This is a genomic window from Rheinheimera tangshanensis (genome assembly GCF_014645135.1).
Taxonomy (GTDB): Bacteria; Pseudomonadota; Gammaproteobacteria; order Enterobacterales; family Alteromonadaceae; genus Pararheinheimera; species Pararheinheimera tangshanensis.
The window spans coordinates 1-115,343 of sequence record NZ_BMLH01000009.1 but is presented as its reverse complement, the minus strand read 5'-3'; the positions used below and the strand labels follow the sequence as shown (position 1 = coordinate 115,343).

Annotated in this window: 107 protein-coding genes (1 of these 107 running past the window's edge); 62 read left to right on the top strand and 45 right to left on the bottom strand. The window is 46.5% G+C overall.

Annotation, left to right across the window (positions count from 1 at the left end):
* The 5 genes from IEW88_RS15400 to IEW88_RS18710 form a co-directional block, all read right to left on the bottom strand.
* Nucleotides 1–1,676 carry the 5' portion of a TonB-dependent receptor family protein gene (locus tag IEW88_RS15400; RefSeq protein ID WP_147904825.1) on the bottom strand. It extends 355 nt beyond the left edge of the window, so only the first 1,676 of its 2,031 coding nucleotides appear in the window; its start codon is at nucleotides 1,674–1,676; its stop codon lies beyond the left edge, outside the window.
* Between the two features lie 16 nt (nucleotides 1,677–1,692).
* Nucleotides 1,693–2,805, bottom strand: coding sequence for a PQQ-dependent sugar dehydrogenase (locus IEW88_RS15395; protein WP_147904824.1), 1,113 nt, complete (start codon nucleotides 2,803–2,805; stop codon nucleotides 1,693–1,695).
* A gap of 106 nt (nucleotides 2,806–2,911) precedes the next feature.
* A complete protein-coding gene (locus tag IEW88_RS18810) occupies nucleotides 2,912–3,106 on the bottom strand; it encodes a thioredoxin domain-containing protein (RefSeq protein WP_260394380.1) in 195 nt (64 codons plus the stop codon).
* Nucleotides 3,107–3,173: 67 nt separating this feature from the next.
* Nucleotides 3,174–3,647, bottom strand: a complete 474-nt coding sequence (bcp, locus tag IEW88_RS15385) for a thioredoxin-dependent thiol peroxidase (RefSeq protein ID WP_147904823.1) — start codon at nucleotides 3,645–3,647, stop codon at nucleotides 3,174–3,176.
* Nucleotides 3,648–3,959: 312 nt separating this feature from the next.
* The gene (locus tag IEW88_RS18710) at nucleotides 3,960–4,415 is read right to left on the bottom strand and encodes a hypothetical protein (protein WP_221411437.1); all 456 of its coding nucleotides are present in this window, start codon (nucleotides 4,413–4,415) and stop codon (nucleotides 3,960–3,962) included.
* 121 nt (nucleotides 4,416–4,536) lie between these two features.
* Between IEW88_RS18710 and IEW88_RS15375 the strand changes: the two genes are divergently transcribed.
* Nucleotides 4,537–4,752, top strand: coding sequence for a helix-turn-helix domain-containing protein (locus IEW88_RS15375; protein ID WP_008983417.1), 216 nt, complete (start codon nucleotides 4,537–4,539; stop codon nucleotides 4,750–4,752).
* A gap of 569 nt (nucleotides 4,753–5,321) precedes the next feature.
* Here IEW88_RS15375 and IEW88_RS18905 read toward each other — a convergent pair.
* Nucleotides 5,322–5,435, bottom strand: a complete 114-nt coding sequence (locus IEW88_RS18905) for a DUF3703 domain-containing protein (protein WP_147904863.1) — start codon at nucleotides 5,433–5,435, stop codon at nucleotides 5,322–5,324.
* A 269-nt stretch (nucleotides 5,436–5,704) separates the two neighbouring features.
* On the opposite strand from IEW88_RS18905, the gene cadR reads away from it, so the two are divergent.
* From cadR to IEW88_RS15335, 7 genes are all read left to right on the top strand, one after another.
* Nucleotides 5,705–6,124, top strand: a complete 420-nt coding sequence (gene cadR, locus IEW88_RS15365; protein WP_147904822.1) for a Cd(II)/Pb(II)-responsive transcriptional regulator — start codon at nucleotides 5,705–5,707, stop codon at nucleotides 6,122–6,124.
* Between the two features lie 68 nt (nucleotides 6,125–6,192).
* On the top strand, nucleotides 6,193–7,077 hold the full coding sequence (locus IEW88_RS15360) for a cation efflux transmembrane domain-containing protein (RefSeq protein WP_147904821.1): 885 nt from the start codon (nucleotides 6,193–6,195) through the stop codon (nucleotides 7,075–7,077).
* 47 nt (nucleotides 7,078–7,124) lie between these two features.
* Entirely contained in the window at nucleotides 7,125–7,439 is a 315-nt protein-coding gene (locus IEW88_RS15355; RefSeq protein WP_147904820.1) for a hypothetical protein, read from the top strand.
* Between the two features lie 51 nt (nucleotides 7,440–7,490).
* Entirely contained in the window at nucleotides 7,491–8,768 is a 1,278-nt protein-coding gene (locus IEW88_RS15350; RefSeq protein ID WP_147904819.1) for a TolC family protein, read from the top strand.
* A gap of 4 nt (nucleotides 8,769–8,772) precedes the next feature.
* Entirely contained in the window at nucleotides 8,773–10,017 is a 1,245-nt protein-coding gene (locus IEW88_RS15345; protein WP_147904818.1) for an efflux RND transporter periplasmic adaptor subunit, read from the top strand.
* A gap of 9 nt (nucleotides 10,018–10,026) precedes the next feature.
* On the top strand, nucleotides 10,027–13,143 hold the full coding sequence (locus IEW88_RS15340; protein ID WP_147904817.1) for an efflux RND transporter permease subunit: 3,117 nt from the start codon (nucleotides 10,027–10,029) through the stop codon (nucleotides 13,141–13,143).
* A 47-nt stretch (nucleotides 13,144–13,190) separates the two neighbouring features.
* On the top strand, nucleotides 13,191–13,544 hold the full coding sequence (locus IEW88_RS15335; RefSeq protein WP_147904816.1) for a copper resistance CopC family protein: 354 nt from the start codon (nucleotides 13,191–13,193) through the stop codon (nucleotides 13,542–13,544).
* Nucleotides 13,545–14,640: 1,096 nt separating this feature from the next.
* On the opposite strand, the gene IEW88_RS15330 is transcribed toward IEW88_RS15335, so the two are convergent.
* A complete protein-coding gene (locus IEW88_RS15330) occupies nucleotides 14,641–16,032 on the bottom strand; it encodes a Cu(+)/Ag(+) sensor histidine kinase (protein ID WP_147904815.1) in 1,392 nt (463 codons plus the stop codon).
* Nucleotides 16,025–16,711, bottom strand: a complete 687-nt coding sequence (locus IEW88_RS15325) for a heavy metal response regulator transcription factor (protein ID WP_026349545.1) — start codon at nucleotides 16,709–16,711, stop codon at nucleotides 16,025–16,027. The genes IEW88_RS15330 and IEW88_RS15325 overlap by 8 nt, the downstream gene beginning before the upstream one ends.
* Nucleotides 16,712–16,877: 166 nt before the next feature.
* On the opposite strand from IEW88_RS15325, the gene IEW88_RS15320 reads away from it, so the two are divergent.
* From IEW88_RS15320 to tnpA, 7 genes are all read left to right on the top strand, one after another.
* On the top strand, nucleotides 16,878–18,689 hold the full coding sequence (locus tag IEW88_RS15320; protein ID WP_288739441.1) for a copper resistance system multicopper oxidase: 1,812 nt from the start codon (nucleotides 16,878–16,880) through the stop codon (nucleotides 18,687–18,689).
* Nucleotides 18,686–19,861 carry a copper resistance protein B gene (locus IEW88_RS15315; RefSeq protein WP_147904814.1) on the top strand — a complete coding sequence of 392 codons (1,176 nt, stop codon included), beginning with the start codon at nucleotides 18,686–18,688 and terminating at the stop codon, nucleotides 19,859–19,861. The genes IEW88_RS15320 and IEW88_RS15315 overlap by 4 nt, the downstream gene beginning before the upstream one ends.
* A gap of 17 nt (nucleotides 19,862–19,878) precedes the next feature.
* Nucleotides 19,879–20,277, top strand: coding sequence for a copper resistance CopC family protein (locus IEW88_RS15310; protein ID WP_147904813.1), 399 nt, complete (start codon nucleotides 19,879–19,881; stop codon nucleotides 20,275–20,277).
* Nucleotides 20,278–20,291: 14 nt separating this feature from the next.
* Entirely contained in the window at nucleotides 20,292–21,197 is a 906-nt protein-coding gene (locus IEW88_RS15305) for a CopD family protein (RefSeq protein ID WP_229670537.1), read from the top strand.
* 38 nt (nucleotides 21,198–21,235) lie between these two features.
* Nucleotides 21,236–21,721 carry a YybH family protein gene (locus tag IEW88_RS15300; protein ID WP_147904812.1) on the top strand — a complete coding sequence of 162 codons (486 nt, stop codon included), beginning with the start codon at nucleotides 21,236–21,238 and terminating at the stop codon, nucleotides 21,719–21,721.
* Nucleotides 21,722–21,741: 20 nt separating this feature from the next.
* On the top strand, nucleotides 21,742–22,257 hold the full coding sequence (locus IEW88_RS15295; protein WP_147904811.1) for a DUF411 domain-containing protein: 516 nt from the start codon (nucleotides 21,742–21,744) through the stop codon (nucleotides 22,255–22,257).
* A 170-nt stretch (nucleotides 22,258–22,427) separates the two neighbouring features.
* Nucleotides 22,428–22,862 carry an IS200/IS605 family transposase gene (gene tnpA, locus IEW88_RS15290; protein ID WP_147904810.1) on the top strand — a complete coding sequence of 145 codons (435 nt, stop codon included), beginning with the start codon at nucleotides 22,428–22,430 and terminating at the stop codon, nucleotides 22,860–22,862.
* 77 nt (nucleotides 22,863–22,939) lie between these two features.
* Here the strand turns inward: tnpA and cueR are convergent, their stop codons facing one another.
* Both cueR and IEW88_RS15280 read right to left on the bottom strand, forming a co-directional pair.
* Entirely contained in the window at nucleotides 22,940–23,344 is a 405-nt protein-coding gene (cueR, locus tag IEW88_RS15285; RefSeq protein WP_147904809.1) for a Cu(I)-responsive transcriptional regulator, read from the bottom strand.
* A gap of 13 nt (nucleotides 23,345–23,357) precedes the next feature.
* Nucleotides 23,358–25,724 (bottom strand): heavy metal translocating P-type ATPase, encoded by a 2,367-nt coding sequence (locus IEW88_RS15280; RefSeq protein WP_147904808.1) that lies wholly within the window; start codon nucleotides 25,722–25,724, stop codon nucleotides 23,358–23,360.
* A 164-nt stretch (nucleotides 25,725–25,888) separates the two neighbouring features.
* On the opposite strand from IEW88_RS15280, the gene IEW88_RS15275 reads away from it, so the two are divergent.
* Nucleotides 25,889–26,125 carry a heavy-metal-associated domain-containing protein gene (locus IEW88_RS15275; protein WP_092797183.1) on the top strand — a complete coding sequence of 79 codons (237 nt, stop codon included), beginning with the start codon at nucleotides 25,889–25,891 and terminating at the stop codon, nucleotides 26,123–26,125.
* A gap of 285 nt (nucleotides 26,126–26,410) precedes the next feature.
* Here the strand turns inward: IEW88_RS15275 and IEW88_RS15270 are convergent, their stop codons facing one another.
* The 5 genes from IEW88_RS15270 to IEW88_RS15250 form a co-directional block, all read right to left on the bottom strand.
* On the bottom strand, nucleotides 26,411–26,632 hold the full coding sequence (locus tag IEW88_RS15270; protein ID WP_123015328.1) for a hypothetical protein: 222 nt from the start codon (nucleotides 26,630–26,632) through the stop codon (nucleotides 26,411–26,413).
* A 397-nt stretch (nucleotides 26,633–27,029) separates the two neighbouring features.
* Nucleotides 27,030–28,778, bottom strand: coding sequence for a BamA/TamA family outer membrane protein (locus tag IEW88_RS15265; protein ID WP_147904807.1), 1,749 nt, complete (start codon nucleotides 28,776–28,778; stop codon nucleotides 27,030–27,032).
* A 42-nt stretch (nucleotides 28,779–28,820) separates the two neighbouring features.
* A complete protein-coding gene (locus tag IEW88_RS15260) occupies nucleotides 28,821–30,473 on the bottom strand; it encodes a phosphoethanolamine transferase (protein WP_147904806.1) in 1,653 nt (550 codons plus the stop codon).
* Complete coding sequence (locus tag IEW88_RS15255) at nucleotides 30,466–31,263, bottom strand: phosphatase PAP2 family protein (RefSeq protein WP_185148623.1); 798 nt, start codon at nucleotides 31,261–31,263, stop codon at nucleotides 30,466–30,468. The genes IEW88_RS15260 and IEW88_RS15255 overlap by 8 nt, the downstream gene beginning before the upstream one ends.
* A 280-nt stretch (nucleotides 31,264–31,543) precedes the next feature.
* Nucleotides 31,544–33,532 (bottom strand): LTA synthase family protein, encoded by a 1,989-nt coding sequence (locus IEW88_RS15250; protein WP_229670536.1) that lies wholly within the window; start codon nucleotides 33,530–33,532, stop codon nucleotides 31,544–31,546.
* A gap of 114 nt (nucleotides 33,533–33,646) precedes the next feature.
* Between IEW88_RS15250 and IEW88_RS15245 the strand changes: the two genes are divergently transcribed.
* The 3 genes from IEW88_RS15245 to IEW88_RS15235 are packed head-to-tail and all read left to right on the top strand — an operon-like array spanning nucleotide 33,647 to nucleotide 36,065.
* On the top strand, nucleotides 33,647–34,003 hold the full coding sequence (locus IEW88_RS15245) for a diacylglycerol kinase (RefSeq protein WP_127019319.1): 357 nt from the start codon (nucleotides 33,647–33,649) through the stop codon (nucleotides 34,001–34,003).
* A gap of 18 nt (nucleotides 34,004–34,021) precedes the next feature.
* Nucleotides 34,022–34,690 carry a response regulator gene (locus tag IEW88_RS15240; RefSeq protein ID WP_147904804.1) on the top strand — a complete coding sequence of 223 codons (669 nt, stop codon included), beginning with the start codon at nucleotides 34,022–34,024 and terminating at the stop codon, nucleotides 34,688–34,690.
* 13 nt (nucleotides 34,691–34,703) lie between these two features.
* A complete protein-coding gene (locus IEW88_RS15235) occupies nucleotides 34,704–36,065 on the top strand; it encodes an ATP-binding protein (RefSeq protein WP_229670533.1) in 1,362 nt (453 codons plus the stop codon).
* 279 nt (nucleotides 36,066–36,344) lie between these two features.
* On the opposite strand, the gene IEW88_RS15230 is transcribed toward IEW88_RS15235, so the two are convergent.
* The 6 genes from IEW88_RS15230 to IEW88_RS15205 form a co-directional block, all read right to left on the bottom strand.
* Nucleotides 36,345–36,812 (bottom strand): hypothetical protein, encoded by a 468-nt coding sequence (locus IEW88_RS15230; RefSeq protein WP_147904802.1) that lies wholly within the window; start codon nucleotides 36,810–36,812, stop codon nucleotides 36,345–36,347.
* Nucleotides 36,802–38,754 carry a site-specific integrase gene (locus IEW88_RS15225; protein WP_147904801.1) on the bottom strand — a complete coding sequence of 651 codons (1,953 nt, stop codon included), beginning with the start codon at nucleotides 38,752–38,754 and terminating at the stop codon, nucleotides 36,802–36,804. Before IEW88_RS15225 ends, IEW88_RS15230 begins: the two co-directional genes overlap by 11 nt.
* A gap of 10 nt (nucleotides 38,755–38,764) precedes the next feature.
* Entirely contained in the window at nucleotides 38,765–40,582 is a 1,818-nt protein-coding gene (locus IEW88_RS15220) for a site-specific integrase (RefSeq protein WP_147904800.1), read from the bottom strand.
* Nucleotides 40,579–41,823, bottom strand: coding sequence for a tyrosine-type recombinase/integrase (locus tag IEW88_RS15215; RefSeq protein ID WP_147904799.1), 1,245 nt, complete (start codon nucleotides 41,821–41,823; stop codon nucleotides 40,579–40,581). The genes IEW88_RS15220 and IEW88_RS15215 overlap by 4 nt, the downstream gene beginning before the upstream one ends.
* Nucleotides 41,824–41,929: 106 nt before the next feature.
* On the bottom strand, nucleotides 41,930–42,307 hold the full coding sequence (gene bcp / locus IEW88_RS15210) for a thioredoxin-dependent thiol peroxidase (RefSeq protein ID WP_147904798.1): 378 nt from the start codon (nucleotides 42,305–42,307) through the stop codon (nucleotides 41,930–41,932).
* A 15-nt stretch (nucleotides 42,308–42,322) separates the two neighbouring features.
* Nucleotides 42,323–42,850, bottom strand: coding sequence for a glycine cleavage system transcriptional repressor (locus IEW88_RS15205; protein ID WP_053424790.1), 528 nt, complete (start codon nucleotides 42,848–42,850; stop codon nucleotides 42,323–42,325).
* A gap of 143 nt (nucleotides 42,851–42,993) precedes the next feature.
* Between IEW88_RS15205 and dapA the strand changes: the two genes are divergently transcribed.
* From dapA to IEW88_RS15125, 16 genes are all read left to right on the top strand, one after another.
* On the top strand, nucleotides 42,994–43,875 hold the full coding sequence (gene dapA, locus IEW88_RS15200; protein WP_147904797.1) for a 4-hydroxy-tetrahydrodipicolinate synthase: 882 nt from the start codon (nucleotides 42,994–42,996) through the stop codon (nucleotides 43,873–43,875).
* Nucleotides 43,876–43,885: 10 nt separating this feature from the next.
* Entirely contained in the window at nucleotides 43,886–44,950 is a 1,065-nt protein-coding gene (gene bamC / locus IEW88_RS15195; protein ID WP_185148622.1) for an NlpB/DapX family lipoprotein, read from the top strand.
* 189 nt (nucleotides 44,951–45,139) lie between these two features.
* Entirely contained in the window at nucleotides 45,140–45,775 is a 636-nt protein-coding gene (locus IEW88_RS15190; RefSeq protein ID WP_147904795.1) for a YchE family NAAT transporter, read from the top strand.
* Between the two features lie 9 nt (nucleotides 45,776–45,784).
* Nucleotides 45,785–46,930 (top strand): DUF2066 domain-containing protein, encoded by a 1,146-nt coding sequence (locus IEW88_RS15185; protein ID WP_147904794.1) that lies wholly within the window; start codon nucleotides 45,785–45,787, stop codon nucleotides 46,928–46,930.
* The gene (gene hda, locus IEW88_RS15180) at nucleotides 46,930–47,637 is read left to right on the top strand and encodes a DnaA regulatory inactivator Hda (protein WP_147904793.1); all 708 of its coding nucleotides are present in this window, start codon (nucleotides 46,930–46,932) and stop codon (nucleotides 47,635–47,637) included. Before IEW88_RS15185 ends, hda begins: the two co-directional genes overlap by 1 nt.
* A 183-nt stretch (nucleotides 47,638–47,820) precedes the next feature.
* Complete coding sequence (pheS, locus tag IEW88_RS15175) at nucleotides 47,821–48,672, top strand: phenylalanine--tRNA ligase subunit alpha (RefSeq protein ID WP_188713513.1); 852 nt, start codon at nucleotides 47,821–47,823, stop codon at nucleotides 48,670–48,672.
* Nucleotides 48,672–51,059, top strand: a complete 2,388-nt coding sequence (gene pheT / locus IEW88_RS15170) for a phenylalanine--tRNA ligase subunit beta (RefSeq protein ID WP_147904791.1) — start codon at nucleotides 48,672–48,674, stop codon at nucleotides 51,057–51,059. The genes pheS and pheT overlap by 1 nt, the downstream gene beginning before the upstream one ends.
* A 2-nt stretch (nucleotides 51,060–51,061) precedes the next feature.
* On the top strand, nucleotides 51,062–51,358 hold the full coding sequence (ihfA, locus tag IEW88_RS15165; protein WP_008898181.1) for an integration host factor subunit alpha: 297 nt from the start codon (nucleotides 51,062–51,064) through the stop codon (nucleotides 51,356–51,358).
* Nucleotides 51,359–51,666: 308 nt separating this feature from the next.
* Nucleotides 51,667–53,256 carry a S8 family serine peptidase gene (locus tag IEW88_RS15160; protein WP_147904790.1) on the top strand — a complete coding sequence of 530 codons (1,590 nt, stop codon included), beginning with the start codon at nucleotides 51,667–51,669 and terminating at the stop codon, nucleotides 53,254–53,256.
* Between the two features lie 214 nt (nucleotides 53,257–53,470).
* Nucleotides 53,471–54,412, top strand: a complete 942-nt coding sequence (locus IEW88_RS15155; protein WP_147904789.1) for a YbgA family protein — start codon at nucleotides 53,471–53,473, stop codon at nucleotides 54,410–54,412.
* Nucleotides 54,412–55,845 (top strand): deoxyribodipyrimidine photo-lyase, encoded by a 1,434-nt coding sequence (gene phrB / locus IEW88_RS15150; protein WP_147904788.1) that lies wholly within the window; start codon nucleotides 54,412–54,414, stop codon nucleotides 55,843–55,845. Before IEW88_RS15155 ends, phrB begins: the two co-directional genes overlap by 1 nt.
* Nucleotides 55,838–56,287, top strand: a complete 450-nt coding sequence (locus IEW88_RS15145; protein ID WP_147904787.1) for a nuclear transport factor 2 family protein — start codon at nucleotides 55,838–55,840, stop codon at nucleotides 56,285–56,287. The genes phrB and IEW88_RS15145 overlap by 8 nt, the downstream gene beginning before the upstream one ends.
* Entirely contained in the window at nucleotides 56,288–57,541 is a 1,254-nt protein-coding gene (locus IEW88_RS15140; RefSeq protein ID WP_147904786.1) for an NAD(P)/FAD-dependent oxidoreductase, read from the top strand.
* Nucleotides 57,538–58,293, top strand: coding sequence for a DUF1365 domain-containing protein (locus tag IEW88_RS15135; protein ID WP_221411436.1), 756 nt, complete (start codon nucleotides 57,538–57,540; stop codon nucleotides 58,291–58,293). The genes IEW88_RS15140 and IEW88_RS15135 overlap by 4 nt, the downstream gene beginning before the upstream one ends.
* Nucleotides 58,290–59,534: an SAM-dependent methyltransferase gene (locus tag IEW88_RS15130; RefSeq protein ID WP_053424802.1), complete on the top strand. Its 1,245-nt coding sequence runs from the start codon at nucleotides 58,290–58,292 to the stop codon at nucleotides 59,532–59,534. The genes IEW88_RS15135 and IEW88_RS15130 overlap by 4 nt, the downstream gene beginning before the upstream one ends.
* 65 nt (nucleotides 59,535–59,599) lie before the next feature.
* Nucleotides 59,600–61,999, top strand: coding sequence for an EAL domain-containing protein (locus tag IEW88_RS15125; protein ID WP_147904785.1), 2,400 nt, complete (start codon nucleotides 59,600–59,602; stop codon nucleotides 61,997–61,999).
* Between the two features lie 106 nt (nucleotides 62,000–62,105).
* Here the strand turns inward: IEW88_RS15125 and IEW88_RS15120 are convergent, their stop codons facing one another.
* The 3 genes from IEW88_RS15120 to IEW88_RS15110 form a co-directional block, all read right to left on the bottom strand.
* Nucleotides 62,106–62,954 carry a CvfB family protein gene (locus IEW88_RS15120; protein ID WP_147904784.1) on the bottom strand — a complete coding sequence of 283 codons (849 nt, stop codon included), beginning with the start codon at nucleotides 62,952–62,954 and terminating at the stop codon, nucleotides 62,106–62,108.
* A gap of 4 nt (nucleotides 62,955–62,958) precedes the next feature.
* Nucleotides 62,959–63,525 (bottom strand): YaeQ family protein, encoded by a 567-nt coding sequence (locus tag IEW88_RS15115; RefSeq protein WP_147904783.1) that lies wholly within the window; start codon nucleotides 63,523–63,525, stop codon nucleotides 62,959–62,961.
* 76 nt (nucleotides 63,526–63,601) lie between these two features.
* The gene (locus IEW88_RS15110; RefSeq protein WP_053424806.1) at nucleotides 63,602–63,802 is read right to left on the bottom strand and encodes a DUF2061 domain-containing protein; all 201 of its coding nucleotides are present in this window, start codon (nucleotides 63,800–63,802) and stop codon (nucleotides 63,602–63,604) included.
* Between the two features lie 151 nt (nucleotides 63,803–63,953).
* On the opposite strand from IEW88_RS15110, the gene IEW88_RS15105 reads away from it, so the two are divergent.
* Nucleotides 63,954–64,322 carry a thiol-disulfide oxidoreductase DCC family protein gene (locus IEW88_RS15105; RefSeq protein ID WP_185148621.1) on the top strand — a complete coding sequence of 123 codons (369 nt, stop codon included), beginning with the start codon at nucleotides 63,954–63,956 and terminating at the stop codon, nucleotides 64,320–64,322.
* Nucleotides 64,322–64,621: a hypothetical protein gene (locus IEW88_RS15100; RefSeq protein WP_147904781.1), complete on the top strand. Its 300-nt coding sequence runs from the start codon at nucleotides 64,322–64,324 to the stop codon at nucleotides 64,619–64,621. The genes IEW88_RS15105 and IEW88_RS15100 overlap by 1 nt, the downstream gene beginning before the upstream one ends.
* A 47-nt stretch (nucleotides 64,622–64,668) precedes the next feature.
* Here IEW88_RS15100 and IEW88_RS15095 read toward each other — a convergent pair whose 3' ends face one another.
* Nucleotides 64,669–66,177: a DUF3413 domain-containing protein gene (locus IEW88_RS15095; protein ID WP_147904780.1), complete on the bottom strand. Its 1,509-nt coding sequence runs from the start codon at nucleotides 66,175–66,177 to the stop codon at nucleotides 64,669–64,671.
* A gap of 4 nt (nucleotides 66,178–66,181) precedes the next feature.
* Entirely contained in the window at nucleotides 66,182–66,406 is a 225-nt protein-coding gene (locus IEW88_RS15090) for a YejL family protein (protein ID WP_147904779.1), read from the bottom strand.
* A gap of 71 nt (nucleotides 66,407–66,477) precedes the next feature.
* On the opposite strand from IEW88_RS15090, the gene yejK reads away from it, so the two are divergent.
* Nucleotides 66,478–67,512 carry a nucleoid-associated protein YejK gene (yejK, locus tag IEW88_RS15085; protein ID WP_147904778.1) on the top strand — a complete coding sequence of 345 codons (1,035 nt, stop codon included), beginning with the start codon at nucleotides 66,478–66,480 and terminating at the stop codon, nucleotides 67,510–67,512.
* A 3-nt stretch (nucleotides 67,513–67,515) separates the two neighbouring features.
* Here yejK and IEW88_RS15080 read toward each other — a convergent pair whose 3' ends face one another.
* Genes IEW88_RS15080 through IEW88_RS15060 form a run of 5 tightly spaced genes read right to left on the bottom strand, consistent with a single transcriptional unit; the run spans nucleotide 67,516 to nucleotide 70,466 of the window.
* Nucleotides 67,516–67,779 (bottom strand): hypothetical protein, encoded by a 264-nt coding sequence (locus IEW88_RS15080; protein ID WP_147904777.1) that lies wholly within the window; start codon nucleotides 67,777–67,779, stop codon nucleotides 67,516–67,518.
* 3 nt (nucleotides 67,780–67,782) lie between these two features.
* Nucleotides 67,783–68,457 (bottom strand): M15 family metallopeptidase, encoded by a 675-nt coding sequence (locus tag IEW88_RS15075; RefSeq protein ID WP_147904776.1) that lies wholly within the window; start codon nucleotides 68,455–68,457, stop codon nucleotides 67,783–67,785.
* Nucleotides 68,454–69,587: a succinyl-diaminopimelate desuccinylase gene (dapE, locus tag IEW88_RS15070; RefSeq protein ID WP_147904775.1), complete on the bottom strand. Its 1,134-nt coding sequence runs from the start codon at nucleotides 69,585–69,587 to the stop codon at nucleotides 68,454–68,456. Before dapE ends, IEW88_RS15075 begins: the two co-directional genes overlap by 4 nt.
* Nucleotides 69,584–69,937, bottom strand: coding sequence for an ArsC family reductase (locus IEW88_RS15065; protein ID WP_053424813.1), 354 nt, complete (start codon nucleotides 69,935–69,937; stop codon nucleotides 69,584–69,586). Before IEW88_RS15065 ends, dapE begins: the two co-directional genes overlap by 4 nt.
* Nucleotides 69,938–69,950: 13 nt before the next feature.
* The gene (locus tag IEW88_RS15060) at nucleotides 69,951–70,466 is read right to left on the bottom strand and encodes a PTS glucose transporter subunit IIA (RefSeq protein ID WP_185148620.1); all 516 of its coding nucleotides are present in this window, start codon (nucleotides 70,464–70,466) and stop codon (nucleotides 69,951–69,953) included.
* Nucleotides 70,467–71,087: 621 nt separating this feature from the next.
* Here IEW88_RS15060 and yfbV point away from each other — a divergent pair.
* On the top strand, nucleotides 71,088–71,531 hold the full coding sequence (gene yfbV / locus IEW88_RS15055) for a terminus macrodomain insulation protein YfbV (RefSeq protein WP_147904773.1): 444 nt from the start codon (nucleotides 71,088–71,090) through the stop codon (nucleotides 71,529–71,531).
* Between the two features lie 104 nt (nucleotides 71,532–71,635).
* On the opposite strand, the gene IEW88_RS15050 is transcribed toward yfbV, so the two are convergent.
* A complete protein-coding gene (locus IEW88_RS15050) occupies nucleotides 71,636–72,256 on the bottom strand; it encodes an energy-coupling factor ABC transporter permease (protein WP_147904772.1) in 621 nt (206 codons plus the stop codon).
* 4 nt (nucleotides 72,257–72,260) lie between these two features.
* Nucleotides 72,261–73,073, bottom strand: a complete 813-nt coding sequence (gene xthA / locus IEW88_RS15045; protein ID WP_147904771.1) for an exodeoxyribonuclease III — start codon at nucleotides 73,071–73,073, stop codon at nucleotides 72,261–72,263.
* A 137-nt stretch (nucleotides 73,074–73,210) separates the two neighbouring features.
* On the opposite strand from xthA, the gene IEW88_RS15040 reads away from it, so the two are divergent.
* Together IEW88_RS15040 and deoC are read left to right on the top strand one after the other, a co-directional pair.
* Nucleotides 73,211–73,900, top strand: coding sequence for a M48 family metallopeptidase (locus tag IEW88_RS15040; protein WP_185148619.1), 690 nt, complete (start codon nucleotides 73,211–73,213; stop codon nucleotides 73,898–73,900).
* Between the two features lie 314 nt (nucleotides 73,901–74,214).
* The gene (deoC, locus tag IEW88_RS15035) at nucleotides 74,215–74,949 is read left to right on the top strand and encodes a deoxyribose-phosphate aldolase (protein WP_147904769.1); all 735 of its coding nucleotides are present in this window, start codon (nucleotides 74,215–74,217) and stop codon (nucleotides 74,947–74,949) included.
* Nucleotides 74,950–74,982: 33 nt separating this feature from the next.
* Here the strand turns inward: deoC and IEW88_RS15030 are convergent, their stop codons facing one another.
* Nucleotides 74,983–76,671, bottom strand: coding sequence for a tetratricopeptide repeat-containing response regulator (locus tag IEW88_RS15030; RefSeq protein WP_147904768.1), 1,689 nt, complete (start codon nucleotides 76,669–76,671; stop codon nucleotides 74,983–74,985).
* Between the two features lie 216 nt (nucleotides 76,672–76,887).
* Between IEW88_RS15030 and IEW88_RS15025 the strand changes: the two genes are divergently transcribed.
* Nucleotides 76,888–77,346, top strand: coding sequence for a VC2046/SO_2500 family protein (locus IEW88_RS15025; RefSeq protein WP_147904767.1), 459 nt, complete (start codon nucleotides 76,888–76,890; stop codon nucleotides 77,344–77,346).
* Between the two features lie 10 nt (nucleotides 77,347–77,356).
* Here the strand turns inward: IEW88_RS15025 and IEW88_RS15020 are convergent, their stop codons facing one another.
* The 3 genes from IEW88_RS15020 to IEW88_RS15010 all read right to left on the bottom strand — a co-directional run bounded on the left by IEW88_RS15020 (nucleotide 77,357) and on the right by IEW88_RS15010 (nucleotide 79,115).
* Complete coding sequence (locus IEW88_RS15020; RefSeq protein WP_229670531.1) at nucleotides 77,357–77,863, bottom strand: YchJ family protein; 507 nt, start codon at nucleotides 77,861–77,863, stop codon at nucleotides 77,357–77,359.
* 140 nt (nucleotides 77,864–78,003) lie between these two features.
* Nucleotides 78,004–78,474 (bottom strand): SulA-like leucine-rich domain-containing protein, encoded by a 471-nt coding sequence (locus IEW88_RS15015; protein WP_147904765.1) that lies wholly within the window; start codon nucleotides 78,472–78,474, stop codon nucleotides 78,004–78,006.
* 125 nt (nucleotides 78,475–78,599) lie between these two features.
* The gene (locus IEW88_RS15010; protein ID WP_147904764.1) at nucleotides 78,600–79,115 is read right to left on the bottom strand and encodes an SEL1-like repeat protein; all 516 of its coding nucleotides are present in this window, start codon (nucleotides 79,113–79,115) and stop codon (nucleotides 78,600–78,602) included.
* Nucleotides 79,116–79,373: 258 nt separating this feature from the next.
* Between IEW88_RS15010 and IEW88_RS15005 the strand changes: the two genes are divergently transcribed.
* The 3 genes from IEW88_RS15005 to IEW88_RS14995 all read left to right on the top strand — a co-directional run bounded on the left by IEW88_RS15005 (nucleotide 79,374) and on the right by IEW88_RS14995 (nucleotide 82,312).
* A complete protein-coding gene (locus tag IEW88_RS15005; protein ID WP_147904763.1) occupies nucleotides 79,374–81,152 on the top strand; it encodes a GGDEF domain-containing protein in 1,779 nt (592 codons plus the stop codon).
* 63 nt (nucleotides 81,153–81,215) lie between these two features.
* On the top strand, nucleotides 81,216–81,926 hold the full coding sequence (locus IEW88_RS15000; protein WP_147904762.1) for a DUF3581 family protein: 711 nt from the start codon (nucleotides 81,216–81,218) through the stop codon (nucleotides 81,924–81,926).
* Between the two features lie 86 nt (nucleotides 81,927–82,012).
* Nucleotides 82,013–82,312 (top strand): YciI family protein, encoded by a 300-nt coding sequence (locus IEW88_RS14995; protein WP_147904761.1) that lies wholly within the window; start codon nucleotides 82,013–82,015, stop codon nucleotides 82,310–82,312.
* A gap of 73 nt (nucleotides 82,313–82,385) precedes the next feature.
* Here IEW88_RS14995 and IEW88_RS14990 read toward each other — a convergent pair whose 3' ends face one another.
* Nucleotides 82,386–83,228 (bottom strand): substrate-binding periplasmic protein, encoded by an 843-nt coding sequence (locus tag IEW88_RS14990; RefSeq protein ID WP_147904760.1) that lies wholly within the window; start codon nucleotides 83,226–83,228, stop codon nucleotides 82,386–82,388.
* Between the two features lie 323 nt (nucleotides 83,229–83,551).
* On the opposite strand from IEW88_RS14990, the gene IEW88_RS14985 reads away from it, so the two are divergent.
* From IEW88_RS14985 to IEW88_RS14970, 4 genes are all read left to right on the top strand, one after another.
* On the top strand, nucleotides 83,552–85,876 hold the full coding sequence (locus IEW88_RS14985; protein ID WP_147904759.1) for a TonB-dependent receptor: 2,325 nt from the start codon (nucleotides 83,552–83,554) through the stop codon (nucleotides 85,874–85,876).
* A gap of 114 nt (nucleotides 85,877–85,990) precedes the next feature.
* Nucleotides 85,991–87,340, top strand: a complete 1,350-nt coding sequence (locus IEW88_RS14980) for an alpha/beta hydrolase (RefSeq protein ID WP_147904758.1) — start codon at nucleotides 85,991–85,993, stop codon at nucleotides 87,338–87,340.
* Between the two features lie 205 nt (nucleotides 87,341–87,545).
* Nucleotides 87,546–88,370, top strand: coding sequence for a class I SAM-dependent methyltransferase (locus tag IEW88_RS14975; protein WP_147904757.1), 825 nt, complete (start codon nucleotides 87,546–87,548; stop codon nucleotides 88,368–88,370).
* 560 nt (nucleotides 88,371–88,930) lie between these two features.
* Nucleotides 88,931–89,995: a YaaC family protein gene (locus IEW88_RS14970; RefSeq protein WP_147904756.1), complete on the top strand. Its 1,065-nt coding sequence runs from the start codon at nucleotides 88,931–88,933 to the stop codon at nucleotides 89,993–89,995.
* 209 nt (nucleotides 89,996–90,204) lie between these two features.
* Here IEW88_RS14970 and IEW88_RS14960 read toward each other — a convergent pair whose 3' ends face one another.
* A complete protein-coding gene (locus IEW88_RS14960) occupies nucleotides 90,205–90,675 on the bottom strand; it encodes an RES family NAD+ phosphorylase (protein ID WP_147904754.1) in 471 nt (156 codons plus the stop codon).
* Entirely contained in the window at nucleotides 90,675–91,127 is a 453-nt protein-coding gene (locus IEW88_RS14955; RefSeq protein ID WP_053424846.1) for an Xre family toxin-antitoxin system antitoxin, read from the bottom strand. The genes IEW88_RS14960 and IEW88_RS14955 overlap by 1 nt, the downstream gene beginning before the upstream one ends.
* A 188-nt stretch (nucleotides 91,128–91,315) precedes the next feature.
* Here IEW88_RS14955 and IEW88_RS14950 point away from each other — a divergent pair, with 188 nt between their 5' ends.
* The 6 genes from IEW88_RS14950 (at nucleotide 91,316) to IEW88_RS14925 (ending at nucleotide 102,075) form a co-directional block, all read left to right on the top strand.
* Nucleotides 91,316–91,564, top strand: coding sequence for a type II toxin-antitoxin system prevent-host-death family antitoxin (locus IEW88_RS14950; protein WP_053424847.1), 249 nt, complete (start codon nucleotides 91,316–91,318; stop codon nucleotides 91,562–91,564).
* Complete coding sequence (locus IEW88_RS14945; protein ID WP_147904753.1) at nucleotides 91,564–91,887, top strand: type II toxin-antitoxin system RelE/ParE family toxin; 324 nt, start codon at nucleotides 91,564–91,566, stop codon at nucleotides 91,885–91,887. The genes IEW88_RS14950 and IEW88_RS14945 overlap by 1 nt, the downstream gene beginning before the upstream one ends.
* Nucleotides 91,888–92,030: 143 nt before the next feature.
* A complete protein-coding gene (gene recC, locus IEW88_RS14940; protein WP_147904752.1) occupies nucleotides 92,031–95,480 on the top strand; it encodes an exodeoxyribonuclease V subunit gamma in 3,450 nt (1,149 codons plus the stop codon).
* Nucleotides 95,477–99,184: an exodeoxyribonuclease V subunit beta gene (recB, locus tag IEW88_RS14935; RefSeq protein ID WP_147904751.1), complete on the top strand. Its 3,708-nt coding sequence runs from the start codon at nucleotides 95,477–95,479 to the stop codon at nucleotides 99,182–99,184. The genes recC and recB overlap by 4 nt, the downstream gene beginning before the upstream one ends.
* Nucleotides 99,177–101,078 (top strand): exodeoxyribonuclease V subunit alpha, encoded by a 1,902-nt coding sequence (gene recD / locus IEW88_RS14930; RefSeq protein WP_147904750.1) that lies wholly within the window; start codon nucleotides 99,177–99,179, stop codon nucleotides 101,076–101,078. Before recB ends, recD begins: the two co-directional genes overlap by 8 nt.
* Nucleotides 101,079–101,259: 181 nt before the next feature.
* The gene (locus IEW88_RS14925; protein WP_147904749.1) at nucleotides 101,260–102,075 is read left to right on the top strand and encodes an undecaprenyl-diphosphate phosphatase; all 816 of its coding nucleotides are present in this window, start codon (nucleotides 101,260–101,262) and stop codon (nucleotides 102,073–102,075) included.
* A 70-nt stretch (nucleotides 102,076–102,145) separates the two neighbouring features.
* Here the strand turns inward: IEW88_RS14925 and IEW88_RS14920 are convergent, their stop codons facing one another.
* The 4 genes from IEW88_RS14920 to wecA are packed head-to-tail and all read right to left on the bottom strand — an operon-like array spanning nucleotide 102,146 to nucleotide 106,748.
* Nucleotides 102,146–103,324 carry a polysaccharide pyruvyl transferase family protein gene (locus tag IEW88_RS14920; protein WP_147904748.1) on the bottom strand — a complete coding sequence of 393 codons (1,179 nt, stop codon included), beginning with the start codon at nucleotides 103,322–103,324 and terminating at the stop codon, nucleotides 102,146–102,148.
* Nucleotides 103,317–104,354, bottom strand: a complete 1,038-nt coding sequence (locus IEW88_RS14915) for a nitroreductase family protein (protein WP_147904747.1) — start codon at nucleotides 104,352–104,354, stop codon at nucleotides 103,317–103,319. The genes IEW88_RS14920 and IEW88_RS14915 overlap by 8 nt, the downstream gene beginning before the upstream one ends.
* Entirely contained in the window at nucleotides 104,351–105,688 is a 1,338-nt protein-coding gene (locus IEW88_RS14910; protein ID WP_147904746.1) for a flippase, read from the bottom strand. Before IEW88_RS14910 ends, IEW88_RS14915 begins: the two co-directional genes overlap by 4 nt.
* Nucleotides 105,681–106,748: a UDP-N-acetylglucosamine--undecaprenyl-phosphate N-acetylglucosaminephosphotransferase gene (gene wecA / locus IEW88_RS14905; protein ID WP_185148618.1), complete on the bottom strand. Its 1,068-nt coding sequence runs from the start codon at nucleotides 106,746–106,748 to the stop codon at nucleotides 105,681–105,683. The genes IEW88_RS14910 and wecA overlap by 8 nt, the downstream gene beginning before the upstream one ends.
* Before the next feature lie 305 nt (nucleotides 106,749–107,053).
* On the opposite strand from wecA, the gene IEW88_RS14900 reads away from it, so the two are divergent.
* The 6 genes from IEW88_RS14900 to IEW88_RS14875 are packed head-to-tail and all read left to right on the top strand — an operon-like array spanning nucleotide 107,054 to nucleotide 113,035.
* On the top strand, nucleotides 107,054–108,106 hold the full coding sequence (locus IEW88_RS14900) for a glycosyltransferase family 4 protein (RefSeq protein WP_221411435.1): 1,053 nt from the start codon (nucleotides 107,054–107,056) through the stop codon (nucleotides 108,104–108,106).
* A 22-nt stretch (nucleotides 108,107–108,128) separates the two neighbouring features.
* The gene (locus IEW88_RS14895; protein WP_147904745.1) at nucleotides 108,129–108,854 is read left to right on the top strand and encodes a WecB/TagA/CpsF family glycosyltransferase; all 726 of its coding nucleotides are present in this window, start codon (nucleotides 108,129–108,131) and stop codon (nucleotides 108,852–108,854) included.
* A 30-nt stretch (nucleotides 108,855–108,884) separates the two neighbouring features.
* Complete coding sequence (locus IEW88_RS14890) at nucleotides 108,885–109,790, top strand: glycosyltransferase (protein ID WP_221411434.1); 906 nt, start codon at nucleotides 108,885–108,887, stop codon at nucleotides 109,788–109,790.
* Nucleotides 109,787–110,497 carry a Wzz/FepE/Etk N-terminal domain-containing protein gene (locus IEW88_RS14885; RefSeq protein WP_147904744.1) on the top strand — a complete coding sequence of 237 codons (711 nt, stop codon included), beginning with the start codon at nucleotides 109,787–109,789 and terminating at the stop codon, nucleotides 110,495–110,497. The genes IEW88_RS14890 and IEW88_RS14885 overlap by 4 nt, the downstream gene beginning before the upstream one ends.
* Nucleotides 110,497–111,789: an O-antigen ligase family protein gene (locus IEW88_RS14880; RefSeq protein ID WP_185148617.1), complete on the top strand. Its 1,293-nt coding sequence runs from the start codon at nucleotides 110,497–110,499 to the stop codon at nucleotides 111,787–111,789. Before IEW88_RS14885 ends, IEW88_RS14880 begins: the two co-directional genes overlap by 1 nt.
* Nucleotides 111,776–113,035, top strand: a complete 1,260-nt coding sequence (locus IEW88_RS14875) for a lipopolysaccharide biosynthesis protein (RefSeq protein ID WP_147904742.1) — start codon at nucleotides 111,776–111,778, stop codon at nucleotides 113,033–113,035. Before IEW88_RS14880 ends, IEW88_RS14875 begins: the two co-directional genes overlap by 14 nt.
* Nucleotides 113,036–113,079: 44 nt before the next feature.
* On the opposite strand, the gene wecC is transcribed toward IEW88_RS14875, so the two are convergent.
* Nucleotides 113,080–114,312, bottom strand: a complete 1,233-nt coding sequence (gene wecC / locus IEW88_RS14870; RefSeq protein WP_147904741.1) for a UDP-N-acetyl-D-mannosamine dehydrogenase — start codon at nucleotides 114,310–114,312, stop codon at nucleotides 113,080–113,082.
* A 193-nt stretch (nucleotides 114,313–114,505) separates the two neighbouring features.
* Here wecC and IEW88_RS14865 point away from each other — a divergent pair, with 193 nt between their 5' ends.
* Nucleotides 114,506–115,210 carry a hypothetical protein gene (locus tag IEW88_RS14865; protein ID WP_147904740.1) on the top strand — a complete coding sequence of 235 codons (705 nt, stop codon included), beginning with the start codon at nucleotides 114,506–114,508 and terminating at the stop codon, nucleotides 115,208–115,210.
* Nucleotides 115,211–115,343 lie beyond the last annotated feature (133 nt).

Genomic DNA, 115,343 nt, shown 5'->3' with positions numbered 1-115,343 from the left:
TGGGTGAAACGTGCATTGAGCTGAGTGAGCGTCCATTGATGTTGCCAGGATGCAGAGGCAAACCATAAGGTCGACAGTTCAACACCGGTACGTTTAGTTTCACTGGCATTGCGATAACTGGTACGACCGCCACTGGACTGATCGACCACTAACTCATTTTCACTTTCAACTAAAAATACCGCCAGACTGGATCGCCAGTTGTCTTGCTGCCATTTATTACCCAGTTCCCATTGCTGGTTGGTACTCTCTTTTAATCCTAAATTTAAACCTTCGCCACTGCTTTGGTACGCCATCTCGGTAAAGGTGGGGGTTTCAAAACCGCGGCCTGCGCTGATATACCAGGAGACATACTCAGACTGAGCAAAGTTGAGCGCCAGAGCGGCTGAGGTTCTGGCAAAAGCAGTAGATCCGCTGTCGTCAGGGTTTTGTGCTGTGCTATAAAAATCAGTCACATCAAAATCCAGATCAGAGTGGCGAACACCACCACTTAATTGCCAGGCCGGGTCCAGATCCCAAACAAAGCGGCTGTATAAATCAGCAGATTGTACTTCGCCTTCCTCATCGCGGCGCAAATCACCCTGAACACCCTGGTTATTGACATAACCGCGGCGTTCATCGGTACTTTGTTCAAGCGCACCACCTACACTCAGGCGCACCTTGTCAAATTGCCAGCTGTAGGATGCATCCACCCCCTGATAAGGCCGGCTCAAATCAACCACACCTCCGGCTGAGGTTGGCGCAGAACCATCAAAGCCCAAATACTGACCTACATCACGTTGACCAAACCAGGCCGCCACACGCCAGCTTTGATCTGCAAATTGCTGTGACAGGTTTATGCTCCATTGCTGTTGTTTGGTAAATTTACGGGTATCAAAAGTGAGGGCATTGGCCGCGGTTTGGCGCGGATCCTCTTGCCATTCCTGTGCTGTTAAACCTAATGGGTCTTGCAGCAGTGGATCATAAGACCAGTCGTATCTTAGTTGGAGTGTTAGCTCGTTCTCAAAAGCGCTTTGCCACAACCATTGTGCTTGTTGTTTTTTGGCATCACTGTGTGCACGTTGACTTTGCAACTCTGCGTTTTTTAAGCTCAGGGAACTTGCATGCTTACCCTTTACCACAGCTGCTGAGAGCAGCTGCTGACGGGCGAACTGACTGTGACTGAGTTGTACTGAGGCTGAGTTTTCTGTCGGCCAGCGGCTTTGCAGAGCAACCACACCACCTGCGGCATTGCCATACAACACCGCAAGTGGGCCTGTCAGAACTTCAACAGAGGCCAGTTGGTCCAGTAATACTGAACTGAATTGGCCCTGGCCGTCCGGGCTCGACAAAGGAATTCCGTCCTGTAATAAACGTATTCCGCGGATGCCAAAACTACTTCTGCTGCCAAAACCTCGGGCACTTAAACGGCTGTCCTGAGCATAATTGGCTCTGCTGTCGGCCTGAATGCCCGGAATATGCTGCAGTAAACTGGCTGCGTCTGTTTGTAAGGGTTGTCGTTCAAAGCTTTTACGAAAACTGCTGGCTGCGCTGCCAATCCAAGGAGACTGCTGACCCTGAGCTGTCACTACAATGATTTCAGCCGGTAGTTCATCTGGATTCGTATTTTCCACCGCGATAAGAGCTGCAGAAAAAAAACTGAGCGCTAAAGCGCTCAGTTGAAAAGGTAAATAGTTCATGGAGACTGGTTACTCTTTATTGTGGGGATAAACGCAATAACTTACCGTCGTCTTCGTCGGTTAGCAGATACACTGCACCGTCAGGGCCTGCCTGCACATCACGGATACGTGCGCCGATGCGGATGCGCTCTTCGTGGCTGACTTTGTCACCTGTCAGTTCTAAACGTACGAGCTGACCGAATTTTAAAGAACCCACTAACAGGTTATTTTGCCAACCATTGATTTGAGTACCTGTGTAAAAACTCATGCCGCTTGGCGCAATAGAAGGTACCCAGTAGTGCAAGGGTTGCTCTAAACCAGCTTTGGTTTTTACGCCTATCACACCGCCACCGTACTCTTCACCATAAGTGATCACTGGCCAGCCATAGTTTTTACCTGCAGTGGCAATATTGATTTCATCGCCGCCCTGAGGACCGTGTTCGTGAGTCCATAAAGCACCGGTTTGCGGATGAATCGCTGCACCTTGCAAATTACGGTGACCATAAGACCAGATGTCGGCTTTGGCATCGCTCTGATTTGCAAAAGGATTTCCAGCTGCTGGTGAACCATCCTTGTTTACTTTGACTATTTTACCAAAGTGACCAGATAGTTTCTGTGCGTCGTCACGACGAGAGCCTCGATCGCCCATGGTGATAAAAAGTTCGCCTGCCGGAGTAAAAGCCAGACGACCGCCATAGTGATAATTGCTGTCTATAGCTTCTGCCTGCCGGAAAATCACTTTAACATTTTTTAATGTCTGACCATCCAGAGTGGCACTGGCTACTGCGGTGGCATTGACCCCACCTTCACGAGGTTCGCTGAAACTGAAATAAATAGTGCTGTTTTTTGCAAAGTCAGGGTCCAGCACCAAACCTAATAAACCACCCTGGCCCTTAGCATGCACCGCGGGCAATCCAGTAATGGCTTCACTTTTTTCGCCAGTTTTGCTGATGTAACGCATATAGCCTGCACGTTCGGTCACCAGCAAGGAGCCATCAGGTAAAAATTGCATAGCCCAAGGGTGATTGAGACCCGATGACAGTGTTTGCATGTCCAAGGTAGCTTTTTCGGTTTTCAGAGTTTCAGCCACCAGAGGATGAGTCACCAGACTAAGGCCAGCGACCAGACTGAGCAGGGATAGTTTATGCATACAGCAGATCCTTTTTTAGCGTTTATAAATAAACCTGAGCATAATGGATAGCAGAAAAAAGTACTAAAAATGCGGCTGGTATCCATTCTCACAGGATTAACGGAAGTTAATCAGGGTTTTTCAGATAAGCCAGCACCACGTCATGGTGATTGCTGGTTTTAAAGTCATCAAAGACTTTACTGATCCTGCCATCCTGCCCAATCAGAAAACTAATCCGATGTTGGTTTATGCTCCATAAAGAGTGCACATAACGGCATTTTATTAGCGATTCGGTGCAATTTCTAAAGTGTGCATAAATCATCTTGCACTCTGATCACAATCGGCTGCAACGGTAAGAGTGTTTGACTGCCTTGTCGACTGCTAGTAACTCAGCCTGCTATCAACTTACCTTTAAGATAATCTAAAATCACTTCGTGATGATCTTTGGTTTTGAATTTATCAAATATGTGTTCGATTACTCCTTCTTCACTCACTAAAAAAGAAGTTCTTACGACACCCATACTCTCACGCCCCATAAATTTCTTTAGTTGCCAAACACCATATAATTCGCAAACGGTATGGTCTTCATCAGCGAGTAGGTTGAAATTAAGTTCCTGTTTTTTAGTAAAATTTGCAAGAGCCTTTGGTGTGTCTGGGCTGATACCCAGAATAACCACATTTAATTCATTCAACTCAGATTTAACGTCACGAAGGCCACAGGCCTGCACAGTGCAGCCTGGGGTTGATGCCCGAGGATAAAAGTATACCAAAACCTTTTTCCCTTTGAACGATGACAGTGCCACTGATTCATCATTTTGGTTTTGTAGGGTAAAGCTCGGTGCCTTCTGTCCAATTTCAATCATGCTGGGTTACTCTCAGATTTATAGGATTGCTTGAATTAGTCTACCTGCAACTATACGGAAGGATCTACCCTTCAGATTTTTCGTGAGTCCAAAAGTCGAAAATATTTGGTAATTGTCTGTTTATTATGTTTTTAATTCTAATGAGTTACGAGTGAGTGTTATAAACGTACTGCAAGTTGGAGCTAACTAAGCAATGTTGGATATAGATGAAATTTAGAAATTAGGAAAGCGTGATGGGTAGTTATTTATGGTTTCATAATCAACGTGCATCAATGCGTTCCGTCTAACCACTAAAACGCTTCCATTGGCAGCTTACCTCCAATCTACCAGTTCTCTTACAGGCACATCATACATATCCTCAGCGAGCAGTTTGTGAAGGGTTTCATCATCGAAATACTTAACCAGTCGAATGGCTACACTTGTGGGATGTCGTTTCAGCTCATCAGCTATCTGCCTGCATGTATAAGCCAGATCAATCATGTCATACAGTATATCGTCATCTTCTTTAGACCAGGTCTTGCCAAAGTTTTCGGACAAATCAAGCTCCCCTGTGAGGTAGCGGTGGTAGAAATCTTTAAGCTCACCTATATACATTTCCGAAACCACACCTTCCGACGAGATCTTTTGGTAGCGTCCGGACCGTGGCCAAAGGTACCATTTTAGTTCGTTATAATAGAGTAAGTATTTATACTTATTGATTTTTTTGAATGAAAGCCCTGGGTGGTTCAGTATTTTTTCAAGGTACTTTTGTGTATTTTTGCTCCACATACACTTATCTCATTTTTTCTTGATAGGTTAAGAGTAGAGCAAAATATCAATAATGAGCGATATATCACGTGGTGATATAATCAGTGATTGGTGATAGTTCTGTCTTTTGAACAGAGCAATCATGAAAGATCCACGTCTAGTCGCTTTTGGCGAGCGAGTTCGTAAGCTAAGAAAAGAGAAGGGGTTATCGCAAGAAGCCTTGGCAGACCTTGCCGGTATAGAGCGAAGCTACATGGGACATATAGAGCGTGGTGATCAAAATATTACGTTAATCAAGATATTCCAGATTGCTGAAGCATTGGAAATGTCGCCAGGTTATCTAATTGATAATGAATAATAATTTTTTTATTTTTCACTTTTAGTGAATCGCCACTAGTAATCTACACACTTCTCAGTCGTTCTGGGTAACTGTTCCCAACTCTACTTTTGACTGCAAAACGACACGCCAATTTACCACCCACATAACTGGCTTCTTACCAACAGTTTCGCCAATCTTCCCGTTAATTGATAGTCAACTATGAGCGAATAGCGACTGTTCAGAAAAGACGCTCTTGAAAAAACGAATCCCTGTTTTGCCTTATTTGTGGACATTCGTTTTTTCGTGAGCTCTGAGATTCTCTTCCAAATTAGTTGGCTAAATTCAGTTGGCCACCGCCCCCAATTGAAGTCAACGTTGAGCAGGTGTTGTAGTTCACAAACCAGTGCCAACTGACTGGATCAGATTCAGTTTCTCGACTAACGCTAATTGCTAGCACGATCTATTCTTACGAAATTGAGCTTGATTTATCCTGATCGGCTTAACATGCTTGCAAGCGAAAAAACGAGCTTTGACTTTTGGGTCGTCGTGGCAAGTGAATCAGGAATAGCTCAAGTGCATTTACGCGCGCAGGGTGAGGACTACGAGCCCTACTTTTTACCTACAGGCGTTAAAATTTCTCTGAGTTCTTCCGGAATGGACATCGGCTTAAAGGCACTGACGTTCGACCGCCCCGTATTGCCAGATGGCAGGCGCTCAAAGATATGTCCAAAAGGTGTTTACAACAACCGATAGTTTTGCCCGGCCATTTCGCGCCAGTCTGCCGTGCGAAGGGCCTACCAGAGCATCTTCAAGTAACTCCACATGACAGCTGACCGAGAATATGGGCAAACTCCATATATGCAAAACGTCTCTCATAGGCAAGCAAGACCTTTGGTTCCATCACTATCCCTGATCAATTAAAATGCAGTTTCTGCTGGCTGTATTATGATACATTTAATGCTTAAAGTAACTTTAGAGTTGGTGAAAGGCAATGAAAATTGGTGAACTGGCGGCGCTGGCCGGATGTGAAACGGAAACCATCCGATTTTATGAAAAACAGGGATTGTTAGCCGCTCCGGCAAGAACCGCCTCCGGATATCGGACTTATCAGCAGCGCCATCTCGAAGATTTGCAATTTATCCGGCATTGCCGTGCCTTTGATATGAGTCTGTCATTGGTCCGGCAACTCCTGAAGTTTCGTGTAGATCCCAGCCAACCTTGTGGGCAGGTCAATACGCTGATCGATGAGCAATTGGGGCATTTAGACACGCAATTAACCCAACTTCATCAGTTAAAAGCGGATTTACAGGCGTTACGGGAGCTTTGCCAGGATGACCATCAGGTCAAAGACTGTGAGATCCTGAAAAATCTGGTGCATCCATGTACCAGTGATTGTGTACAACATCGGTGAAAAAACTGTTGACCTTAAAGTGGCTTTATAGTTTTTAATAGAGATATCTTGTTCAAAGTGAGGCCACCATGTCAGATTGCCAATGTAAAGCTCAGGTGCAAGTCTCTGAAAATGCTCAGTTGCCTGAGTGTTCTGCATCAGATTTGCACCACAAAACCCGTTACCACATTCGCAAGATGGACTGTCCCTCAGAAGAAAATCTGATCCGGATGGCGCTTGGCGCGTTGCCACAGGTGCAGCAGTTGCAATTTTTCCTGCAAGACCGGCAGCTTGATGTGGTGCATCAAGGCAGTCCGGACGCCATCACCCAACGTCTGGAAACATTAAATTTAGGTGCTGTACTGCAAAGCTCAGCGCCGTTTCAGGCCGACCCAACTGCGTCAGCTGATAACAGCAAAGCTGATGCTGACGAACGTAAGCTATTACTGCGATTATTGACGATTAATGCCGTGATGTTCGTCACAGAACTTATTGTCGGAGTCTGGGCACAATCCACCGGCCTTATTGCCGACTCGTTAGATATGCTGGCCGATGCCGCCGTCTACAGCGTTGCCTTGTTGGCTGTTGGCCTTAGTGCCACCAAAAAAGTCAGGGCTGCCCATCTTTCAGGTTGGTTGCAGGCGTTGCTTGCAGCCGGTGTGTTGTTCGAAGTAGCACGACGGTTTTGGGCTGGCACTGAACCCATGTCGACGCTGATGATTGTGATGGCGAGTGTGGCACTTATAGCAAACACTTTATGCCTTTATCTCATCTCACAGTCACGCAGTGACGGTGCACACATGAAAGCGACCAAAATATTTTCGACCAATGATGTTCTGGCGAACCTCGGGGTGATTGTTGCCGGTGGCCTAGTCGCCTGGACGGGATCGGGCTATCCGGATTTAGTGATTGGCTGTATCATTGGGATAATTGTCCTTGATGGTGCAAGACGTATATTAGCGCTCCGCGCTTAACATAAAGGATTGTTGTGTCTCACTATTCCCGATGGATATTGTGGTTTATGCTCACGATTATGCTTAATCATGCTTTTGTAGCCTGTGACAGCATCGTCGTGCATTTGCCTACAGAACATCATAATCTGATTTCTTTCGGGGATAATGCTGCGCACCAACACAATGAACATCAAATGATGCACGCCAATGAGGCCGTCAATGATATGGACGACCCACATGAGGTCCATGCACATGTGCTGTGTTTTGTCGCTTATATGACAAGCGCATCGGCAGAGTCCGTTGTTCAGACCATCGTCCCGTTTTCCCATGCTGAAGTCTTCAGCATGACGTACGCTCCTGCTGTGCCCCCGCCAAATGCCTGAGATCATCGTTTTTAGTTAACAACGTGATTTTACATTTGACGGAGAATTTCTATGTCCCGCCCTTATTGCAAAGGCGCTGTTGCCTTGGCATTGCTGTGTGTCGCATCTTTTTCGGTGACGGCGCAAGAGCTTGCGATCACTACAGCGTTAGAAAGAACTTTAACGAGCAGTCCACAACTGCAACTTTATCCTTATCAGCTTCGGATTGATGAAGCTAAAACCCTACAAGCTGGTCTTAAACCAAACCCTGAGCTTGGTGTTTCTGTGGAGAACGTCCTTGGAAATGGCAGCCTCAGCGGCGTTAAAAGCGCAGAGCTTACGCTGACACTGAGTCAGCTCATTGAACTTGGCGACAAGCGTCAGCGCCGTCTGGAGAGCGCAAGTGCAGGGAAAGCACTGACACAGGCCCAATACGAACTCGACCGGGTGGATGTTCTGGCCAAAACCATGACCGACTATCTGGATGTGTTGGAATTGCAGACGGTGCGCAGCTGGACCGCTGAACGCCTGGTGATGGAGCAAAACGCACTGCAGGTCGCGACAGAGCGGTCACGGGCAGGACTAGTCACTGACGCGGATGTATTGCGGCTGAAAAGTCGGGTGCTCAAAAGCCAGATGGATTTAAAAGCGCTCAAAGCCGAACTGCAGGTTGCAGTACGCCAGTTAGCCGCCAATTGGTCCAATGAACCGGATTTCGATACGGTGCAGGGGCAGTTGGCGGTGTTGCCGATGCTGCCATCGCTCAATGAGATGCTGGCAGCGCTTGATAGCTCGCCACAACTTGGGTTCTATCTGACACAGGAGCGTTTGGCGGGCACGCTGCAAAACCTGGCGATCGCCAATGGCCAAACCGACCTTACAGTCGGGGCTGGGGTGCGCCGTAACGAGCAGCTGAATGAGAATGCGTTTGTGCTCAGTGTCAGCATGCCTCTGGCACTTTCAAACCCCAATGCCGGTGAGATTGAAGCAGCGAGGGTGACTTCAGAGCGTTCAGCGCATCAGTTAAAGCTCAGTCGTCAGCAATTGCAGCTCTCTACGGGCCGGTTATATCAGCAATTAACCCTGCTTTCAGAGCAAATCCATGATCAGCAACAGGCCATTCTTCCGGCGGCGGAGTCGGTCGTGCAAAGCACACTTAAAGGGTATGAGACCGGCATCTTTGATATGACGGATTTGCTCTCTGCCCATGAAGATTTGCTAAGCGCCAAACGCAACATGATTGACGCTCAGGCCCAGTTTCACCGTCAGTTAGTCGAACTCGAACGTCTGGTGGGAATGCCTTTAGTGGTCAACGGACCTGCTGCATTACCATCCCGCATGAAGGAATAACAATATGATGAATTACATCCGTTTTATATCAACGGCTTTACTGCTAACGGCATTCACAGGGTTTTGTGGCCCGTTACAAGCCAGCGAAGAGCATGACCATGCTGACGAAGACGCACAAACCGAAGAGAGAAAAGGCCCCAATGGCGGGCATTTACTGGAAAAAGGCTCGCTGACACTGGAAGTTGTGCTCAGTGAAAACGGCGGCAAACCAGAGTTTCGTTTATTTGCATCTGATAATGGAGAGCCTCTGGCCCCCGGGACTTATCAGGCCGGACTGACACTGGAGCGTCTGGGAGGTCGTCGGGATGTGCTGACTTTGCGCCCACGTGGTGACATGCTGGTCAGTCAGGAGCCGGTCGCAGAGCCGCATTCATTTGAAGTGGAAGTTGCACTCAGTGCCAAAGGTCAAAATCATACCTGGCACTTTGAGTCCTACGAGGGACGCACCGAACTTGAAGCGGATGTGGCAAAAGAGTCCGGTTTAATCAGCGAGCCTGTGACTTCAGGTCGTATTCGCACTCAGGCGCATTTGTTTGGTGTGGTATCGGTGATCCCAGAGCAGCAAAGCAGGCTCAGTGCGGTCTATCCGGGCGTCGTGCAAAGTGTGGCGGTGCGGATTGGCGACAAGGTCAAAGCGGGTCAGGTTGTGGCCACGGTACAAAACGCAGCGACATTAAAAAATTACAGCATTAAGGCGTTGTCGGACGGTGAAGTTACTAACCGGTTTGTGAATCCCGGAGAAAAGGTATCGGACCAGGCGTTAGTGGAGATCAGTGATTTATCCACCGTGTATGTCGAAATGTCGGCCTTTCCGGGGGATACCGCCAAAATGGCGCGGGGCAATCCGGTGGTCGTGCGTGATGTTCATGGCGAAGAGCAAACGTCCAGCCAGATTGAATATATTGCGCCACAAATGACCGGTGGCCATATCGCCAGAGCCCGTGCCGTTGTGCGTAATGACAACGGGTACTGGCGTCCGGGTATGCACGTGAAAGCCGATGTGGAAGTGGCCTCGGTGGAAGCGCGCCAAATCGTGAAGAAATCAGCCCTGCAGGAATTTAACGGTGAGACCGTTGTGTTCATCCGGGTAGGCGATATTTATGAAGTGCGAATGCCGGAATTTGGTGCCAGTGACGATAGCTTTATCGAGGTGTTGTCAGGTCTGGAAGAACACGTTGAGGTGGTCACCCAGAATAGTTTTTTAATCAAAGCCGACATCCTGAAGTCTGGCGCCAGCCATGAACACTAGGAGCCAGCCATGATCCAGAATATATTGCGACTATCGCTCAGTCGCCCGTGGATGATGATGGTCTTCGGACTGCTGATCCTCGGCGTGGGCGTCTGGCAGACATTACGACTGCCGGTTGATGCGGTTCCCGACATTACCAATGTGCAGATCCAAATCAATACGGCTGCGCCTGGTTATTCCCCGCTTGAATCTGAGCAGCGCATCACCTATCCGGTCGAAACCGCGATGGCGGGTCTGCCACAGCTGGAGTACACCCGCTCATTATCCCGCTATGGTTTGTCTCAGGTGACCGTCGTCTTTGAAGAAGGCACCGATATTTATTGGGCCAGACAGCAAGTGGCAGAGCGGTTACAGATGGCCCGTCAGGATATTCCACCAGGCATTGAGCCGGAAATGGGGCCTATTGTCTCGGGGCTTGGCGAGATTTTTTCCTATACCGTCAAAGCCACCGGCGAGGCACTGAACGCAGATGGCAAGCCTTATACCGCTGAAGATCTGCGGACCATTCAGGATTGGGTGATCAAACCCCAGTTGCTGAAAGTCAAAGGCGTGACGGAAATCAATACCATTGGTGGTTTTGTCCGCGAATATCAGGTTGCCCCTGATCTGGTCAAATTGCTGGCGTTTAAGCTGACGCTGGATGATCTTGCCGATGCCTTAGAGCGCAACAATGCCAATATCGGTGCAGGCTACATTGAACGCAATGGGGAACAATGGTTGATCCGCTCACCAGGTCAGCTGAAGTCAATTACCGAGATTGAAGAGCTGGTCGTGACAAAACGCGATGATGCCCCGGTCCGGGTCAAAGACGTCGCGCAGGTGGCTATCGGCAAACAGCTTCGCACCGGTGCTGCGACGCAGGACGGACAGGAAGTGGTCCTTGGCACTGTGATGATGTTGCTTGGCCAAAACAGCCGAACCGTGTCACAGGATGTTGCCCTGAAGCTTGCAGATATTAATCAGCGGTTACCCAAAGGCGTGCAAACGGAAATCAGCTACAACCGGGAAGTGTTGGTTGATAAAACCATTGATACAGTGAAACGAAATCTGTTTGAAGGCGCGGTGCTGGTGATTGTCGTGCTGTTTCTATTTTTGGGTAACATCCGCGCCGCCATTATCACGGCCCTGGTGATCCCGTTGAGTATGCTGTTTGCTATCTCCGGCATGGCAGCCAATAAAATGAGCGGCAATCTGATGAGCCTTGGCGCGATTGACTTTGGCCTGATTGTCGATGGTGCGGTGATCGTGGTTGAAAACTGTCTGCGCCGCTTAGGCATGGCTCAGCACCATCATGGCCGGTTGCTGACGCTGTCTGAACGGCTGGAGATTGTCTATCACGCCACAAAAGAGGTGATCACGCCTGCAATGTTTGGTGTCTTTATCATCATGCTGGTATATCTGCCGATTTTTGCGCTCAGTGGGGTCGAGGGCAAAATGTTCGAGCCGATGGCTTTCACGGTGATTGCTGCATTATTGGGCGCCATGATCCTGGCCCTGACCTTTGTGCCAGCGGCCATTGGGTTGTTTGTCAGTGGTCCTATCTCTGAGAAAGAAAACCGTCTGATGGCATCAGTCCGTCGCACGTACCATCCGATGCTGAAATTTGCCCTTGGCCAACCTTTGCTTGTCGCTATTGCTGCCCTGTTGTTAGTCGGCAGCTCTGTGTGGCAGGCATCCAGAATGGGCAGCGAGTTTTTACCTCAGCTCGATGAAGGGGATATTGCGATGCATGCCATGCGTATTCCCGGCACCGGCCTTGCGCAATCCGTTCAGATGCAATTGGCGCTGGAAGCTAAAATTGCACAGGTGCCTGAAGTGGAACGGGTCTTCTCAAAAATTGGCACTCCGGAGATAGCAACCGACCCGATGCCACCGAATGTCGCAGATACCTTCATCATGCTCAAAGAGCGCAGCCAGTGGCCAGAGCCTTCGGATACGAAAGCAGATGTAGAGCGGCGTATTAGGGCTATCGTGGAAAAAGTCCCCGGCAACAATTACGAGTTCACGCAGCCGATCGAGATGCGCTTTAACGAGTTGATTGCGGGTGTCAGAGCGGATGTAGCTATTCGGATTTACGGTGATGATCTGGATGCACTGAATGCCGTCGGCGCGAAAGTAGCTGCTGTGTTGGCTGACGTGCCGGGAGCTGTGGATACCCGGATGGAGCAAGCCGACGGGCTACCAATGATTTCGATTGAGCCGGAGCGCGACCACCTGGCATTGGTGGGGATGGATGTCGCGATGATGCAGCAGGTGATCCAAACTGCCATTGGCGGTCGGGAACTGGGCTTGATGTATGAAGGCGACAGGCGCTTTAAGTTATTGATGCGCTTACCGGAGTCACTGCGGGAAGATCCATCGGCACTGGCGCAAATCCCCGTGGCCTTGCCGGTCGATGATTCAGCAGAGCTGCGTTATGTACCACTCGGTGAAATTGCCCGCATCAATGAAATTGTGGGTCCCAACCAAATCAACCGGGAAAGTGGCAAACGTAATGTGGTGGTCACCGCCAACGTTGATGGCCGGGATATCAGCAGTTTTATCCAGGATGTGCAAAAGGTGATGGCCGATGTTGCCCTGCCTGATGGCTATTGGGTGGATTATGGCGGCACCTTCAAGCAACTGCAGTCTGCATCGGAACGACTATCCATTGTTGTGCCGTTGACGCTGCTGTTGATATTCGCCTTGCTCTATAGCGCGTTAAATTCCTGGCGGGATTCATTGGTGGTGTTCAGTGGTGTGCCACTGGCACTGACCGGTGGTGTTTTTGCCTTAGTGCTGCGTGACATGCCGATGTCTATTTCTGCGGCTGTTGGCTTTATTGCGCTATCAGGGATCGCTGTGCTGAACGGCATCGTGCTGGTGAGCTTTGTTAAGCAATTGCAGGAAGAAGGTCAGCGATGGCGTCAGGCGATTGAAAATGGCGCTTTATCCCGTTTAAGACCGGTACTGATGACGGCGTTGGTGGCAAGTCTTGGTTTTGTGCCCATGGCATTTAACACCGGGACCGGCGCGGAAATTCAGCGGCCACTGGCAACAGTGGTGATTGGCGGCATTATTTCGTCAACCTTGCTAACCCTGGTGGTATTGCCCGCGTTGTGCCGGCTTATCCGGTCAAACAAATAACCTAATGAACGCAGCGAAAGCTGCGTTTTATCCTCAAAGGAGGATGTATGCGTCTTATCAAACTGCTGTTGATAGTTACCACGGCTTTAGTGTTGTGGCCAAACATGGCCGAAGCGCACCCCATCACCCGGAAAGTCTCTCCTGCTGATGGCGACGTGTTTCCAACATGCCCAGATACGTTCTATGTCCGATTCACGCAAAAGCATAAGCTCAAGCAGTTCATGCTCTCTGATGCGAAAGGGACACTTATTGACGTCGGGTTTCGGCCAAGGACCACTACGAATTGGGAGCATCGTGTTCAGCTGTCTTGTTTACCGGCAGGCCAATATACGATTAGTTATATGGTAAAGGGTCGGGATTTACACGAGATAACCAATACAGTTGGCTTCATTGTGAAATGACGTTGTTTAAGAGCCCTCGAAACTCCACTGAGCATCGAGGGCTCTAAATGAAAGCGAAGATGTTCAGGGGAGCGTTTGCAGTCAATTGTTCCTTACATAGCTATCTGATTGTCAGTCTCCATTGATGGTGGTTTTTTTACATAAAAATGTCATTGCTCGGTTTATTGTAGTGGACAGCTAATTTTTTGTGCTACATCGTTATAATCCGAACGCTTATAACTAGTAAAAAAAGAAAAAATCAATGTGCGCTTTTTTACGTTTTAACGATGTATTGAAGTCTCGAAATTTTCGAGAGCTCAGCTTTAGTTTTGGCAGGATTGTCTGCTTTCAGTGAAAAGCAGTGATTAAAGTGTTACTTTAGGGAATCGCTCATTGAGCTAAAGATGAAACATGTGAGGCATAATTTTACCTCTCTACGGTGACTTCTACTGGCGCATGAGCTTTCGGAGCAAAGGTCATTTTATGAAGTCAGAAAAGGCTGGTAAAACATGAATGGTCACGCCATCGTCACCGTTTGGTCACCGGACATATGTCGTTTTAACCATAAAGTGAACTCTTATGTTCTTTAAATATCAGTTGCTTAGGTGATTTTAAACCATAAAATGAACTCTTGCTTTTTAAACATAAAATGAACTTTCTGTTTTGCTTAAAATGTTAAGTTGTAACTTGGTGTTCATTACTGTAATTAAGTTACAGTTTAGATGACCGACTCGCCATTTATTTCCTAGACATCGCCAAGATTGAAAAAGGAGTTGTCACATATGGAATTCAACATAGGGTCTACCTCAAACGAGAGGCTGCTGTTCAGATTAGATCAAATCAGTGACTGTTGGACCACTACCTAATCAGGGTTTTGCATTTGCATCAATGTATGAATATGTCAGGACAATTGAACAGGATTGGCGGAATGAACAAGGAAACATCGAGTATTGGATTCAGGTCGAAAGATCCCTTACCGCTCTGTGGGCTAGTAACCAAAGAAACTTAATTTGTGCTTTTTCAAAGTACTTATCAATTCTGTTTTGGATATAGCCAATCCCGACTGTGGATGTTACTTGGCTAATACCGCATAGCACCGCGGTGAGTTTAACCGACGTCACGCCAGTTTAAGCCTGATGCTAAAGCGGGTAGAGCGCGCATCTGATTCGACGCTTAACTGGCCCTGATGAGCATCGACTATGGCTTTGGTAATGGCTAGGCCCAAACCCGAGCCTTCTATCTGGCGTTGGCGCGAGGCGTCAGCACGATAGAAGCGATCGAATAAAAACGGCAAATGCTGTGGCGGGATCGGCTGGCCCGGGTTTTCTACCGTGATGGTGGTGCTGTCGGCTGCTGCGGTGGTGCTGACGGTAATGGTTTCGCCGGGCGGGGTATACCTAAGCGCATTGGATAATAAATTGGTCAGGGCGTGGCGCAGCAAGGTGCGATCTGCCTGCACAATAATATTGGCACCGTGATAGCTAAGGCCAACCTGACTTTCTGCCGCCCAGGCTTCGAAAAAGTTGAAAATTGCGGCCACTTCCTGCTTTAGCTCCAGCGGCTGCTTTTGCAGTGTTAACAGGCCATTGTCACTTTTGGCCAGCCACAGCATATCGCTAATCATTTTATTCAGCCGCTCCAGCTCTTCCAGATTGGAGAACAGCAGATTCTGGTACTCGTCGGCGCTGCGCGCGCGCGATAAGCTGACCTGCGTTTGCGTGATCATATTGGTCAGCGGCGTGCGCAGCTCGTGGGCAATGTCGGCACTAAAGTGCGACAGCTTGGTAAACCCCTGCTCCAGCCGATCTAACATCAGATTAAAAGACTGCACCATGTGGCGCAGTTCGGTCGGGACCTCGCCCGGGGACAAGCGAATATCCAGTTTACTGGTTTGAATATCACGCATTTGTTCGCTAAGGCCTCTGAGTGGATTCAACCCCTGATGCACCGCCAGCCAGGCCGCCAGCAAGGTGAGCAGTGCAGAGCCGAGTAAAATCAGCCCCAGGCTGCGCTGTAACTGCGCCAAGAAATGGGTATGAAAACTGATATCAATAGCAGCAATTACCTTATAGTGCTGATCTGCCGTGGTCAGGCGGCTGAACACACCGCGATAGGCTTTGCCGTCCAGCTGCCAGTGGTGGATGGTTTTGGCATTGTAGTCGGCGCTGGCCGGGGTGTTGGCAGCCAGCAGGCTTAAGTCAACGTCGGCATTGCGGTACAGTAAGCGGTTTTGGCTATCCATCACCTGATAGTAAACACCGTGATGGCCCGATACCGCTTTGGCCAGCGTCTGTGCCGGCTGTTGCTGGCCGTCCTGAGCGGTAGTCAGCGTGTGCTCAACCGCGTGCAGGATCACGGCTAACTCGTCGGCATCCTGTTCGATAAAGTGATGTTCGACGGAGCTAAGCAGCAATTGCTGCACGAAAAACAGGCAGATCGAAATAGTCAGCGTGACGAAAAGGACCACGCGAACGGTGATCGACAGGGGGCGTGTGCCAGCGTTATGCATCAGATTGCTCATCGTCCAGTTTATAGCCCATACCGCGCACGGTATGGATCAGTTTTGCCGCAAAGCCGTCATCAATTTTGCCGCGCAAGCGGCGAATAGCAACGTCAATCACATTGGTGTCGCTGTCAAAATTCATATCCCATACCTGCGAGGCGATTAACGAGCGCGGCAGAACTTCACCACGGCGGCGCATCAGCAGTTCAAGCAAGCTAAATTCCTGATTACTCAGCGCTATTTTGGCACCGCTACGACTAGCTTTACGCTTAGCAATATCCAGTTGTAAATCGGCAACTTGTAATAATTCTGACTGCGGTGCGGCCTGACCACGGCGTAGCAGGGTTCTGACCCTTGCCAGCACCTCTGAGAAAGCAAAGGGTTTGATCAGGTAGTCGTCGGCGCCAAGCTCCAGGCCTTTTACCCGGTCGTCGACGCTGTCGCGGGCCGACAGAAATAGTACCGGCGTATGGTTATGATTTTCTCTTAGCGCCTGAACAATACGTAAGCCGCTGACGTCCGGCAGCATCACATCCAGCATGATTAAATCGAAATCTTCTGTCATCGCCAGATGATGGCCATCCAGGCCATTTCTGACCAGTGACACCTGAAAACCGGCTTCGCTCAGGCCTTGCTTTAAATAGTCACCGGTTTTTTGTTCATCTTCTACAATCAGCAAACGCACCTTGTTCTCCCCAAACATGGATCTGGCATAGCTCTGGCAGTATTACGCCATAAAGTAGCAAACAGCAACATGACGCTAAGATTACAACTTTGTCATGTTCAGGTCATGCTGCTGACAGTTTCGCACACTACACTGCTTAGCATACAAAATGCATTGGAGGTTCCAAATGACAAAAGCCAAAACCATGATGCCGTTATCTGTTTCACGGCGCCGTTTTGTTCAGGGGCTGGCGGTGGGCGGCGTGCTGGCCACTTTTCCGCATATCGTCAGGGCGGGTAGCGCCTTTAAAGATAATGCCTTTACCGGCTATGCCACTGAGCTCAGCGGTAACGTGATTGATTTAACCATCGGCGAAGCGCTGGTAAATTTTACCGGCGTGGTCCGTAAAGCCACCACCATCAATGGTTCGATACCGGCACCGACCTTACGCTTGCGAGAAGGCGATGACGTGACCATACGGGTAACCAATACCTTGTCGGTGCCCAGCTCAATTCACTGGCACGGTATTATTTTACCCTACCAGATGGACGGCGTACCCGGCATGAGCTTCAGAGGCATTATGCCCGGCGAAACCTTTGTCTATCGTTTTACGTTAAAGCAAAGCGGCACGTACTGGTATCACTCGCACAGTGGCTTTCAGGAAATGACCGGCATGTATGGCGCGCTGATCATTGAACCCAAAGCGCAGGATGTAATTGCCGCCGATCGCGAATATGTGGTGCAGCTGTCAGACTGGACCGATGAAGATCCACATACGGTGTTTCGCAAATTAAAAGTGCAAAGTGATTTGTACAATTTTAATCAGCCAACAGTGCAGGACATGCTGCGCGATATCACTGACAGAGGGCTGGACGCGGCGCTGGCGAAACGGCAGATGTGGCAGCAAATGCGGATGAACCCCACCGATCTGGCGGATATCTCCGCGGCCACTTTTACCTATTTAATCAATGGCAGTTCGCCGCTGGCAAACTGGCGCGGCCTATTTAAGCGCGGTGAGCGTGTGCGGCTGCGTTTTATCAATGGCTCCAGCAACAGCTTTTTTGATGTGCGTATTCCCGAGCTGAAAATGACTGTGGTGCAGGCTGACGGCCAGAATGTACACCCGGTAACGGTAGATGAGTTCCGCTTTGGCCCGGGCGAAACCTATGATGTTGTCGTCTCGCCGCAAAATGATGCCTACACCATTTTTGCCCAGAGCATGGACCGCAGTGGCTATGCCCGCGGTACCCTGGCCGTGGCCGAGAGCTTAAATGCACCGGTGCCTGCGCTGGATCCGGTGGAATGGCTGACGATGGCTGACATGATGGGCAATATGAACCATGGCGCAAGCGACAGCCACAGCCACGGCCACAGCGCGATGGCGCACGGCAATGGCGCGGAAGATCATAGCCAGCATGGTGCTATGGCTATCGATCACAGTCAGCATGGCCCGGCGGTGCCTTATGCCAAAGCCAGTTCAACTGTGCGTCATGCCAGCACCGAGTATGGCCCGTCGGTGGATATGCGGGTGGATATGCCAAGAACCAACCTGGACGATCCGGGCATTGGTTTGCGCAATACCGGGCGGCGCGCGCTGACCCTGGCCGATTTACATTCGCTGGACGGTATTATTGAGCCGGGCGGCCCGGAGGCGGAAATTGAGCTGCATCTGACCGGCAATATGGAGCGCTACACCTGGTCATTCGATGGCTTAGAGTTTAGTAAAAGCACACCGGTGCATATGAAGCACAATCAGCGTATCCGGGTGATCTTGCAAAACGACACCATGATGACCCACCCGATGCATTTACACGGTATGTGGAGTGATCTGGAAAGTGACAACGGTGCCGTACAGGTACGCCGCCATACCATTCCGGTGCAACCGGCGCAGCGCATCAGCTTTTTAACCACGCCGCATGATGTCGGGCGCTGGGCCTGGCATTGTCATTTATTGTTCCATATGGATGCGGGTATGTTCAGAGAAGTGGTGGTGTCATGAAAACAGCCAACGTAACGCTAACCTTGTCGCTGCTGGCGCTGGCCTGTACTGTGGCGCTCAGCCCTGGCGTGGCAGCGCAGAACGCCACTGAGAAACCGCCGGTACCAACGCACAGTGGCATGGACCACAGCAAAATGGACCACGGCAAAATGGACCATAGCAAGATGAACCACGCTGAGCAGGCGGTTGACCATAGCCAGACGAACCCTAGTGACATGGATCACAGTCAGATGGATCATAGCGGCATGGACCACAGTAAAATGGGCCACGCTGAGCAGGCCGTAGACCATAGCCAGATGGACCACAGCGAAGTGGACCATAGCAAAATGGATCATACCGAGATGAACCATAGTGAAATGACCCATGCTGAGCAGGCCGTGGATCACAGCAGTATGGATCACAGCACGATGAACCATGCCGATATGCAGATGCAAGGCGGTAAGGCGCCGGCTAATGCCCGCGATCCACATGCCTACTCCAACGGCTACACCCTGACTGACGGGCCCTATGGCATGGCCGATTCACGCCATTTAAAGCACGGCGTTGAACATCCACAGTGGTCCGTGCTGGGCGATCGGCTGGAATACAATGCCGACAGTGAAGCTGGCGAACTGGAGCTGCAAGCCTGGTATGGTACGACCTATGATCGGTTGGTGCTGAAAACCGAAGCTGAAGTCAGTGACGGCAAGCTGGAAGAGAGCAGCACCGAGCTGTTATGGAGCCACGCGATAGCAGCCTATTGGGATGGTCAGCTTGGGCTGCGCCTGGATCAGGTTGCCGATGGCACCAACCGGCAGTGGCTGGCATTGGGTGTGCAGGGCCTGGCGCCGTATTGGTTTGAAGTGGACGTAACGGCTTATCTGGGCAGTGGTGGGCGCACTGCGCTAAGTGCCGAAGCCGAATACGAGCTGCTGTTAACTCAGCGCCTGATTTTACAGGCGCGGGCTGAACTGACGGCCTATGGCAAAGACGATGAGGTCAATCAGCTGGGTAAAGGCCTGTCTTCACTGGGGGCAGGGCTTCGGCTGCGCTATGAATTCTCCCGCCAGTTCGCACCCTATGTCGGGGTAGAGTGGCATAACAAATATGGTAACACGGCAGATTTTGCCCGCCTGCAGGATGCATCGACAGCAGAAACATCCTGGGTTGCCGGCATCAGGTTTTGGTTTTAAACGTGAAGGACATGATTATGAAAAAAGTAATAACTTTGCTGGCGGTACTCAGTATGGCCGCAGCCACGCCGGTGCTGGCACATGTTAAGCTTACTGCATCGGTGCCAGCAGATAATGCCATGCTGACGCAGGCTCCGGCCACACTGAGCATCAGTTTTAGCGGCCCGATCAAGCTGATCAAAGTTGAGCTATTGCAAGATGCGACTACTGCAATTGCATTTGCGTTCACGCCAAGCCTTGAAGCCGCAACTCAATATAGCTGGCCGCTACCGCCGCTTGCCGCGGGCAATTATCAGGTGAATTGGGTCGGCTTGGGTAACGATGATCATAAAATGAAAGGTGATTTCAGTTTTATGCTGCACGCTAGCAAGGACAGCGGAGTGAAAGCTGATAGCGCGCACGCACATCAGCACTAAATAAACGAGGTTTGATGATGTTTAGCGATGCCTGGGTGTTAGCCTTATTTGCCCACAAGCTGCTGAGTTATCTTGCGGTTAGCGGCAGTATTGCTGCAGCGTTTTTGCTGCTGTTACCGGCTTTAACTCAGCGGCAATCACAGCGACAGTCTGATTGCCTTGCATTTCGGCTGTGGTTAGAACGCCTTGTACTGGGCTGGTCGGCTGTGGGTATGCTACTTGCGCTGCTGTATCTGCCGCTACAGGCAGGCGCACTAGCCGAGGCCGGTATAGCAGGAATGGCCGATAGCCTGATGCTGCAGATGGTTTGGCAATCGGCAATGCGCACCCAGCTGCTATTACTGTTATGCGGGTTTGCGACGCTGTCGCTTTGGGCCTGGCGCTTTAGCCACAGTGGTAAAGCGGGTAGCATTGCGCTGGTGAGTATCGCCGCCTTATTGCTGGCTGCCAGCTTTAGTCAAACCGGCCACGTGGCCAGTTTGACATGGACATGGCAGCTATTACTGACATTGCATGTACTGGCCATTTCGGCCTGGGTAGGTTCGTTGCTGCCGCTGTGGCAAAGCTGTTACCGCTTAGCCCCGGATAGGTTACTGGCACTGATGCAGCAGTTTGGCCGCGTAGCGGTAATTGTGGTGTTAGTGCTTATCAGCTGTGGCGTGCTGATCTTACTGCAGCTACTCGATTCGCCTGCAGCGCTGTTTGTAACCGACTATGGTCGTTTAATGCTGTTAAAGCTGATGTTGGTCGCGGCCATGTTACTGCTGGCAGCCTGGCATAAATTTAACCTGGTCAAAGCATTGGCGCAGCAGCAGAACAGCCGGTTGCTGGCACGGTCTATTTTTATCGAAATGCTGTTGGCGCTATTGGTACTGGCCACCAGCAGCAGCTTTACCACTGTGGTTGGCTTAGCAGAATAAGTCAGCCTTATTCGAATAATTACAACAGGATACCTAATATGTTTCGCAATAAAATTCAAACCTTGTCTGCCATCAGCCTGGGCCTGGCGTTGCTATGCCCCGTTAGTGTGCAGGCGCACGGCAATGAAAAGCATGCCGCCCCGGCCTTGTTTGTCGGCGAAAGCACCGCTGCCGCTCAGGCGGTAAAAGCGTTTCATCAGGCGTTACGCGCTGGTGATGCCAATGCTGCCCGCGCCATGCTGGCAGATGACGTACTGATTGTCGAAGGTAATGGCGTAGAGCGCTCGGCAGATGAGTATGCCAGTCACCATATGCTGGCCGATATGAAATTTATGGCGGCGGTACAGGTAGAGGCGCTGGAACATCAGACCAAGGTGCTGGGCAAGGTGGCCTATTCGGTTAGCCGCAGCCAACTGACTGGCGACTATAAAGGCAAGCCGGTTGACGTTATCAGTAAAGAAACGCTGGTGCTGGTAGATAACGGCGACGGTTGGAAGATCGTGCATGTGCACTGGTCGCACTAAGGCAACAGCGGGAGAGCACTATGAAGTTAACTCTGATAGCGGCAATGCTGGCAGCCACTGCGCTATTGGCTGGTTGTAAAGACGCCGGCCCGGCTAAACCGGAAACTACAGCTTTGTCCGACAGTGCTGGCAATGCGGCAGCACTAACCCTCACGGTATACAAAACGCCAAGCTGCGGTTGCTGTAAAAAGTGGGTATTGCACCTTGAACAGCAGGGAGTGGTTGCACACACGAAAAATTATGATGATTTAAGTGGCATTAAAGCCCGCTACGGTATCTTACCACAGTATTATTCCTGTCACACCGCCGTATCGGAGCAGGGCTATGCTTTTGAAGGCCATATCCCTGCTAAATACATCCGGCAATTCCTCGCTGAGTCGCATCCGGATGCGATTGGCCTGAGTGTACCGGCGATGCCGCTCGGCTCACCGGGCATGGAGGTCGAAGACCGCTTTATGCCGTACGACATTCTGCTGCTAAACAAAGATGGCAGCGCCAGCGTCTACGCCCACATCAGCGATGCTTCGATGCAGTAGCCAATAATAGGCGCTTAAAAAAACACCACTTTTAAAGTGGTGTTTTTTTATTTTCAGCCCCAAAACCACCTACTTCAGTAGGTGGTTATCATCCAAAAGGCTTTGCCTGTAAAGACCTACTCATGCTAATTGCCGCTTTGATTTTTCGCAGAGTCAAAGAGGTAAAAAGCATGAGTAGATATCAGCAAGCATCGCATGTGTTCTGGCGGTGTCAATACCATATAGTCTGGACGCCGAAGTACAGATTCAGGATATTGAAAGATAATGTAGGCAAGGAGGTCTGGCGTTGTATTCAGGTATACAGTGCTCAGTTGGGTTGTGAAGTCGTAGAACTTAATGTGCAGATAGACCATGTGCATCTGGTGATAAAAGTCCCACCGAAGATATCAATATCGAAGTTAATGGGTGCATTGAAGGGAAAAATAGCGTTGAAATTGTTCAGTAAATTCCCGCATTTGAGAAAGAACAAGATGTGGGGTAATCGATTCTGGCAACGTGGTTATTTCGTAGATTCAGTGGGGATCAACGAGGATATAATTAGGCGCTATGTAAGACATCAGGAAAAAATGGAACGTCAGGAACAGGCGGAACTAGCACTGGACTAGACAAAAGGCCCCTTTGAGGGGCTTCACGCAAAGCCACCTTCTTCAGAAGGTGGATTCTTTACTGAAGCACGATAATGTCAGCCGGGTTTCTCCAGTTGCTGCAAGATATGGCAATGTGGGCTGCCATCGCCCCGGCAGCTGTCGGCCAGCGCCGTCAGCACCTGCTGCATATGCTGCAGCTCGGCAATTTTGCCGGCAATTTCATCCAGGTGTTGCTGAGCCAGCTGTTTTACCACCCGGCTTTCACGCTGTGGGTCTTGCCATAATGCCAGCAGCGACTGGATATCGTGTAACGAAAACCCCAGGTTGCGTGCCTGACGAATAAAACGTAGCTGGTTAATTTGCTCACTGTTGTAAAGCCGGTAACCGGAATCAGTGCGTGGTGATTTTCTCAGCAAACCGGATTGCTCATAGTGCCGGATCATTTTGGCGCTTAAGCCACTCTCTTTTGCCGCATCACCAATGGTTAGTAAGGTCGCCATTTGCTGCTCCTTGTTAAAAAGACATGCGTTGCAAACGCAGGGCATTGGTTACCACCAGCACACTGCTACAGGCCATCGCTGCGCCGGCAATCACCGGGTTTAAAAAGCCCAGCGCCGCCAGCGGTATACCGATAGTATTGAAGGCAAAGGCCCAGAACAGATTTTGCTGAATATTACGGTAGGTTGCACTGGCGAGCAGCAGTGCTGTCGCAACCAGTTCCGGGTCGCCACGCATCAGCGTAAATGCAGACGCACTGACCGCAACATCGGTACCTGTTGCCATCGCGATACCTAAATCAGCTTGAGCCAAAGCAGGGGCATCATTAATGCCATCGCCCACCATCGCTACTTTATAGCCTTGCTGCTGATAGGCCGCTACGGCTTGTGCTTTACCCTGCGGCAGCACTTCGGCGTTAAAGTTATCCAGCCCCAGCTCTTTGGCAACATACTCGGCGCTGGCCGCTGAATCACCCGTTAACATGGCAACCTGAATACCGGCAGCTTGTAATTTATGTACCGCATTTTTTGCCTGGGCTTTGGCTTTATCGGCAAAACACAGCAAACCGAGCAATGTCGTGCCCTGAGCAGTTTTCTCTGCCAGCCAGGATACCGAGGCGCCCGGCACTGCGATAAGGTCTTGCGGTAATGTCAGCCCCATCTCTCTCATCCAGCTACCTGAGCCCAGCATTACCGCACGGCCTTTGACGTTAGCTTTCACGCCTTTTCCGGCCACTACAGCAAAATCCGATACTGCCAATAAATCGACATTGTGGTTGATAGCATAGCTAACAATTGCTTTGGCCAGTGGGTGTTCGCTGTACTGTGATAACGCATAGGCCAGTGCGGCCAACTCAGTTTCGTTGTTAAGCGCATTCAGCTGCGTTAATACGGGTTTACCCTCGGTGAGGGTGCCGGTTTTATCAAACACCACATAATCAATTTTTGTCGCCTGCTCCAGCGCGACAGCATCTTTCACCAAAATACCCTGGCGCGCCGCTGTGCCGGTACCGGCCATAATGGCCGCCGGAGTGGCCAGACCCAAAGCACAGGGACAGGCTATAACCAATACCGCTACTGCATTAAGAATACCTTGCTGCCAATCGGCAAACGCCAGACCCCAAATCAGCACGGTGGCTAAGGCGACCAGTAATACTACCGGTACAAAGATACTGCTTATCTTATCCACCAGGGCTTGCACTGGTGCTTTCGCGCCCTGAGCCTGCTCTACCAGGCGGATAATTTTTGACAAGGTGGATTCTGCACCTAAGGCGCTGGCCTCGAACTCCAGCCGACCATCGAGATTAACCGAGCCGCCCGTCACTTTATCGCCAGAGGTTTTATGCAGCGGCACACTTTCGCCGCTGATTAGTGCCTCATCCACGTGGCTGCTGCCCTCTGTCACTATGCCGTCGGCCGGTATCCGTTCTCCTGGCAGCACCTGAATGCGATCACCTTTGAGCAGCTCAGCCGCTGCAATACTGTGCCAGCTATTATTGCGCCAGACCCTTGCTGATGTCGGTTTTAAGTTTTCCAGTGCTTGCAGCGCATCGGTCGTACGCCGCTTGGCGCGTTTCTCCAGTAACTTACCCAGCAGTACCAGGGTTAATACTGCCGCGCCACTTTCAAAGTACAGGTGTGGTGCGCCATGATGCCCATCAAAGCTGTACCACAGATAGAGCGATAAGCCATAAGCGGCACTGGTACCCATTGATACCAGCAGGTCCATATTGCCGGTGCCCGCTTTCAGTGCATGCCAGCCGGCTTTGTAAAAGCGCGCGCCAAAGTAAAATTGTACCGGTGTTGCTAACAGCCATTGCCACAAGGCAGGCAACATCCAGTCGGCACCGAACAGCATGCCCACCATCGGCAATACTAACGGCAGGGTGAGTAAGGCAGCACCGATCACTGGCCAGCTGTCACGCTGATAAAAACGTCGTGGTTGAGCAGGGGAATTTTGAGCCTCAGGCGAAGCCTGGCTGAGGATCAGCTCATACCCGGCATCGGCAACGGCCTGTTTCAGGGCGCGGTCTTCTGTGGCGGGTAACAGGGTCAGGCTTACCTGCTCTGTAGCCAGGTTTACTGACGCGCTTAGCACACCAGGCACCTTTAACAGGCTTTTTTCCACCCGGCCGGCGCAAGACGCACAGGTCATACCCTTTACCGCATATTGCCGGTTAGCCGTGTCCAGTTCATAGCCGGCACGGGTTACCGCTGCACTAAGCTCGTCAAAGCGGGCATCGCCTGCTACCGTTGCGATGTCTGTTGCCAGGTTGACGCTGGCTGAGGTCACGCCGGCCACAGCGCGCAGTGCATTTTCAATCCGATTCGCGCAGGACGCACAGGTCATGCCCTTTATTGCAAGTTGTATTGTTGCTGCCATATCCGTAACTCCAGGTTGAGAAATGTTATCAGGCATAACAAGACTAAACCTTACCATTATGGCAAGGTCAAACAACTTTCAAAAAAACTTAAAATAGCGGCTTGACTGTACCACAGTGGCAAGCATTAGCTTGTGTCATGAACACACCACAGGAGAGAAACACTATGAAGTTCCATATCGCTGACATGACATGTGGCCACTGCGTTAGCATGGTTACCAAAGCCATCCTCACAGCAGATGGTGATGCAAAAATACAGACTAACCTGACCGACAAAACGCTGCAGCTCAGCACGGAACTGAGCTCTGCAGAGGTAATGGAGGTCTTAACAGAGGCGGGATATCCGGCGACAGAAGTCAAAGCCAGCTGCTGTAATCCGGCGAACACCTGCCACAGCGCCTAACGAAAAAGCCACCTTAAGGTGGCTTCAGATTAATGACAAACCCCGGTTTTTAACACTGGGGTTTGCTTTTTTAAGACTGTGATCTTTACCCTGCCGCTTTTTGTCTTTTTACCACCATCCACTCAGTTTTCAAGTTATCGACCTCAACCGGACTCGTCAAAGCCACTTTAAGCGCGATTAAAGTGCAATTTAGGCAGTAAAAAAGCGACAAAAAGGCCAGTAAGAGAGCTTAATGAAAAAATCGGCTTGGAGTTTATTGGCTTCCGACAGTCTTTAGTACCGCCATCATTCGTCAGGCATGGTGTTTATCACGCGCGTTAAATTCCCAGCAGCTAAGATCTGTTCATCAGTTAATGTCTGGTCTGTATGCTTTACCATCCTCATTTCTGAGCGGTCTTTATTCATCTCACAAACCAAAATATCTCCTACGGAAAAACCTAGCTCAGTACACAGCTCATCAGGCAGAGGCAGAAGGTTATTATTGATAATTTCAACGGAGTAGCTCATGGTATCCCTCTGTGTAACAGCTTTTACTAAATGATTAAACTTAACTCGAATGGTATGTTTTTAAAAGCTAGCTGCAAAACGTCATCTCAATTTACCGCCAGTTACACTTTCATGTAACCACCAGTTTCAGCAATCATCCAGTTATTTGAGCGTCAGCTCTGAGCGAAAAGCTGCTGTTCAGATCAGGTGCTCTCGAAAAAACGAAACACTGCTTTGCCTTATTTGCGGACATTCGATTTTTTTGGGGGCTTACAAGCGTATTGATCACTGTAATGGACGAATCCACCTGTTTCTAAAGTCTAACGTTCAGAAAACAACGTGTGCTTCAGTGCAAAGATAGCATCTACTGTGCTTAAATTTTCAGCTATGTAACATTAACCTGAAAAATACAAATCAATTAAAACCTCTCTTCAACTTTCAACTGAATTTCCCACGAGTTCACATCTTTTGCACCGCCTACAGGTTTTGACAGGTCAACATGAATGACATGATTATTGCTCGAGCGTGAGGAATAAAAACGAGCACCAATGCCTACAGAACCAATCCACTGTTCTGTGTAGTTTTCCGCCAGTAAATCCGCCTTAGAGCGGAGGCCATTCAGCTCTGCATTTTGTTCTATATCGCCACCACTAGCTCGCCCTGCATCTGCGAACGCCACAAATCCCATATCGAGTAGTTGGTAGATATTGATCTGTGGATACCAGCGAAGCTCTGCTGTACTTAACCAGCGCTGGGTGCCTTGCTGGTATTGCACAGGATAACCACGAAGCCCTGTTTCACCACCCAAATCAAGAGGTTGATCCAAGTAGTTGCGGCTGCGCTGATCGTATTGAAGTTTAGTGTAAAAGGTAAACTCTTTACTCAGACGATAAAAGTCCTCGGCTTTTGCTGAGGCGATGATTTGATCACCGCCGTGTATACCTAACATGGCATCCAATTGCAGGGCAAGTAATGTTAAGTGCTCTGAGTCGCCAAAGCCTTTTTCAGAGAGCCAATGTGCTTGATAGCCAAGTGTCTCATCGTTTGCCAAATCAGATGTTTGGACACCAATCCTTGCCTGATGGTGCCAGCCTAAATTGATATCCTCACTGTGATTAATCAGATACACATCAGACAGCACCTGATATTTATGTTCTTTGTAGTCGAGACCTATCCAGGGGTACTGGTAACTCCTGTCCTCTGGTAAAGCCAACGAAGGTTGAAACGGGTCGTCTGTAAACTGCCATTGCTGCGAACTATAACCTGCCAATAGCCTTAAACTGGTACGCTCCCGATAATCCAGAAGCCAACCCGTTTGAAGATCAATCTCTTTTTGCAGGGTAATGAATCGGTTCTCAAGTTCACCATTGTGATAAATTTGGTCTAGTCTTTCATCGCTGAGCCAGCCTGCTTTATACATCCGCTCTGTACTATCTTGATAAAAGGGCTTTTCAAGCTGGAACTGAGTTCGACGGCCATCGTTATTCTCTGTCCATTCAAGATCGACATAGCTGTGATCAAGTTCAGGATACCCAAGCAAAGACAACGGACTTGATACTTTAAATTCATAGCCCTGGCGTAAATAATCGGATTGATATTTTACAGACGTACGTACGCCATACCCCAAAAAATTATCTTCTTTAAAGCCAAAAGAGTACTTATTTTTACCACTGGTGCGGCCCAGTCCAAGGTTTGGTAGCAAGCTCCAGTTATCCCAGGTTTCTACTTTCACGCTTTTACTGCCATCAGGATGACAAGGCTCAACCACACTAACTCGCGCATCACGTACATAGGATTTCTCACGCAGTAGACGCTCCGCTTCTGCTAAATCATCCGTCGTGACTTGTTCACCAGGTTTAATACTTAACTCTTTTCGCAGTGCAGATTCTTTACTATTGATATGTAACCAGTTGGCAAAGTGGTGCACCCAAATCGTATCGGGTGCGTTTTCGTCAAAAATAGGATTGGAGACAATTTCAATCGAATGCACCTGAAAAGGTGGTCCAGCAAGTTCCGCCGCTCCGGTCTTCTCATCCGCAGACTTTTCCGCTCCGGAGTCTTTTTTAACAAACTCACATAAGTGTTCAAAGGTGACTTCCTGAGCCTGTGCTGCGCTACCGGCTAACGCGGCCAGTAAAGCGAGACAAAGCCGACTTAAATTATGCATACCAACTCCACTGGCACCAGGCCTGTAATGGACACCTAGGGATTAGCAAGAACGGAACATATCTTTGCTTGCTTGATACAAACTGGTTTTGATTTGAAACATCCCGAGTAAGCTATGAAATACGTTGTCGTGACTGAAGCTATCTTGCCGTTTTGATGCGACACACTCTGGAGTGAGCTTCGCAGAGGATGCATAAGGCTCAGACATCCACCAAAGCAGCGGAACCTGAGTTTGTGCTTTAGGTGCCATCCAATAAGGTAAGCCGTGCAAGTAGATGCCATTTTCACCTAAAGATTCACCATGGTCAGAGACGTAAAACATGGCGGTCTGGTAGTTCTTTTGGCTGTTAAGGCGCGCAATCACGGCGGCTAACAAATGGTCTGTCGCGACGATACTGTTGTCATAGGCATTGACGATGTCTGAAGGGGCACAGAGCTGAAGTTGCTTATCAGTGCATTCCGGTAAAAAGGCTTTGTCTTTAGCGCTGCTGCGTTTGAAATACTCAGGACCGTGACTTCCCAACTGATGTAATACAATCAGCTTATCGGACGATTGCGGTGTTTTCAGTTGCTGCTCCAATGCATCCAACAGCACTTGATCCAGACATTGTCCTTGATGGCACAATGGATTTTTTTGCTGCTCAAACACAAACTGAGTTGGCACCCGATCACATACCCCTTTACAGCCCGAGTTATTGTCCAGCCAGCTCACGTCAATACCAGCGTATTGCAGAATATCCAGCACATTGCTGCTGTTTTTAGCCTGTGACTCTTTATAGAGATCTCTGCCCATATTGGAAAACATACAAGGCACAGAATGTGCTGTAGCAGTGCCGCATGAACTCACGTTAGTAAAACTGTAGACAGGTAAATGACTGAGTTGCGGATTGGTTGAGCGAGCGTAGCCGTTGAGCTGAAAGTGATCGGCCCTGGCTGTTTCTCCCAATACCATCACGATAAGGCGTGGCTTCTCCGTTTTCACGGACAAAGGCTGAATTGCATCCTGCCCCAACTGCATAAACTCGGTTGGGAATTGTTTCTTGACCAAATCGGATGACAACGATACCGCAGCGGCCACAGGACTGACCGGTAAAGCAAAATGTTTTACTTCTCTGTAGTTACGAAAGAAAGGCGCGAGTTCGGAGTAGCCAGAAGCGACCAGGCTAAACAGACTCAGCGTCACTAAAACCAGAGCAAGGAGCCAATGCCGGAAAAATTGTTTCAAAGGCAGTGTTCGAACCTTCATAAGGCCAATGCAAAGCAAAGGAAAGAGCATGACGCCAATCACTTGCCACAGCATACCAATGGTTAATACTCCCATAGCCTCAGCGGCGTCTGTTTCTACAGCGTTTTGCAGCATGGATTTATCGACAACGATGCCAAAACTGTCGATGAAGTAATAGCTAAAAGCACCGATGGCAAAGAGTGCCACCACGACGGGCTTTTGTAGACGATGAAAACTAAAGATCACCAGAAGCAGCAGGTTTAGTAAAAATAAAATCGCCATTAAGTTCAGCTGCAAAGCATATTGGCCCGGAACTTTGGCCTGTACGGCAGCCAAAAAAGGACCATTGAGCAGTAACGTCATGCCAAGAGCAGAAATCAAAGCAAACCATAGTGGATGCCATAATCGTTCTTGCCCAGCACTCAAAGCCACAGCAGTTGATTTTGATTGCGACAAAATAGCTTCAAACATCAGGGGACTCCACAGAAGTAGTCAAGAGTACAGGTTGAGATGGTTCCACTGGCAGGTTGGCTGAAATTGTCCGTGCTGGCTTTGATCGGACTGACAATTCAGAGGTGCAGGAATTTTGAAATAAACCATGCAGCACAGTCGATACAGTCCAGCACACAGCCGCCGTAGCGATATCGTGAGAAATGAAATGAGCACCACGTAGCTGTTGAACAAAGCCAAGTAAAAGACCCAGAGTTAAGCCAATCACTATGCCTCGCGTTGCCAGCTCTGGTTTTAGCTCTCGCCAATAGTAATAGAGCGCTAACCACGCAAAGCCTATGCTGGCGTGTCCGGCAGGGAAACATTGGTTAGGAGACATCGTCTCTGGGCGCGTATCGAACAATCCCCAAAACTCGCTGCTGCCACCAAATTGCAGCAAATCCCATGGACACTCCATAGGGAGCAACCGTTTAAGCACGGCTACAGAGACAAAGCTCACCACCAAACTGAGTAACAACACACCTAAAGCACGTTGGTTCTCGCTACGTTTGCGTACAACAACATGTAGCCATACCCAGTAGCCGAGTAAACCCAGAACAAGAATTTCATTGATGGTTCTGACAGAGTGATGCAGTAAAGTTTCTGTCAACCAGTGATGCTGTAAAGCCCAGGTTCCGCCTTGCCAATCAAACAGCAAGGAAGCCAAACCAAAATCGAATGAAGTGCCATAAGCCAGAATAAAAAGCACAGAGGCCCCAGCAATAGGCGCAATCAGATGGGTGAATAGGCTGAGTCGTATTGGTTCCGCCACTGCAAACCTGCTTTCAATACAATTGGGTAAGTATGGCTAGCCTAACGGGTGAAACTTAAGAGAGACTTAAGTCTGAAAATAATTTATCAATTCATTCAAAAGTAAATTAAGTCTTTGTATTAGTTTGTTATTTTTGGTCAACAAAGGTGTGAATGTCCCAGTTATGATGCAGGCGACATCGGTTGATTGTATGTGGAGTGACTGTCCTTTTGGGGCACTCGAAGCAAAAATAGAGTGTCCCAAAACCGAGTTCCAAGATTTCGCTCAACCTTTCATTATTTCAGTGAAGCAGACAAGCAACCTGACTGGAGTTTTTTCTTTCTCTGTACAAATACGATGGGAGTTGCACTTGAGCTAAGGCTTTTTTGTATTGGACTGCTGAGGCTTGACGATCCAACAGCTCAAGTCGTTTGGTAGGTTCATCATAGTGCGCAATGACAGTCTCTTCATTGGGTTTCAAAATCGTTAATGAGTCCGGTTGCATCAGCGCGAAGTAGTTTTCAAACTGTAGCAAGGCTCTGCCAGGACTTGTTTTGTCCAAAGTTAAATCACGGCCTGTCATGGTATGGCAGGAAGACACACCCGCCAGGCTCAGCAAAGTGGGCGCTAAATCAATCTGACTACTCAGCGTTTCGACGACTTCAGGTGTGATATCGGCTCCTAAGATTAGTCCAGGAATACGAAACTTCTCTACAGGGATGAGGTTATTGCCATAAACACGGTTGTCATGATCCGCAACAATTAAAAATACTGTGTCTTGCCAGTAGTCGCTTTGTTTTGCTTTTTCGAAAAAATTTCCCATGGCCCAATCTGCATACTTTACTGCATTGTTTGCCGTATTTTTGGGTTGTTCATGCAGAGTGATCCGATCATCTGGAAACTCAAATGGCTCATGATTGCTTGATGTAAAGATAAGACTGAAAAATGGCTTTCCCTCTTGATGCAAAGCGTTCAGCTTTTGGTGTGCTGTATTAAATAAGTCTTCGTCACTGGCTCCCCAACTGCCTACAAAAGCTGGGTTTTTAATTTGGCTGATATCGACAATGTCATCAATGCCGTTACCGGTAAAAAAGCTTCTCATATTGTCAAAATGTGCTTCGCCACCATAAATAAACTGGGTGTGGTATCCATTAGATTTTAATACAGAGGCAAGTGTTGTGAAGTTTTGCTGGCTATTCGAAAGCTTCACCACGCTTTGTGCGGGGGTTGGTGAAAAGCCTGCAACCACTGCTTCGATACCACGCACTGAGCGTGTACCAGTGGCATAGAGATTCTGAAACCACATGCCTTGAGTTTTTAACTGCTCAAGCTGCGGCGTAACTGGCTCGCCTCCAAGGGATTGAACAAAGGTTGCCCCCAGACTTTCCTGCAAAACAATAACAACGTTTAAGGGTTTCTCTCGTTTTTTTGTAACTGTTTGAAAATGCAACGTCGGATAGTCTGGATGGGTAAACCTGTAAGTTTTTAACCAGGGCCAATCCAAACCGTATTGCAACATATCCTCAGTCGATAACTTGCCATACATTTCCGTCGACCGCGCTTCATGCTTCATGCTGTATAGGGCATAAAGCACGGAATAGCCTGAGCTTATTACCAAAGAATTCACCATAGAATCTCCGGTGATCGCAAACAGGGCTGGATTAGCGGGTCTGTGATCTGTGGTTGAACGGACGCCAGCAAAGACCAGAAATACAGCCAGAGGCCATAACACAATGGTGTGCTTGATTGACCAAACTCGAAGTTTTACGAAGGGAAGCTTGAGCAATAGAGCCAGTGCAAACCCAAATAGCGCGGTCAATAAAAAACCTGCCAAAAAAGGCAGACGAAAGCCATACCATAAGGTAGAAAGAACTTCTTTGGGGTACTTCAGGTACTCGATAAATAAGCGGTTAGGCCTGACGTCGTATTGCAGTATGAATGCCGGAGACGCAAGTTCAATAAATAGCAATCCAATTAAACCAGCAAGACTCCACAGGTAGGTGAATTTAAACCAACTGTGTTGTAAAAAACGGTTTGCAAACAGTGGCACCAAAAGGACGGGAATCGATGCCCACAGGCACAAGACAATGAGATCAGCCCGAATACCTTGCAACAAAATCTCTGCCACTTTTCCGGTCGCAAACACCCGGTCATAATGCCATAGCACTAAACCAAGGCGACTCAGACTCAGCAATACAATGCCAAGCACGAGCATCCTTAATAAATAGGTGTAGGGGCCACAGACAATAGATGGAAAAAAAGAAGGTCGTTTCTTATTAGTATTGGTCATTACTTCGCCTTGTCATCCTAAAACGCAATGCAGAATAACGAGCGAAACTTAAGAGTCTCTTAAGAAAATAAAGTTATTGTGAGTTTCTTTATACCGACATTGACGGACCCTGACATGAAATCGAAAGCCACTGGATTCAACCGACTTTATTTTGCGACGCTGTACTCATGGCAAGGGCTTCGCAGCAGCTGGGCTTCTGAAGCAGCCATCAGGCAGGAAGTTATTGCTTTAGCGCTGCTGCTTCCCATTTCCTTGCTGGTTGAGGTATCCGCTGCCGAGCGAGCTTTATTGGTATTGAGTCTGTTTCTGGTCTTTATTGTGGAGCTGTTGAACACTGGCATCGAAGCTGTTGTGGACAGAATTGGCAGTGAGTACCACGAACTTAGCGGTAAAGCGAAAGATATCGGCTCTGCGGCAGTCCTTGCCAGCCTTATCACAACCGCTCTCGTCTGGTTTATTATTCTGTACTAAGTACCAACAGGTGTTGCCATGCGAATTTTACTGGTAGAAGACGACCTATTACTGGCTCAGGGACTGAGTACGGCGCTGACGCGAATGAACTACCGCGTCGAGTTATGCACGACCGGAAAACAAGCGATTCAGGCGGCCAGTGAAAGTCAGTTTGAACTGATGATTTTGGATTTAGGTTTGCCAGATGGTCTGGCACTCAATGTGATTAAATCGTTGCGAAGTTTAAAGCACGGCATCCCAATACTGATCCTGACTGCCTGGGATCATTTAGAAACAAAAATAGAAGCATTAAACGCGGGTGCTGACGATTACGTGCTAAAGCCCTGCGATATCAGGGAAATTGAAGCAAGGTTGCGTGTGCTTGTGCGGCGTCATCAACAACGCCAATTGGATCAGTTGCAATGCGCGGACTTAACGATGGATTTAACCGTGCATGAATGCCGCTACCAAGACCGCTTAATATACCTAACCACCCGCGAATTTCTGTTGCTAAAAGAGTTTATGTTGCATCAGGGTAAAATTCTGTCCCGCCAGCATCTGGAAGAGCTGAGCAACGGCTGGACCGGAGAGACAGAGAGTAATTCGATAGAGGTGCATATTCACAACCTGCGAAAAAAGACCAAGCCCGAGTGTATTAAAACGATACGGGGTATTGGTTACATGATGGTAAATCAGTATGAGGATTAACAGCATACGCCGAATGATTTTACTCGGTGTAAACAGCGTTGTTTTACTTCTGATGGTGATTACCGGATTCATTACGTACTCCAGCACTCACCACGAATTGGATGAGCTTTTTGATGCCCAACTGACTCAATATGCACGTCTTTTAGACCAACTGCTGATACAAAACTCGCTCTCTCTTGACCACACAGATCCCCTGATTGTTTATGTCCCTCAGATTGCCGAAGATGGTATTGAGCGAACTTCCGCAGAGGAGCGCAGGCCAGAGGGGCACAAATACGAAAACAAAGTGGCGTTTCAGGTGTGGTCAACAGATGGGAAACTGCTGATGAAGTCAGCGAACGCCAGTGATCGGGAGCTGGCTCCCAGAACATCAGGCTATCACGAAGTGTTTCATGATAACCGGCGCTGGATTTGTTATAGCACCTACAACAGAGAGCATGGCTATTGGATATTCACAGGACAGAGAGAAGATGTTCGTGGAGAACTTAGTTTTTATCTGGCGTTAGATCAGTTGATCCCGCTGAGTATCGCGCTGCTCCCTATTACCATCCTGATTTGGATAGCTGTTTACTGGGGCATTAAACCCATTCGGGATTTATCGAAGGAACTGGCCACAACTAAACCGTCTATGCTGACTCCCATAGATATAACCTTACCTGTCGAATTAAGGCCCTTTCAAATCGCGATTAATCAGCTTTTGAAGGACTTAAAAAGCTATTTAGTCAAAGAGAAACGCTTTATAGCCGATGCCTCGCATGAACTCAGAACACCGCTCAGTATTTTGTTGGTTCATGCAGACAATATTAAAAAATCGACGTCCAAAGAAGAAACCGACGCCGCTGCTAATGCCATTCTTATCAGCACAAAACGTCTGTCACATCTGGTCAGCCAATTGATGGAAACGGAAAAGCTGGAACACTCAGGGCAGCTGAAACTTACCAGTCTTAAACTGATTTCACTTATTGAAGAGAGCCTTGCTCTGGTTGACGTTGGCTTATTGGACAAAGTGGAATGGGACCTTGATATAGACCCCTCACTTGAGCTTCGCGCTGAACCTGGTTTGTTGGTAGCAGCCCTTCGGAATCTGTTGGATAACGCTGCAAAGTACGCGAAAGTACAAAGTCATGTCAGGATCACTGCTCACGTAGTTGAAAACAAACTTGTATTAACGATATGCAACGAACTACCTGAAGGCATAGACGTTGATTTAGAACGAATGGGAGAACGTTTTTATCGCCATCAGAGCAATCAACACATCAGTGGCGCAGGTCTTGGTATCTCCATTACCACAAAAATACTGGAGTTGCATAACGCTGAGCTGTCTTATTCGCTTGAGTCCAGATTAGTTATCACCACTGTGATATTTAGTGCTTAAGTTTAGATGTTTCTGAAGTCTCACAGAAGTATTGTGTTGGTTCAGATTTTGTTTGAAGTGCTTCGAAATGGACTATGAGTACGTCAAGCCGATTGTCTGCTTTCAGTGAAAATCGACAATTCAGCAAGATCCAAGTTCTTCGTCCACTTCTGGTACTACACAGAATGTAGGCTTATATCAAGCTGTATCACAAAAAGTTTTCAATGGAAGTAAATATGGTCCAATTAAACTGATAACTTGTAATGTTCGTCCGAATCGAACAAATTCCTGCGTCTATGTCTAGAGCAGCTCTTTTAAAATACTAATTTGGGTTGTTAATTCACTCGTTTTTATCCGCTCCTGTTTGAGCATATTTTCATAGTAACTACGTGCATCCGTCATTCTATGTAGGTTTTCCTCGAGCTGCTTAATCTGTTTTTCGTTATCTAGGTTTTTATTGAACCAGTAAACAAGCTCACGTTTAGCATTTTCAAGTTTATCTTCCAGAACCTTTACAGGATCTAGTCGCTTTGCCGGTTGGGGACTAGTTTCAGCTTTTCGAATTCGTTCCTTTTTTATCTCCTTAAGCTTTTGACTAGGCCACACTCTTTTACTAATAGCATTCCTATGCATTCCCGTTAGTTTTGACAATTGACTGATGGTTGGCGGCAACGAATTGCTCGCTCGAACTTTATCAATCGCTTGGACCAAACGTTCTGTGTTTAGGTCGAAATCTCGTTGATTTTTGTCATCGAAGTTATTGTTCATCAACATCATACCCAAGTAGTTCAAGCACCTGTTTTGCCTCGTTAATAACTTCTTTAATTTGGTCTAGGTTATCCTGGTGAATCGGATTTTTGAGGTTTGCCTGGTTGGTTGTATATATTTCTCGCCAATATGGAGCGTTCGCTTCACTGACAATAGCATTTGAACAACGTATAGGATTGCATCGCAAGGAACCAATGCATGGCAGTTCACTGTTTGTAGAATCCGAGCCATAACAATAACCTAATCCTACATTAATAACGCCTAAACCTTGCTCTGCCATAGCTTCAAAAATTTCATCTTTTGTATAACCACTTGCCATATAGCCCCTGAAAGCTATTTGTAGCCGTTCTTTGTGCTCTCTGGCTTTGCCACCGTAGCCCATTGTGACATCACTAGTAGCTCCTCGAGATAAAAATTTGTCGACGGTATTTACCAGATGTTTTAGCTGAAATGAGATTAATGGTAAGCCTGCTTCTACTCTATATAACTGATACGCTAATGTATGGCGCATCATGTAGTTGCTGAATCCAAGGTCGTCACCAGGAGAAACATATTTAATAAACTTCCGGATTTGGTGACGTATCATCACAGATGTCATTGGAATTTCAGATTGTCCGTTTTTCTTTGTTTGTACTGAGCTGAAAACAAGACTTCTTTGGTTTATCGAACTGAGAATTCTGATAGCTTTAAGTGCGTCCTCTATGATCGGAATGACAACCCATTTATCGTCGAAAAGACCTTTAACCAAACCATCTTTGCCTTTGAAAACATGCGAACGCAAAAGTGTCATTCCATGCTCGTCAACTAAGCATGTGTTTTGGTCTATCACGGACAGCTCAGAAGGGCGCATGCCCGTGTACTGTCCTATTAAATACTTTGCTGCGTTGGCAACAAGTGATAGGTGCTCATAGACCCTGGCGAAGTAAAATTGCTTGTTCTGTCCTCCACAAAGGAATGCTGTCATGTCCTTTAGGCTGAAATTGCTCCTTGAGTTCCGTAGTTCACTCGGAATGCCGTAGTTTTTATCTACAAAATGCTCAGAGTAACCCGAGTTTAAAAGACGATAAGCCCTGTAAATACTAAAGGTATTTTTAGTAATTCCTAAATCCCTGCAAAAGTACGCTTTATGTTGTAACGCATATTTTTTAACGCAATCGTCCGCCACTTCCTCTTCCATCATTTTTAAAAAGTCATGAACGAGTAAAGATGCTGTCCGGACTAATTTGTCAAATGCCCAATTTGGCATCACTTGGTTTGTTACTTGTTTTTTATAGTTGTTCTCCCACTGAAATTGCTCTGGGTCGAACGCTGGGATTGATTTACCCAAAATGTGTTTAGATGTATAGGGGTTCTGAATGTAAGAAAAAAATTGTTTTAAATCATCATTGTAAGTGAAGCTATGTTTACTTGCGGCTACTCTGTAGTCATCAGCAGTAATTTCAGTCAAAGATAAAAATGCAATTGCTACATGATCTTCGCCGAATTTTCTATTAAGCATAGAAAAAAGTGTGTTCAAAAATCTTAAGCCTGCTTTCATATGTGCAAGTAGAGTATTGGTGCAGAGGTTTTTCGATGATACTTTTCTGGCCTTCCTTCTGTTATTAATAAATATTTCCGGCGTTAATAAGACGCTAAGCAGTAAGCATTTGATCTCTATAATTATATGTTGAGGAACACTTTTAAATTTTTTGAAGTTTATAGCAAGCTTACTCCCCCTAATGTTTGGCGAAACATTTGGATTCTCTGCATTAAAATCCCATTCAGTGTCAGAAAATTTAGATGAAGACGAAACGGGAAGGCTGAGCAATTCTGCTAAATATGATTTGTAATCAAACGAGTCGCCAGATCTTTCAGTCCTTTGAATATTAACAAGAGAAAACCTGTATTTCGGCAAATCAGCAAGTGTATTCAGAATATCGTAGTGCCTATTATCTCGCTCCATGTTCTAACCTCTAGATAAATTCTGTTGTTTCGACGTAAAGAGATAGATGCTCAGCATTATCTAGTTCGTGTTCACTGAAATTGGAGAGCTCAGGATTAAGTATCGTATTTAATAGGGCTAAATTGCTTTTAATTACACTGCCGAAGGGGGTGTCCAAAATCCTACTGTTTTGAATTTTAATAAGATAATCTCTTTTCATTGCGAAAAGTTTCGGTAAGTCGGTTTCAGTAATAATTACATTCGGGCAACTAAGACACATGTTATAAGTGCTGCACGGTTTTCCTGGTATATAGCTTGGCAAAGCCTTGACTGTATCAGGGGGATCGAAAATATTTCTGCATGTAGCTAATGGAGTAGATAGTGGTTGTGAAGAACTTGGTGTTAAAGGATAGGACAATGCTTTTTCCTTTGATATCGCAGAGTGTGCGTTAATATGAATTTCTATTAACTTTTCTTTTATTTTGCCCCTAGCGATTTGTCCAAAGTCATGAATGTCCAAATACCGCATCGTTGTATACATATTTTTGTGGCCCATTAACAGCTGAATTTCTCTAATTGATACACCTTCTACTAGCAGATCACTGACAAATGTAGGCCTGAATCTTGTGGTCTCGATCAGTTTTGAACCATCTGATTTATCGAAAATATTGTGACGCTTTGAAAATTCAGCTATGGCTCTAGCCAGCATATATCTATTCGGTAAATGCTTGATTTCTCCTCCTGCCGACTCGAAGATCCAAAGTTTGTTTTTCTGCGAGGTCGATGTGCGTTCTCTAAGATATGAAGTCAGTTTGATAACTGTTTCAAATATGGCTTTAACTTCATTACCTTGGCTGGTAGTTAACCACTGTAGATCGGCTTTGAATATATCGAGGTGGTATAGTTTTTGGCCATCTGAACGCTCCTTCCAATAACGAAGGCAAGGTTTACCGGTGGCAGGATGACGGTCAACTAAATCATCAATTTCAAGCGCATAAATGGACTCAACGTTCATTCCTGTCACTTGAAGTAACTTCAGAAAGAATGGTAACAATTGCTCCATTGTAACCCTGGTTAGAATGCCCCAAGACTCAAAGAGATCTTTGTAAAAGATTTTGTTATTTTTGATAATCTGATAAAACGCACGGTTTATTCTTGAGTTTTGTAATTCAGTCGAGTTTCTAACGGGTTTACAATTCATTCTATTTTCAAATAGCCATCGAGCATCGTCTAAAGTCAGTGAGTTGTCATTTTTTAAAAGCCGTCTATTTTCAGAATCAAAGAACGGCCTTCCTAAACCAGTTATTTTGTAGGGCTCAGTAAACTTAGAGTATTTTTTAATGTCATGATTTATTGCAATTGTTATACATTTTTTTTCTTTATCAGAATATGGTTTATATCTCTCAGTCACCCTTGTGTAGTAGCAAAATGAACTTGGCAGGTAGAAGCGAAAAAAATTTGGGGTTTTAAGATCAATAGCTTTGTTTAAGACATTTTTATAAGTGCTTTGCAATATATTCGCATAACGGTTATGAATCTGGTCTTCAAGAATGCAATGTTTTAAATAACTGTGAAACTCATCCAATGAAAACTCGTTCAACACACTCGGTAGGTATATGAGTTGATCACCTAATTTTTTCTTTATGAATTTTGATACGTACTTGAATGTAGATTTAACGTCCGCGCGATGTGATTGACTGATAGTTGTTTTTAGCTGACATGCGAATAGATGCATTAACTGTTTATGTGGTTCACTTGGGATTGGAGCCACTAGATCTGTAAAAGTGCTAACCGATAGAGACTGTAACTGTGCCCATTGTTCTTTACTTGTTAAATGTGCAGACTTCACTTCGTATCCTTAACAAATATTTTCAACTGAGTCTTCTCTGTCAGTCGTTCCATTCTTTCAGCTTTTGTTAATAACTCACCGTCGCTGTCGGTTAGAGTTTTATAAAGCTCTAAGGGGATTTTCGTATAAACTTCTGTACTACTTAAATATGCATGACCTAATGATTTTTGTACTACGGCAAGTCTATCAACATAGGTTTGCCCTAAATCTGGTGATTGAAGTAAATCATATGCATATCCGTGTCGAAGTTTATGAGGGGATATGGATTTTGATAATACTTGTCTTTTTACAGCCCGCTGAGAAAGTCTCTCTAATAATTTTGACAAGCACTTCGCTGTGATAGGTAGCCCCAAACCATTAAAGAAAGCTGGAGTTTCAGACGCGGAGGAATATTTTCTTGCGTATTTTTTGAACAGTGGAGAGGCGTGATACCTGAGAACACGCTCCAATGTCGCTTTGCTTACAAGAGTCATTCTTTGTTTTTTGTTACCATTGCGACCTTTTACGCCTTGTATTGAAATAGGTGCATATGGCATCGATACTGGTTTATCGGTATTGCGTGAGATTAGTTTCTGGCTGTTGAATTCAATTGCATCTATTAAGTCTTGCTTAGTAACATTTTCTAACTCAGCTCTTCTGATACCGGAATCAAAAATAAATTGTAATACGACCCTTTCTCGTTCTGACTGTGTCTGCTCCATTAGTTTAGCTAATTCGTCGATTGAACAAGAGATCACGAGCTTTTGCTTGACTGGTCCGCTTATCAAACCAGCTGAATAAGGACTTTTTTCGATATACGCGTCTCTTAGTTCTTGCACTTGATACAAAAAATTGTGAATAAAGGCTTGGAGAGTTGAGTCTCGATTTCTGATAGTCGCTGTCGACAAATCCTGAGTAGTTCGGAGTTCTGATAAATACTCCTCGATCATGAATTTCGAAACAGAGAGAAAAGCTTCATCTAACGATGAGTTTTTGAACTCACGACGTTTTTTTAGAAATGTTAAAAAATAAGTTAAATTTTTTGCGTATGTTTTGGCAGTTTGTCTGCTAATTTTCCTGTTACGTAAATTGTATGAGAGAAACTCTGAGATCAGTGGTAATACCCTGAAGTTTTGATCAAAAGCTACTGCACCCGAAAGGCTTTCTGATTTGGATAACCAAACACCATCGTCCTCATTTAGTAATGAAAGAGAAAGGTCCACTGTTTCATCGTCAGAAACGTAAAAACTAAATTGCTCCATAAAAGCACACTTTTCTAATTGGTATTGTGCATTTCTAAAGCGTAGTAGTAAATTCGGAAATTAACAGGGAAGAATGTAACTCTTTCAGCGTATACTGTGCAGGAATTTAATAGGGGTATAAATGAATACCATCATACACTTTGCCCATAAACTTCTTTTCGCCCCAAACGCCAAAGGCTTCTGCTGCCTGATGGTCCTCATCACCTAACAAAATGAAATTAAGCTGCTCTTTTTGTTCAAACTTTGCCAGCCTTGCAGGGGCGTCGATACTGATCCCCACCACCTGTACATTAAAATCAGCCAGTTGTGTTTTGCTGTCGCGTAAACCACAGGCCTGCACTGTGCAGCCAGGAGTCATAGCTTTTGGGTAAAAATACACCAATACCCGACTTTTTTTCAGTAAGTCATTTAACTGCACAAGCTGTCCGCTTTGATCGGGCAAACTAAAATTTGGTGCCTGTTGTCCTGCTGTTAATCTGTTCATCGTTTTCCCTTTTATTTATAGCTGAGCCTCGAAACGCCCCGTTAACTGAAGCTGTTCAAGCAAAGCAAAAAGCTCTTGTTTGATTTGAGCCACCTGCGTGCCTTGCGGCAACTGGACAGTCATAGTGCAGTGGTTTAACAGCTGCTGGGTTTGGGCGTCGATCAGAGTTTCAGTACGCAGAGCGCCAATGTAAATCTGATGATTCGCCAACAAGGTCGCTATAGCACCTAAGGTGCCTACTTTATCTGTTCCGGTATACTCCAGCACATAATGCGCACTGACCTCTGCAGTAGGCTGAGCAGATGTACGTTTGGTCATGGTCAGTAGATCAAGTTCATAACCTAAACCAGGCAACAAATGTTCAATTCGGCTAATAGCCACAGCATCGCCGGATAACAACATAATAAAAGTGAACTCGTTGCCAAAAATAGCCATGCGGCTATCCACTATATTGCAATTGCAGTCGGTAACCAGACGCGCCAGACGGCTGACCAGCCCTGTTCTGTCTGCACCTATTGCAGTGACGACCAATTGTTGTGGCATGCTAAGTTGATGTCTCTGAATGAAAAACGGCTGCGAAGTTTAGCATATTTAGCGTAAATTTCACCTGTGTGACAGTCCCTTTGCTTGTGTTTGTTGTCGTGCGTCATTACCATAGGCAGCCTGAAAATTTTGGAGCCTTGAGCATGTTTAGCGGAAGTATTGTTGCTTTAATCACCCCTATGGATCCTGTCGGTGCTGTGGATTATGACAGCCTGAAGCGATTGGTGGATTTTCATTTAAGCAATCAGACCGACGCTTTGGTGATCATGGGAACGACGGGGGAGTCTGTTACCTTAAGTTTCGCTGAGCAACTGCAAGTACTCAAGGCTGTATTAGCTCAGGTGGACGGACGTATTCCCGTTATTGCTGGTAATGGCTCAAATTCAACTGCCGACGCAGTTGAAAAGACTAAAACGTTATCTGCTTTGCCTGTTGCAGGTTTTTTAACGGTAACGCCTTATTACAATAAGCCAATGCAAAAAGGCATGTTGGCACATTATCAGGCCGTAGCCGCAGCCACAGACAAGCCCGTCATTTTGTACAATGTACCAGGGCGCACCGGTGTGGATTTGCAGCCTGAGACAGTAGCCGAACTGGCGAAAGTCCCAAATATTATTGGGATCAAAGAGGCCACTGGTTCGATGGAGCGACTGGCACAATTGCAGGCGTTATGTCCGGCAGATTTTTTATTATTCAGCGGTGACGATGCCACTTGCTGTGAATTTATGTTAAAAGGTGGCCACGGCGTGATCTCTGTGACGACCAACGTTGCGCCTGCGTTGATGTCACAAATGTCAAAAGCAGCCTTAGAAAAAAATACAGAATTGGCAAAGCAGCTGGATCAGAAGTTACAAGGTTTGCATCATCAGTTGTTTATCGAAGCCAATCCTATTCCGAGTAAGTGGGCACTGCTGAAGATGGGGTTAATTGCTGATGATATGGCAAGATTACCTTTGACCCGGTTGGAACCAATTCATCAAAGCGTAATCGAACAAGCGCTGAAACAAGCCCAGATTAATGTGTAGGAGTTTTATAGTGCAGTATTGGATCCCGGCAAGCTTAGTTGCCTCGTTATTTATCTCTGGTTGTTCTTTGTTCCCTGAAGAAGTAACAGAACAAAGCGCGGTTGAGGCAAAGCCTGTCGCTGAACTAAAAGTGCCCGCCGGATTAACCGCAGCGAAAAAACCTGCACAGTATGATATCCCGCCAGCGCCTAATGCCCCAGTGACTGAAGTTGAATTGAAGTCGCCAATGCAGGTGTTAGCTCTGGCCACCAATAGCAGGGTGGAAGAAGAAGAAAAAGAAGCCCGGATTTGGTTCGAGCGTTCAGAGTTCACAGGTGAATTGTTACCTTACCTGAAGAAAAATGTGCTGGATTTTGGTAAAGAAAAGCAAATAGAGATCACACAAAAAGACCAGGAAGGTTTGGTATTTGAAACCGGCTGGGTGAGTCGTTTTGAAGAAGAGGGCTTTTGGCTGTGGAAAGACATGGTCGAAAAGGAGCAAAGCCGTTTTCTGATCGTATTGGAACCTAAGCCTCATCGCCGTACTGTTGGGGTAAGAGTGCAGTTGCTTGAGCATCGTTTTATCGAAAACGATACCAAGCTATCTGCTATAGCGCAAAAGCGTGAAGAAGTGTATTTCCTGAACCGTTTGGTAGACAAAGTCGCTACTGTGGAATTGGTTCAGATTAATCTGAAAAAAGCTCAGTCCCGTCACATTACTCTGACCACAGGTTTTGACGCACAAGGCGATGCTGCCATGATCACAGGACAGTCTTTAGACGCATCCTGGGCACAGTTGGAATTGTTGTTTGAGCAAAACGGTTTTGTGGTTAATGATCTGGATCGAACGAAATACAGTTTTTTCCTCACGTATACCAAGCCTGAAACAGGTTTTTGGGATTCATTGTGGAGTGACGAAGAGACTATCGATGTGCCTTTAACCGAGGGCGATTATCAGGTGGTGTTAACTAAAGCTGAAGTTGGAACCCTTATAAGCTGGCGTGACAGTGAAGGAAAAGTTTTGTCTGCGGAACAAGTCAGTGCCTTACACCAGGCTTTAGTGAAGATAATTAAGAAAGGCAACATAGAGCTGTAACAGCTTTTGTCTGACCCGGTGTCCCTTCATTGGAGTAGTGTTGTCTTATAGAAAAAACCACCTACGGGTGGTTTTTTGCATTTTTATAAAATCAGTTGTGTCATATGGCGCTGTGATGGAAAACGCTGCAGCAGAGTTGAAATAAGGCTATGATTAGCCTCACTTTAATAAGAGAATCAAGGACAGCAGATGCTGGATGTGCAGGATTATCTGAAGATTTTTATCGGTATCATTGCGATCTTAAATCCGTTGGGAGCTTTGCCTATGTACTTATCGCTCACTGCTGATCACAGCGAGCAGGACAAAAAGCAAGTGGCGATCACCGCAGCCAAAGCAGCCAGTGTGATCCTATTGGTAACATTATTTTTTGGTGAGTTTATTCTTAGTTTCTTTGGTATTTCAGTCAATTCGTTCCGGGTCGGTGGCGGTATTTTAATTTTGTTGATGGCCATTTCGATGTTAAATGCTCAAACCAGTGGCGCTAAAAGTACCGAAGCGGAGCGGTTAGAGGCAACTCAGAAATCTTCTATTGCGGTGGTGCCGCTGGCTATGCCTATGCTGGCAGGACCAGGAGCCATTAGCTCAGTTATTTTGTATGCCAACAGAGCTGAAGGCTGGTTGCATTATTTAATTATTTCGGCAGAAATTGTACTTGTTGGTATTCTTCTGGCGATCCTGATGCGCTTATCAGGTAAAATAGCCAATAGATTAGGGCAAACCGGCATGAATATTATTACCCGTGTGATGGGACTTATTCTGGCGGCAATTGCCATTGAATTTATTAGTTTGGGCATAAAGGGAATTTTCCCTGTGTTGGCAGGTTAAGGGCTAAAGATGCGATTACTTATTGCGGCACTAAGTTTTGTCTTAGCTGCCAGTACTGCACAAGCAAAACAACTGACGGACTTGTATCAGGCGGTAGTTCCTGCAGGTCAAAGCCAAAGTCTTTGGCAACAACAGGCCTTGGCGCAGGTGTTGGTGAAAGTTGCAGTCAATCCGGCTGTGATTGAACAATCTGCCATCAAAGCTGAACTGAAAAATGCCGGTAATTATATAAAGACCTTTGCTGCTGTTAGTTCAGAACAGGGGCCTGCATTAAAAGTAGGGCTGGATGAGCAAAAAGTGCAGCAGTTACTGAGTCAGCATCAGATTGCCATTTGGGGCGCCAGACGACCTGCGATAGTGCTGTGGCTTGTCCAACAAACTGCTGAAAGTCGAACCTTTATGCAAGGCGCGGCTCATCCTGTATTGACTCAGTTGCAACAGCAGGCGAAAGCTATAGGTCTGCCTCTGGAGCTACCCACTGCAAATGACAGTTATGTGCCAACCTTATCGCAGGATGACGTCTGGGCCGGTAATTGGTTGTTGATTGAACAAGCCAGTTTGCCCTTTAGTGCCGATCAAAGCTTAATTTTGCTTTTTGACCAGCCTGCCACTGGTCAATACCGACTCACCTGGCAGGGGTATGAACAAGATCAGTTAATCAGCAATGAATTGTTGGCCAATTCCCAACAGGAATTAGCTGCACAGTTTCTGACTAGCCTGACCACGCAACTGGCCAGCAAATTTGCGGTGCAGCTTGGCAGCCAACAAGACCAGACTGAACTGGAATTGGATATTGAAGGACTGACGAATTTTGTGGATCAGGTCAAAGTACAACAAATGCTTAGTGCTATGTTGTCAGTCAAGCAAGTGACAGTAAAAGAGCGTAAAGCCGATTTACTCAAATTTAAAGTGCAACTGGCAGCTGACCGTAGCGCCTTTATTAATTCCCTGTCACTGGAACGTCGGTTGCAGTCGTTGCAAACAACAGAACAAACCGGCGCTGTCACTAATGGTACAGCAACGGCAGGTACCGAAACTACAGAAGTCACAGATGAACTTTTTGCAGAGATGGCGGCTGAAATGGCAACAGAGCCTTTGGCTGCGCCAACGGGGACAGAGTCTGCCGTACTGCGTTACAGGTATATTCCAAACTAATGACGCCGGTGCAATATACGCTGGCAGTCACACTGCCAGAAGACGAAACCCTTGATACCTTTTATGGGGCTGAGACCAGCCCTGTGGTGAGCTATATCAAACATTTTCTGACCAGGCCCTCTGAACATCGCCTGCCTTTGTATTTATTCGGCGCCAGTGGCAGTGGTAAGTCACATTTGTTGTACGCCGCTTGTGTACAGGCGCAGGAACTGGGTTTAACCAGTCAACTCTTGAGTCTGGAAGATTTTAAGGCCTGGAGCCCCAGAATATTGGACCAACTGGAAGAGCTGGATCTGGTTTGTCTGGATAATATTCAGGCCATAGCTGGCGATGTCAGTTGGCAGGTGGCGGTGTTTGATTTGTACAATCGCATGACGGAGCAGGGCAAAGCGCTGATTATTGTCGCCGATCAGGCTCCAACCGAACTGGGTATTACCTTGCCGGATTTAGTTTCACGTTTGCAGGCCTGCACCAGTTTTCAACTGAGGTTATTGGCTGATGAAGACAAACAAAAACTGTTGCAACAAAAAGCCCGTTTACGTGGCATGGAACTGCCGGATGAAGTGGCGAGATTTTTGTTAAACCGTCAGCAACGTGACATCCGCGAACTGGTGCAAATTCTCGATTTACTGGATAAAGCCTCAATAGTGCATCAGCGTAAGCTGACCATTCCTTTTGTCAAAGATATGCTGAGCTTATCTCACTGATTTTCAGCTGTTCTTTGCTGCTCAAACAGAAAAAAAGCCTTATTTTACGCAAGCTCTGAGCGTAAATCTGGTGTATTATTGGCACCTTTTTATACGACTTATCACCCCGAAGTCATTGATGCTACAGCTGGCCAAGCTGCAGTGTTCGTTTCGATAGGGATTAACGCTGGTCTGAGGATAGCGATGAACTTAACCGCCATTTTAGAAGAAGCCTTACAGGCAGTCGCTGTAGCGAACGATATCAACGCACTGGAAGATGTGCGTGTGGCCTTTATGGGCAAAAAAGGTAGCATCACTGAGCTGCTGAAGTCTTTAGGTGCCATGGATCCAGAGACCCGTAAAACGGCTGGTCAACAGATCAATGATTTAAAACAGCAAGTACAGGATGCATTAAACACTAAACGTGATCAGATGCAGCAGGCTGAACTGACAGAAAAACTGTCAAAAGAACAGATTGATGTGACGTTGCCTGGCCGTACTTTAGAAGTCGGTGGCCTGCACCCCGTCACCCGGACCATTCGCCGTATTGAGAGCTTTTTTGGTGAATTAGGCTTTGAAGTCAAACATGGCCCGGAAATCGAAGATGATTTCCATAATTTTGATGCATTGAATATTCCTGCGCATCACCCGGCCCGCGCTGATCACGATACGTTTTATTTTAATCCTAAGCTGATGCTGCGTACTCAGACCTCTGGTGTGCAAATTCGTACTATGGAAACAGAACAGCCACCGCTGCGCATCATTTCCCCAGGCCGTGTGTATCGTAACGATTACGATCAAACCCATACGCCGATGTTCCATCAGGTGGAAGGGTTAATGGTCGATAAAAATGTCAGCTTTACTGAGCTCAAAGGTATTTTGCACGATTTTTTGAATAACTATTTTGAAGAAGACCTGCAAATACGTTTCCGTCCGTCCTTTTTCCCTTTTACTGAGCCATCTGCTGAGTCTGTTGGCATAGACCCTGAAATCTACAGCGGCTTTGCTTTTGGTATGGGCGTTTCTAAAGCAATTCAGATAAGCGGGAGCAGATAATGAAATTCAGTGAATCCTGGTTACGTGAGTGGGTCAACCCGCAGTTATCGACCAATGAGTTAGCAGAACAAATTTCGATGGCCGGTCTGGAAGTCGATGGCATCGAGCCTGTGGCTGGCGAGTTTAGCGGTGTGGTAGTCGGCTATGTGGTTGAATGTGGTCGTCATCCGGAAGCCGATAAATTACAAGTCACCAAAGTGGATATTGGCACAGGTGAGTTATTAGATATCGTTTGTGGTGCAGCCAACTGCCGTCAGGGCTTAAAAGTCGCAGTAGCCACAGTAGGCGCTGTATTACCGGGCGATTTTAAAATTAAAGCCGCCAAGTTACGTGGTCAGCCATCGAACGGTATGTTGTGTTCTTTATCTGAGCTTGGCATGGCCGAAAGTTCAGATGGTATTATTGAACTGCCTGCTGATGCGCCGCTGGGCCAGAATATTCGTCAGTACCTGACGTTAGATGACCAGGCGATTGAAGTAGATTTAACACCAAACCGTGCTGATTGTTTGGGCTTAAAAGGTTTAGCCCGTGAAGTGGGAGTGTTGAATAATCTGGATGTCTGTCAGCCAGACATTGCTGCTGTTGCTGCAACGATCAGCGATGTAAAAGGTATTCAGTTATCTGCACCACAGGCCTGTCCACGTTATTTAGGCCGTGTGATTCGGAATATCAACACAGCGGCTGTAACGCCTTTGTGGATGGTAGAAAAGTTACGCCGCTCTGGTATCCGTTCTATTGATGCTGTGGTGGATGTAACCAACTTCGTCTTGTTGGAGCTGGGTCATCCGATGCACGCTTTTGATTTGGCAAAAATCGAGGGTGATATCGATGTGCGTATGGCCAAAGAAGGTGAAAAGCTCACTCTGTTGGACAGCAACGAAGTGACGTTAAAAGCCAATACGCTGGTGATTGCCGATAGCAAAAAAGCCTTAGCAATGGCCGGTATCTTTGGTGGACTGCATAGCGGTGTCACCAAAGACAGCAACGATATATTCCTTGAAAGTGCATTTTTCTCGCCTGTTGAAATGGCTGGTATTGCCCGTCAATACGGTTTACATACCGATGCTTCTCACCGCTACGAGCGTGGTGTAGACCCAGAGCTACAACGCACTGCGATGGAAAGAGCAACAGCCTTGCTATTGGCTATTGTCGGTGGTGAAGCTGGCCCTGTGGTTGAAGCTGTGTCTGAACAGCACCTGCCAAAAGCGGCTCAAATTGTGTTAACCCGCACTAAGCTGGATCGTATTTTAGGTATTTCTATTGCTACAGAGACTGTCACTGAAATTTTCCAGCGTTTAGGGATGCAGGTCAAAGTGTCTGGTGACGAGTGGCAGGTGACAGTACCCAGCTACCGTTTTGATATCTCTATTCCTGAAGATTTAATCGAAGAAGTAGCGCGAGTCTATGGCTACAACAATATCCCTAATGTGGCACCACAAGCTGCGCTTGCGATGAGCAAACATCAGGAAAGTCGTATTTCTGTGCATAGCTTACGTGATTTGCTAGTCGCTCGTGGTTATCAGGAAGCTATTACCTATAGTTTTGTTGATCCTAAAGTGCAGGAAACTTTATTCCCAGGTCAGTCTGCTTTGGTGCTGCCAAATCCAATTTCGGTTGATATGTCGGCGATGCGGTTAAACCTGTGGCCTGGTTTGTTACAGGCTGTGCAATACAACCAGAACCGTCAGCAAAATCGTATTCGTTTATTCGAATATGGCCTGAAGTTTATCCCGGATGCAAAGGCTGAAGGTGGTGTACGTCAGGTGCCGGTGTTAGGTGGTGTCATTGTTGGAAGTTATGGCAACGAACACTGGACTATCGCAGAGCGGGCCGTTGATTTTTATGATGTAAAAGGTGATGTGGAAGCGCTGTTAAGCTGCACTTCAGCTGCCGAGTGTTTTACTTTCAGCACAGGTGAACACAGCGCCTTGCATCCGGGTCAGACTGCCCAGTTAAACCGGGATGGTAAAGCTGTAGGTGTGCTTGGTGCCTTGCATCCGGAAGCTGAGCGTAAACTGGGTATTAAAGGCAAAGCCTTTTTATTTGAAATAGAGCTGGAAGCATTTGGTGATAAACACATTGTTTTAGCTCAGGAAACTTCAAAATACCCAGCAAACCGCCGTGATTTAGCTATTGTTGTGAAATCTGATGTGCGTTTTTCAGATATCCTTGCTACTATTAGAAAAGTTGGCGGAAATCAATTAGTTGACCTAAAATTGTTTGACGTTTACACAGGGCAGGGTGTTGCACAAGGCCATAAGTCATTGGCTATAGCTTTAACCTTGCAGGACAAGGCGCGGACGCTTGAAGATAAAGATATCCAACAGGTTATCTCTTCTGTGGTTGAGGTGCTAAGCAAAGAGTTCAACGCAACGTTGAGGGATTAAGAATGGCGCTTACCAAAGCCGATTTAGCAGAACGTTTATTTACCAAATTTGGCATCAGCAAGCGCGATGCAAAATTAATTGTCGAATCTTTTTTTGAAGAGATCCGCATTGCTTTGGAAGCAGGCGACCAGGTAAAACTGTCAGGTTTTGGTAATTTTGACCTGCGAGTAAAAAACCAACGGCCAGGCCGGAACCCAAAAACAGGTGAAGATATTCCTATCTCTGCCCGTTGTGTGGTGACCTTCAGACCAGGCCAGAAGTTGAAGAGCAGAGTCGAAGTCGGTACCGCCAAAAAGTAATACCTTCTCTCTATCGTAGAAAAAGGAGTGTTCCTCAAGGACACTCCTTTTTTATTTGCTTAAAAAGCTGTGGATTCAAAGTATGGATCCCCAATCAACGCTTTAATGCACTCTTTTCTCTGCTGTTTTGGTGTTCTGTCCAGATGATTACATAAAATCACGAGTTTGAACTTAAGTGATTAAATGTAAAGAAAATATAATAAAAATATAATTTTAATATAAAGAGTTATTTCGATGCCTTGCTAAGTTTTGAGCCGCAGGATGCAACTTCACATCATGGACTTCAAAATTCTTACCAAGGTACATATATGAAAAATAGAAACAAAGTACTGTTACTGGGAACTGCTGGTTGTTTTGCTTTATCCTTAACCTCAGTCGCTGTAGCTGCAGCAGTGGATCAACCCGTTTTGATCACTGCAGCAGATGTCGCGGTCATCGATCCTAGTGATGACAGTACTACCCGTTACATTGTGAAATACAAAAACGGCGGTGTAGGAAGTCTACAAAATGCGACTCAAGCTACTCCTGCATTCTCTGTGCAAAAAGCGGAAACCTTTGCTCGTAAATATAAAAGCAAAGTGATTAAACATTTAAGTTCAGTCAAATCGAGTGTGCTGGAATTAAATCCACGTCAGCTTAAAGCTATGGTGTCTGATCCTGAAGTGGAATACATCGAGGTTGACCAGAAACGTTATCTGTTTGACGTGATCACACCTATGGCCCAAAGCACTCCTTATGGTATTCCTATGGTGCAGGCTAATCTGGTCAGCGATGCCAATGCTGCGAATACCAAAGTCTGTGTCATAGATACCGGCTACACTCTAAGCCATCCGGATTTACCGAATTCTGGCGTTAGCGGTTTTGCTTTTTCCGGCCACGGCAGTTGGTCATCGGACGGTAATGGTCATGGTACTCATGTTGCCGGTACCATGGTGGCTCTGAACAATAACGATGGTGTGATAGGGGTGCTGCCTTCAGCTCAGTCTGACGTGCATATAGTTAAAATTTTTAATGATTCAGGAAACTGGACTTTTGCTTCTGATCTGATTGACGGGATCCAGTCTTGTCAGGATGCAGGAGCAAAAGTGGTGAATATGAGTTTAGGCGGCGGTAGTTCCAGTCAGACAGAACAAACCGCCATGACCAATTTTTACAACAGTGGAATGTTGTTAATTGCTGCGGCGGGTAACGCCGGTAATACCAGCTTGTCTTATCCTGCTTCTTACAACGCTGTGGTTTCGGTGGCTGCAGTAGATTCGAATCGTAATCTGGCAAGCTTTTCTCAGCGTAACGCTCAGGTAGAATTAGCAGGCCCTGGTGTTGCAGTGAATTCAACCTGGAATAACGGTGGCTACAATAGCATTAGCGGTACTTCTATGGCCTCACCTCATGTAGCTGGTGTTGCTGCGCTTGTCTGGAGTAACCATCCTCAATGTACAGCTCCACAAATTCGTAGCGCCTTGCAGGCGACAGCGCAGGACAGAGGCACAGCAGGGCGCGATAATTCTTTTGGTTTTGGTATAGTTCAAGCCAAAGCCGCAGTGGATTATCTGACGGCCAATGGCTGTAGCGGTGGTGGCGGTGGAGGTAATCCTCCACCAACAGGGGGGGAAACCTTTCCTAATCTTTCCGCCAGTACTGGGACCTGGTTACGTGGCTCTTACGTGATCCCCTCTGGCGTCAGTACTTTAACCTTTACCATTTCAGGTGGGACTGGTGATGCAGATCTGTACGTGCGTTACAACAGTCAGCCAACAGAAACGCTGTACAACTGCCGTCCCTATTTGAATGGCAATGCGGAGCAGTGCACTATCAGCAACCCACAGGCGGGTACCTGGCATGTAGGCATTAAAGCCTATACCACCTTTAGTGGTGTAACCATGAGTTACTCTTATTAAGTAACTAAGTATCGCCTTTATAAAAGCTGCGTCATCTTGCGCAGCTTTTACATTTTGCAAGGACAGCAAAATTTAGAACTCTAGTCTGGAGCTCTGGTTTGTTGAAAATATACCGTATCTGATATTCAAAAAATTTCTCTTGCAGTGATCCAATGAACCTGCTGATCTGTAAACAATTCTAGTCATCTCCGTGATTTTTTCTGTGAGTATAAATATGAGTATCCAAATCGGTGTCAGCGCTTGTGTGCTTGGTCAAAAAGTGCGGTTTGATGCCGGCCATAAAGCATCTGAATTTTGTAACAGCACCCTTGCTCCTTTTGTGTCTTATGTTCCTGTCTGTCCCGAACAGGCGATAGGATTAGGTGTGCCGCGTCCTGCCATTCGCTTACAGCTTAATGCCGAGCAGCAAGTGCGATTGGTCAATAGCAAAGACAGCAGCATTGACCACACAGAAGCTATGCTGCAATTTAGTCAAAAACTGTTGCCAGAGCTGAAGCAGTTGTCGGGCTATATCGTTTGCGCAAAATCACCCAGCTGTGGCATGGAGCGGGTAAGGTTAAATGATCAAAATGGTCATCAGTTGGGCAAAGTAGGTGTCGGGGTCTTTACCCAGCAATTGATGCATACCTACCCTTGGTTACCTGTAGAAGAGGATGGCCGTTTGCTTGACGCTAACCTGCGGGAAAATTTCGTCACCCGGATTTTTGCTTGCCATGACTATCAGCAGATGTTGCAATCCGGTTTTACTGTAGGCAAGTTGGTGGCTTTTCACAGCCGTTATAAGTTTTTGGTGATGGCGCATAGTCCAACAGCCTACCGGGAATTAGGCCGTTTAGTGGCTCAAGCCAGATTGTTTGCTCCTGATGAATTGGCACAGCGTTATTTACTGGATTTAATGCAGGCCTTAAAACAACAGGCTACCCGAAAGCAGCAGGCGAATGTACTGATGCATTTGCAGGGCTTCTTTAAAAAGATGCTGACAAGCGCTGCCAAACAAGAGCTTTTGGCCCTTATTCATAAATACCGTCAGGGGCATTTGCCTTTATTGGCACCTTTAACTTTGCTACGCCACCATTTGGCTCAGCATCCACATCAGTATCTGGCGGCACAGCAGTACCTGCAGCCGTTCCCCGATGAGCTGGGGTTACGCGCCTGATGAGTAACAACGCATTTTCTTTAGTCTGGCTGCGTAATGATTTACGTGTTTATGACAACCAGGCTTTATTCGAGGCCTGTCAGTCAGGTTTGCCTGTCGTTGCACTTTTTATCGCTACGCCAGATAGCTGGCAGCAGCACTTTATGGCGCCGGTCAAACAAGATTTCATTCGCCGCCGTGTGGTACAGCTACAAACAGAGCTTGCTGCTTTGAATATTCCTTTAGTGGCGATTGAGGGCAGTCATTACTCCGCTGTGCCAGAGCTGATGCAGCAATTAATCAAGGCTGGAGCGGAGCTCTTGTACGGCCACACCGAGTACGAACTGCGTGAGCGTGCACGTGATCGCAAGGTCAGCGATATTTTCGCTAAAGCCGGTAAAGCCTGTTTTTGGTTTGATCGCAAAGCGGTGATGCCACCTGGGTCTATCCTGAGCAAGACGGGCGGCATTTATCAGATTTTTACGCCTTTTAAGAAAACCTGGCTAGCGCGTTTGCGTGAAACGGGTGTGCGGTGTTTCCCTAAACCTAAAGCGCTGCCTGAAATAAAGTTGCAGCTGCCTGAATTTTCTGTGATGCAACAGGGCGATGGAAGTTCAGCCGCTTATGCCGTGGATGAATTGCATGCTCTTGAACAGATGCGACAGTTTTGCCGGGATAAAGCCGCCTTTTATCAGGCCGAACGCGACTTTCCCGCTTTAGCTGGCACCTCTTCCTTATCGGCGTATCTGGCGATAGGTGTGATTTCGGCACAGCAATGCATCAATCGATTGCAAATGGAAGCGGCAAACGACTGGGATAAAGAAAAATCTGGTGCAGCCGTCTGGCTTTCTGAGCTGGTATGGCGGGATTTTTATCACCATATTTTGATGGCTTTTCCAGAGCTTATTAAGCACAAGGCGTTTCAAAAAGACACAGATGGTATTGTCTGGCCAAACGACGCGGCACTATTTCAGGCCTGGTGCCAGGGTAAAACTGGTTATCCTATAGTCGATGCGGCGATGCGCCAGTTGAATCAAACTGGTTGGATGCATAACAGGCTGCGTATGATAGTGGCCAGCTTTTTGGTGAAAGATTTGCATATTGATTGGCGTTGGGGTGAGCAGTATTTCATGTCGAAGCTGATTGATGGTGACTTTGCTGCCAATAACGGTGGGTGGCAATGGGCGGCCTCAACAGGCACAGATGCCGCCCCTTACTTCCGTATTTTTAATCCTGTGACTCAAAGTGAACGATTTGACCCGGACGGCGTATTCATAAAACGTATGTTGCCGGAGCTTGCTGATATACCAAAAAAACAAATCCATTGGCCACATCCTTTGCCGATGTGGAATGAGTACGTTAAACCTGTGGTGGATCACAGCAAAGCCCGATTGAAAACCTTAGAGTTATTCCATACTGTTAAAAAACCGCAGGATGAAGTGGATCATGAATGAGACAAACACGACAGAACGGCTGGAACGTTTTTTAAATTTTTACAATAACTTAAGTCAAAATAACTTAGACTCTCTTGCTGAACTCTATGCCACTAATGTGGAGTTTATCGACCCTGTGCACCACATGCTCGGGCTTGAACAGCTGCAGCAGTATTTCTCTCATGCTTATGCACGCTTAAGTAGTTGTCATTTTGTTGCGACCTCACAAATTGCTAATCAGGATCAGGGTTGCCTGAGTTGGGTGATGACGTTTACTCATGACGCTATAGGCAATGGCAAACCTATCTCTGTGCACGGTTGTTCCATAGTGCACTGGAATAGTGAAGGCAAAATTGCGTATCACAGAGATTATTACGACTTAAATGAAATGGTATTGCAGCATATACCGCTGTTAGGCTGGGTCACGAACAAAATTAAACAAAAAATGGCAAAGGAAGCGTAGATGAAGATAGCAGTAATAGGCGGTGGTATTTCCGGCATGATCAGCTGGTATTTGTTGCAGCGCCAACATGAAGTCACTTTATTTGAAGCGGGTTCCTATCTGGGTGGCCACACTGCGACAGTAGATGTGAATGTTGAAGGTAAGGACTATGCCATCGACACAGGATTTATCGTATTCAACAACTGGACTTATCCATTGTTTAACAAGTTTTTAGCTGAGCTTCAGGTAGAATCTCAGCACACCCAAATGAGTTTTTCGGTGAAAAAAGCTGATACAGGTTTAGAATACAACGGCCATACCCTTTCAACTTTATTTGCGCAGCGTCGTAATCTGTTTCGGCCTTCGTTCTGGCGTATGCTGTTGGATATCGTCAAATTTAATAAGTTGGGTAAGGAGTTGTTGGAGCAAAATCATCCGGATCTGGATTTATTGATTGACGAGTTCTTAGCCAAACATAACTTAGGCAAAGCACTTCGCAATGACTATTTATTACCTATGGGCGCGGCGATTTGGTCCTCTGGTTTAGCGGATATGCCCTCTTTTCCACTGCGTTTTTTTCTACAGTTTTTTAAAAACCATGGGTTGCTGAATGTGACTGAGCGTCCGCAATGGTCTGTGATCAAAGGCGGTTCACGGCAATATGTACGGGCTTTATTAAATACACTCAACCCTGCACAGCTCAAACTAAATAGCCCGGTAAAAGCGGTAAATAGGGATGCCGAAGGTGTTACGCTAGAGTTTATCGACGGGCGTATTGAGCGTTTTGATCAGGTCGTATTTGCCTGTCATAGCGATCAAGCTTTAGCTCTACTTAAGGATGCCAGCGACGCCGAACGGCAAGTTTTGGGCGGCATTGCTTATCAGAACAACGACGTGATTTTACACACGGATGATCGTATTTTGCCTCAACGTAAAGCCGCCTGGGCCGCATGGAACTACCATCTGACAGATGCTGCATCCAGCCATGCAACTTTGAGTTACAACATGAATATTCTGCAGGGCATCGAAGCGCCTGTTACTTTTGTGGTAACGCTGAATCACAGTAATGCTATTGATCAGAACAAGATTTTAAAACGTTTTCAATACGCTCATCCTGTGTTCAATCACTGCACTATTGCTGCGCAGCAACGCCGTGGTGAAATCAATGGTGTTAATCATAGTTGGTTCTGTGGTGCTTATTGGTATAACGGTTTCCATGAAGATGGTGTGCGAAGTGCGGTCGATATAGCCAGAGCCATGGGAGTGGAGTTTTGATCCCACCAGGCCATGCGTTATTAACAGGAGAAGTAGGGCATAAACGTTATCTGCCGAAAGTACACGGCTTTGACTATCAAGTGCATTATTTTTGGCTGGATCTGAATGAGATCAACAGTATTCCGGCAAAAGGCTGGTTATGGTCAACTGCTCGTTTTGCTGCATGCAGCTATCGACGTTCTGATTATTTGTCCGGACCTGAGGATTTGGCTCAGGCGGTCCGGCTCAAAGTGCAGAGCTTAGGCTGTACTGATACTATCAGTAAAGTTTGTATGATGAGCCCGCTGGCGAATTGGGGCTATTACTTTAGTCCACTAACCTTGTATTACTGTTTTGATGATACACAGCAGTTAGTTGCGTTATTGGCCGAGGTAAGTAACACACCATGGAATGAACGGCATTATTATCTGGTACCAGTGCAAAGCTCTGAAAAATCGCAGTATCAGCATGACAAGGCTTTTCATGTGTCGCCCTTTAATCCTATGGATATGCAATATCACTGGACAGTGCTTGCTAATTCAGAAAAACTAGAATTAGCTATCACTAATTATAAAGATGAGCAAAAGGTATTCAGTGCCTGGTTTCATCTGTTGTCTCAGCCTTTTACTCAGACAGCACTTAAAGCTTTATTGATCCGTCGTCCATGGCAAAACGTACAAGTGATGACACGAATTTATTGGCATGCATTAAAACTGCTACTCAAAGCAGTGCCTGTATATGGCCACCCTAAGTCAAAGGAAACAGCAAGATGACGGTTTCGATCACCGAACAATGTCCTTTTCAAAATCTGAGTTGGTTTGATAAAACCTGCCGTAAGTTGGTGCTAAATCATTTAAGCCAACTTTTGTACGGCGCAATCTTATTAGTTGAAGGCCAGGAAAAAACCCTGTTAGGCGATAGCAAGGGTGAAATGCAATGTACTCTTACCGTAGTGGATCCTGATTTTTATCAAAAAATGGTGTTTGCAGGCTCTGTTGGGGCAGGCGAGTCTTACATTTTAGGACAGTGGCGTTGTGATAACTTAACTTTATTAGTGCAGTTGTTAGCGCGTAACTCGGCTCTTTTGGATAAGCTGGAATCTGCCTGGGCCAGATTAAGTAAACCTGCATTAAAACTGTTGGATTGGCGTAATCGTAATACGAAGGAGCAGTCGAGGAAAAATATTGCGGCTCATTATGATCTGGGTAATTCCATGTATCAGCTGTTTTTAGATCCAAGCATGATGTACTCCAGTGCAGTGTATGAAACGGAAGACTGTACACTGGAACAAGCGCAAGTCAACAAACTGAAATCCATTTGTGACAAGCTACAGCTAAAACCGACCGATCATCTGATTGAAATAGGTACGGGCTGGGGCAGTATGGCTATTTTTGCCGCCCGTAATTATGGTTGTAAAGTCACCACTACCACTATTTCACGCGAGCAACATGATTATGCAGCTGAAAAAATCCGTGAAGCTGGTCTGGAATCTCAAATTACTTTGTTGTTTCAGGATTACCGAGATTTAACAGGAACTTATGACAAGCTGGTTTCTATTGAAATGATTGAAGCCGTTGGTGATGACTTTCTCGATCAATACTTCGCGAAATGCTCAAGCTTACTCAAAGATGATGGTTTGATGGTATTGCAGGCTATTACCATAGCGGATCAACGTTATAGCCACTATGTCAAAGAAGTTGATTTTATCAAACGTTATATTTTCCCTGGTGGTTGCTTGCCCTCTATTCAGCGTATGAGTAACGCCGTCGCTAACTATACAGATTTAGTATTGCGCCAAGTGCAGGATATAGGCTTGGACTATGCCCGGACTTTACAGCATTGGTGTCAGAACTTTATGGCGTCACGGGATAAATTGCATCAGCTTGGCTATGACGATGAGTTTATCCGGCTTTGGCATTTTTATCTGTGTTACTGCGAAGGTGGTTTTTTGGAAAGAGCGACCAGTGCTGTGCATTTGGTCTTTACCAAACCATTGAACAGGAACAAAATCTAACTTTTCGTTGCTTAATAAAGCACGGTCGTTTATAACTTTCTACGGATTAATGTAGTAGAGTCTGTATGACGACCGTGATCACTTCACAGCCCCAAACTGATACCAGTGCGCTTCAAGCCCAGCTCCAGTTATTGCAACAAGAGAACGCCCGATTAAGGTTAATTAATCAGTTTGCAATTGATTTGCATGAGTTGACGGGCGCGGATGATATTCTTAATTATGCTGCAAAGCACGTGGTGGCAGGTTTAGGTTTTGTCGATTGTGCTATTTTTATACTGGCTGCTGATGGAGAAACATTGGTACGTAAGGCGGCATCCGGCACTCGTGACTTACCCTCACATTTAGGCATTGCTGAACTGAAAGTTGGGGATGGATTAGTTGGGCATGCTGCAAATATAAAACAATCAGTGCTGGTTTCTGATACCAGAAATGACCCACATTACATGGCTGATTTAGTGCCAAGTTTATCGGAACTGGTTGTGCCTATTCTGGATGGTAAAGAGCTGCTTGGTGTCATTGACTGCGAACACTCTCATGCAAACTATTTCAGCACAGAACATCAGCATATATTGGAAGTCGTGGCTTCTATTCTGGCCAGTAAACTTCGAAAATCGCAGATGCTGGACACTCTTGAATCCTCGGTCAGTAAACTTGAATATGCCGAGCGACTGCAAAAGGCTTTGTACGAAATTGCCTCTTTCTCCTATTTTGCCAACGATTTCTCCAGTTTCTACAAGCGACTCCATCAAATTGTTAATTCGCTGATTTATGCGCCTAATTTCTTTATTGCGCTGTTTGACGAGGAAACGCAGACCTTGCAGTTTCCGTACTTTGCCGATACTGAAGATGAAATGGATCCGAACCAGGTGTATGGCAGTGATTTATTAAAGCACAGCCTGACAGGTCATGTATTTCGCTCCAATGAACCTTTGTTGATTATGCGCAAAGATATAGCCGCATTTGAGCTGGCGTATGATGTGAATGCTTATGGTGCTGAGCCGGAGTCCTGGTTGGGGGTGCCTTTTCAATCCAGCGACACAGTGCGTGGTGTGGTGGTGGTGCAAAGCTATATTGCCCATATCCAATACAGCGAACGAGATCTTGAATTGATGATTTTTGTCTCTCAGCATATTTCTAATGCACTGGAGCGGGTATTTTCCGAAAAACGTTTGCAGCATCAAGCTTTGCATGATGCTTTGACTGCTTTACCAAATCGCAGCTTATTAATGGACAGAATAGGTCAGGCTTTTAAGCGTATGCAGCGTTTCCCTACGAATCATTTAGCTGTGATGTATCTGGATCTCGATCGTTTTAAAACAGTCAATGATACCCTGGGCCATCAGGTGGGGGACGCCTTTCTCGTGCAGGTCGGACGCGTGCTTAAACTCTGTATGCGACAGACGGATACGCTTGCTCGTTTAGGCGGTGATGAGTTTGCTGTAGTGCTGGAAGATGTTGCAGGTCTTACGGATGTGACTGATGTCGCTCAGCGCATTATTCAGGCGCTGCAACAGCCTGTGCTGGTCGGTGAGCATATGCTGTTGACTTCCTGCAGTATTGGCATAGCACTGGCAAGTTCGGTGGATCAGTTGCAATCAGCGGATGAGCTGATTCGTCGTGCTGATATAGCCATGTATCAGGCGAAACAAGATGGACGTGGAGTCTATCGTATTTACTCTACTGATATGAAGGTCCAGGAAAGTCATGAATTCAGATTAGGTCTGGAAATCAAAGCCGCTTTGGCGAAACAACATTTTATGCTGTATTACCAGCCTATTATTAGTCTGGAGACTGACGATATCTTAGGTTTTGAAGCGCTTATTCGCTGGACGCATCAAAGCCGCGGAGTGATAAGACCAGACGAATTTATTCCTTACGCTGAAAAAAACGGCCTGATAGGTTTAATTGACCACTATGTGCTCAAACAGAGTATTGAGCAGATCCGTGTCTGGCGACATGATCACAGCATACCGTTTTATGTCAGTGTCAATGTGTCAGGCCTGGCATTTTCTGAACCTGACTTTGCATCAGCTGTGATCCGAACATTGGCGGAAGCGCAGGTGCCAGCGGCTTATCTTGCGATAGAAATTACAGAGCGGGCACTGATTGAAAATATTGAGCAGGCTCGTTTGTGCTTAAAGCAGTTACGCCAACATGGAGTGAAGGTGCTACTGGATGACTTTGGTACCGGCTATTCCAGTTTAAGTTATCTGAATGAATTTAAACTGGATGTGCTGAAAATTGATCGTTCTTTTATCGCCAATATGAGACCGCGGATCCAAGATAATCCGGTGGTCAATACGGTGATAGCTCTGGCAAAGACATTGAATTTAAAGGTTGTGGCTGAGGGGATAGAGACCAGTTTACAACGACAATTACTAAAAGAATTAGGCTGTGACGCCGGACAAGGCTATTGGTTTGCTAAGGCTCTTCCTGCAGCCGATGCAATCAAATGGCTACGTTAAACACTTCGTACTTAAAGCTGCAGCGTTGTTGGCTGCGCTACTCGCCCCAGTCACATAGGACAACTATGCTCCTGGGGTCTCGCTCACTTGCCGCCTAGCTGCAACTTCAATTACTTTGTGTTTGGGTTAAGCGAATTGCTTCTGCTTCGATGACTATTTTTCCCGCTTTGTACAAAGCGCCAATCGCTTGTTTGAACATTTTTTTGCTGACACCAAACTCACCGTAAATTTGTTCCGGCGTGCTTTTATCTGATATCGGCAAGCTGCCACCTTTGTGTTTTAAGCGCTCTAAAATCACATCGGTAAAAGCCTGAGTTTTTTCATAACCAGGTTTATCCAGCAGTAAATCTATACGTAAATCGTCCCGCACTTTCTGCACATAGGCTGTGCCTTTGTAACCGATACGCAGTGGTTTAAAGACCTGATTTTTATACAATAAGCCCCAGTGCTGATGATCGACCACTACTTTGTAGCCCAGATCGGTTTGTGAGGCGACATAAAACTGTACTTCATCGCCTGGTTGGTAGTCTGGCGTGTCTTTGCCTATGTATCTGTCCAGCTTAGCTGAGGCGACGATACGGTTACTTGTATCGACATAGCAGTACACCAGATAATATTTATCCAGTTGCATCGGGATTTGTTGTTCGCTAAAAGGCACCAGTAAATCTTTTTTCAGACCCCAATTTAAAAAAGCCCCCACCTTAGTGACTGCCACAGCTTTAAGTTGTGCTACTTGTCCGACCATCACATAAGGTTTCTCTGTAGTGGCGATCAGCTGATCTTCAGAGTCCAGATACAAAAATACTTCGAGTACAGTGCCGACTTCTGCGCCTGAAGGTACATAACGTTTAGGCAATAAGATATCACCCCAGCTTAAGCCATCGAGGTACACACCAAATTCGACCTGTTTTTTTACCGCCAGTTTATTTAGTTTGCCTAAAGCGAGTTGGGTCATGTGATTACTCCGTGGCCAGCAGAGCTGGGTTTGACTGTTGAATAAACTCTAGTTGGACCTGTACGCTCTGGGCTGCGTTGCCAAACCAGATCTGGCCTTCATTAATAGTGCATTGTAATTGCATAGTACGGTCGCATAATTTAGCCAGCTCTGCGGTGTCCGCCGGCGAAACCGCCACTATTGTCAGATTTTTTAACTGACTCAGCGCTTTTTGCTCCGAGCTGTACCATTTATCGACTGCAGTCCCACCATAAGCCAGTAGTAACAGCTGCTCTGTTTTATGGCTGGCACGACGTAAACGTTTTTCTTCGGGTAACCCCAGTTCAATCCAGAGCTGATAATCGCCTGTCAGATTTTGACGATATAAGGCCGCTTCATCGTCATCTGAAATACCTTTACCAAAGGTTAAATTCTCATCGGCACACAAAGCAAAAGCCAGCAGACGTAACATCATACGCTCTGTGGTCTCAGAAGGATGCTGGGCAAGCGTCAGCTGATAGTCCTGATAATGATGGCGCGACATATCTGCCACAGCCAGGCTTGCTTTATAAATGGTTGCCTTTAAGGCCATAACAAATCCGCAGTACAAATCAAAAGGGCGCTAGTGTACCTTGTTCGATGGAATAATGCAGCTTGTGTGAATGCACTCAAGCTTGCAGTTGATGATGCTGTTTCTGACGCAATGCGATACGGCTCCAGGCTTTCTCATGAAAAAAGTAAGCGATGGTATTGATTGCGGGTTCTATGGTTGCCACTAAACCACCGACCAGCAAATCACCAGTGAGCAGATAAGTGACGCTAAAAGCGACGGTAAAATGTAATAGGGCAAACGTCATAGTTTTTAGCATGGTAAAGCTCCGGGGGCAGAATTTTTAATGAGCTTAGCCGGTCATACTCTGGGTCGAAAACGAATTAATCCAATCGCCGCTATCGTTTTTTATGCACAACCGATCCTGAAGTTCTGTGCAACCGTACTATATGAGAGAACAGGAGCATAAAATGAATTCACTGGAAGTTTTTTATGATGGTGGTTGCCCCTTGTGTCGGCGCGAGATTAACTACTTTCGTGCACTCAAAAGTAGGGTTCCTATTATCTGGCTGGATCTAACGGATTTAAATGCAGCTCTGCCACCGGAGCTGGACAGATGCAGCGCACTTGCGCGTATGCACGTGCGGGTCAACGGTCAAATCTATTACAAAGGCGCTGCCGCTTTTGCTATGCTTTGGTCGCAATTTGCCTATTGGCGTATGCTTGGACTCTTACTTAGAGTACCGCCCGTCACCTGGTGTGCTGACAGGCTGTATAGCTTTTTTTTGAAAATACGACCGCGTTTGCAGCAGTGGGCTCAACCAAAGGAGAAACCCTGATGGGGTTAGATTGTCGGGAACTCTTGGATGTCAAAGAGTATGAGTTTTTGTTGAACTGGTTTATGCGTCAACAAAAGCAGCATCAGTTGGCGCAACTGGAAGAACCCTATAGTTACGATGGCTATTCTGTGTATGATCAAAAAGTTAATCAATTGATTGCCGAGGCTGCAATTGCTTTTGTGGAAACCTTTCAGCGTGAAGCTCCGCCGTTGGTTTTTACTAACTTGTTTCATCTTGCTGAACTGGAATTGCAGGGGAAGCGAGACCGGTTAATCAAGACGCCAAAAAGTGTGCAATAGCGACAATAAAAAAACCACCTTGCGGTGGTTTTTTTAACAAATTCAGCTTACTGCTGTTGCACTCGTTTTAATGCATCGGTCAGTTGCGGAATATCCAGCTTCTCGTTCAGCGGTACTAAGGTACCAGCTGACCAGACTCCATAACTGCCATCATCACGAACCAGGATCATCTTATCTTTTTTAAAACTCACCATCTGGTGAGGTAATAAATTCAGCTTTGGATAAACCGAAGGCTTAAACCAGTTATCACCAGGCCAGTTACTATGACAGCCAAGTTGAGCCAACAGCGTGGGGATCAGATCCAGATGTTGGGTGACTGTATTGGATATTATTCTATTTAACTCAGGCCAGTTACTGTAGAGCTGAGCTGGAGCCAAATCAAACTGAGATTCTGCTGCTTGTGTGGTCAGCACTACTGTATTTTGTTTTGCATCCAACAGGGCAAATTCTGCTGCAAGATCACGACTGAATTTTACTTTTACCCTCGCCGCCGAGTTTTCCGTTAAAGATAACCAGGGCAGTAGTTTTTGAAACTCAGCATCACTGGCACTGATACTAAAGTTGCCAGCAGGGAGCTGATCCATCCAGGCTGGTGCCTGTTGCAAGACGCCGATCATGTCTTTATTAAGCTGCATACTGCCATAGACTAAATTCAGTAATGCACTTTGAGTCTCTACCGGGGCAAAGTGTTGCTGGTGCGCTTTAAATTGTTTCTGCTCCAAAAGTGCGACATCAGCTGCAGATAAGGCCGATAAAATCAATACAGTGACAGGTTGTGATTGTTGACTGACACATTGCAGAGCTTCAGGTTCACGCCAGTTGGTGGGGCGTTGTAACTGCTCAGCTTTGCTTTCTTTTAATCGGGATAAATCCAGTACATTGTACTTGGCCAAAAAGGTATTGGCTGTTGCAGGATAAGTAAAAGGTAATACATTGTCTTGTTTGAGCACATCCAGCTCCAGCTGTGCATCGGCCCAGATATGCAGAGTATGGCTGGCGACAAAGCAGCCTAAAAACAAATAAAGTGCGGGCTGGCCGACGCCTGAAGCCTGAAGTCGTGGCACTTTCTTCCAGCAAAAGTTACTCAATACCAACTCGATGACCAGCAGTAAGGCCGCCACTACAGAGGTGATCAAAATAAAATTGCGCAGGTTGGTTACTACTTGTTGGCGCAGTAAATCAATAGTCTGCTCACTGGATGCACTGCCAATATGGTAACCAAGCGCCTGGTAAACGTAGGCATCAAAGATCAGCACGACCAGACCAAAGGTAGCTAAAACGGCGGCTATTCCTCGCACATGACGTTGGTATGGAAAAATCAGCGTGACAGGAAATATGGTCAGAATAAAAAATAAAAAACATAAAAAGGCGGTATGACCCAGCCAATTGGTCAACAGATACACCCAGCCTGCAAAGCTTTGTGGCGCGGGTTCAGCCCACCAGTAGGCTGCTGTGATCACCAGCGCCAGCAGGATATTAAAAAAAGTAAACCAATGACCCCAATTCAGCAGGCGGTTTACTTTGTTGACCAATGACAGGTTTTGTTCCAGCACCATAAAGTTATTGTTTCTTGCTGTTAACGGCGTCTTTTAACGCCTGACCAAACTGGGTCGCAACATCCAGACGTTGTGCAGCGGGCACACTGGTATTAATGATATGACTGATGGTATTGCCTAAACACATCAGGCTCAGCTCTGTGGTCGCTTTTTCGTCGCGTAACTGCTCCAGCAGAGTGTTGACGATCTTTTCAATTTGGTCGGTCGAATACTTTGATACAATAGGCATGAAGGTCTCTGCTCGAAATAAAATGGAACAGCGGGGAATACTAGCAGAATTAGCTCAGAACAGGAAAATATATGTCCGTTGATGTGTTGCATCTGGCAATAAATTTTATCGAAAGTACGGAAAGTGAGCAGTTGCAGGCGCAGTTTCGTCAGGAGTTGGTACCGGTTTCTCAATCGGTAGCGCATTTAATTGAACAATTGCACCTGGCCTACAACGGCAAACCTGCCAAAGGTTATGCCACTTTTTCTGATGATTTACAGGACAGAATGGCATTACCTCTAGCGCAGTGGCAAGCACAGGATCGCAGTTTTTTGCAACTGGCGGAACAAGCCACCAGTCAGCTGGTGGTGCAACTGGTGCAGCATCAAATTCAGGAAACCGGCTATTTTATGCTCTGTCATTACCGTTATCTGGCAACAGAGTACGTGCTGGTGACTTTATTGGGCAGCAAAGATCACTTTAGTGTGACACCAGACTTATTACTTTCTACCGATCAGCATCTGGACATTGCCCGAATGCAACTGGCTGCCCGTATCGATTTAACGGAATATCAAACCAGCCCGGAGCAAAACAAATATATTTCTTTTATTCGTGGCCGGGCAGGTCGCAAAGTCGCCGATTTTTTCCTCGATTTCTTAGGCTGTGCCGAAGGAGTGATTGCGAAAGAGCAAAGCAAAGTGGTACTGGCTTCTGTTGAAGAGTATTTGTCAGCCTCTGATTATGATGCCAGCGAAAAGTCTGCAGTGCGCAAGCAAGTCTATGAGTACTGCGAAGAGCAAAGCAAACAAGGCCTAGATGTACACTTACAGGAACTTTCAGCCACTATCGACAGCAGCGACGCCCGGGCTTTTACTGACTATTGTGCAGAGCAGAATATTGCAGTTCCGGAGCAGTTCCCTGTGGATGTCAAAGAGTTAAAAACTTTGGTGAAGTTTTCAGGCGCCGGTGGTGGGGTCAGTATCAGCTTTGAACAAAAGCATTTGGGCGAACGTATCCGCTACGACATGGACAAAGATCTGCTGATTATCCAGGGCGTACCGCCGAACTTAAAGGATCAGTTGCAACGTTTCTTAAAAGGCTTTTCCAGCTTTGATCACAAAAGTTAAGCCTTAGTCGCCGCCACTGCCACCGCTATCAGAGCCACCCTCCGATGAACTGTGGTGGTGGTCGGTGTCCACTTGTTTTATCCGGCTGCCATCCGTGCCGCTGCCTGCCACTATAGTTCCGGTCACACCACCTTCAGCGGTTTTTTTCTGTCGGATTTCTCTTTTAGGTTTTTCCTGCTGAAGTTTTTTATTGCGGCGTATCAGCCACAAATTTGCCAGTACAAGGCCGAAAATAATCAGAAGAGTCCACCAAAGCGTCATCGTCATTTTTTACTCCTTACAAATATTGCATACATAACGCTGATAAATCAGTGGTATATACTCAAGCAGCAGCGCTTTATCCGGTAATTCACTTTGAGCTATCGCATCAGTCAGCATAATCTCGTCAAAGTTGTTTAAGTAGTGTTCCGCTAAAGGACGGTAACTTAAATGCCAGGCTTCTTTTGCCACCCCACCTTGATCACGTTGATAAGGCCGAAAGAAGCCAAAGCGTGCAGCACGTTGCTGTAACCACTGGTCCAACGCATAAAAAGGCCCGCCTTGTTGATACTCTGCATCCAGTAACTGCACCTGATAATCGGTTGTCACAGCGGCTTTGTCAAAAACATCCAGATCGGTGCCCCAATGATGGCGGCTGGCACCGGGCAAAGCAGAATAGAGTAAAATCGCCTCAATTTTTGCGAAGCCATCTAACGGACTGATATCGATTTGCTGTTGCGCTTTGTTGTAGACAGGGCGCTGGCCTGTGTATTTTGCTGTCCAAATCCGGGCCTGCTGGGCAAAAGAGCGATACGACGAGACTAAAGCTAATTCGATTCCATCGCCTGCAGCGGCCTGCTGCATCCGCTGATAAGCGGCTTTGACCTCTGGCAGTAAGCGATGGCGCTGCTCCAGCTCCTCCAGTGCCGAATCATCGAAACCTGTCAGTAGCTTCGCTAAGCTCATTTGGCGACCAGTTGCTGCAAAATATGTTGGTACATATCAGCTAACGGCTCTAAATCCGCCACGGCTACGCATTCGTTGATTTTATGAATGGTGCCATTGCAAGGTCCTAACTCCAGTACCTGAGCGCCTGTCGGAGCAATAAAACGGCCATCTGATGTACCGCCCGTGGTTTCCAGTGAGGGCGCATAACCTTTAACCTGTTGTACCGCACTTACAGCCGCCGCCACCAGTTCTCCACTGTCAGTCAGAAACGGCAGACCGTTGAGGATCCAGTCGATGCTGTAGTTCAATCCATGTTTTTCTAAAATAGCCAGTACCCGCTGTTGCAGTTGCTCTGCTGTCACTTCGGTACTGTAACGGAAGTTGAACGTCAGTTGCACATCTCCTGGCACTACGTTAGTAGCGCCAGTGCCTGCATGAATATTAGAGATCTGAAAGCTGGTAGCAGGGAAAAATGCGTTGCCTTGATCCCAGACGGTGTTGGCTAATTCGGCTAGCGCAGGTGCAGCCTTGTGAATTGGATTGTCCACCAGATGTGGGTAAGCTACATGACCCTGAACCCCTTTGACAGTCAGATAACCTGTTAAAGAACCACGGCGGCCATTTTTAATCACATCACCTAAACTCTGAGTACTGGAGGGCTCGCCCACTAAACACCACTTGATTTTTTCCTGACGGCTTTCCAGCACTTCAATCACACGTTTAGTGCCATTAATAAAAGGACCTTCCTCGTCGCTGGTAATCAAAAAAGCGATATCGCCAGTAAGCTCAGGATTGGTCGCTAAAAAACGCTCTGTGGCGACGACCATAGCGGCCAGACTGCCTTTCATATCGGCAGTACCCCGGCCATAGAGCATGCCATCGCGAATTTCTGGCTCAAAAGGTGGGCTTGTCCATTGCTCCAGTGGACCTGTCGGCACCACATCGGTATGACCGGCAAAACAAAACAAAGGTTTACCCTGACCCCGACGGGCCCATAAATTTAATGTATCTTCAAAAAACATCGACTCAATAGTAAAACCCAAAGCTTCCAGACGCTTAGCCATCAACTGCTGGCAGCCAGCATCTTCAGGGGTAACCGACTGGCGGCTGATTAAATCTTTAGTCAGGTCGAGTACTGCTGTGCTCATGCGGAAATTCCAAATAATGTCTGATACTGTTGTTCTGAAAAACCAAGGTGATAACTGCCATTGTGCTCCAGCACAGGTCGTTTAATAAGGGCAGGTTGCGCCAGCATCAGTTGCATCGCTTTTTCTGCCGTCATGTCTTGTTTGTCTGCATCTGGCAAGGCTCTGTAGGTGGTGCCTTTGGTATTTAGCAATTGTTGCCACTGAAGCTGCTGCATAAAATCTGCTAAGAGTTCAGCGCTGATACCGTCCTGACGATAGTCAATATACTGATGAGGCAGTTGCTGCTGTTCAAGCCACTTACGGGCTTTTTTTATAGTGTCACAATTTTTGATGCCATAAATGCGGGTCATATAGCTATAGATCCTAAGCGCTTACCAATTGAATAGCCAACAAGTCATCTTGTAGCGCCTGATGATAACCTGTTCGGCAGTGAATACTCTGAATTTTTGGGTGAGGGACTACACGTAAAAATAAGCCAAAGCTCTGGCGTGGTTGACTTAGTAACGCCTTATCGTAATGCAATAGCGCTTGCCCTGCCTGCACATTGGCCTGTTCGCTGACCAGCCAATGAAAACCTACACCATGTTTATGCTGGCAATACAGCGGAAAATCCAGCGCCAGTTTAAGTCCACTTGAATGCGTAAATAGCAGATGCTGACCTGTCTGGTTTTTCCGATGAAACTGACCGCTAAAAGGGCTGTATAAGGTAGTGCCTCTTAATTCAAGCCAAAGTCCGTCGCCCTGCAGTCCTGATGCTATCAACGCGTCGCTGCTGGCTATACGGTTATGACTAAATGCGTCAACTGGACTTCTGATCCGTAGTTTTAACTGCGGATCCAGACTGGTATCCCAGTGCAACAGACTAAAAGGACTGAACATGAGCGAAATACATTGAAAAGGATGTAGTCGGATAGTAGCGAAAAAAATACAATTTGGCGAAGATTTCCTGCTAAAGGTAAATCCACTGTCTTTCCCGATTCTTTCGGCGATCGCAGAACTTATCCAACGTTGTACAATCCAATGAAATAGTATTTTTTCGCGAGTTGACCATAAAAATGTCATGAAAAGCTGATAAGTCGTGGTCAGTTTTGATGACAAAACGATGAGAGCCTTATGTTTTCTTTGGTCTGGTTGTCCACAGATTCTGTGGATAACTTTGTGCGTTGTTCTGTTTAAGTTGCTTAAGTTTTTGATATTTATATCAAAAAACTAATGGCACAAAATTTGTTTAGTTTGCTCATTCGTAAATAGTTGTGCAAAGACGGGAAACTGATAGTTTTCATCTTCAATCTGAACGTTTGACCGTAAAACTTTTGAGCTCACTTGGTTTGAAATAGGCGGGCTATTGTAGGATTTTTAGTCTGTGTTTAAGAATATTTTCTACGCTCTGAGATTTTCGCTTTAGTTTCTGCCAAAGCTGGACGATAGTTGATGCAGGGGGTAGACTCCGATAGAACGACTTTGTCGTTAATGCACTAAAAATGAAGAGGAGTGCCTACGATGTCAGCTATGTTTTCGACACTCAAAGCTGGGCTGCAGTACAGCCGTGACTGGCCTGTAGTACCTCAATTAAATGCAGTTTTTCCAGAAAATAAAATCATCAGGATGACGGTTTTTGCACAAAAGACTCTGCCTGTGGTGGCGGTAGTAGGTGCTTTGGTGCAGTTCAATCAACTGGGTACAGACCAGTTGCCACTTATTTTGACCATGATGTTGTTTATTTTGTCGATGCCGTTTCAGGGCTGGTATTGGCTGGGAAAACGAGCTCAGACTGAATTGCCTCCGGGTCTGAGTAGCTGGTATGGCGAAATTAGACAGAAAATGCAGGCTCAGGGGCTACAAACCCAAAACCCTCAGCACAAACTGCGTTATTCAGATTTAGCCTTGTTGCTCAAACAAGCCTTTGGCCAACTCGATAAAACTTTTCTGCGCGACTGGCTCTGAGTCAGTCGTCAGCTGTTTCCCCTTACTATTTCAAGTTACTGCTTGATTGGCTCAGAGCAGTTTGCTCTTTTTGACTCCAGGTAACTCCAATGACTTTGGGCATGTTATTTATCGGATAAGTAAATCCGTTGATAAAAGGTATACACCCACTGGGGTTTATAAATCACCAACAAGGTCATCGCCATGCCATTAAGCAAGGCCTCCGGCAAAGCGGCCAGTGGGATAAAAATCAGATACCCCTGATACAACTGCTCTGTGCTGTAATGATCCGCATGGATCCATGCTTGCAAAAGCATATAGACCATCAAACCTAAGGCGCTGTTTAAAAACGCACAGACAAATAAATACACAAATAAATGCCGTTGCAGATAATGAAAACAAAGCAGGTATATCAGGTAGTTCAGTGCAAGCACCAACCAGCCGCAAGCCAGAGTCCATAGCCACTGTTCAAGAGGTCGATCACTCATCAGCCATTGCAGCGCTATCACTAATACAAAAAGCAAAGCGCTTATACGCAGACCAAAAACCAGCACTAAGCTGGTAAGTGCCAAAAAATGGATAGACAGTGCATCCAGCACTGTTGCATCGGTTTGCCAAAGCAAAGCCAACGCACAGACACTGGCCCCAGCCACAGGCCAGGGGACAGCTTTTTGCTGCAGTTCTTGCCAGAAGCTGCGGTTGAGCACCAACGCAGCTATCAGTAGCAGACAAAACGCTGCCAGCATCAGCTTAACTTAAATCAAAAGTCGACCAGACAGGGGCATGGTCTGAAGGGCGTTCTAAAGCACGCAGCTCATAATCCACATCACTTTCTGTACATAAAGCGGCCAGCGGTGCGGTTGCCATCACAACATCAATCCGCAGTCCTCTGTTGTCATCAAAACCTTTGGAACGGTAGTCAAACCAACTGTATTTCTCTGTCGCGTCCGGATGCAAAGCCCGAAACGTATCGATGAGGCCCCAGCCTTTTAATGTCGCCAGCATAACGCGCTCTTCAGGTAAAAATGAACATTTACCCTCTTTCAACCAACGCTTCGCATTGGCTTCCCCTATGCCGATATCCAGATCTTCTGGGGATATGTTGATATCACCAATCACTGCCACGTAATCCTCAGGGCTATGGTGATTCACTAAATACTGCTGTAAGTCAGCGTAAAACTTTTGTTTGGCTGGGAATTTAGTGTCGTGACTACGGTTTTCACCTTGCGGAAAATAGCCATTTAATAAGGTCAGGGTTTTACCATTTTCCAGGGCAAAAGTACCAATCAGCATACGGCGCTGTGCGTCAGGGGCGTCTGTTGGAAAACCATACAACATCGACAACGCCGGTTTTTTACTCAGAATAGCTACACCGTAATGACCTTTTTGACCAAAGTAATACAAGTGATAGCCAAACTTCTGCATTTCCTCCAGCGGGAATTCATCATCATGAACTTTAATTTCCTGCAAACCGACAAAATCGGGAGAATGTTTAGCCAATAAAGCTTCGATTTGGTGTGGTCTGGCACGTAAGCCATTTATATTAAAAGAGATAATTTTCATGATGATTCTTTGGTCCAACTAAGAGTTAAAGCGTTTGAGCCGTATACTAGCATTTTGTCAGCCTTGGCGTGAACAGCTGCTTGCTCAGTCCACTGACAAACTTTAAGCTAGAGCTTTATCTTGACGAGTCTGATGTTGTGAGTTCTGAGTTACCTGCCTATCAATTAAAGTTTTCTGCTAAAAGGCGCAGCATTCAACTTAAAATTCAAGCTGGACAGCTATGGGTCAGTGCGCCTACAGGCTGTGATCTGCAGTTTATTCAGCAGCTTATCCGACAGAAAAAAGCGTGGATAGAGAAGCACTTGGAACAACAGCAGCAACCGCTTGCTGCAGGCTGGTTGGAGCAATTAAAAATTCCTCTATTTGAAGATACCTTAGAGCTGAAAATAGTACAGGATTCGGTCAATCAGTTCAGTCTGGATGGAGACTGTTTATGGCTGCAGCTCTCTAGCCGTAACAAAGCGCAAAGTCAGTCAAAGTGGATAGAAAAGCTGGTGACAGAGTTTTATCTGCAGCAGGCTCAGTCTTGGTTTGAACAGCAAGTCCGGTTCGAACAACAACGTATGGTGCTTCAAAGTAGTGCAGTGCGTGTTTGTAATTTTAAAGCCAAGTGGGGCAGTTGTGACTCTGCTGGGGTACTGAGCTTCAACTGGCGCTTATTGATGGCACCTCAGTGGGTTGCTCGTTACGTCGTTGTACACGAGCTGGCGCATCTGGTACATATGAACCACAGTAAAAATTTCTGGACTTTAGTCGCCAGATTTAACAGTGATGCGGCCAAAGCACGGCTCTGGTTAAAACAAAACCAGCACTGGATGAAGCTATAAATTTTTGGGGTTTTGTTGTTTTTTCAGGGGTAAAAAAAAGAAAGCCGGTCACAGGACCGGCAAAGTTTACTTCTTGGGAGAATGGAAACATGATTCATGGTGTAAGACTGCTCGTTGCTGAAAAAATTCCATTTTATTGCTGTTTTTTTTGATCTGTGCACTTAGCTTTGCATTTTGTCCCTGGCAAAGTCTTGTGTGCTCTTCCCAGTACAGCCTGTTTTCTGTTTTAATTCGCCGCAACTCACTTTTCCTGTGAGCCGGATCAACAATAAATTGGCCACTCAGAGCCACTATTCTTTTTTCAGGACAACAGCATGACGAACCCTCTGCGTATACAACAGCTGATGAAGCTGGTGGATTTAACCCGTTTAAATGATCAGGATGATGCTGCGGCTATGCAGCAATGGCTGGAACAGGATCTGGCGGGGGCCGCCGTCTTACCTGCTGCTGTATGTGTGTACCCACAGTATCTGACTCAGGTCAAAGATTTTCTGCAGAAAAACCAGTACGCGATAAAGCTGGCGACAGTGGTGAATTTTCCCTCTGGAGCTTTACCTTTATCACAGGTTTTGGACCAAATTAAAGCGGCTTTGATGGCGGGAGCAGATGAAATTGACTGTGTATTGCCTTATCAGGCGTTATTGTCCGGACAAACACAGCTGGTCCGTGAGTTTTTAGCCGCAGTGCGTCAGGCGACTACCGGTGTGTGTCTGAAAATTATTATTGAATCAGGTGAGTTGGTGACCTGTCAGCAAATCAGTAAAGCAACAGAGTTGGTGGTCGGATCCGGTGCTGACTTTGTCAAAACCTCTACTGGTAAAGTCAAAGTGGGTGTAACAGAAGAAGCTGCACGTATTATGCTAGCAGTGATTGCGGCCTCTGAGCGACCTGTGGGTTTTAAAGCTTCAGGTGGAGTACGTTCAGTGGAATTCGCGTTAAAGCTGGTCAGTCTGTTTGAGGAATTGACGGGTGAAGTGGCCACAGCTCAGTTGATGCGTTTGGGAGCCAGTGCTTTGCTCAATGATTTAAGTCAGCAACTGGACTACTAAAGAGCAGCTCATTTGCAGCCGCCAAAATGCGTTTTAGCGGCTGTAGCGTTTTTCTTCTTTGAGTTTATTAAACTGTTGCAATAATTCCTGATGTCGCACTTTATGGTGTTCGGGCAGCGGCATATTGTCGACCACCCGGAAGGTCTTGCGGCATTTCTCAACCAACTCTAAAGGTTTTTTTCGTTTCGGATCGGCCATCATTTGTATTGCTGTTTGTATGAAGTTCAATGCACTACCTGTATTCATTGGAGCGACTTCAAGTGCTTGCTCAAAACAGAGCAACGCTTGCTCGTAATTGCTTTCCTTGTAGAACTGAATACCTTGCTTATTTAATTCATTAAAGCTCGCTTGACGGCTCAAAGAGCGGTTTTGCTGCTCACTAAATAGCTTTTGTAGTATTGGATCTATGGCTCCATTCACTTTATTCAGATTTTGAGTCAGTGCAGATGCCTGTTCAAACTCACCGATTTGGTTTAACAACAACACTGCGTCTGCTGCACAATGAGGAATAGGGGGTATTTCGTCTGGATTATCTGGATCGATTTGAGGGGCCATTTGCGCAGCCACCCGATCCGATACTGTAGCGTAGGTTTTTTTAGCTAAATACTGCTGACCACTTAAAGATTCCAAACGTGCCTGGCATAAGGTTTCAAACAATTCAAAGTCAAAGTCACGAATCACAGTATCTTCCCGCTTGGCTCTGTGAATCGCCAACAAGGCTTCCTGTTGGTATTTATTACGCTGATTCAAGTCTTCGGAGCGTGAGGCGGCATCTATCACTGTACGGATGTAATTCAGTAAATGCACCACTTCCTGACGAGCCGCACGACGGGTAATTTCGTAGATTTGTTTACTGGCTTGCACCAGACTGGCCACATCATCCATATCCCGGGCTATGTCCATTAACAAGTTTTGCCTGCTGATAGAAAATGGAGAAATAACAATGGCTTGTGATATCACTTCCATAGCTTCAGCCATCAAGCCCTGAGCGAGCAGATTACGTGCTTTGAGGTCAAAAGCTTCAGCAAAATACCTGTTGGTGTCTATAGCTTCATTACACAGCTCAAGACTTTCCTCAAAACGCCCTTGTTCAAAACATAAACGCGCCTGAAGCAATAAAGCCCAGTTGGTACGACTGAATGATAAGGTCTCAGAGAGTAAGGCTTCCGCTTCATCGTATTGCTTGAGTTTTAAATGGGTTTCAGCCTGAATACGACCACATAATGAATGATAACGACCCGCTTGTTCACGTTCTTGTTTACAGGCTTCGATCACCAGTTCAGGTTGATCATCAAACATGGCCTGATAAATCGGCGCCAGCTGTTTCTTTCGGTTTTGAATTTTAACCAGACGGGTGCGTAAGACACTCTGTGAAAAAGGTTTGATTATGTAATCATCAGGTTCTGCTTCTATTGCACCTACAACCATAGGGACCTGATTTTCACCTGTCACTATCATATAAACAGCAGCTGGATGAAGCAGTTTTTTCTCGCGTAAATCTTCCAGTAACTGACGACCGTTTTTTCCTGAACCTAAGTTGTAATCGACGAACAACACGTCGTAAGAGCCATGCATACATTTCCACAAGGCCTGTTCACCTGTCATTACAAAGGCGATATTAGTGGCACCCATCGAATACAGTATGCCTTTGAGCAATAACTGGAAAGGACGTTGGTCATCAACAATAAGGACTCGAAGATTTTCGAGAGTTTTGTACGACATTCAGCAAACCTATCGATTCAATTATCGCAAGTGTTGATAATATGTTGGATTTTAGCAAGGAAAATTTAGCGACTTATTCTGGAACTTGAAAGCAGGAAGAGATCCACAAGTGTGGTGCGCATCTTATCAAAAAACATTTTTATGTAAAGGAAATTACTCAACTTTTTTGTCTGACTGCCGATAAAGCAAGCAATGGGATGTTTTTGTGCAGATTTTATGCTGATTAATGAGTGGCAAACCGGAGTCCGGTTAAACGAGGCGATACAACAACACAGACTGAGTGATTTTTCACTCTGGCTGGCATTTTTATCGCCTGCAGTGGAAGAGTTTGCGCAGTTTTATACGCCTGATACACAAAGCGCCAGATTTCAACCTGATCTTTATCAGCAACTGGGCATACAACAAGCGCGGCCTTTTGCATTTTTACCTGAAGATGAAGTGCATTTAAAACAGCAAGCCACAGCTTTTCAGCAAGGTGGTGCTGTCGCTTTGCATTTAATGCAGTGCCTACAAGGGGCGCCTTTGGTGATGGAAGACAATAAACAGAAACTGCCGGATGAGGTGAAATCTGGTTTAAGTTTGCATGCAAGACGTCACCTGGTTCAGCAAAAACCAGAGATGATGGTATCTGATCCTACCGCTTTGTATGAGATTTTAAATCAGCTGCATGCCTGATAACGTTTGGTTACCTTTGATGCTGACATTTTTTAAATTTAAGGCCACTGCCGCAAGGGCAGGTGTCATTACGGGATATCCGAGTGGCAGGATGTTCTGTTAATACACCATTGCTGTACATCCAGTGGCCTTGCTCCAGCTCAAAATCGGACACTTCATCCAATAATTCCAGCTTATCGCCGACCAGATAAGAGGCTATAAAGTGCACCTGGCTTGCACTGAGCCTGGTATCGTCGATGATCTTCAAACCGACAAAACGCACAGCTTGAGCGAAGCTGGCAATATCAGCCAGATTGTGTTCAGAGCGAGCCTTTGAATGATAAGTCTGCAGAATGTAGTGGTAACACTGCGGATTTTTATCATGATGGCAATAGGCGCTGTAACGAGACCGCATCAGTTGTTGTGGGTTTTGTGCAAAGGTCTGACCACAGATCAGTGGCTCACAACAGGTTGCAAAGGTTTTACCTGAACCGCAATAACATAAAGATGACAATACGCCTGCCAATTGAATACTCACTCTGCTTTTCATGCTTCAATGAAAACTTCATTACAAAGCTTCCATAAAACCATCAACAAAAACCTTAATCAGGCCCTAGTGTAAGCAAAATGACAGTCAGGGCCAAGCCAGTTGTATCTTTAGCTGGCTTTAGGCCTGAATTAGTGACTTACCGTAATACGTGTATTGGTGGTCTGGGCTTGCACTGCATCGCTGCTCAACTGATAAAAGCTAGTTTGATGTTGCTCGGCTAGTTGCTGATAATGCTGCAGTGAGCTCTCACTGAACTGATCCTGCCAGACAACCACAGCGCTGCAGGTGCTGCTGCTTAACGCATCGCTGAGTACTGTATGGATATTGCTGATTTGTTTTTGCTGGATCACCAGTACTTTGGACATGTCTACATCAAAGCCTGTGAAGGTAGATTTGTCCGGTAGCTGGTTAGGTGCCAATAACAGCACCCAGCCTGATTGTTGTTGGTGCTGCTGAATAATAAATAGCAATTCAGGCAATGCCAATTGGCCTGCAGTGATCTGTAATTTTTGATAAAACGCGGTTTGACCGCTTTTATGCTGTAATTGGTTTTGGCCCAGTGAAGGGTAGGTATGAACTGCTTTATTTAAATTCAACATGGCGACGCTCCAATACTGTTTGCATATACAGTGTATGGATATACAGTAGTTTTCTGTTGTTTAAAAAGCAAGCTCTTTTTTCAAAGTTTTTGGCTGTTTTTTACTCTTTATTCAAAGGCGATTTTTTACTTATTGTTTTGTAAGGTTATTTTTTCAAAACGTTCAGCAGCTAATTGTTGAGCTTGCTGTTGATCCAGAACTGTTAAATGTTTACGCAGTACTGTACATGCCTGTTGTGCTGTACTGTCCTGCTGCAACTCAGCCAGAATAAACCAGCTGTAAGCGAACACAGCCGACTTTGGAACTCCTGCTCCTTTTAGGTAGCAGTGAGCCAACTGCACCTGAGAGGGCAAATGACCCAGATAAGCCGCACGGCAGAACAACGTGGCGCTTTGGTGCAAATCTTGTTGTTCGGCAGATGTCAGAGCTCTCTGATACAGGTGTTCAGCATCGGTGGGAAGCTGTGTTTTGTTTGGTAACGCTGCCGTATCATTTTGTGGCAAATAGGATAAAACACTACCAGGAGACTGCAACAAAACCTGTAATAACTGCTGATGTTCTTTTAGTTTGGTGTCCACTTCAGCCAAAGTTAAGTCATCCATACCGGTAAACTCTGGATTTATAAGTTGTGTTGTCGTCATAAATAAAACATCCAATCCCAAAAAAGCGCGCTATTAGACCCAAGCTGTCACTCAGGGTCAAGTGAATGAAGCTGCTTTGTAGTGTCATCTGTCAGATTTCTGACAATAACCACAAGCAGGTGCCCTATGGTTGATTACCCCTGCGAAAACTGCGCCATGTTATTCGTGAGGTGATATCGTCAGCGTATATCGTCATATCAATGTCACACAGCTTTCTTACACTTCGCCTATAAACAAGGGGTGGGTGAGCGCAGTACCATGTGGACAGATGAAAGTTACAGGCAAGAACTGGTCAGTATTTTACAGCAGCGCAAGTTGCAGCCGCTGTTTCAGCCTGTACTGGATTTTAACAGCGGTCTTATACAAGGTTACGAAGCACTGATCCGTGGCCCATCCGACAGTCCGCTGCACTCTCCTTTGGTGTTATTTAAAGTGGCGCATCAGTGTCAGTTATTAGCTGAACTGGAAATGTTATGCCGCGAACTGAGTATCGCTGCTTTTGCCGCCGCTGGTGTGCAGGGCGATTTGTATCTCAATGTTAATCCTTTGCTGTTGTTGTCCAATGATCACCCCTCTGGTTTAACTCTGGCTTTGTTAGAGAAGTACCAGTTAAACCCAAGCCGGGTCGTGATTGAGTTATCAGAACAGTATCAGGTGGATGATTCCACCGTATTAATTAACGCGGTGCATCATTACCGCGAACTGGGTTTTCGTATTGCCATTGATGATTTAGGCAGTGGTTTTTCTGGTTTAAAGCTTTGGTCTGAACTCAAACCCGACCTGATTAAAATTGATCGCTACTTTATTAGCCAGGTGCATGCCGACCCGACCAAAAAAGAGTTTGTCCGCAGTATTATTGCCTTAGCAAAAAGTACAGGCTCAGCTGTGGTGGCTGAGGGGATTGAAACTCGTGAAGAATTGCTGCTTTGTCAGGAGCTGGGCGCCGATTATGGCCAGGGCTATTTATTGGGTCGTCCCAATGCGGTGATGAGCTCTGTAGTCACCGGCAGTTACCAGCTCAATCCTAATCAGGGCAGTACACCGCTTAACTCAACAGAGCAGGTAGGAGCCTTGTTGTTATCAGTGCCTGCGGTGTCCAGTATCACAACTGTGGCGCAGCTGTTTGATGTATTTAGCAAAAATCCACAGTGGTCAAGCCTTGCAATAGTAGAAGACGACCAGCCTGTGGGGATAGTGCAAAAGTCGGTGTTGTTTGAACTGTTCTCAAGTCCTTATGGCCGGGCTTTGTATGAAAAAAAACCTGTGAAAGCGCTGATGGATCAGGAGGTGGTGATCGTAGATGAACACTGCAGTTTAGATCAGCTCAGTCAGCAGGTGACGGATCAGGACGACGAGGGCAGTTGGTATTTTATTGTCACCCGTGAGCAAAAGTATCTGGGATTAGGCTCAGTGCGGGCTTTACTGAAACGTATCACCGAAAGCAAATTACAAAATGCGCGTTACGCCAACCCCCTGACTTTATTGCCCGGCAATGTGCCTATCTATCGCGAAATTGACGGTTTATTGCAGCGGCGCAAAAGCTTTCATATCGCTTATTTTGATTTAAATGACTTTAAACCCTACAACGATACCTACGGCTACAGCAAGGGCGATTTAGTCATTCAGTTGGTGGCAGAGTTACTCACCAGCATTGCGGGCGCTGATGGACATTTTGTTGGTCATGTCGGTGGTGATGATTTTGTCGTGATTTTCACCAACAAAAACTGGCAAGAGTTATGTCAGCAGGTGCTGAATGAGTTTGCCGAGCGGGTACTGTTTTATTACGAGAGCGTTCATGTGCGTTCTGGAGGGATCAGCAGTCAAAATCGCAGCGGCGAGCAGGTGTTTTATCCTTTACTCAGTCTGGCGGTTGGGGTAGTGTCACCGGATCCAAGGTTATGTGTCTGTCACCATGATGTGGCCGCTTTAGCCAGTGATGCCAAAACTCAGGCGAAAAAACCGCAGGGCAACTTTTTGTTTGTCTCACGTCGGCGTGGGCCTGGTCAGAACCAGATCATCAACGAGATGACTGGCTAGACCAATTCAACCCGCCTGCTGAGGTACACTGCACCACTTTGATAGTCGTCAGGATGGGGATCCATGTTTTTACAGCAGTTTATTAGTGAACAGAACAACCAAGTCAGTTTTAGCCGCCAGCAGGCCTGTCGTTTTGCCAAGGAAGTGGCTACAGATTTTAACCCTATCCACGACGCCGACAGCAAAAGATTCTGTGTGCCAGGTGATTTGTTGTTTGCCCATATGGTCAGCAAACACGGTTTAGCGCAGAAGTTACATTGTACTTTCGCCGGTATGGTCAGTTCAGACGTGCTGTTGCACTCAGAGCTGCAGGGTGATGAATGGCGCTTGTGTGATCAGCAGAACAAAAATTATCTGATTTTGCGCCAGCAGGGTGAGATCTATCACAATTTGGCCTATATCGAGTCGTTAGTGAAAGACTATGTTCGTTTTTCTGGTCAAAACTTCCCACATATTCTGCAGCCGTTAATGAAGCAGCATCAGGTGATGATTAATGCGCAGCGTCCTTTGGTCATTTACGAGAGTATGACGCTGGAGTTTGACCGTTTTTCTGCGACTTCACCTCAATTGCGTTTAGCTCATAATGACTTAACTGTCGAAGGTAAACGTGGTTTGGCTCGTTTAGGTTTTGAATTGGTTGAAAACGGTGAAGTGATAGGCCGCGGCGAAAAACGTATGATTTTAAGCAGTCTGCAGCCTTACGAAGAAACTGTGATGCAGCAAATGGTCGATTTTTACAACGAGCGTAAAACTCAGTTTCAGCACGCAGTTTAAGCCCGTGCTCTGGCGCAGCGCTCTTGGATTGCAGCTGCGCTTCTGCTAAGGTGCCGCCAATTAAACGCCAGTCATTGAGGTCGCCAATGTATTACATGATTTGTTCGGAAGATGTGCCAAATAGCCTGCCACTACGTAAGCAAGTACGTGAACAGCATTTAGCCCGTTTGCAGGAATTAAAAGCCCAGGACCGTTTATTGATTGCAGGTCCTCTGCCTGCTGTTGATTTGGAAGACCCGGCCGAAGCTGGTTTTACCGGCTCTTTAGTAGTCGCGCAATTTGATTCGTTAGAACAGGCCAAAGCCTGGGCTGCAGCAGACCCTTACATTGCTGCGGGTGTATATGCCAATTCTGTGGTGAAGCCGTTTAGAAAGGTGTTGCCGTAATTTTTTTAGCCGGATAACTCCTGAAAAATCCCCGACTTGGTTCGGGGATTTTTTATCTTTGTTTTATAGGGGATTACTCACCAGAGGGGAGACGTGATGCTGGTGCTGGCAAACTAAACTGAAAGTCTGTCAATTGATACTTCTGAACGATCAGGCTCAGTTCGCCATTATCGTATAACCGCTGCCAGGCTTGCGCCAGTTGCTCCATCCGCTCTGGACTGAGTGTGAGACGGTTAAAACCAAAATACACCGGGCTTTGATACACCTCAAACAGAGGTTCTAAGCCGACAGTTGGCAAACCAGCCTGCTTTTTCCAATAGTGATACGCCAGTATATCTTCCAGCACACCATGCACACGGCCATTGAGTAACAGCGCCTGTTTATCTTCATTACCTCGGATAAAAACAAAACCTGTGCGGTTTTTCGCATCGTTTAAAATGCTGTCCAGCTCATCGCCATAATAAGCACCATTGAGTAAGGCAATAATGCCCGATGTGCCGCTGCTTTTAAGCTGTGCCAGGCTGGTTAATCCGGGAAAAGACTCTGCTTTACCCACCAGATAAATCACTTCCTGCTGGTGTGGGCCAATAAAAGCAAAGTGTTGACTGCGCTCGGCGTTGTAACTCAAGTGGCTTAATACATCCAGTTCGCCCTGCTCGATTAATTTGAGTGATCTTAACCAGGGGCTATGAATAAACTCCAGAGTACAACCCACTTCTTTTGCCAGCCGGGCGAGTAGCTCCACGTTCAAACCACTCCAGCTGTCTGTGTTTTGTTGATGCTTTGTTGTCTGAATACTCTCTGTTTTCTGAAGGATATAAGGCGCAAAACTGGTTTCAATACCCATACGCAAGATGCAGCTTTGCGAGCTGAAGCTCAGCAGTAAGCAGGTGATGGCAACAAGAAAAAGCTTCATAAAAAACCTCATTAACACATCAGAGCTATAACCTGACTATATACGCAACAGAGGCGGCTTGCTTTTAGTTGATAACATTATTGCGAAGGATGGACAGAACAGTGCGATTAAAGTGGGTTGCAAAGCCTGAGCCTACGGATATCGAACTTATACACCGAACTGAACTTTAGCTGTTTCAGTATTGGAAAATCCATATGAATGAATTGGTTATATACCATCACTATTTTTCTTCTGTAACCAACTTGTAAGCCAAATGTAGTTAGCCTGTCATTTAGAGTCATTACTTTAATCCGCTGTTACTTTCACTCAGATGGATTTTAGTAATGACGTATTCCACCCAAAAACAATTTAAAAAGAAGATGTTAAGCTCGTTAGTGCTGGCAAGTTTAGCCAGTGGTGCGTTCACTGTTATAGCGGCAGAAGGCGATGAAGCCGCTATAGAACGTATGACAGTGACTACACAAAAGCGGGTTCAGGCCATTCAGGATGTACCCGTGACTGTATCGGCTTTTAGTGGTGAAATGCTGGAGCACTTGGGTATTGCTGACTTGGATGTGTTGTCCGATATCACTCCGGGTTTAGTTATTCAGGAACAAAGCCCAAACAACCCGGGTTTTGTTATTCGTGGTATTACCTCAGACAGTGGCTCGGCTCAGGCTTCCCCGCGGGTTTCTGTCTATTACAACGGCACAGATATCTCCCGTTCACGGGGTTCTTACTTTGAACTCTTTGATATTGAACGGGTTGAAGTAGTCAAAGGCCCACAGGCCACTTTATTTGGCACAGCGGCATCTGTGGGGGCTTTAAGCGTCACCACCCGTAAACCTCAGGAAGAGTTTGAAGCTGCAGTGACTTTAGGTGCTGGCAATTTTTCTGCGAAAAATGTAAATGGCTTTATCACGGGCGGAGAAGAAAAAGTTCAGGGGCGTTTAGCTTTTACTTATAAAGAGCGTGATGGTTATGTCGACAATATTGCGCAAAACCAGCCGGACCTGCATGGCATTGAACGTACCGGCATTCGCCCATCCTTACGTTTTACTCCAAATGAAGATTTAACTGTCGATCTGGTATACAACTATGAAAAAAATAACGACACAGGCACAGCCTTTAAAAGCCGTCGTTTTGCGCCTACAGGCGGTGATACCAGCCCATATAGTTTTGTCGAAGCCAGTGGTAGCCCTTTAGCCCAGCAAGTATTTGGCAAGTCTGATTTAGGCGTAGAGCGTACAGTGAAAGATTTAAACCTGACGGCCAACTGGGATTTAAGCGAGCAGTGGCAGCTCACCAGCATCAGCGCTAAACGTAGTTTTGATTCACTGGAAGTGTTTGATGCAGACGGCACCCAGGCCTGGTTTTTAGAATTTGCCGAAGATGCGGTAGGCGATCAATTCAGCCAGGAATTACGCCTGAACTACAGCGGCGACAAACTCAATAGCTTCTTTGGCGTTAGTTACTTTGACGAAGATGGCTCTCAATTGGTGCCATTCAGCACCGAAGAATCTGTGTTCCTGAACTGTATCGGCCGTTTAGCGGCGTTAAACCAGCCTTGTATTAACCCCAATGGCACAGTAAATATCTTAACTCCAGTGCTGACTGAAGGATTGGCGCAGGTATTGCCTTATCAGGGCAGCTACCAAAACTTTGGTGAAAACACAGCTTTTTCTATTTTTGCTGATATGAGTTATGCCGTGACGGAGCAATTAGAGCTGACCGCAGGTTTACGTTATGTCGAGGAAGATAAAACCAGCCGTTATGCGTCGAACTTTGCCAATTCTGTGTTAGCTAAAGCACCGCTATTGCCGGTGGTATCCACTAATGGTCAGATTTTTAGTGCAGAAGGCAGCTTTGACGCCTGGTTACCACGTTTTAATGCGTTGTATCGCCTGAACGAGCAGCTGAATGTCTACGCCACTGTCTCAAAAGGCCGTCGTTCAGAAGTGATGGATGTAGGTTCTGCCAATAGTGCTGCGGGCGTAGTACCACGAGTGACCGAAATTCCGGCCGAGTATATCTGGAACTACGAAGCCGGTATCAAAGGCAGCACGGCGAACAACGAGCTGCGTTATGCGGTATCGATGTTTTATCAGGATTATCAGAACTTCCAGGTCAGCCTGCGTGATGATGCAGGTAACACCTACACAGCCAACGCCGGTAATGCAAAAAATATCGGTATAGAAACCGAGCTGAGCGTTACCTTAACAGACCATCTGGATTGGTTTGCCAACCTGGCCTGGATTGACGCAAAAATTGATGATGACAGCAGCAACGGTAACTTAGCGGGCAACAGATTCCGCCTGCAGCCGGAATACACGGCTGGCACTGGCCTGATGCATAGCTACGAACTGGGCGGCGAATATCAGCTGAATAGCTCGTTGATCTACAGTTTTCGCAGCGATATTTTCTTTGAAGAAGCCAACGCTCCTGTTGCAGGTTTTGATATCAGCCAGGGCGCTGTGCAGCTCACCAGCCTGCGTGTTGGGCTCGAGAACACTCAGCAACACTGGTCTGTAACTCTGTATTCCAGCAACTTGTTTGACAAAGAATATCTGGTGGATGCGGGCAACACAGGCGGTGCTTTTGGCTTCCCTAGCTTTATACCGGGTGCGCCAGCATTTTTTGGTATTGAGTTCACCAAAAGCTTTATGTAACGGCTGTTAAAAACCAAAGCTGCGGTGGGAGAGGGTCATCATATTCAGGCTCTCCCTGCTGCAGCTTTTATTCTTTCTGAGTCAGACTCTCTGTGATTTTTTAAGGAGCCTTAAATGCGCCTCTTCCCATTATGTTTTTTAACCTCAGCTGCAGTGATGGCTGGGTGCAGTTTATTTTCTGCTGATGCCAAGGCTGCAGCAATGCCAACAGCCGCAGAGCAGTTGTATCAGCCACAACCAGCTGAAATGCAACCGCAACTGGCTGCGACAGGCAAACAGCAAGTAGGTGTGACTAGTTTACGCATCACCAACCCGGTGCAATTAAACCTGCTGACCCAGCAAAAACAAGACCGTGAAATGCTGCTGGAGCTGTGGTATCCGGCAGAAAAAACGCTGCCAACTGGTGCTTTAGCGCAGCGAGCTACTTATGACAATGTGACCAAAAGCCATCAGCCTTTTAGGATTCAGGCCAATGCTCTGCGTGATGCTAAAGTCAAAACTGGACAAAACTACCCGCTGGTGGTGCTGTCCCATGGTTATGTGGGCTATAGAACTTTGATGTTTTACTTGGCTGAACATTTAGCCTCGCACGGTTATGTGGTGGCTGCTATTGATCACCCGCAATCAACCAATGCCGAAGTGGATGCTATCAAGGCGCCTTATGCTGGTTTTCCTGCTACTTTGTACCATCGCTCCCGCGATCAGCAGTTTGTATTGTCTTATTTTCGCCAGCATCCAAAGGCGTTAGAAGGTGTGATCAACACTGATGCTGCCGCTGTGATTGGTTATTCCATGGGTGGTTATGGCGCTATCAATACAGTCGGGGGCTGCTTTAATTTTACCGAGCAAAGTGTGCAGGCTTTTACTGGCAGTAAAGATCAGGCGACCAATGCAGCATTAAAGCAATTGCTGAATAGTTGCGCGGGTGGGCAATACCCGAAAACAGCGGCAGAGTTAAAAGTAGACCCGGCCTGGAAAGCGGCTATCGCCATAGCGCCCTGGGGAGGCCAGCATAAGTTGTTCTCTGCAGAAGCGCTGGCAGCTATCAAAGTGCCAATGTTGTACTTTGCTGGTGATCAGGATGATGTGTCAGGTTATGAAGGCATGCAGTGGCTGTATAACCAAACAGGCAGCCGAGGCAGCAACAGTAAATACATGCTGACCTATCACAACGCCCGTCACAATATTGCTCCTCACCCAGCTCCTGCTATAGCACGGCAAAACAAACTGGATTTTGGTCATTACCATGAACCCAGCTGGTCGGCGCAAAGCATCAACGACATCAATAAACATTTTGCCTTGGCGATGCTGGACTGCCATGTTAAAGCCATCAGCAAACAATGTGAGTACTTGAAATTAGCACCAACTCCGACCGATGCCGCAGCGAAGGCAACGGAAAACAGCAGCGGTTGGTTAGGTTTTCCTGCACGTTATGACACAGGCTTGTCCTGGCAGTATCAGTGACAAAAGTAGCTTGCACTGGTCGCAAAGCGGCGGTGCAACAGGACGCTCAAATCTGTTGAGGCACAGGGCAGTGCAGCTGAGCCTCGACCGATTAATGCTGAGCTTTGTTATGCTTTTGCAGTTAAATAGCTTTCAAAAACAATGAAATGCCTTTACCTTTTATTAGGAGCTCGTTGACAAAAATAGAAAGTAAAAGGAATTGGATATGCTAGCGAAAGTATTAGGTTTGACTGTGTTTCTGCTGCTCAGTCAAAGCAGTTTTGCCGCCACTGCGGATGCTGGTATCAGTATTAGTAAGGCTTTGCAACATGAAGCACGTACTGCAGAAAATAAAAAACGTGATGCAGCACGTAAGCCAGAACAAACACTGGCATTTTTTGAAGTGACGCCACAGAGCACTGTAGTCGAAGTCTGGCCGGGTTCTGGTTGGTATACCGAAATTTTAGCTCCGCTCCTGGCCGAAAAAGGCAAACTCTACGCCGCCCATTATTCCGATAAGTTCACCTTTCTAAGCGCTGACTATATGCAAAAAGGCCGCGCAGAATTCAAAGCCAAACTTGCATCGCACCCCATCTATAAAAATGTCACAGTCACAGACTTTGCGCCTTTGGCGGATATCGATATAGCGCCAGCAGGCAGCGTGGATCTGGTGCTGTCTATCCGCAATCAGCTCTATCTGTTTGATGGCGAAACCTCGTTAAAACATGCCTTGGCTAACTTTTACAAAGCGCTGAAACCCGGTGGAGTATTGGGAGTTGTAGCGCCACGCCTGCCAGACAATATGCTCAATACAGACTGGAAAAAGACCGGTTATGTGCCAGAGCAGTTATGGTTAACACTGGCCAAAGAAGCCGGATTTAGCTTTGAAGCAAGTAACGATATGCTGCTGAATCCTAAAGACACCGCCGATCACCCATCAGGCATCTGGTCTTTACCGCCCACTATGGCCGGAACTGAAGAAGAAAAAGCCAGGCATCTGGCCATTGGCGAAGTAAACCAAATGGTGCTGAAGTTTAGAAAGCCGAGGTAGTAGATGGGTTGTTGTGTTTGCTTATGTGACTTGGGTTCGATGATTTGTAGGTTGTGATCTATGTAGGTTGCACTCGCCGCAAAGCGGCAGTGCAACAAGGCGATACAGCAGTGAGGTCTTTAGCAAGTAAGGCTGCAGCGGAAAGGGGATAGCCCACGCAGACACGCCGTAAATACGTCCATGTAGGCTCGCGTTTCGCTATCCCTGCGAAACACGGTCTGCTTAGAACTATACCCTTCCTCGCTTTTGTTGATTTCGGCTTCGTGCCAAGACCTGACATTAGGCATTGCGATAAATTCCTGATCATCACATCTTTTATTAGCTCAAACCACTAGATAAATTCCCATCTCTCCAGCTTGAGTAAATTCGAGAACAACTACCGTACTGCCTGTATAAATTTCGTCGATCTCAAATTTACTGGTTTCAGAGAAAGTTGTTGAAATAGAGGTACATCAGAGTTAGTTTGGCATGAGTTAAATTCAGGAAAGAAGGCGCAAAAGTGTTCGACTTGCGGGCAAGCTGCCTTTGAAAACGGATTGTTATGTGTAAAAAGGAGGTACATGAAAATGTATACATGGACAAATCAACCTTATGAGTCGATGTGGAATCATTTAAGATTTCTTCAAGCTCCAAAAAATGTTGAGTCGTTATTAACCGGGAAAATGAGGTCAAGTCGGGGACTTGTTCTTCCTGAAGGAGAATTAGCTGAGAGAAAGTCTAGACAAATAGCATATTCAATAAAACAGGCTGATGAATATTTCCAATCTGCTCAAAATGTAAGTATTGCAACTAGCCCACTGTTATATTTTTACGGTATGCTTTCTTTGGCTAAGGCGACCGTCGTGGCTAACGACCCTAATCTTCTATTGGGTGACATCAAATATCATGGCCTTTTTACTCGACCTATTACTAATGAACTAAAAGACTATGTTGAGGATCATCATCAGTGGAGTGTTGATAAGGAGTTTGCAGTTACAAATGATGGTGTTGTGGACGAACTTTTCAAGGTGGTTTGTGGCAGTTCATTACCTAAAAACTCAGTAATAAAACTGAAAGAGTTATTTAAAATTAATCCAGAGATAGGGGATATTTATTCAAGGTTTTATTCTGAGCCACCAGGATTTTTCCCTCTGTATGGTCATAAATCGACGAAAGAACCGTTTCATATTGAAATAAACCCGCAAACAACAGATAAAGAGTTATTTTTAAAATCGTTTGGTTTTATTCAAAGCGATTTTGAAGTTCTGGATGATATCCTTCATTCTCAAGCTTTAAGGGTTGTAAGTAAGCCATCGCTCCAAACTATACCTGAATATATGCACATTTATTATGCAATACCCGGCGGGAGGTATTTGGTGTCAGGACTGGAGATCGAGAATGATGGTGAATCTCAACGTCTTTATGTTCCTCAAGAGCTGTGTGACTACATCGCGATGTTTATTCTTGGCGATATTGTTCGTTATAAGCAAGAGTTTTGGGGTCAAGTTATATCTGGAGAAAAGGATGGTTCAATTTCTCTAGTCAATCTTTTTGTGTCGATTGCCAAAAATAGGTTTCCCAATTTTATCCTCAACCAGATCTTTAACGAAACATTTACCTATGGCTCAGTAGGCCGCATGATGTGAGTTTTGCACGCATAACAATCTGTTTAAGAGTGATTCGCAACGCGTGGCATTTTTACTATGCGTTGCGTTTAGTGTTTAAGGTGGTATGCAGCGGCTTCTGTATTGCGTTGCTCACACCTTAACAGGGCGTTAACGTCCGCAACTCGCTCAAAGCAGAAAACACGCCAATGAATAAACTGGGTAGTACAAAGCGAGTAACTATCGATTACTTACTTAAATATCCTCGGATCAAATTCAAACTCCAGTTTCTCAGCTTTTGCCAGTATCTCGCTTAATGCTGGGTGCTTTGGATTGACAATATAGTTGTGATCGCGGGGTGATATGGAGGAGGGGACTTGCAGCGCGGCGTAGTCTGGCTCTGGTTCGTTCAGAAACTCGTCGCCTATCAGTTGTGTGCTTTCGTTGGCGGGAATAGTCCGCCAGTTGGCTGGTAAATCTTCCTGCTCTAACTTGGCAATCAACTGGTCTGGCATATCAATAGCGTACAAGTCGTAAAGCTGGATCACGGCCGGGTCTTTGGTTAAGTGGACAAATACTTCCAAAACACAAAGCGATTCTGATCCGGCAAAGTACAAGGCTTCTGTGCCTTTACTGTTCCAGCGGCCACCATAAAGTTTCGCGCCTGCCGGGCTAAAAGGTGCTTCAGCGAATTTTTTCTGCGTCAGCCTGTAAAGCTTCATCAGGAAAATACACCATGTTCCACCCGGCCAATCAGGTCTTTGACTATCTCGAAGTCGACTGTGGTGGATACCATGTCTAAAGGTCTTTTACCGTCTAAACCATAAACACTGCTTTTCATCCACTCAAGCGCACGTTCTTCATCATTAAATAGCTCGGTGGCCAGTTTCATCAGCATGGCGAGGCGATACATAGCATCACTTTCCTGAGTGCTGAAACGTTCGCTATTTTTTAGTCTGCGCTTGATGGTACTGACTGGGATATGAGTGATCTGGTGAAACTCGGTTTGCGACAATCCAGCTTTGGCGACCAGGTTACGATACACCACAGGCTTAAAGCCCTGATGCACAGCCTCAGTGCGAACTGTTTTAGCGTCTTCGATGCCAAGGCTAAACCAGAAGTTTGTTTTATGGTTTTGTGTTGGCTTAAAACTTTTAAGTTCGATGGCAGACATCAGCAGTTACCTTCGTTTGTTTATCTTGATTTTATTTGGTTGGCCCAAATGGTCTATTCATTGTGGTTCATATGAGCCATTATTGCAACTTCAGCACAGCCGTTATGAAGTTACCATCATTCTGAATTTGCATAAATCGAACGATTCGACTATTTTGAACGATAACTTGTTCATTTTTGGAGCCAGCCGTGATTTCTTTAACTGCAAACGAAGCGAAAACTAAGTTTGGTACTATGTTGCTTACTGCCCAATCCGAGCCCGTAGAGATAGTGAAAAACGGTACTTCTGTTGCATTTGTAATTTCAGCCAAAGAATATAAAAAGCTGGAAGATATGAAAATGGAACTGGTTAAAGCTCGTTTTCAGAATATCAGTGAAGAAGATCTGCAGGATGGTCAAAGCTTTTTTGACGAATTGGATTCTGGAAAATATGACTGATGGCAAAAACTCCGTTTTTACTTCGTGGCCATGCCAGAGCTGATTTGGTGGCTATACGTAAATACACAATTGAAACTTGGGGCAATGACCAGTGGTTGAGCTACAAAAAAATTCTGCTGCAAAAGCTGCAAAGCCTTGCCGATCATCCGGAAATAGGAATTCAATTAAAAGACGTTGCTGACAATGCCTATAGGTTTCCGCTAAAAGATCAGGTCGTGTACTACCTGAAGCGAAAATCAGATGTGGTTATTGTCGGCATACTGTCCAATAGCATGGCCCCTGAGCAGCACTTATTGCGCCAGCAGGATTTAACTCAGGATTAAGTTCTATTTTCTTAAAATTTTACCTCTTGGTCTATTCTCCCTAATTTCCAACAAAACCCAATAGGCGTATGCAACTCACTGTGGCAAAATCAGTTTTATAGCTAAAACAGCAAACTAATAAAGACTAACGGAGTACTGTCGCATTGGCACTTGAGCCTGGTTTTTTAGTGATCCATTCCAATCAACTGGAGCAGCTGCGTGCGCTTCTGGTGCAGTTTTGTCAGCGTTATCCGCTCTCGCCTTTAGAGCTTGAACAAGTGCTGGTGCAGAGTAATGGTATAGCTCAGTGGTTGAAACTGGCTTTTGCCGCATCGCCTGATGAGGCCGATCCTTATGAACGCGGTTTGGGGATAGCCGCTGCTATGCAGGTGCAGTTACCTGGCCGTTTTATCTGGAGCATGTATCAGCTGGCGCTGCCAGAGCAGCAACTGCCTGATTTATCTGTCTTTAGCAAAGACAGTTTACGTTGGCGTATTTTCCGTTTATTGCCTGAATTAGTAGCGCAGGATGAATTTGAGCTGCTGCGCCGTTTTATCAGTGACGATAAAGATCAACAAAAACGCTCACAGTTGGCTCTAAAACTGGCGGATTTATTTGACCAGTATCAGGTGTACCGTGCCGATTGGCTGGCCGATTGGGCCAAGGGTTTGTATCGCCTGGCGCAAATGGATGGCGATGCGAAAGTGATGCCGGATGATCAGCTGTGGCAAGCCAAACTCTGGCAGGCTATTTTGGCTGAGCTGCCCGCAGAACAGCAGCAACAAAGCCGGTTTTCCTTGCATCAGGCTTTTTTACGTGAGGTAAAAAGCTGGAAAAAAGCGCCAAAGAATTTACCACGCCGGGTCATTATTTTTGGTATCTCGTCTTTACCGCAACAAATGCTGGAAGTCTTGTCAGCCCTTGCGCCTTATTGTCAGATTTTATTGGCGGTACTCAACCCTTGTCAGTTGTATTGGGCCGATATTATTGCCGAAAAAGACAAAGTAAAAGCAGCGCAAAGACGTCAGCCGGAAAAGGCCGGTTTTTTACCTTTTGCCAGTGCCGAGCAGTTATCAGGCCAGGCTCAGCCATTGCTGGCTGCCTGGGGTAAACAGGGGCGGGATTATATTCGCTTGCTGGATCAGTTTGACGAAACTGCCGCTCATAAAGAGTTATTTGCTCATCAAAAAGTCGATTTATTTGAAAGCCCCAACACCAGTCATTTATTAGGCCAGTTGCAGGATGATATTTTGCAGCTTCGCTCCATCACAGAAACCCAAAGCCAATGGCCAGCTTTAACGGCGCAAGCGGCGCGCAGCATCTGTTTTCAAAAAGCCCATAGTCCACTTCGCGAAGTGGAAATTCTGCATGATCATCTGCTGCAGCTCTTTGCCGAAAACCCAGAGCTTGGCGCTAAAGATGTGATGGTGATGGTGCCGGATATTAATTTGTATGCGCCTTTGATTGAAGCCGTATTTGGCAAAGTGCCTATGGGCGATTTGCGCTATATCCCTTACAGTATTTCCGATCAAAACAGCAAAAAGCAGCAGCCGTTATTGCAGGCTTTAGAAGTGCTGTTAAGCCCCGAGCAACAACGCTTAAATGCCAGTACAGTCTTCGATATGCTGGATATCAGTGCTTTGCAGCAAAGGTTTGGCTTAAAAGCCGCAGCTTTACCCAAGATAAAACAGTGGATTGAAGGGGCTGGTATTCGTTGGGGGCTGGATCAGCAGCATCGTCAGCAACTGGGTTTGCAGCATGGGTTTGAGCAAAACAGCTGGCTTTTTGGTATTCGCCGTATGCTGCTGGGGTATGTGGCGGGCGATACAGCGCCATGGCAAGGTATAGCGCCTTATGCTGATGTGGCAGGACTCGAAGCCGCCGAACTTGGTCCTGTGCTGGTGCTGCTACAAAAAATTAACGAGCTATGGCAACAACTTGCGCTAAAACGCAGCCCAGCCGATTGGCATTTGCTCTTTACTCAGCTGCTACAAGACTTTTTTGCGCCCGACGAGCTGGAAAGTCAGCAGCTCGTGCAGCAATTACAGCAGCAACTGCAAAGCTGGCTCGACAACACCACAGGCGCTGAACTTGAAGAAGAATTAACTTTACAAATTGCCCGTCAGGCGTTGTTAGAACCCATGCAGGCCGGCGGTTTGCAGCAGAAATTTTTCAGTGGTCGCGTCAATTTCGCCACTTTGCTGCCGATGCGCTCTATTCCTTTTGCGGTGATTTGTTTGCTAGGCATGAACGATGGCGCTTATCCACGGGCGCAACAGCGGCAGGACTTTGATCTGATGGCGCTGGATTATCGCAGTGGCGACCGCTCGCGCCGTGATGATGACCGCTATTTATTACTCGAAGCTTTATTGTCGGCCCGCCAGCAGTTTTATATCAGCTGGGTAGGTTTTAGTGTGTTTGATAACAGCGCCCGCGCGCCTTCAGTGTTGGTTAGTCAGCTGCGTGATCATTTGTCTACAGGATGGTCTATGGCCGATGGTTCTGATCTTTTAGAGCAAATCACTGTCGAGCATCCGTTGCAGCCTTTTAGCCGTCGTTACCGTGAAGCAGGTTCGAAGCTTGTCAGCTATCAGCAGGAATGGGCCAGCTTGCATCAAAAAGCCGGTGCGGCAGAGCAGGGCGAGACGCTTGCAGAGCTTGACGATTTGCACTGGACTTTAAAACAAGCCAGCGATTTTATGCGTGAGCCGGTGCGATTCTTTTTTAATGAACGCTTAAAAGTACGACTGGAACTACCGGAGCTTGCCAGTATTAACGATGAAGTCTTTGCGCTTGATCCGCTGGAACGTTGGCAAATGCAGCAGCAGTTGGTGGCGGAGCTCAAGCGCAGTGTCGAACAAAATGGGCAGTGGCAACAACAGACGGAGCAGCAACTGGAGTTATTCCGCTTGCAGGGTCGTTTGGCTGTAGGCTCTGGCGCTGTGTTAATGCAGCAGGATTTAGTGGCAGGGCTGGAAGAACTGGCCTCTGGCTATCAGCAGTTTTTAACCGCTTATCCAACAGCGGACACTGGTTTTTATCCGCTGCGTTTTGTCTGCCAGCACGGCGAGCTGGCCGAGCAGTTAACAGGCTTTAGACGAAGTGCGGACAATCAGGCTTTGGCTTATGCCGAGCTTTTGCCCACCGCCTTGATTAAAGACCGCAGTGTTGTTTGGCGAAATTTAGTAGCACCTTATCTGAAGCTGCTTTTATGCTGTGCCAGCGGTGTGCCGCTGACGCTTTATGTGCTGTCCCGAGTGGGGCAACTGGTGCTGCAACCTATTGAAAAACAACAAGCAGAACAGCAGCTGGGGCAGATTTTACAGCTAATGCAACAAGGTTTATCAGCACCTTTAGCGCTGGAGTTTAATGTTGGAATCGAACTTGTGAAACAGCTGGAAAAAGGTGCAGCGATTGATGACAAACTGCTGTCGAAGCTGGAGCGTCTGTATACAGGCGATGACTTCAACGCTGGTGCTCTGCAACGTAGCCCTTATTTACAGCGCGCTTTTGCCCTGTTTGATGCGCTTTGGCAAAACGGTCAGTTAGAGAAAAATGCCAGTGCTTTATATGGGCCATTACTCGCCGTCAGCTACAACGAGGTGTCGGCATGAACCAGGCTGAACTCTTTAGCGCCGACAAACCAGGCATAGCCAATCTGGATTTACTGTCTTTTCCTTTATCCGGCAGTCAACTGATTGAAGCCAGTGCTGGTACAGGCAAAACCTTTACCATAGCGGCTTTATATTTGCGTTTGGTGTTGGGCCACGGCACCAGTAAAGCCTTATTGCCACCCGATATTCTGGTGGTGACTTTTACCGAAGCTGCAACTCAGGAACTGACCGAACGTATAGGCCAGCGGTTGGCCGATGCAGCTCGTTATTTTCGTGAGCAATCTGAAGAGGCCGACCCTTTTTTACAAAGCCTGCGCAGTGAATTTACCAAAGAGCAGTGGCCGCATTGTGCCTATCAGTTAGAGCTGGCAGTGCAGTATCTGGATGAGGCGGCTATTTCAACCATTCATGGCTGGTGTAATAAAGTGCTGGCCGAATTTGCACTCTCCAGCGGTTATCTGTTTGAACAAAATCTGGTGACAGACGTCGAGCAGTTGCAGCTGGATGTCATACGCGATTACTGGCGAAATTTTTATTATCCCTTGCCGGAAGAGCATATAGCGACTGTCTGGCAACAGCTGCAAAACCCAGAAACTTTGCGAAAAAAAATTCTGCCGCTAATCAGCCATCTGTCTTTATTTGCCGAACCTGCGACACCAGCGGTGTTATTGCCTGAAGTCAAAACACAACGTAAACAAAAACTGGCTGAGCTTAAAGCGCCCTGGAATAACTGGGTCAGCGAAATCCGCATTTTGCTGCACGGTGCAATTGAGCGTAAAGAAGTGGATGGCCGCAAATTGCAGGCGCGTTATCTCGACAGCTGGCTGGATAAATTAGTGGCCTGGATCACGGACTCTGAGATGGTCGATCCGGATTTACAAACAGGCCAAAGCCGCTTAACGCCAGAGGGTTTAAGTGAAGCTTTCAAAGGCCCAGTGCCGCATCATCCGGCTTTTGAGGCGATGGCAAAACTGGCCGATGAACTGGCGGCTTTACCGGATCCACAGCAGGATTTAGTACTGCATGCCGCCTTTTGGTTTGCGCGACGTTTCCATCAGTTGCAATTAGAACGCTCAGAACTGGGTTTTGATGAGTTGTTAAGCCGCTTGCAGCAGGCGCTGCAAAAAGATGAGGCTGGCTTATTGGCCGAGCGCTTGCGGCGTAAATTCCCGCTGGCGCTTATCGATGAATTTCAGGACACAGATCCTGTGCAATATCAGCTGTTTGATGCCATTTATCAGCTGAATCAAAACAGAACAGATTGCGGCATTTTGCTGATAGGCGACCCCAAACAGGCCATTTACGCTTTCCGTGGCGCTGATATTTATAGTTACTTAGCCGCCAAACAAGCTACAGCAGGCAGGCACTTTCAGTTGCCGAAGAACTTCCGTTCTACCCACGAAATGGTCAGAGCGGTTAATCACTTATTTAGTTATGCCGAACAGCGTGCTTTAGGGGCTTTTGTATTAGGCCGACCAGATTTATTAAGTTTTTATCCGGTAGAAGCGCAAGGGCGCAAAGAAAGCTTTGTTGCAGAGCAACAGCCTGTTACAGCACTGGAGTTTTGTATTAAAGCATCCCCCGATGGCAAGCCTTTTAGTAAAGCCGCCTGTTTAACAGAAATGGCGCAGGCCTGTGCTGAGCAAATCGCTATGTTTTTAACCTCTAGCGCTGGTTTTGTGCTGGATGACGAATTCACGCCTCTTAAAACCAGCGATATAGCGGTGCTGGTGAATAACCAGCAGGAAGCCAATGCCATTAAAAAAGCTTTGGCAGAGCGTGCTTTGGCGTCCGTGTATTTATCCGACAAAGGCGCTGTATTTGAAAGCCCGGTGGCACTGGATTTATTGCTTTGGCTGCGCGCTTGTGCAGAGCCACAACGGGAAGCTTTAGTGCGCTCTGCGCTATCGAGCTGGAGCTTATCGTTAAATTACTCCAAGCTTGAGCAACTGCTGCAGGATGAGCTGCTGTGGGAGCAACAACTGGCGCGGTTTGCTACTTATCAGCAACTTTGGCAACAACAAGGTGTGCTGGTGATGTTATGGCAGCTGATGCGTGATTTTGGCGTGGCTGAGTTTTTACAGCAGCAACCAGCAGGCGAAAGGCTCCTGACCGATATTCTGCATTTGGCGGAGCTTTTGCAGCAACGCTCTATGGAGCTGGAAGGCCCGGCTGCGCTTATTCGTTATCTGGCCGAGCATTTGGCTGGGCAAGGTGATTTGGCGGCTGAACAGCAAAAACTGCGTTTAGAAAGCGATGAAGCTCTGATTAAAATTGTCACTATTCACAAATCCAAAGGCCTGGAGTACCCGCTGGTGTTTCTGCCTTTTATCGCTTTAGCCCGTGCTGTGGATGCGGATAAAGGCCCTGTGACTTACCATCAGGACGGTGAGCTTACGGTGGTGCTGCAAGCGAACGAGCAACAAGCTCAACAAGCCGAGCGTGAGCGCTTGGCCGAAGATATGCGTAAGCTCTATGTGGCTTTAACCAGGGCCCGACATTATTGCTGGGTCGGGCTGATGCCGGTGAAAGAGCAAAGTGCTATTGGTTATCTGTTATCTGACGATGCTTTGGTGTCGTCTGTGGCTTTAACTGAGCAGCTATCGCCTTTACTGAAACAGCCTGATATTGGTTTGGCAACCAACTTATCAGAGCAGCGGACTCAAGTCGCAGTGCTTGATCAGGCAAGCGAGCTATTGCCTTATGCGCAAATGACCCGCTCCGTCAAAGAGCTCTGGTGGATAGCCAGTTACAGCGCTTTGCTGGAGCAACATCAACACGACAGTAAAGCGGCTGAGTTATTTCAGGAATTGCAGCAGGAACTGGTGCCAGAGCAAGTGCAGGATGATGCTGAGCCAACAGAAGCAAAAGTCATGACTTTGGCTCAGGGTTTTGTGCGCGGCAGTCAGGCCGGTACTTTTTTACATGATGCGTTGGAGTGGGGTGCAACTCAGGGATTTGATCTATTGGCGCAGCAGCCGGATTTGTGGCAACAAGGACTACCCCCATTAATGCAGAAATATGGCCTGTTGCAGCAATTACCAGAGCAGAGATGGCAAATCCGTTATTGGGCTGAGCAACAAGCACCTTATCCTGAAACTGACCATTTAGCCGAAGCCTTAGTGCCATTGCAGTGTTGGCTGACAGAGCTTATTCAAACACCGCTGTGGCAGAACAACAGCGCCAGTTTAAGCAGTCTTACACAAGGCAGCTACCGCGCTGAACTCGAGTTCTGGCTTGCGGTACAGCACTGCAGCAGTGCGCAGTTGGACGCTTTAGTGCAGCAGTATCTGTGGCCTGAATTATCACGACCAGCGCTTCGTACCACCCAGTTGCAGGGCATGCTGAAAGGTTTTATCGACTTAACTTTAGAGCAGGATGGCAGATACTGGGTGCTGGATTATAAATCGAATTATATAGCCGATGTGCAATACGACAGTCCTGCTTTAATACAACAAATGCTGGCACACCGCTACGATGTGCAGGCCGCTTTGTATGCCGTGGCTATCCATCGTTTATTGCAAAGCCGCTTGGCGGACTATAAGCCACAAGAACATTTAGGTGGCGCTTTGTATTGGTTCCTGCGTGGTGGTGAGGCAGCAAACAAAGGTGTGCTTGCTGTGGATATTCCGCTGGAGCTGGTGAACAAGCTGGATGCTCTTTTACAAGGGCAATTGGTTGCTAAGGAGCTGGCCCATGTCTGATTCAGAATTATTGGAACTGCAGATGCAGGGCAAAGACTGGCGGGCTTTGGATAAAGCACTGGTGACCTTTTTTCGGGAGCAACAAAAGCTGCCCGCAGCGCTGGCGCTACTGATTGGTCAGTGCAGCTTTGCGCTTGCTCAAGGCCATTTGTGTTTACCCCTTAAACGTATGCCGCAACAGTCTGAACAAGAATGGCAGGCGTTGATGGCGTTGTATCCGGATTTATTTCAGCTGAGTGAAGATAACAATCAGCCTTTTGTTTATGCCAATAACGCTTTGTATATGAGGCGTTATTTTAGTTATCAGCAGCAAATAGCGCTTTATCTGGAGCAGAGCAATGAGCGTAGCCAAAAGCTTAGACAGGCTATCAATCCGGCTCTGCTGAACCAGTTACTGGAGCCGTTATTTCCTGCAACGGCGGCCACAAGCGCTGCACCTGACTGGCAACGTTTGTCCTGCGCTATAGCGGCAAGCAGCAGTTTTAGTGTGATCACGGGCGGTCCTGGCACAGGCAAAACCACCACTGTGGTTAAGTTGCTACTGGTGTTGCAGCAATTACAGCAACAACAGGGCGCTGCGCCTTTAACCATTCAACTGGCAGCTCCTACCGGCAAAGCTGCAGTGCGGCTTCGAAGCTCCATTCGTACTACGTTGGACAAACTACCTGCATCGGCTGAAATTAAAAGCCAGGTGCCTACTGAGGTGTCTACTTTGCATAAGCTGCTAGGCGCGCGCGCGCAAAGCCGGCAGTTTAAGCAAAATGCGCTTGAGCCTTTGGCGCTCGATCTATTAGTCGTAGATGAAGCCTCCATGTTGGATGTTGAGTTGATGGCGGCTTTATTGTCGGCCTTACCAGCTCATGCGCGGCTGATTTTATTAGGCGATAAAGACCAGCTGGCTTCAGTAGAGGCGGGCGCTTTAATGGCCGAGCTGTGTCAATGGGCAGAGCAGGGGCATTATTGGCCTGTAACGGTCGACTGGCTTAATCAGCTGTCCTTTGCTGCTGTTCCAGAGCTACTCATCAGTCAACAAGGCAAAGCGCTGGAGCAGCAAATTGGTATGCTCAGAGTCAGCCACAGGTTTGATCCACAAAGCGGCATCGCCAAACTGGCCACTGCAGTGAATAACGGTCAGAGTGCAGAAGTGACGGCTATTTGCCAGGCTGATTATGCCGATCTGCAGTATCTGGAGGCGGCTGAAGTCAGGCAACTGAAGCAATTTGTCTTAACTGGACAGGTCAAATCACAGATCAAGGATGCAGCAGGTTTTAGTTTTTATCTGCAGACAGTAGCGCAAAGCCCGGCTTTGGATGCTTCAGAGCAGGCGATAGAAAACTGGGCACAGCAAGTGCTAACTGATTTTTCCGCATTCCAATTGCTGTGTGCTGTGCGACAAGGGCCTTTTGGCGTAGAGCAGGTCAATCTGAGTGTAGAGAAAATGCTGCATCAGGCCGGGTTAATTCAGCAGACTAGTCAGCAAAGTAGCCAGTGGTACGCCGGACGACCAGTGATGGTGACGCAAAACGATTATGCGCTGGGGCTGATGAATGGCGATGTCGGTATTTGTTTGCTGCGGCCTTATCAAGGTAAATTGATGTTAGCTGTGGCTTTTGCATCCGAGGATAGCAGTAAAGCGGTGCGTTGGGTGTTACCCAGTCGGTTACAGCAGGTCGAGACCGCTTATGCTATTACTGTACATAAATCTCAGGGCTCAGAGTTCCGTCATGCAGTGCTGGTATTGCCGGATCACTTCAGCCCGGTACTGACCCGTGAGCTGATTTACACTGGAATTACCAGAGCGGCGAAACTTTTTAGTTTGGTGTGTGCCAAACCGGACTTGTTGGCCTTGGCGATTGAGCAGAAGGTGCAACGATACGGCGCAGTCAGGCTTTAAAGGCGAGGGCTTGTTCCCGCTCGTCTGCAAGTCAGGCTGATCTGAGTACAATGCACGAAGTCTACAAAGCTGCGGCTTCAAGTACCAAGGGTATTAAAGGTTGCATCTTTAGCACGGACGTCGATAATAACGCGCTTCAGTAAAGGTCGCTTTGCTGGTGGAACACTATAAGGGAGTTGTCATGGATTTTTGGTTGTTATTTAAAGCTTTTATTCTGGGTATAGTTGAGGGTTTAACTGAATTTTTACCCGTATCCAGTACAGGTCATTTGATTGTTGTTGGCGATTTGATTGGGTTTTATAACGAAGGCAAAGTGTTTGAAATTGCTATTCAGTTAGGGGCCATTCTGGCCGTGGTATTTGAATACCGCCAGCGTTTTATTCATGTCGCCACCGGCATTACCCACGATAAAAAAGCCCAGAATTTTGTGCTGAATTTGTTTGTCGCTTTCCTCCCTGCTGCCATCATTGGCTTGTTGTTTATTAAATACATTAAGCTGTATTTGTTTAACCCCATTACTGTGGCGACTATGTTGGTGCTGGGTGGTTTGGTGATTTTGTATGCGGAGCGCCGTACTCATCAGGTGAAAATTCATGATGTAGACGACATCACCTGGAAAGATGCATTAAAAGTAGGTTGTGCACAGATCGTCTCGATGATCCCAGGTACTTCACGTTCAGGTTCAACCATTATTGGCGGTTTGTTTTTTGGTTTTGATCGTAAAGTGGCGGCAGAGTTTTCATTCTTTTTAGCTGTGCCTACTATGTTTGCTGCAACCTTCTATGACTTGTTTAAACACCGTGATGTACTGGCTTTTGATCAGGCGCCGATGTTTATCGTAGGTTTTGTCACAGCCTTTTTCAGCGCGTTGTTGGCGGTAAGAACCTTTGTCCGTTTTGTCTCGAACCACAGCTACGAAATTTTCGCCTGGTATCGTATCGCCTTTGGTTTGGTGATATTAGCCACCTGGTACTTTGGTTGGGTCAGCTGGAGCTGATTTTCTTGCAAGCAGCAAAAAGGGCACTTAAAGTGCCCTTTTTGCTGCTTGACGGCTCAGTCCGACAAACTTAACGGCCTAAGTATTTATCCAGAGTTTTATACAAGCCCTGCCACATGGTCTGGTTTTGCTGCTTCAGTTTGGCGGCGTTCTCGGCCAGTCTAGGTTTAATTTCTGCTTTTTCAGAGAGCAACTGACTGATTTTTTGCGTCAGACTGACGGCAGAAAGTTTTTCCAGACAATAATCCGCCATACCAAAATCAGACATCATGGCGTGGTACTTATGACTCCAGCTGGTGGCGATACAAGGCACCCCCTGACTCAGTGCATTAATAGCTCCGTGGAAACGTGAGCTGATAGCGACAGAACTTTGACCGATAAAAGCTTTCACTGCTAATGGATCTTCAATCTGAATAATCTCACAAGGCGCTAAGCGAGCAATTTCCTGACACAGCAGCTGATCTTCTTTGCCTTCATGATTGACCAGTACTACGGCGTAACCTAATTCCACCAACTGATTGGCCGCAGCAGCAAAAGCTTCGACATAGTTGGTGCGCTCCGCTTCAGCGTTAGCGTGGTTAAACTTGGATACTACTTTGCTATTAGGAATAAGAGCGGCAAATTTGCCTTCGATTTCAGGCAGAGCTGCAGTGCTATGGCCTTTCAAACCGACGGTAAAATCAGGAGTTAACTTCACAGTATCCGGCAGATTGGCTTCACAGCTTTGTAAATGGCTGAATGAGACCGGATCGCGCACATAAATCAGTGCAGCGCTGTGAATAATGTCGCGCATCGCTGCTTTACTTTCTTCGCTGCTAAAAGGACCAAAAGCCTGAGGCATAAAGACGAAAGGCTTGCCCGCTTCTTTAAAACGTTTGACTTCCCGGGCCGTATTTTGCAGAAACTTCAAAGGCCACTGATCGCCATAGGCAAAACCGCTGGCTTCTAAAATCACGTCCACATCACGCTCTGTGACCATGCCGTAGCGTTTCATCAGATTACGGACTGAGCCTGGTAACTTGCCAAACCATGGCGTTAAATCCAGCGCTTTACGGCGGAAGGATACTTTTTGCCATGCGCCTAATAAAGCACGTTCACGGTAGGGCAGGTTAGGGCCTGGCGATAACACCAACTCTGTGTTATTTAAGGTTTTTAAGCCTTGTAAACAGGCCAATAGCATCAGGTAGGCGCCTTTATTGCGGAACTGCACCCCTTTGATTTCAACTAATAAGGCTTTGGATTCAGACATAAGTTAATAACTCCGTAGCGGTTTTCTTCTCGGAGTGAGGGATCAAGGCCTGTGGATCAGGATAACCCACAGCAATCAGCATCACGACTCGTTCGAAAGGTTGTAATTTCAGTAAGCGGCCAATTTTGGCTTCGTAGTTTTCTATATCAGGCCAGTTGATAGAACAAGAGGCCAGTCCCATAGTTTCCAGCGCCAACATCAATTGCATATTGGCGAGGCTGGCGTCGATATAAATCACATGGCGATCGCGCTCAAAAGGATAAGCACTTAAATCACCGACCACAGCAAGCAGGGCCGGAATGCCATTGGCATAACCCACAGTACCCATAGGCAGGTTAGCTAACTTATTCAGCATCTCGCCTTCTGTGGCGGCAATGTAGCGGAACGGCTGACGGTTACAGGCACTTGGCGCCTGAGCAGCTGCGGCAACCGCTTGTTCTAAAACAGCTTTAGGCACACTTTGTGGCAAAAAGGTACGGACTGAACAGCGCTGCTGGCACAAGATCAAAAACTGTTCGTAGCTGATATCAGCGCGAGGCCTTTGCTCATAAGGTGCTGGTGCTGAAGGGCGGCTTTGTGCTAAACGTGGGGTGATCTGGACTTTTAAGGCGGCAAAAGTAACAGGTTGGCTGGCACCATCTGGCCATTGTGTCACAGAGAAGTAGCTATCCATTACATCGTGACAATATTTCAGCAGCACTAAATCTAAGGCCTGGTGATCGGCCAGCAGGTTTTGTAATGCAGTTAAAGTTTCGTCAATATAGTCCAGCGCAAACAACGACTTGCGTGGCACCATGCTTAAACCTTTTTCCAGCCGGTGAATATTACGGCGTAAAATTACGGTCGCAATACTGCTGCTTTCTTCGTGCAGGTGATAATGATGCCGGCCCGCTGCTGTGGCATGTTGCTCACGGCGAAAATGCGGGTTAAAAAAGGCGTAATACAGCGTTGCTGCCAGACGGCTTTTGGCTGCGTAAGGTAACAAGACCTTGTCGAGCTTTTGCCTGATTTGTTGGAGTTGTTTTTTCATACCGTCTCTTTCTCTACCACCATACCGGAGGCTTTAACCTTCATCAGTTGCCATAACTGACGACGGGTTCTGCCGGAAAAAAATAAAAAGAAAAATGAAGCGTAGGCATAAGAAATAAGCGTTGCCCAGGCTGCACCATCAATACCCATAATCGGAATGAGCCACCAGTTCAACAGCACATTTAATACGGCGCCTATGCCATGACTGGCTAAAGATAAAGGCTCCTGACCTGTGATAATTAAATGTTGTCCAATCAGGTAGCGGATAAAAATAAACACACCAGCCCAGATATGGATCTGTAGTACTGAAATACCCGCCTGAAACTTGTCACCAAAAATCAGCGGTACCAGAGGCGGCGCTACGATGAATATCACCACAGCAATGCTTAATGCCATCGCTAAAAAGTAACCACAATATTTGCGTAGCAACACCAGATAGCCTGACCAACTGCTCTGATGACTTTTCAATAATTCAGGATAATACCGCACAGCTAAGGTCGCTGGTATGACATACCAGAGTTCGGAAATACGGCTGACCGCGGCATACACACCCGCAGCTTCTATATCAATCATACGTTCGATCATAATCAGATCAATACGCAAATACACCACAGATAAAATGCCTGAAACCCATAACCAGCTGGAGCGGCGTAATAACTCTTTGCCCTGTTGCCAGTTAAACCAGGCTGGTGTCAGACGACCATGCTGTTCTGTTGGGACGGCCCGACTTTTGTTATGGCCTTTATACATCTGGTACTGCAACACACCGACGGCGGCAAACTCCAGACCTACTACCCAAAACAAAGCACCAATACCCATGCCATACCAAAGCACCGCCAATTTAGCGATCAGACCTAAAATCCCTAATCCTAATTTGCTATAGGCGAGGGTACGGAAATGGCCTAAGTAATTCTGGTGGTATTCAAATAAAATAAAAGCGTTAAACAGCTGGCCGACAAAAAGCACCGCAGCACCTAGCTGATAAGGTTCAAACTCTGAGGGTAAATACCAGCTAAAACCAATAAACATCAGAGCGGCAAACACAAAGCCTGCGATCAGCCGAAGCCAGGTTGCAGTAAATAAAATTTGCTGACCAGTGCGCAGGTCGGGGGCTGATTGCACTGACTTTTGCACCAGATTGTTTAAGCCTAAATTGGCTAAGGGCGCTAAAAATGCACTCCAGGTCATCACAATAGAATAATAACCTGTGGCTTCAGGACCTAGCATCCGTGCCACTATGATAGTGATTAACGCACCGGCCGCCAGTTTAACCAGACGTTCACCTAATAAAGCAACGGCTTTAGCTTTGGCGACTTTGACTAAGAACTTAACCACGTCGTTTCGCTTTGTAACGTTTTATAGCACGAGTAATGCGCCAAATATGCTGCAAAGTGTATGAATAAACACTGAACACTATCAGGAACAAAATTAACATAATTAAATCAGGCACCATCAGGTATTCCCCAACCACACCAATAGTTGCCAACATACAGGAGAAGCTGCTGATGACGACCAGTGCCTGACGGGAATTTAAACCAAGGCGCAGGAAGATATGATGCAAATGTTCACGGTCGGCTAAAAAAGGTGACTGACCCTTACGGATACGGCGTAGCATAATAGCCACCATATCCATCAGCGGCACAGCAATAACCCACAGTGCTGTGATAGGGCGAAAACTGGCGGTGTCGCTTTGAGTGCCTATGATCAGTAACCAAATCACGGTTAAACCAATCAGCATACTGCCGGCATCGCCCATAAAAATTTTGCCTTTGCCTTTCCCCACCACGTCGAGGTTAAACAGCAAATAAGGAATCAGCGCGAACACCAGCACCATTGGCAAGACCGCGTGTTCCAGTTGTCCACCCATGCCCATCATCAAGGTGACGGAGACAAAAGTCACACCACTGAGCATGCCTGCCAGACCGTCTATGCCGTCAATCATGTTAAACGCGTTAATAGCGGCAATCACGGCTATCAGTGTAACGGGGATGCCTATATAGCCCAATGTGACATCGCCCAGTGCAAACAGATTACCTAAATTGCCCAGATGCAGTTGCAAGCCATACACCATGGCAGAGCCTATCAACAGCTGCACACAAAGCCGTAATTTGACGCTTAAATCCATAAAGTCATCAAATACTCCTAAAATCACAATAGTGCCGCCGCAGAGCAGGTAGTAATAGTGAATGTTATCTGGTAAACCAAACCAGGCCAGGGTTAGGCCCACACCAGTGAAGATTGAGATACCACCAATCAGCGGTACTGAACCCACGTGTTGTTTGCGACCCGCAGGCTTGTCCACTAAACCCACTTTGACCGATAAAGGGATTAAAATAAAAATGGCAGTGAGCGTAAGAACAAAGGTGGTAATAAACAGCTGCAGATGTTCTGTCATGTGATTTCCATCGGGTTTTTGGCCTGAATTAATACCAAGGGGCACAAACGAAATTGGCCTGATTATAGGTGAAGAAATCAGGGCTGACTACGGCGTGTGGGAGATAAAATTGAAAGGAATAACGACTTTGTCTGAAAATAATGCTCTAATTGATATTTATGCCACACTTGTTGTCTCTCAGTTAGGTTTTGACTGATTTTTATGCTGTGAATCAAGATGTTGGCATTTCTTATTTATCTAAGAGTCGTTATTGTTTCTGGTCTTTTATAAGGTTTGACTCTCGTTGTTGAAGCAGGATATTTGTTGTGACTAAAGCCGTATTGATTATCACCAATATGGGCCCAAAGCCCTCTGCGCCTTTTCAGGGGCAGTTTGTTAAAAATCAGATGCTGGCGCTGAAGAAGCGTCAGGCTTTATCTTATTTCTACATGAGCTGGCATAACGACAGTCTGCTCAACCGTCTGCTGAAATACCCGGTGTTGTTCTTGCAGTTTTTTTGGTCTTATATTCTCAGCTTTAAAAGCTTTGATGTGATTCACGTGCACTTTTTCTATCCGACCATTTGGCTGGCGCTGATGTATAAATACTTGCGTAAACCTTCGGTTAAGATTGTTGTCACCTGCCATGGCAGTGATATTTATCATTATCAGCCTTTTGGTGCTCTGTATCGCTGGTGTTGTGGGGCTGTAGACCAATGGATTTTTACCAGTCAGAAACTTCAGACTAAAGCCTACACCTCAAAGCCGAACGCTATCGTGCTGTCCGCAGGGATAGCTCAGATCTATGCAGATGCAGTGCAAATAAGCAGGGCTGATAAAGATATTGATCTTTTGTATGTCGGGGCCCTGGATAAAAATAAAGGCATGGACAGATTAATAGCCCTGTTGCCGGATTTAACAGATAAACAAATTTGTGTGATAGGTGCAGGTCCATATCAGACGCAATTTGAACAATTAACTCAAAATTACCCGAATTTACAGCTTGAAGCGGGTCAGAGTGCTGAGCAGCTTAAAACCTTTTATCAACGCAGCAAATGTTTTTTAAGCTTGTCGCGTAATGAATCTTTTGGTTTGGTGATGACCGAAGCTATGGCTTGTTATACCCCTGTGATCGCCACTTTAACCGATGGCTCGGCAGAGCAGTTGGGGGCAGATTCATTTTGGGTCATTGATCAAACAGATGAGCAGGTTTTACAGCAGCAGTTGCGACAAAAAATTCAGCAGCTATTAAGTTTGTCAGACTCAGACTACACCGCATTGCAGCAGCAAGGTCGTCAGTACGCAAAAGACTGTCTGGTGGACGATGTAGCCGCAAAAATACAAACACTGTATCAGGCTCTGACGCCTGAACAACGATGATAGACAAAAGGTAAATACAAGCATGGCAATACAACCTGAAGTGGTACCGGTCGGTGGCATTGGGGTAATGGCGTTCAGCAACATGGCTGCGCTGGTCAATTATGTGATTCAGGATGATGGTACTGTCTTTTCTGGTTCAGCAATAGCGATGAACCCGGAGAAAGTCATAGCTGCCAGTAAAAATCCGGAGCTGATGGCCATTCTGAATAAAGCCGATATTCGTTATGCCGATGGTATGGGGGTCGTCAAGGTGATGCGGCGCAAATTGGGCCGTAAAGTAGAGCGGATCCCGGGTTGTGAGTTATGGCAGGCCTTGATGGCAAAAGCGGCTGTGACTAAAACTCCGGTATTTCTGGTTGGCGCTAAACCGCAGGTGATGGCTGAAACTGTAGAAAAACTAACAGCAATGGGTGTCAATATAGTGGATTCCCAGGACGGTTATTTTAAAGATGAAAACGAGCTGATTCGCCGTATTGCGCAAAGTGGGGCCCGTATCGTTACAGTGGCAATGGGCTCACCCAAGCAGGAGTTGTTTATTGGTAAATGTCAGAAGCAGTTACCTGACGCTTACTACATGGGCGTGGGTGGTACCTATGATGTATTTACCGGCCATGTGCAACGGGCTCCGGCTCTGTGGTGTAAATTACATTTAGAGTGGGCCTACCGGTTGTTATCGCAGCCATCCCGTATTGGTCGTCAGACGAATCTGCTGACCTACGCCTGGTTATATGTAACCAACAAGCTCTGATAAAAACGATTAAAAACAGAGAGAAGCATAGTGCAGCAACAGTCCGATTTACCTTTGATCAGCGTCTATATGCCCACTTTTAACAGAGTGGATATGGTGCAGCGCGCTATCAGCTCCGTGCTGGCGCAGGATTATCCTCATTTTGAACTTTTGGTGGTGGATGATGCCTCCACAGACGCAACCTGGGACACCTTAAACAAGGTGTATGCCGATGAACCCCGTGTACGTTTGTTCCGGCAAGAAAAAGGACAGGGCGCTTGTGCGGCACGTAATTTGGCGATAGCCGAAGCCAAAGGTGAGTTTGTCACCGGCCTGGACGATGACGATGAATTTCTACCCAACAGGCTGAGTTCCCTGTATCACGCCTATGATGACCAGTATGCCTTTGTCTGCTCCAGCTATTTTTGGGATTACGGCACTATACGTAAACAGCTGTATCCTGATGCTGCTGTGGTGGGGCTGAATGAGCTGTTGGACGTGCACTGTTTATCCAATCAGGTGCTGGTCAAACGCAGCCGTATGCTGGCACAAGGCGGCTTTGATGTAGCTCTTGCGGCGTTTCAGGATTATGACATGTGGATCCGTCTGGTAGCAGCATACGGTAAAGCCTTACGTTTGGCTGAAGCAACTTACGTGGTGCATGTAGGGCATGAACTGGGCCGTATTACTACCTCACCTAAACGTTTGGCTGCGCAAAGTTATTTTGTCGAAAAACATCTGCCACTGATGAATGAGCGCAACAAGCAGAACCAGCAGTTTTATCGGCTGGTGATGGAGCAGCAGCAGCTTTCTTTGCCTCGCTTGTTGTTTTTCTGTCGTTACGGTTTATGGTCGACTAAAATCCGCTATTACCTGAAACAAAAGCTGCAGTGGGCTATTAAGTTTCGTCAGCAATTGTTGAGCAAAGGCGTTAAAGGATTATTTTCGAAAAAATGAATCAGACTTTGGTAACTCAAGCTAATTTTGTCAGCCTGAGCGCTTTATTGTTTAAGCGTTTTTGGTTATTGCTGGTCGCGGCTTCAGTGTTTGGTGCAGCTGCTTTGTATGTGTTTCAGCTCAGTGCGACAGAGCGTTATCAGGCTACAGCGGTGGTGACCTTAACGGATTGGCAAACAGAGCGTTTAACCAGACGTGATGATCCGGCAGATAAAAATCCCGCGAACGTAGGCGGTGCTTCTGCAGATGAAATGTCCAGAGCCTTAGTCTTGTTAAAAGATGCGGATTTTTTCCAATCTTTATCGCATTCAGCCAATGCAGAGCAATTGAGTGTTGAACATAAAAGACGGGGGAATCTGGTGACCTTAAAATGGAACAGCAGCTCAGCGCAAAGTGCTGCAGCTGAATTGACCTCGGTGCTCACGCAGTGGGACAAGCTCTGGCGTATGCAGTTTCTCCAGCAAAAACAGCAGCAATTACAGAATTTACAGCAACTCAAGAGCAGTGAGCTGGTAAAACAGCAGCAACATCAGCTGCAATTTGAAGTGGAGTATGCTCAACAGGCTGAACCTTTTGCATTAAAGCAACTGCAAAGTCCTAAAGCTTCGGAGTCTAGTCTGCGTCCTGCGTTATGGTTGATGTTGGTCTTTGGTGCGCTGTTGGGGTTTAGCTGTGCTTTTATTCTGTTGATGTTATGGCGGCTTTAATGCGGCTTTCGAGTTATTTTCAGCAGGTACAGGCGCTGGATAAGCTTATTCTGTTGCTGTGCAGTTGTTATCTGTTGATTGACGCCTGTAACGGTTTTTTATTAAATCAGTTTGGCCGCAGTTTTGGTTTATCTGCCTTGTATAAAGTGCTGATGTTGGTTCTGATGCTGGTGTCATTAAGTTGGCGCAGCGGTAAAACCTTTGTACTCTTTCCTGCACTTTTTATCCTGTTATTACCCGGAGCTTTTTACAGTTGGTTGCACCTTGGAGGATCCTTAGCCCCAGACCTTGGGCTGATCCTGAAACTAATTTCGCCTCTGATTGCGTTTTATTATTTGTTGAGTATTTCTCAATTAGATAAACACTTTGCACTGAAATTTCTGCATCAGGTTTTTGTGGTCAACTACCTGATTGTGCTGGTGAATTTTATTTTTGGCGCTTTAGGCTATGGCTACACTTCTTATTTACCGCAACAGCATTTATCTCAGGTCGATTTAGGCAGCAAAGGATTTTTTAACGCCGCCAACGAGCTTTCCGTGGTATTGCTGGTGTTATCCGCCTGGTTGTTGCAGTACTACTGGCAACAGCACAAGCTGATTTTTCTGGCTGTAGCTGCTACTTCAATCTGGTGTGCCAGCTTAATGCTCACCAAAACCGGTATGCTGGGGACTCTGATCCTGGTGCTGTTTATTCCGCTGATGCCCTGGTTTATCCGTTTAAACTGGAACCGTCTTGCTCTGGCGACCTTACTGCTAGTGGTTGTTGCGGCTCTGGTGATTTGGCAAGCGCCGTTGTTGTTAGGTCAGCTAGGTCTGGCGGAAAAATTACAGCATGTTTATCAGCAACAAGGTCTATTGGGCGTCCTGCTGTCGTCGCGCGATAAATATGCAGCCGAAATCTGGCAATTGGTTAGTTTTTACTACAGCGATGTGCATCGTTTGTTCGGTGTAGGTTTAATTGGGGTGTCTGAGCATCTGTGGAAATTTTGGGCTGAGTCTGATCCTTTTGATTTATATATTTTTTATGGTGTAGCAGGTTTAATGTTTTTCAGCTGGGTTTTTATAGGTTTTATTGCTCAGAATTTAAAATTGTGCAGACTTTATTCTTCTGAGCTCGCAGCCACGTTGGTGCTGTTGAATCTGTTATTGCTGATGGTGGCCTGTATTGCTGGCCATGTGATTAGCTCAGGTATGCTGTGGCCGGTCTGGGGTTTTATTAACGCGGCCGCTTTGATCCATGGGCAGTCTCAAGCTACACCTAAAAAGACGGAGCTTGCTCATGTTACGCAGTGATTTTGCCCGCAAGCTGTTGAACAACAGTCTGGCTCATGGCCTGAACTTTGGGTCACGCTGGTTACTCAATCTGGTGGTGGCCCGGCAACTGCTGGCCAACGATTTTGGTGTATTCAGTTATGTCTACATGCTGGCAAATCTGTTTTTCCCGACCATAGCTTTTGGCGTTAGTTTTTACCTGATCCATTACTCAGCCAAACAGCAGCAAATCAGTTTGTTGTTTAACAGTCTGGTTTTGAGCTTTATCGTATTTTTGGTGTTGTGTCTGGGCGTCGTTGGCATTGACTACTGGATCAACGACACTGTGCCTTATTACCTGTATCTGCTTAGTTTATTGATTGGTTTAGTTTGGGCCGTTAGTCAGGCGATATTTTGTTACCTTAAAGGTCGGCAGCAGTTCTTTGTCGAGGTAAAATCTCAATTTGTTGGCGCCTTAAGTTTACTGGTGGTGGTGGCTTTACTGTTTGCCGGTGTGATGACACAACTGGATGCCATGCTTGAGGCTGTGCTGATGGCCAGTATGGTGCCTGTGCTGATGGGGCTGAACGTGCTTTGGCCTGAGATCAAAACAGGAATAGGCGCTTATTTACGTAATTTTTCCAGTTACTTTGGCTGGCAGGATATCAGGCATAGATTGCATTTTGCCTTACATGATGTGTTTGCCATCATTATGACCAATATTCCTTTTATTTTTCTGGCCTTGTTTAGCACCTTACTGGCACTTGGGCAGTTCAGAAAGTTGTTTATTTTGTTTATGCCGATCACGTTATTGCCGGTGATTTTTTCTCAGGTATTTTTAAGCCGGTTAAGCCGCTTGACGGAACTTGCCGACAAACTGAAGTTTTTCCGCAAAGTCTTTGTGTTTACTTTACCAGTGTTGTCTTTACCTTATTTGCTGATGTGGCCGCTGGGCGATTGGTTGTATCACATCTCCTTTAACGAAGCTTTGGACCCTGCTCATTTGCTGATGTTGCATCTGGTACTGGCAACCTTGTGGATCACCTTGCTAAAAACTTATTTTGAAGTACTGCTGACGTCCTTGGGAGCGAATCACTACAAGGCTATGTTAGTGACTTTAGCCGTGGTGTTAACAGCTTTAGGCTATTGTTGGTTTAACTATAGTCTGACGGTAGAGATAACAGCCTGGTTGTTTTTAACCGGCAATCTGCTTATTACCTCTATGCTGGTGGTCACTTGTCTGTGGCAAATCAAACGCCAAAAAACTGTGTTGCCGCCACAGTTATAAAAAAGCCAGTCTGATACCAGACTGGCTGTTTCAATCGAATCGGCTTAGTGTGCTGAGCGCAGTGGGCCGACCACGTTAATCAGGCTGTTCTTGCTAAAGTCCAAATCGCCGAAGCCTTTGTGGTTTACCAGAATGACGATGATGTCAGCCTTTAAACCTTGTTCCACAGATACCAATTCAACATTGGACGCCAGTTTATTAGTTTTTTCTACGTTCGGCTCAACGGCATAAATCTTACCCTGATAAGCGGCTGCTAAATCGTTGACTATATGTAATGCCGGGCTTTCACGTAAATCGTCGATATCCGGTTTAAAGGCCAAACCAAAACAGGCAACCGAAGGCTTATGCAGAGCGTGGTTTGCCACTGTAGATAATATCTTCTGCAGTACCCATTGAGGTTTAAAGTCGTTGACTTCGCGGGCTGTACGGATCAGTTTGGCTTGCTCTGGCGCTGAGTGCACGATAAACCAGGGATCCACGGCAATACAGTGACCACCGACACCAGCGCCTGGCGTCAGAATATTTACGCGAGGGTGGCGATTGGCCATTTTGATCAGTTCCCAGACGTTAATCTTCAGCTCGTCACATATCAGCGATAACTCGTTGGCAAAAGCGATATTGACGTCACGGAAAGCGTTCTCCGTCAGTTTAGACATCTCTGCGGTACGGGCATCGGAGACTAAACATTCACCTGTAACGAAGGTTTGATATAAGGCTTTGGCTTTTTCAGAACAGGCTGGAGTTAAACCACCCACAATACGGTCGTTGGCAATCAACTCGTACACAACGCGACCCGGCAGCACACGCTCAGGGCAATAAGCCACATGAATGTCAGGTTGTGAAGAATCAGTAGGCACAGTTAAATCAGGACGGGCTTCACTGATCCATTGGCAGATTTTTTCTGTGGTACCGACCGGACTGGTCGATTCCAGTACCACTAAATTACCTTTAGTCAGCACTGGCGCAATAGATTTCACAGCCGCTTCCACATAAGTTAAATCAGGTGACAGATCATCAAAAAAGGGCGTAGGCACCGCGATCATAAAGGCGTCAGCAGCTACAGGGCTGGTTTGAGCTGATAAATAACCGCCTGTCACCGCGGCATGCACCAGCATATCCAGTTCAGGTTCGACAATATGAATTTTACCCTGATTGATGGTATCGACTGCGTGTTGATTCACGTCTATACCAATCACGCGCAATTTGCGTGATGCCAACATAGCGGCCGTCGGCAGGCCTATATACCCTAAACCAATCACTGATACCGTTTTAAACATAACGAACTCCATTAACCTTGTTGGCTATTTCTTTGCTGACATCTTATCACAGCACGCCAGAAAGCTTAGATGACAGATAGCTGCTGTTGAAGAAAATTTTTAATAAAATAACAGTGTTAGCTGAATGGCTGCTTAGTGACTCTGTGGTATCGTGGCTAACAGTTGCTGATAGAGTTCAGTGGAAGGAAGCATAGTGAAAGATTTTTTAGAACCCTTTTTATACCCACAGAATCTATTTCTCTGGTTGTTTTTTTTCGCCTGCCTGTACTACCGCCGTAAAGGCTTATGGTTGCTGCTGATTTGGTTTTATTTAACGGGCAATACATTGCTGGCTAATCAGGTGCGTGACTGGTACAACACGCAAATCAGTACTGCCGAGCTACCTGCTAATTTTGCCGGTGATTATGTATTGTTGGGTTGTGGTGGCAATGAACATAGTCTGCCTGATTGTGCCAGCAATCGAATTAACCAGTTGGCTTTGATGATTAATGCACAGCAGCGGCCTGTGAATGTCTATATGACGACCTTGTACTGTGGGCCTTACGAAGCGCTATTGAAACAAAAAACCGAATATGCGGCTATCCAGTGTTTTGATGGTGGGCCAACCACCTATCACGAGTTTGGCTCTTTAGAGCAAAAGCTGGATAAAACCAAAAACTATCTGTTTATCAGCAGTGACTATCATGCGCTTCGGGTGAAAAAATTATCACAAATGCATCAACTGAATGCGCAGGTGTATGCCGCTTCCAGTGCGACCTTCAGACCAGTCAATTGTGGTTGGAACTGCTTATTGACGGTGAATTTATCAAACTATGATTTGTTTTCGAAGCTAGCAGCGGAGACGGCCAGTTTGCAGGTGTATTCATTAACAAAAGACTGGACTGACTGGTATCAATAAATAAAATTGGGGTCAGATCACATTGTTAACAGTTAACAATGTGATCTGACCCTGAGGTATCCCCACAAAAATATGAGTAAAATCATAGAGGTGATACAAAAAATTAAGTAAGTGAGAACATTCATGGTGTTCG

Excerpts from the sequence above, each read along its gene's own strand:
- IEW88_RS15395 (WP_147904824.1), bottom strand. The coding sequence starts at position 2,805 with ATGCATAAACTATCCCTGCTCAGTCTGGTCGCTGGCCTTAGTCTGGTG.
- IEW88_RS18810 (WP_260394380.1), bottom strand. The coding sequence starts at position 3,106 with ATGATTTATGCACACTTTAGAAATTGCACCGAATCGCTAATAAAATGC.
- bcp (WP_147904823.1), bottom strand. The coding sequence starts at position 3,647 with ATGATTGAAATTGGACAGAAGGCACCGAGCTTTACCCTACAAAACCAA.
- IEW88_RS18710 (WP_221411437.1), bottom strand. The coding sequence starts at position 4,415 with ATGTGGAGCAAAAATACACAAAAGTACCTTGAAAAAATACTGAACCAC.
- IEW88_RS15375 (WP_008983417.1), top strand. The coding sequence starts at position 4,537 with ATGAAAGATCCACGTCTAGTCGCTTTTGGCGAGCGAGTTCGTAAGCTA.
- cadR (WP_147904822.1), top strand. The coding sequence starts at position 5,705 with ATGAAAATTGGTGAACTGGCGGCGCTGGCCGGATGTGAAACGGAAACC.
- IEW88_RS15360 (WP_147904821.1), top strand. The coding sequence starts at position 6,193 with ATGTCAGATTGCCAATGTAAAGCTCAGGTGCAAGTCTCTGAAAATGCT.
- IEW88_RS15355 (WP_147904820.1), top strand. The coding sequence starts at position 7,125 with ATGCTCACGATTATGCTTAATCATGCTTTTGTAGCCTGTGACAGCATC.
- IEW88_RS15350 (WP_147904819.1), top strand. The coding sequence starts at position 7,491 with ATGTCCCGCCCTTATTGCAAAGGCGCTGTTGCCTTGGCATTGCTGTGT.
- IEW88_RS15345 (WP_147904818.1), top strand. The coding sequence starts at position 8,773 with ATGATGAATTACATCCGTTTTATATCAACGGCTTTACTGCTAACGGCA.
- IEW88_RS15340 (WP_147904817.1), top strand. The coding sequence starts at position 10,027 with ATGATCCAGAATATATTGCGACTATCGCTCAGTCGCCCGTGGATGATG.
- IEW88_RS15335 (WP_147904816.1), top strand. The coding sequence starts at position 13,191 with ATGCGTCTTATCAAACTGCTGTTGATAGTTACCACGGCTTTAGTGTTG.
- IEW88_RS15330 (WP_147904815.1), bottom strand. The coding sequence starts at position 16,032 with ATGCATAACGCTGGCACACGCCCCCTGTCGATCACCGTTCGCGTGGTC.
- IEW88_RS15320 (WP_288739441.1), top strand. The coding sequence starts at position 16,878 with ATGACAAAAGCCAAAACCATGATGCCGTTATCTGTTTCACGGCGCCGT.
- IEW88_RS15315 (WP_147904814.1), top strand. The coding sequence starts at position 18,686 with ATGAAAACAGCCAACGTAACGCTAACCTTGTCGCTGCTGGCGCTGGCC.
- IEW88_RS15310 (WP_147904813.1), top strand. The coding sequence starts at position 19,879 with ATGAAAAAAGTAATAACTTTGCTGGCGGTACTCAGTATGGCCGCAGCC.
- IEW88_RS15305 (WP_229670537.1), top strand. The coding sequence starts at position 20,292 with ATGATGTTTAGCGATGCCTGGGTGTTAGCCTTATTTGCCCACAAGCTG.
- IEW88_RS15300 (WP_147904812.1), top strand. The coding sequence starts at position 21,236 with ATGTTTCGCAATAAAATTCAAACCTTGTCTGCCATCAGCCTGGGCCTG.
- IEW88_RS15295 (WP_147904811.1), top strand. The coding sequence starts at position 21,742 with ATGAAGTTAACTCTGATAGCGGCAATGCTGGCAGCCACTGCGCTATTG.
- tnpA (WP_147904810.1), top strand. The coding sequence starts at position 22,428 with ATGAGTAGATATCAGCAAGCATCGCATGTGTTCTGGCGGTGTCAATAC.
- cueR (WP_147904809.1), bottom strand. The coding sequence starts at position 23,344 with ATGGCGACCTTACTAACCATTGGTGATGCGGCAAAAGAGAGTGGCTTA.
- IEW88_RS15280 (WP_147904808.1), bottom strand. The coding sequence starts at position 25,724 with ATGGCAGCAACAATACAACTTGCAATAAAGGGCATGACCTGTGCGTCC.
- IEW88_RS15275 (WP_092797183.1), top strand. The coding sequence starts at position 25,889 with ATGAAGTTCCATATCGCTGACATGACATGTGGCCACTGCGTTAGCATG.
- IEW88_RS15270 (WP_123015328.1), bottom strand. The coding sequence starts at position 26,632 with ATGAGCTACTCCGTTGAAATTATCAATAATAACCTTCTGCCTCTGCCT.
- IEW88_RS15265 (WP_147904807.1), bottom strand. The coding sequence starts at position 28,778 with ATGCATAATTTAAGTCGGCTTTGTCTCGCTTTACTGGCCGCGTTAGCC.
- IEW88_RS15260 (WP_147904806.1), bottom strand. The coding sequence starts at position 30,473 with ATGTTTGAAGCTATTTTGTCGCAATCAAAATCAACTGCTGTGGCTTTG.
- IEW88_RS15250 (WP_229670536.1), bottom strand. The coding sequence starts at position 33,532 with ATGACCAATACTAATAAGAAACGACCTTCTTTTTTTCCATCTATTGTC.
- IEW88_RS15245 (WP_127019319.1), top strand. The coding sequence starts at position 33,647 with ATGAAATCGAAAGCCACTGGATTCAACCGACTTTATTTTGCGACGCTG.
- IEW88_RS15240 (WP_147904804.1), top strand. The coding sequence starts at position 34,022 with ATGCGAATTTTACTGGTAGAAGACGACCTATTACTGGCTCAGGGACTG.
- IEW88_RS15235 (WP_229670533.1), top strand. The coding sequence starts at position 34,704 with ATGATTTTACTCGGTGTAAACAGCGTTGTTTTACTTCTGATGGTGATT.
- IEW88_RS15230 (WP_147904802.1), bottom strand. The coding sequence starts at position 36,812 with ATGAACAATAACTTCGATGACAAAAATCAACGAGATTTCGACCTAAAC.
- IEW88_RS15225 (WP_147904801.1), bottom strand. The coding sequence starts at position 38,754 with ATGGAGCGAGATAATAGGCACTACGATATTCTGAATACACTTGCTGAT.
- IEW88_RS15215 (WP_147904799.1), bottom strand. The coding sequence starts at position 41,823 with ATGGAGCAATTTAGTTTTTACGTTTCTGACGATGAAACAGTGGACCTT.
- bcp (WP_147904798.1), bottom strand. The coding sequence starts at position 42,307 with ATGAACAGATTAACAGCAGGACAACAGGCACCAAATTTTAGTTTGCCC.
- IEW88_RS15205 (WP_053424790.1), bottom strand. The coding sequence starts at position 42,850 with ATGCCACAACAATTGGTCGTCACTGCAATAGGTGCAGACAGAACAGGG.
- dapA (WP_147904797.1), top strand. The coding sequence starts at position 42,994 with ATGTTTAGCGGAAGTATTGTTGCTTTAATCACCCCTATGGATCCTGTC.
- IEW88_RS15190 (WP_147904795.1), top strand. The coding sequence starts at position 45,140 with ATGCTGGATGTGCAGGATTATCTGAAGATTTTTATCGGTATCATTGCG.
- IEW88_RS15185 (WP_147904794.1), top strand. The coding sequence starts at position 45,785 with ATGCGATTACTTATTGCGGCACTAAGTTTTGTCTTAGCTGCCAGTACT.
- hda (WP_147904793.1), top strand. The coding sequence starts at position 46,930 with ATGACGCCGGTGCAATATACGCTGGCAGTCACACTGCCAGAAGACGAA.
- pheS (WP_188713513.1), top strand. The coding sequence starts at position 47,821 with ATGAACTTAACCGCCATTTTAGAAGAAGCCTTACAGGCAGTCGCTGTA.
- pheT (WP_147904791.1), top strand. The coding sequence starts at position 48,672 with ATGAAATTCAGTGAATCCTGGTTACGTGAGTGGGTCAACCCGCAGTTA.
- ihfA (WP_008898181.1), top strand. The coding sequence starts at position 51,062 with ATGGCGCTTACCAAAGCCGATTTAGCAGAACGTTTATTTACCAAATTT.
- IEW88_RS15160 (WP_147904790.1), top strand. The coding sequence starts at position 51,667 with ATGAAAAATAGAAACAAAGTACTGTTACTGGGAACTGCTGGTTGTTTT.
- IEW88_RS15155 (WP_147904789.1), top strand. The coding sequence starts at position 53,471 with ATGAGTATCCAAATCGGTGTCAGCGCTTGTGTGCTTGGTCAAAAAGTG.
- phrB (WP_147904788.1), top strand. The coding sequence starts at position 54,412 with ATGAGTAACAACGCATTTTCTTTAGTCTGGCTGCGTAATGATTTACGT.
- IEW88_RS15145 (WP_147904787.1), top strand. The coding sequence starts at position 55,838 with ATGAATGAGACAAACACGACAGAACGGCTGGAACGTTTTTTAAATTTT.
- IEW88_RS15140 (WP_147904786.1), top strand. The coding sequence starts at position 56,288 with ATGAAGATAGCAGTAATAGGCGGTGGTATTTCCGGCATGATCAGCTGG.
- IEW88_RS15130 (WP_053424802.1), top strand. The coding sequence starts at position 58,290 with ATGACGGTTTCGATCACCGAACAATGTCCTTTTCAAAATCTGAGTTGG.
- IEW88_RS15125 (WP_147904785.1), top strand. The coding sequence starts at position 59,600 with ATGACGACCGTGATCACTTCACAGCCCCAAACTGATACCAGTGCGCTT.
- IEW88_RS15120 (WP_147904784.1), bottom strand. The coding sequence starts at position 62,954 with ATGACCCAACTCGCTTTAGGCAAACTAAATAAACTGGCGGTAAAAAAA.
- IEW88_RS15115 (WP_147904783.1), bottom strand. The coding sequence starts at position 63,525 with ATGGCCTTAAAGGCAACCATTTATAAAGCAAGCCTGGCTGTGGCAGAT.
- IEW88_RS15110 (WP_053424806.1), bottom strand. The coding sequence starts at position 63,802 with ATGCTAAAAACTATGACGTTTGCCCTATTACATTTTACCGTCGCTTTT.
- IEW88_RS15105 (WP_185148621.1), top strand. The coding sequence starts at position 63,954 with ATGAATTCACTGGAAGTTTTTTATGATGGTGGTTGCCCCTTGTGTCGG.
- IEW88_RS15100 (WP_147904781.1), top strand. The coding sequence starts at position 64,322 with ATGGGGTTAGATTGTCGGGAACTCTTGGATGTCAAAGAGTATGAGTTT.
- IEW88_RS15095 (WP_147904780.1), bottom strand. The coding sequence starts at position 66,177 with ATGGTGCTGGAACAAAACCTGTCATTGGTCAACAAAGTAAACCGCCTG.
- IEW88_RS15090 (WP_147904779.1), bottom strand. The coding sequence starts at position 66,406 with ATGCCTATTGTATCAAAGTATTCGACCGACCAAATTGAAAAGATCGTC.
- yejK (WP_147904778.1), top strand. The coding sequence starts at position 66,478 with ATGTCCGTTGATGTGTTGCATCTGGCAATAAATTTTATCGAAAGTACG.
- IEW88_RS15080 (WP_147904777.1), bottom strand. The coding sequence starts at position 67,779 with ATGACGATGACGCTTTGGTGGACTCTTCTGATTATTTTCGGCCTTGTA.
- IEW88_RS15075 (WP_147904776.1), bottom strand. The coding sequence starts at position 68,457 with ATGAGCTTAGCGAAGCTACTGACAGGTTTCGATGATTCGGCACTGGAG.
- dapE (WP_147904775.1), bottom strand. The coding sequence starts at position 69,587 with ATGAGCACAGCAGTACTCGACCTGACTAAAGATTTAATCAGCCGCCAG.
- IEW88_RS15065 (WP_053424813.1), bottom strand. The coding sequence starts at position 69,937 with ATGACCCGCATTTATGGCATCAAAAATTGTGACACTATAAAAAAAGCC.
- IEW88_RS15060 (WP_185148620.1), bottom strand. The coding sequence starts at position 70,466 with ATGTTCAGTCCTTTTAGTCTGTTGCACTGGGATACCAGTCTGGATCCG.
- yfbV (WP_147904773.1), top strand. The coding sequence starts at position 71,088 with ATGTCAGCTATGTTTTCGACACTCAAAGCTGGGCTGCAGTACAGCCGT.
- IEW88_RS15050 (WP_147904772.1), bottom strand. The coding sequence starts at position 72,256 with ATGCTGGCAGCGTTTTGTCTGCTACTGATAGCTGCGTTGGTGCTCAAC.
- xthA (WP_147904771.1), bottom strand. The coding sequence starts at position 73,073 with ATGAAAATTATCTCTTTTAATATAAATGGCTTACGTGCCAGACCACAC.
- deoC (WP_147904769.1), top strand. The coding sequence starts at position 74,215 with ATGACGAACCCTCTGCGTATACAACAGCTGATGAAGCTGGTGGATTTA.
- IEW88_RS15030 (WP_147904768.1), bottom strand. The coding sequence starts at position 76,671 with ATGTCGTACAAAACTCTCGAAAATCTTCGAGTCCTTATTGTTGATGAC.
- IEW88_RS15025 (WP_147904767.1), top strand. The coding sequence starts at position 76,888 with ATGCTGATTAATGAGTGGCAAACCGGAGTCCGGTTAAACGAGGCGATA.
- IEW88_RS15015 (WP_147904765.1), bottom strand. The coding sequence starts at position 78,474 with ATGTTGAATTTAAATAAAGCAGTTCATACCTACCCTTCACTGGGCCAA.
- IEW88_RS15010 (WP_147904764.1), bottom strand. The coding sequence starts at position 79,115 with ATGACGACAACACAACTTATAAATCCAGAGTTTACCGGTATGGATGAC.
- IEW88_RS15005 (WP_147904763.1), top strand. The coding sequence starts at position 79,374 with ATGTGGACAGATGAAAGTTACAGGCAAGAACTGGTCAGTATTTTACAG.
- IEW88_RS15000 (WP_147904762.1), top strand. The coding sequence starts at position 81,216 with ATGTTTTTACAGCAGTTTATTAGTGAACAGAACAACCAAGTCAGTTTT.
- IEW88_RS14995 (WP_147904761.1), top strand. The coding sequence starts at position 82,013 with ATGTATTACATGATTTGTTCGGAAGATGTGCCAAATAGCCTGCCACTA.
- IEW88_RS14990 (WP_147904760.1), bottom strand. The coding sequence starts at position 83,228 with ATGAAGCTTTTTCTTGTTGCCATCACCTGCTTACTGCTGAGCTTCAGC.
- IEW88_RS14985 (WP_147904759.1), top strand. The coding sequence starts at position 83,552 with ATGACGTATTCCACCCAAAAACAATTTAAAAAGAAGATGTTAAGCTCG.
- IEW88_RS14980 (WP_147904758.1), top strand. The coding sequence starts at position 85,991 with ATGCGCCTCTTCCCATTATGTTTTTTAACCTCAGCTGCAGTGATGGCT.
- IEW88_RS14975 (WP_147904757.1), top strand. The coding sequence starts at position 87,546 with ATGCTAGCGAAAGTATTAGGTTTGACTGTGTTTCTGCTGCTCAGTCAA.
- IEW88_RS14970 (WP_147904756.1), top strand. The coding sequence starts at position 88,931 with ATGAAAATGTATACATGGACAAATCAACCTTATGAGTCGATGTGGAAT.
- IEW88_RS14960 (WP_147904754.1), bottom strand. The coding sequence starts at position 90,675 with ATGAAGCTTTACAGGCTGACGCAGAAAAAATTCGCTGAAGCACCTTTT.
- IEW88_RS14955 (WP_053424846.1), bottom strand. The coding sequence starts at position 91,127 with ATGTCTGCCATCGAACTTAAAAGTTTTAAGCCAACACAAAACCATAAA.
- IEW88_RS14945 (WP_147904753.1), top strand. The coding sequence starts at position 91,564 with ATGGCAAAAACTCCGTTTTTACTTCGTGGCCATGCCAGAGCTGATTTG.
- recB (WP_147904751.1), top strand. The coding sequence starts at position 95,477 with ATGAACCAGGCTGAACTCTTTAGCGCCGACAAACCAGGCATAGCCAAT.
- recD (WP_147904750.1), top strand. The coding sequence starts at position 99,177 with ATGTCTGATTCAGAATTATTGGAACTGCAGATGCAGGGCAAAGACTGG.
- IEW88_RS14925 (WP_147904749.1), top strand. The coding sequence starts at position 101,260 with ATGGATTTTTGGTTGTTATTTAAAGCTTTTATTCTGGGTATAGTTGAG.
- IEW88_RS14920 (WP_147904748.1), bottom strand. The coding sequence starts at position 103,324 with ATGTCTGAATCCAAAGCCTTATTAGTTGAAATCAAAGGGGTGCAGTTC.
- IEW88_RS14915 (WP_147904747.1), bottom strand. The coding sequence starts at position 104,354 with ATGAAAAAACAACTCCAACAAATCAGGCAAAAGCTCGACAAGGTCTTG.
- wecA (WP_185148618.1), bottom strand. The coding sequence starts at position 106,748 with ATGACAGAACATCTGCAGCTGTTTATTACCACCTTTGTTCTTACGCTC.
- IEW88_RS14895 (WP_147904745.1), top strand. The coding sequence starts at position 108,129 with ATGGCAATACAACCTGAAGTGGTACCGGTCGGTGGCATTGGGGTAATG.
- IEW88_RS14885 (WP_147904744.1), top strand. The coding sequence starts at position 109,787 with ATGAATCAGACTTTGGTAACTCAAGCTAATTTTGTCAGCCTGAGCGCT.
- IEW88_RS14880 (WP_185148617.1), top strand. The coding sequence starts at position 110,497 with ATGCGGCTTTCGAGTTATTTTCAGCAGGTACAGGCGCTGGATAAGCTT.
- IEW88_RS14875 (WP_147904742.1), top strand. The coding sequence starts at position 111,776 with ATGTTACGCAGTGATTTTGCCCGCAAGCTGTTGAACAACAGTCTGGCT.
- wecC (WP_147904741.1), bottom strand. The coding sequence starts at position 114,312 with ATGTTTAAAACGGTATCAGTGATTGGTTTAGGGTATATAGGCCTGCCG.